Source organism: Proteocatella sp. QWL-06 (genome assembly GCF_058684135.1).
The window spans coordinates 634,384-749,726 of the sequence record NZ_CM178755.1 but is presented as its reverse complement, the minus strand read 5'-3'; the positions used below and the strand labels follow the sequence as shown (position 1 = coordinate 749,726).

Here is a 115,343-nt window from a genome sequence, read left to right as displayed (position 1 = left end):
ATTCTTCTGCCATTACCCCACCTCCTGGTAAAATTAAAATGCACATTTTTATTTATGGCATATACTTATAATACCCATAGAGATTTTTTATAAAACAGATTTCTCCTATTTTGTTTTTAAAATATTCAAGCTCTTAGGCAAGGATTCCCCCACTTCTAAAGTGGAGGGAGGAATTGCCGTTTTTTTTTGTCTGTCTTCTCTCTATAAACACTTGTATTTTATTCAGTAATGCAGTATAATATACACATATTAATGAAATAAAAAACACAAAGGAGGTGCTCGTTATGGAACTCATTATTACTGCAAAAGTAAAGCTTTATCCGGATTTTGTCCAAAAAGCTCAACTTATTGAGACTTTAAAAGCTGTAAAAGCTGGACTCAACCATGCGTCAAGAGTTGCATACGATAATGGTTTCATTACCTCCTTTAAGAAACTGCAGAAAATGACATACTCAGACCTCAGACAGCAATATGGTCTAAAGTCCCAAATGGCCTGCAATGTATGTTCTGTTGTAGCTGGAAGCTACGCTTCCATGAAGTCAAATGGCGAGAAGACTCTCGCAGTATACAAGACTCCAAAATTCCAGTATTCCTACGGAAGGGACTACTCGTTCACTAAAAACGGTATGCTCTCCATAGGTACTCTCGATAAGAGAATCAAGCTTCCTTTTGAAATAAAAGGTATGAAGCAGTATTTTGACGGTTCATGGAATTTCGGCACAGCTACCCTTATCTACAAGAAAGATAAGTTCTTCCTGCATATTGCAGTTAAGAAAGAAACCCCAATACTTGAAGACAATTCAGTCCGCAATATAGTAGGTATCGACTTTGGCATGAACTTTCTTGCGGTATCCTATGACTCTGCGGGTAAGACAAACTTCTTTGAAGGTAGGCATATCAAAGACAAGAGAGCCAAGTTTACCAAAACTAGAAAATCACTACAACAGACAAAAACCGCTTCATCAAGAAGGCGCCTTAAAAAGCTTGGAAACAGAGAAAACCGTTGGATGACTGATATTAATCATAAGGTCAGTAAGGCACTCGTTTCCGGCAGTATAGAAGGTACTCTCTTTGTAATAGAAGACCTCACCGGCATAAGAAGCCAGACTGAAAAGGTACAACGCAAAGACAGATACTACAGTGTTTCTTGGGCCTTCTACCAGCTGAGACAGATGCTCGAATACAAGGCACTGCGTTCAGGGTCCAAAGTAGTTGTGGTAGACCCGAAATACACCTCCCAAACATGTCCTAAATGCGGGCATACGGAGAAAGCTAACCGTAACAAAAATACACATACTTTCACTTGCAAGACATGCGCCTACACATCCAACGATGACCGTATAGGTGCAATGAATCTTCAGCGCAAAGGAATAGAGTACATCGCTGAAGTGATGCTTTCGGTATAGCCGAAGGTGTCCGGGTAGTTGTCAGCCTGCCCATGATGTAACCACACGCAGTTATCTGCGACAAGAGGTGGGAGCCGAAGGCACCTGCACCACTGGTGAGTTACAAGCCCCCATCTTCAAACCCCTTTGGGGTTAAGTGGGGGTGGTTGACATTAAAAATATTTTGATGTTTAATTTTTCCTTTATTTTTTTTATATGCTACTGTATAATTATATTGTTGAAGAATATACAATACATATGTTGGAAAAGAGGAAAAGTTTTGATGAACATTCTGGTCAGTGCCTGTCTTTTGGGGCTTAATTGCAAATATTCCGGAGGCAATAATATAAGCGAAAAGATAGTCGAACTAAGGAACAGATACAACCTTATTCCTGTTTGTCCTGAACAGCTTGGGGGGCTTGCCACTCCAAGAAATCCAGCGGAAATATGCGACGGCCTTATCATCGATTCTCAAGGAAATGATGTGACTGACTTCTTTAGGAAAGGTGCAATGGAAACGCTCTCTGTTGCAAGGCTGTTCAACTGTCCGATAGCCATACTCAAGTCCCAGAGCCCTTCGTGCGGGTTCGGCAGGGTATATGATGGAACCTTTGAGGGAAGACTGGTTCCTGGAATGGGAATGACTGCAAGGATTTTGCAGGAATCCGGAATTACCGTGATATGCGATGAAGATATTTAATATCTTCGCTGAAATGATAAAAGCAGAGCCTGTACCTTAACCCCCGGACGGACTCTGCTTTTCTATGTTTATAATACTACCCCTCTTGATACTGCATTATCATTAAATAATAACACTTTTCTACTGGTTTTTGAGGGTTTTGGCGTGAAATGTAGTAGATAAAGGCGTGAAATGTGGTATTATTATATATAAGAATATTATTGGAGGTGACCTGCATGAATATAGCTGTCTGTGACGATGAACTTTGCGAGATAGACAAGATCTGCAAGCTGCTTGACAGATACAGGAATGAACGTTCTGCGGTTCTTGCATACAGAACTTTTGGAAGCGGAATAGACATGGTCGCAGCTGCAAGAGGCGGCGGGTTTTCGCTCTATCTTCTGGATATACTTATGCCTTCAATGAGCGGTATGGATGCTGCAAAAGAGATTCGCAGCTTTGACTCTGATGCCAAGATTGTGTTTCTGACATCCTCGCCTGAATTTGCAGTTGAGAGCTACCTGGTAAAGGCTAAGGACTATATCCTCAAGCCGGTTGATGAAAATCGCCTGTTCGCGCTTCTTGATGAACTTTATGCTGAAATTCAGAGTATTCCTGAGGGAATCATGGTAAAGACCCGAAGCGGAATAATGAATATACTTTTTTCAAGGCTGTCATGCGTCGAGGTTATGAACAAGACTTTATATTTCCATCTTTCTGACGGGAGCATCCGCGAAGCTCATGCAAAGCTCTCCGAATTTGAGGAGATCCTGCTTTCAAGGCCTGAGTTCGTGAAGGTTCACCGCTCCTTCATAGTGAATCTCTATCAGATAAATGAGATGAGCTCTGGATGGGTTACTACTCATCAGGGGCTTTCTGTCCCTGTATCAAGAGCGCTGTATACAATGGTGAGAAGTGATTATATGAACCTTATGTTCATGGATGATAAATAGAAAAACCTGACTTTTATGAGTGAGCTGAGGTGCTCTTCTGAAAGTCAGGTTTTATTTGTTTTTTCATTTTACATTTTTTGAGTTTTTTAGAAAAGCAGCCTTTTTTCGCCTACTCTTCTCGTGAACTTGATCCTGTCAAAGTAGTCGAGCAGCGCTATGGTGAATTTACGGCTGAGGCCGTACCTGTCTCTGAAATCATTCATCGTCATGCCATTGTTTGCCTTTATCATTTCCCTAACTTCTTCCTGAAGAGTGTCCACTACCTTCTTTTCATATATCAGATCCTCGCTGACTCTCACTATGAGCTGTTCTTCGAGAAGGCCTTCTATTACTTCTTCTTTTTCTTTTGTGTCCACATAGTCCTTCACGAGGCTCGGGGTAAGATTTTCATCTGTGAGACGCTTCATGATCGAGTCTTTTATCTTCTGTTTTTCCGGTGTATATACTATCTCAAAGCTGCTTAGCTTTATTATGCTCTGGTTCACGGTTATTTCCTTGAGCTTCATGAGCTGCTCCAGGAATACGTCATACTCCTTTGGCTTTAGCTTAAGATTCAGCCTTGACTTGAATTCTTCTCTGCTCATTCCCTGCTTGAGAGGGTTCTGCCCATGATACTGGCTGAGTATCTTTTCTCCGTTTTCTGCAATTTTTCTGAAGTTTGCATCGTGGATTACATAGGCTCCGACAGTCATTACTTTGCCTTCCTTTTCAAGCTCCTGAACCTGCTCTTTTATGTGATCCGTTGAAAGTGTAAGCTTTTCGTTGATCTCTGGTATGCTCACAAAATCCTTTGCGGATCCCAGGAAGTTTTCGATCACATCCTTTGGCGATCCTTCTTCTTTTATCTGGAAAGTCTCCACGAGGCCGTTGTCTGCGCTTGAATGTTTTTTCGGGTTTGCATCAAGGATTACCCCACCACCGATTGTCTCCATAGGTGAGTACATTCTTATCACTATCTTGTCGAGCGCCTTGCATGCGAGCTTTTCTTCGAGTCGAATCTGTGCGTAGCCTTCTTCTCCTCTTTTTATAAAGCTTCCCTCAAGCGGCACTATCCTTCCCAGGATTTCTCTTGCTCCATGGTAGAGCCTTACTCTGTCCCAGTGCTCGATGTCTTTGCTGGCATCTTTTATAACTTTTATCTTGCAGTCTATCATCATGGTAGGACTCATTGAATTTGGAGCTGCGAGTATGTCTCCTCTCTCGAGCTTGTCCTTTTCAACGTTTGAAAGGTTTATGGCTACTCTCTGCCCTGCATAGGCTGCCTTTGCCGGAAGCGAATGCACCTGCACTCCCCTTACCTTTGCCTTCATCTCCTTTGGATATATGACGAGCTCATCGTCCGGCTTTATGGTGCCTTCTACGAGGGTTCCCGTAACTACGCTTCCGAAGCCCTTTACGCTGAATATCCTGTCTATATACATCCTTACCGGAGCGTCTTCGTTTCGGCCTTCTACCTCTTCGCTGACCTTTTTTATGAGCTCTACAAGATCGTCAAGGCCCTTTCTCGAAATAGAGTCCACGAATGCGCACGGGGCGTCTTCAAGGAAAGTGCCCTCTACGGACATCCTTATGTCGTCTTCTACGAGCGGCAGAAAGTCTTCTTCGACATTGTCTATCTTGGTTATTACGATTATTCCTTTTTTCAGGCCTATGAGATCGAGTATGTCAAGATGCTCCCTGGTCTGAGGCATTACGCCTTCGTCCGCAGCTACCACAAGCATTACAAGATCCATGCCGGCTACTCCTGCGAGCATGTTCTTGAGGAATTTCTCGTGGCCCGGAACGTCTATTATCCCTATTCTCTCTTCGGGAGATATGTCAAAATGGGAGAATCCAAGGTCGATGGATATTCCCCTCTTCTGTTCTTCTTCAAGCCTGTCCGTATTTATTCCTGTAAGGGCTCTAATGAGCGTGGTCTTTCCATGGTCTATGTGACCTGCTGTACCTACTATTATGTGTTTCATCTTATTCCCTTTCGAGTCTATTTTAGTATTTCTGACAGTTTTGCGCTCACTGCCGAAAGCTCTTCTTCAAATATCGATCTGACATCGAGGTAATATGTCTCGTTTGCTATCCTTCCCACTATATGCGGCTCGGTAAGCCTCATCTTCTGTTCGAGCTCATTTACCGACATTTCGGAAGGGTTTACTGCGACTGAATATGAATCCATGTACTGCGCAGGAAGCGAGCCTCCTCCAACCTGTGATTTTGAGACTTCGATCCTGATATCTGCCCTGAGACTATGATCAGCTGTCATATCAAGCAGCCGCTGAGCTTTTTCTTTCAGCTGCTCCGGCTCCTGTGAGAGCATTGACAGCACGGGCACGTTCTTTTCGAGGTTTTCCTTGTCAAGGTAAAGGCTCAGCGTCATCGCAAGCGCAGATATAGTCATCTTGTCGACCCTGAGGGCCCTGAGAAGATTGTTCTTCTTCATCATGGATATATATTTCGCCTTGCCGACGATCACTCCGCACTGTGGTCCTCCGAGCAGCTTGTCTCCGCTGAAGGTCACTATGTCTGATCCCTGAGCGAGCGAGTCCAGTATGGTAGGCTCGTATTCGAGGCCGTATCTGCGAAGGTCTATGAACACTCCGCTTCCAAGGTCATCTATTATCGGAAGATTGTGCTTGTCTGCAAGCGGCCTCAGGTCCTTGATGGATACAGATTCAGTAAAGCCCATCATCCTGAAGTTGCTCGTGTGCACCTTCATCAGCGCGGCTGTGTTTTCATTTATCTCTTCTTCGTAGTCTCTGAGGTGGGTCTTGTTGGTGCTCCCTACTTCTCGGAGGAAGGCTCCGCTGTGCTGCATTACCTTTGGTATCCTGAATGAGCCGCCTATCTCAACGAGCTCTCCTCTTGATACTATTACCTCTCTGCCTGCACACATAGTGGAAAGCACGAGCATCACTGCTGCGGCGTTATTGTTAACAACTATCACGTCTTCTGCACCTGTGAGCTTGAGTATGAGTTCCTTGAGGTGGTCATGTCTTGAGCCTCTTGCGCCTTTTTCGATGTCATATTCAAGGTTGCAGTATCCATATAGTATATTCTCGAATTTTTCTTTTATTGCGAGCGGCATGGGAGCACGTCCAAGATTTGTGTGAAGTACTACGCCTGTTCCGTTTATTACTTTTTTGAGCCCGAAGTCAAAGTCGCTGCTCAGCCTGTTTTTTATGTTTTCTATGAGCTCCTGAGTGTTTATGTTGTCATGCTCGTACTTGTCTTCCAGTATAAGGGCCCTGATGTTTGCGGTCTCTTCTCTTATTATCTCTGTAAGATACTCCTGATCTATACTCTGGCTCAGGGCTTCGATCTCACTGTTTCTGGATATCACGTCTACTGACGGCAATTCTCTTAGCAGATGTTTTTTCATTTTCAGTTATTTCCTTTTCTGTTTGAGTTGTTCCGTTTCTATTTTACGATTACGTATTTTTCCTTTTTCTCTACAGCTCTTCCAATTATATCATAGCAGAGAGCCTTGCAGTTCCTGAGCTCCTCTATGAGCTCTGATGCTCTTTGCTGCGGCACGCTTATGAGGAGGCCGCCTGAGGTCTGAGGATCATAGAGCACGTCCAGTATGTCCTGCTTTACTCCCTCAGTTACATGTACATCCGGTGAGATGTAGTCCAGGTTCTTGTACATTCCTGCCGGGATTATCCCCATGTTTGCATATTCTCTCGCGTTTCTGAGCATAGGCACGGATTCACCGTCTATCTCTATGCTGCAACCTGAGCCTTTTGCCATCTCAAGCACATGCCCGAGAAGCCCGAAGCCTGTTACATCTGTTACTCCGTTTACGTCTATCTTCTTGAGAGCGTCTGCCGGATATTTGTTGAGATACTCCATAACGAGTACTGCCTCTTCATAATCCTGCTCGTCTGCGATTTCTCCCTTTATGGCGGTATTCAGTATCCCGGTTCCAATCGGCTTTGTGAGTATGAGAACGTCACCGACTTCCACGTGGGAATTGGCTCTTACCTTGTCGGGATGAACCTCTCCTGTTACCGATAGTCCGTATTTAGGCTCCATGTCATCCACGGTATGCCCTCCTACGAGTATGGCTCCTGATTCTGTGACCTTGTCGGAGCCTCCCCTGAGAATCTCTCTGAGGATAGCCATGTCCTCGCACTGCGGGAAGCATACGATGTTCATGGCGACTGTGGGTTCTCCTCCCATAGCATATATGTCTGAGAGCGAATTTGCCGCTGCTATCTTTCCGAATGTGTATGGGTCATCCACCACCGGGGTGAAGAAATCCAGGGTGAGTATTATCGCCTTGTCATCTGATACCTTGTATACGGCGGCATCGTCTGAGGTCTCAAGGCCTACTATCAGCTTTTCATGGCTTACCTTTGGTATTACTGTGAGTACGCTGGCCAAATCCTTTGGCCCTATCTTGGCAGCTCAGCCGGCTGCTCTTGTCATCTGTGTCAGCTTTACGTTTTTCATAATTTTCCCTTCTATTCTTCCCAGAGGGTCGCTCTGGTGACTGCTTTTTTCCATTTTGAATATCTTGCTTCTCTTTCATCTATGTTCATGACTGGCATGAATTTGCGGTCCATCGACCACTTCTGAGCTATCTCATCCCTGCTTTTCCAGAATCCGGTGGCGAGGCCTGCAAGATATGCCGCTCCAAGCGCCGTGGTCTCTGTGACTACCGGACGGTCTACTTCTTTGCCCAGGATGTCTGCCTGGAACTGCATCAGGAAGTTGTTCTGCGATGCTCCTCCGTCTACCTTGAGCGATTTGAGGTTTATGCCCGTGTCCTGCATCATTGCATCGAGTACGTCTCTGGTCTGATATGCGATTGACTCAAGCGCAGCCCTTACTATGTGGCTCCTGCCGGTGCCTCTAGTTATGCCAGTGATGGTGCCTCTGGCATACATGTCCCAGTGCGGCGCTCCAAGCCCTGTGAATGCAGGCACGAGGTATACTCCTCCTGAATCGGACACGCTCTGCGCAAGCCGCTCTGTCTCTGAAGCGCTGTCTATGAGCCTAAGCTCGTCTCTGAGCCACTGCACCACTGCCCCTGCTATGAATACCGAGCCTTCGAGGGCATAGGTCACCCTGTCATCAATCCCTATGGCAATCGTGGTAAGCAGCCCGTTGCTGCTCTTTACGAACTTTTCGCCCGTGTTCATGAGTATGAAGCAGCCTGTGCCGTAGGTGTTCTTGGCCTGTCCCTGCTCAAAGCATGCCTGTCCGAATAGCGCTGCCTGCTGGTCTCCTGCTATCCCTGCGACTGGCACTTTACGTCCCTGCTGCCCGAGGCCTGCATAGCCGTAGACCTGCGAGGAATTTTTTACCTGTGGCAGCATGGAAGCTGGAATATCCAGCATCTCCAGTATCTTTTCGTCCCATCTGAGGGTCTTTATGTTGAACAGCATCGTTCTTGATGCGTTTGTATAATCCGTCACGAATACCTCTCTGTCTGTGAGATTCCAGAGCAGCCAGGTGTCTACAGTGCCAAAGAGAAGCTCTCCTCTCTCTGCTTTTTCTCTTGCGCCTTCGACATTGTCGAGGATCCATTTTATCTTGGTCGCAGAAAAATAGGCATCTATCACGAGCCCTGTATTCTGCCTTACGTAGTCCTCAAATCCATCTGTCTGCTTGAGGCTGTCGCATATGGACGCGGTACGCCTGCACTGCCACACTATGGCATTGTGCACTGGCCTTCCCGTGTTTTTATCCCATATTATGGTCGTCTCTCTCTGGTTTGTTATCCCTATAGCCGCTACGTCCTCAGGGCTTATATTCTTTTTTGCCATTGCCTCCTGAAGGACTCCGTACTGCGTCGCCCAGATTTCCATAGGGTCATGCTCCACCCAGCCCTCTTTTGGATAGATCTGGGTGAACTCCTTCTGGCTGGTTGATATTATGTTCTGATCATGATCGAATATTATCGCGCGGGAGCTTGTTGTCCCCTGATCAAGTGCCACTATATATTTCATATACACTCTCCTGTATAATCATTTCGTTATGTACTATTTTAACATATATGATGATTTTTTAAAATGAAATATAAAAAAAGAAAAGACACCTGGGTTATGATTCCTGTGCCTTTTCAAATCATTCTGAACTTATTTTTTATTACATACTATTTAAGAGTCTGTGCAACATATCTCTGAATTATCGCTGATACCTCGGCTCTTGTTGTAGTGTCCTCAAGATTGAGGGAGCCTTCGCTCTTTCCGACAAGTATCCCTCTGCTCACGCAGTAATCAACCGCTGATTCGCTTGATGCCGCCTCTCCTGAATATATGGCGTAGCTGTATATCATCTCTGCAAGCATCTGTCTTGTGACCTTAGTGCCTGGATTGAAGTTTTTTTCATCCGCAGATACTATTGAGTTCTGCTTTGCCCACTGCGCTGCATGTGAATAGTATGCCGCTGGATTTACGTCTGCATAGTTTTCTCCGTCAGACTGTCTTTCATCATCAAATCTGTGGAGCAGTGTAACGAGCATAGCCCTGTTCATTTCTGAATCCGGCGAGAACTGGTTTTCTGCCGTTCCTCTGAGTATGCCTCTTGCGGATGCAAACTCTATGGCAGATGCTCCCCAGTGACCGTCTGTGTCTGTAAAAGATTTTTCATTCTGCATCGATGCAACTGTTGCTGAACCGAAAAGCACAGCCTTTATCTGTTTTCCATCTGCTGCTGATTTCATCAGCATCTTCTTTGATGAATCCGGCATTATCTGGACTGCCACTGTTGAATCTGTGGTTTCATTGTCAAGCGGAAGTACTGCAGTGAATCCTGCTGTGAGGTCTGTCAGTACATTAAGTCCTAATCTTATTTCAAAATCCGTTCCTTCTTTTTTGTTCTTTTTAACCGTAAGCGTCACCGTATTTGCTTTTTGACCGGCGAGCTCCCTTAGGACATCATTTGCAAGCACGATATCCCCAAGCTGTGTTTTTATCCTGAGTACAGCTTTTTCTGATGCTGCTATCTTTTCTGCTGAGGCTTTTTCAAGAATCACTGACATGGACTCTACAGCTTCGCTGCTCTTTGTCTCTGGTTCTATTACAAGATGAGTGAGATTCTTTTCCTGGCTCTGCTTCAGCATGCTTTCTACCTGAGCCTTGTCTATCTCAGCTATGGCTTCGCCTTTGGTAACTTTGGCCTGTGGTCTTATTACTGTACTTTTCAAATCATCAATGTCCGAAGATACGGAAGACCCTCCGCCGCCTCCCCACGATGAGTTGTCCTGACCAAGATCTTCCCCAAGGTTTTTTGTATATCTCCACTGAACGTTTTCTCCACCATTTAACTTAAACGAGCTTGATCCGTAGCTTGGATATACTCCGTCAACGCAATACATCCATCCACTGTTTTGTCCGTGATCAAATTCTCCGTCTCCATCTATCGATTTTACATATACGCTGCCATATGAAGAATTATTTTCATATGTCATAGAAATTCCCCTTTTTTCTATCTCCCTCTTTGTTACGTCCCATACCGAATCGCCATTTTCAATTTCAACTGTTACGGGATTTATAACATAGCCTTTGTTTATGGTTTTTTTATCTACTGAAATAGTTACAGTTTTCCTTGTTGTATCTTCATTGTTTCCACCCGGTTCTGTAGACTGTTTATCCAGAGTAAATGCGACAAAATCAGTAAAGTGCTTTGTTTTGATTACAAGATCTGTTCCCCTGTCAAATGCATACTCTGTCTTAGAAACTCCCGCTGAATCATCTGCAACTTTTTCTATCATATGCATCCCTGAATTGTCAATATACGCAGCATTTTTCCCTGCCATATCAGCAAATACAATTTCAACATAATTACTGAATTGAATTTTTTCCGATGCTCCAAAGCTGAAAACCTCTTCAATTTTAACTGACTTGATTTTTTCATCTGTTTTCTCAAGCAATTCTTTTAAATCATTCTGTATTACTGACTTTTCAGAGTCTGTCCTGGTTCCAAATATTTCCAAGTTCCCAGGTTCTTTTTCTACCGTTGTTCCTTCTGGAATCTCGAGTTTATGCTTTCCTTTTGATGCCTTTATTTCCGATATTTCGCCTTCTTTGTCTAATTTAATTGAAATCACACTCTGAGTATATGCAGGTATTGCAATTTCAACGCTACTATTTCCATCTACTACTACTTCATAATTTTTGTCCTCATCCGCAGGTATAGTAACCTTTCCATCTTCCATCCCTGGTCTTTCAATTGTTTTTTCTTCCAGAGCTTCTAAAGACTCCTTTAGCTTTTTAGAAACTCTTTCAATTTCACCCTGCTTTGATACTTGGCTTGATGAAATTATTATTGCCTCATCATATATTGACTTCATTGCACTCCAGGATGATAAAGTATATTTTTTCATATCCTTTGAATCTGCAATTTTAATCTGTTCATTCAGCTCAGTCTTATCAATAGTAAACTGAACATCAGACATATCATATAGGCCGCTTTTACCGTTAACGAATCGATCATATGCCACAAGTGCATATGTACATTGGTCTGTGGCCATGCTGTTTGCTTTAGTGTCCTTAAGAGAGTGCTTGAAGCCTCCTCCCTCAACATAATATTTCAGGATGCCATCTAAGAGAGTCTTTCCATCCTTGACAAATCCGTTGTTTTCATGCAGCGGATCTTTTCCAATTTCGCAAAGAGCTACAAGCACCTGAGCTGCACTTTCTGGATTTGAAGTTCCCCAGCTTTTGTAATCCCCATCTGCTTCCTGCAGATTTCCAAGAACAGCCAAAGCTCTGTCAACAGAAGCTACTACTTCTTTGTCTCCAGCCCTGTAATATGGAGCCAATGCCTGTATTGCCATAGCGCTTATATCAGGATCCGCTTTGCTTCCATACAATGTCCAGCCTCCACCTGCTACCTCTTTTTCAAGGATGTAATCAATCATCATTTCCTTACTGTTTTGAATGGATACACCTTGAACTGTCGGTATCTGATAACCATAGCTGTTAAGCGCAATCAGTGTAAATACCGGTCCATTTATTCCCTGTTTTTTTACATAGTCATAGTCTGACATTTTCTGAAGAAAATTCACATCGCCTACATTTTCGATATCCTTGGCTAAAGACGTAAATGACAGAATTACTCTTGCATAGTCTGTTGCATTCTTCAGTTCTGCTGTTTGAGATTCTACATTTTGCAAATATGAATCAACATATTCTCTGCTTAATGGATATTCACCTCTTGCCATGGTAAGCATCGACCATTCATCAAAAAGAGAAGGTTGCTGTTTGTTAGTAAAAATATATTCTATAGATTCGTCAAGTGCAGCTTTGTATCTTTCTTCAATCCCCTGCGCAGGCTCATTTACTCTTATAATGCAGTATGGCCTTGTGAGGATCCTTCTTCCTGTTTTTTCATCCTTTTTTTCTGCTGATATTGAATATATTCCGCTTTTTGCAAAACTCAATGAGGCATTTCCATTCTGATCCGTCTTTACCAGGCTTCCTTCTACTTCATGCGGAATGTCGTTAATCAGTATACTTGCGCCTTCGATTTTTCCCGAATCAGTTTCATTTGTATACATATTGAAGAAGTTTCCGCTGAGGTTCAATGTTATCTGCTCATTTATATCGATATCTGCTGATTCACTGTCAAACCACGAAAACCAGTTTTTCATATAATCTTCTGTAAAGAATACCGTAACAGAATCATTCTTATTTATATGGTAGTCTCCTACTCCTTCGCTTACAAACTGGTTATTTACATAATACATCCAGCCATCATAATAGCTTGTACTGTATGTCTTAAGTCCATCTATCATGGATATATAGCTTCCTCCACCATGACTTATCCCATTTTTTGAATCTGTACAGTCTATTCCCGTATTTTCAAGTGCATAAATTATCGCATGAATTGGTTTTGGCTCTGTAAATTTTGTACTTATCCCATATTTGCTTAAATCCAGACTTGTTATGGAAGTCATGGCAGATGGAGCAATTGTTCTGTTATTTGCTTCTACTCTTACTTTTACCGCAAATGATGCTACATCAATATTGAAGCTCTTAATCATTTCAGGACGATTTTTCATCATTCCGGTAAGAATCACAGTACCTGATTTTATAGCTCTTACTTCTCCTGTATTTGAATCTATGCTCAGTACATCTTCAGGAGTTGCAGACCAGGTTATTCCCGAGGCAGAAAAATCAACTGCTTCGCCTCTATAGACTGCTGATAGCTGCGCTTTTTCTCCAAGTTCAAGATTCGTTTTATCAATTTCCAGTTTCAATTCTTCATCGTAGACAGTTTCATCTTTTGTATAAGTTACATCTACTAAAGTATCTTCCTGCATTTTGAAGCTGTAGCTGTATTCAAGCTCTTTATACTGTATTTCTGATTTTCTGTCAATTCCGTTTATCATAAATGTGTCGATTTTTTGCCCGACAGGAGGCAGTATGGTTACTTTTACCTGAGTATTTATGCCTATGTCTCCATATTCTGAGCTACTTAGTCCAGACCCATTCAATGTCAGTTTTTTAGTCCCTGCAAAAGGATACACGAATTGTAATGTATTTTCTTTTTCGAGCTTTATTATAACAGGCTCTGGCGTGCTATATCCAGGTATCTCTTCTGCTTCAATCTTATATTCACTTCCAATTTTGAAATAATTATCTGAAAGTTCTTTTACGAAATTATAATCCTTATAGTTATTTGAAGGTGTTTTATAATCCTGCAACATCCTTCCACTACCATCTATGAGTTTTCCATCCTGTACTGTTTTGATTTCCTTCCCTGTTATAACAACTGGATCTTTTAATTCTTTGCCTTCCTCTGAAACATAAGTTAAAGTCACTGAAGCAGGATTCACTATTCCCTGTGTGTTTTCCTCTGTAACATAATCATTACTTGTATATATTTTTGTGAATTTCTGAACACCGTCCGCCTGTTTTGTGTTGCTTCTCCAAAAAGTTCGATTGCTTTTTACAGGCAGATCATTCACCGAATCAGGGATTTCAATTTCATCAATTGCATTGAATGTAAATGCACAAGATCCAATTTTTTTGAGATTTTCAGGAAGTATTATGCTTCCTATATTATTATTCTTAAATGCATTTGAGCCTATTGATTCCAGACTTGAGGGCAGTTCAATATCGCTAATCAGATTTTCCTCAAAGGCATCATCTCCTATGCTTACGAGGTTTTTCGAGAGAGTTATTGATGAAATCTTATTTCCCCAGAAGGTACGCTTCCTGATTTCAGTTACAGAATCCGGGATTATAAGATCCTCTATGAGGTTTCCCTGAAAAGCCCATTCATCAATATATTCCAGTCCTTCTGGAAATTGAACGCTCTTTATTTTTGTTTTTATTTTACCCCCGTAGCTCGAAAAGTAAAATGCCTTTACTCCTATCCCCTTTACCTTTACTCCATCTATGGTTTCTGGTATCACAATACTTTCAGGCGGTTCTCCCCCCTTGTATCCTGTGATTACTCCATTTTCCGAATCAAATTCATAAGGAATTTCTTCAGACACGTCCTGTATATTCATCTCTACTGCAGGTACACTTCCTGTCGTTGTTTCTGCTGAAAATTCAAAACCGCTTATAACAGAGTCCCTTAAAGAGTCCTCCTCATAAACCACTGACTCCTGATCAGGCATATTTTGAATATCATCTGTTTCAGCAAAACCCATATTTGTGAATAACATTATTGCCGTAATGCATACTGCGGTAAGTCTTTTAAATGTTTTTTTCATGATTTCCTCCTTCATTTTGGTTATATGTCAAGCCTTTTGTCATAAAAGGCCAAAGCATTGGTAAGAGATATTGCTATGTACGCTGCTATGTTTTTCTGCAAAAAAATACCTTGATCTCAAAAATAATGAAATCAAAGCATTTTTAACAGATATCTTAAATCGTGGACATCACAAAAAGATGCCTCAACATAACAAAATAATCTGCGTACTTCAATTCCCTGTGAAGTTTTTTTGACGCGAACAACTTGGCAGGTATTCCGACTTAAAGCTCAAATGCTGTTTTGCTCCTTCCCAGTTTCCCAGTGGATGGCTTTCGCCTTGCAAACAACTCGCTTATCACGGCAGCAGGTCTGTCTGAGATTTTCACTCAGTTCCCTATTATCACTTATGATGACCAATTGTTAATATATATTTAATTCTGTAATTCAAAATTTATTTAATTTGCTTCTATTTAAGAGTATGTGCAACGTATCTCTGAATTATCGCTGATACCTCGGCTCTTGTTGTAGTGTCCCCAAGATTGAGGGAGCCTTCGCTCTTTCCGACAAGTATCCCTCTGCTCACGCAGTAATCAACCGCTGATTCGCTTGATGCCGCCTCTCCTGAATATACGGCGTAGCTGTATATCATCTCTGCAAGCATCTGTCTTGTGACCTTAGTGCCTGGATTGAAGTTCTTTTCATCCGCAGATACTATTGAGTTCTGCTTTGCCCACTGCGCTGCATGTGAATAGTATGCCGCTGGATTTACGTCTGCATAGTTTTCTCCGTCAGACTGTCTTTCATCATCAAATCTGTGGAGCAGTGTAACGAGCATAGCCCTGTTCATTTCTGAATCCGGCGAGAACTGGTTTTCTGCCGTTCCTCTGAGTATGCCTCTTGCGGATGCAAACTCTATGGCAGATGCTCCCCAGTGACCGTCTGTGTCTGTAAAAGATTTTTCATTCTGCATCGATGCAACTGTTGCTGAACCGAAAAGCACAGCCTTTATCTGTTTTCCATCTGCTGCTGATTTCATCAGCATCTTCTTTGATGAATCCGGCATTATCTGGACTGCCACTGTTGAATCTGTGGTTTCATTGTCAAGCGGAAGTACTGCAGTGAATCCTGCTGTGAGGTCTGTCAGTACATTAAGTCCTAATCTTATTTCAAAATCCGTTCCTTCTTTTTTGTTCTTTTTAACCGTAAGCGTCACCGTATTTGCTTTTTGACCGGCGAGCTCCCTTAGGACATCATTTGCAAGCACGATATCCCCAAGCTGTGTTTTTATCCTGAGTACAGCTTTTTCTGATGCTGCTATCTTTTCTGCTGAGGCTTTTTCAAGAATCACTGACATGGACTCTACAGCTTCGCTGCTCTTTGTCTCTGGTTCTATTACAAGATGAGTGAGATTCTTTTCCTGGCTCTGCTTCAGCATGCTTTCTACCTGAGCCTTGTCTATCTCAGCTATGGCTTCGCCTTTGGTAACTTTGGCCTGTGGATTGACTGTCAGACTTGAGTCATCTCCGACCGTTCCTGTCACATCGACTCCGGATCCTCCCCATGATGAGTTGTCCTGGCCGATATCCTCGCCAAGGTTTTTGGTGTATCTCCACTGCACGGTTTCTCCACCTGTAAGAATATGCTGTCCTGCCGGTCTTGTTACAGCTACTCCGTTTACCAGATACATCCACCCGCTTTTTGCTCCATGATCAAATTCCCCATCTTCAGCTATGGATTTTATATATATGCTGTCACTGCTTCCTGATGTTTCATAAGAGATTCCCTCTTTATCGAGTATTCTCCTTGTAGCATTCCATACTGTATCGCCGCTGTTTATCTTTACATCCGTAGCATTCAGTACATACCCTTTGCCTATTGATTTTTTATCAATTGAAATAGTTACCGTTTTGTCACCACTAATTATATCTTCTCCGCTGCCCTGAGATGGTTCTCCACCAGGGTCTGATGGTACGCTGTAAGGACTTAGCTCGGTGTCAGACATGTCATAAAGACTGTTTTTGTCATTTTTAAACCTGTCATATGCTGAAAGCGCATACGCAGCCTGAATTGTTGCACCACTGTTTATTTCCTGATCTGCAAGTGCATACTTGAACCCGCCGCTTTCTGTCTGATACTTTAGGATTCCATCTATCAGTGACGATCCATCCTTTATAAATCCAGATTTAGTATCTAAGGGATCCATGCCGATTTCACAGAGTGCAACAAGGACCTGTGCAGTAGTCATTGAGTTTAGGGTTCCCCAGCTTTCATAATCACCATCCTGTTTCTGAAGCTCAGAAAGTTTTGGAAGCGCATCGTTTACAGCTGATACTACCTCTGTATCACCAGCTCTGTAATATGGTGCCAGAGCCTGGATTACCATTGCAGTGGTATCGACATCAATTTCTGTCGACCATGACCATCCTCCGGAATCGAGCTCCTGGCTGAGGATGTAGTCTACCATCTTCTGCTCCGTATTTTGATTTGCAATACCATTTTGCACAGGAATAGCATAATCATGGCTGTTCATAGCCATGAGCGCATTTATATGCCCATATATTCCAGACTTTGACACTTCATCATAATCCGCAAGCTCCTGAAGCAGGTTATTGCCTGCAAAATCCTCTGCGTCTTTGCCTGTTGATGTGAGTGCAATTATTATTCTTACATAATCGCCTATGCTAACTGATGATTCATTTGAGCTGATTTTGCTGTACACGTCATTATAATAGGCGTTCATGCTTTCTGATTCCGGCTTGTTGTTCGCTCTTGAAAGTGTCATTAACTGCCACTCATCGCCATATCTGAACTCAGTTTTTGAACTTTCAATATAACCTATGGCTCTTTCAAGAGACGGCCTGTAGCCTGTCATTATCTTTACCGGCTGGGTCCATTCACTCACGCCCCCGCCTTCAAGTGCTTCCGGCTTTGGAAGTATGCTTAGTTCCCCATCCTTGGGTTTTCCCGAAAAAACAAGCTCTGCTGCCTGGCTGCTCTTTAATGTTATATCCTTGATTGTGAGGTTTGTAGTGCCTACTTGTATGTCCCAGTTTTCAGCTTCTGTTGCCTGCTCTGTGAATCTGTCGCCGGTAAGCGTCACATTAACCTTGAATTCCTGCTTTACTGCATCTGTTTCTGTGCTGCTGCCAAAGTTTGCGCTGCCGCTGTAATAGAACCTCAGAAAGTCTCCCGGCTTCATTATATAAGCACTTGCGCCCACCCAGGGAGAATCTCCGTTTACCTGATACATCCAGCCATCCCAGCCTCCGAAATATCCAGCATCCTGACTATCTATCGAAGTCACATAGTCTCCATATGAACTCGACTGTATGTTATAGGGTACCGACCTTTTATCAAGCTCCTGCTTAAGAAAATCAAGCGCAGAAGTATTCTCCTGGAAATCTGTTTCATATGATTCTACTATATTCTTCTTGATAGATTCTATCCCATCTACCTGGATGGTCATCACTGAAGGGGTAGTCGTTAATGTGTCTATGTCCGGAAGTGATATTTCCTGCTGGCTCTGTGCCAGATTGCCTTCCTGATAAGAATCTCCTGATTCGGCATATCCTGTGCCTGTGCCTGTAATCATCATAGCCATGACAAGAAGCGTGGATATGATATTTTTCAATCTCTTTTTCATTTTTCCTCCTGTTTAAAATCAACTTTCAATCAATCCATATTTTTGTTTAATCCTGTCCAGTTTTTCAAGCATAGGCTCTGCCATTATATAAAGAAATATAACTGTAGATGCTGCATGCACCAGATCAAAAGGGATTCCTGTAAAATATGAAGCAAGTATCATCTCCATGTTTACCTTTTCCTGAAATATTATTACTGCTGCCGGGTTCATAAGCCCGCCGTATATAATGAACGTAGAGATACCCCCGAATATGCAGAGTGATTTTTTATCTCGAAGTAGCAGCCCTTTTCTGAAAAAAAGGCCTGCAAGAAATCCTATAATTCCAAAGGCGAACATCTGCCAGGGAGTATATGGACCCTGTCCAAAAAAGAAGTTAGAGACAAATCCTGTCACAGCTCCTACCAGAAACCCCGCCTCTCCTCCAAAGCAGACTCCGGCAATTATCACTATCGCAACAACGGGCTTGAACTGAGGTATCATGAAGAATGCGGTCCTGCCAGCCACTGCTATTGCGCAGATTACCGATATTATGACCAGTTCTCTTGCCTGTGGTTTTCTGCTCTCAAAAACCATCATGAATGGAATAAGGGTTTCAAGTATCACCATCGAGCTTATAAAATAGTATTTTCTATCATCGAGATAATATATACCAAACCAGATTGTAAGGGGAATTGCTACAAGTATCATTATTGATGCTGCAAAAGTCCTCTTGGGTAGCTTTCTATTTTCAACTTCAATCTGGATTTTATTTTCGGATTTCATCATTTTCCTATCAGCTGGCGGAGGTATTCGCTTTTTCCTGTATTCAAATTCCTCTATATTTTTTTCTTTCTCCGGAAGTTTTCCTCCAAATGCTGTGATCACGTCTTCTTCTGTTACAGCATCCGGGATTATATGCCTTGACATCCGGTTGCTGGCAGTAGTATAGAAACTGTTCCCTGAAAAGAATTTTAGCGGTATATCTTCAGAAACTACGCAGCCATCAAAAAACATACCGCATCTGTCTGCATGCCGGGCGCAGAATTCGATGTCATGTGAAACCATAATTATTGTAGTTTCATCTTTCTGGAGTTTCTTGAGAATCAATGCGAGTTTGCTCTTGAAATGAGCATCAAGTCCCTTTGTAGGTTCGTCAAGCAGCAGTATCTGAGGATCCATTAGAAGTATTTTTGCAAGGGCCGCTCTCTGCTGTTCTCCACCCGAAAGATCATATGGATGCGAATCAAGAAGGTTTTCCAGTTCGCAAATCCTGCATACCTCATCAATCCTCTCATTTATCATTTCAGCTTCATATTTTTTATTCGCAAGAGCTTCTTTCAGCTCCTCATATACTGTTTTTTTCACGAACAGAGTCTGAGGGTTCTGAGGAAGGACACCGAGCAGACCATCGAACCTTTCTGAATGCGAGATTTTCTCAATTTCCCTGCCATCGATGATTACTTTCCCTCTGTATGGTCTTCTTATCCCCGAAAGAAGTGAAAGCGTGGTTGATTTTCCTGTGCCGTTGCCTCCAAGCATGGCATAAAATTCTCCCCTCTTGATTTTGAGAGAAAGTCCTTTAACCGTATCCGGAAGCTGTTTTTCATATCTGAACCAGAGCTCTCTTAACTCAACTGCTATATCTTCTTTTTTAAAGCTTTTTTCCTTTTCTCCACTCAAGGCTTCAGACTGCGTATCTGTGCAAGTTTTTACAAGTTTTCTTCCTTGTGATATCTCACTGAGCCACTGCCTTCCTTCACGAACCGTGACCGGACATTTATTCCCTTCCTGAACTGCTGAATATATTCTCATCGGAGACGGCATCGCACTGAACATGCTGTGCTTCATTTTGCTCAGTATCATTCCCGTTTCCGATGGATCTGCATCAGATATTATCTTTCCATCATCCATAACAATTACCCGGTCAGAAAGTGGAAGCACTTCCTCGAGCCTGTGCTCTGTCATTACTACCGTTATGCCTAATTCTCTGTTAATCCTTGCTATAGTTTCAATAAAATCTGATGCAGCAATAGGATCAAGCTGGCTTGTAGGTTCGTCGAGTACAATTACTTTTGGCTGCATTGCCATAATTGACGCAAGGCTGAGCAGCTGTTTCTGCCCTCCCGAAAGCTCACTGACATTTTTGTGAAACCATTCCTGAATTCCGAAAAAACTTGCCATCTCTGCCACTCTTCTTCTTATAAGAGAAGTCTCCATTCCGAGGCTTTCGAGTCCGAATGCCAGTTCATGCCATACCTTATCAGTAACTGTCTGGTTTTCGGGAGACTGAAGCACATATCCTATAAGCGAGCTCTGCTCACGCTGTCCCATCTCTGAAAGCAGCCTCCCCTCAAAGTATATGTCACCGGTTCTTATACCGTGCGGAGAAAGCACTGTCTTGAGATGCCTCAGCAGAGTGGACTTGCCACAGCCTGACCTTCCGCATATCGTTATGAATTCCCCGCTTTTTATGTCAAGATCAATTCGAGAAAGAGCTTCATACGTTCTATCGGGATATGTGAAGCTTAGATTTTTAATTGAGTATGTTTCCATCTCCATCCCTCCCATATGTCTATAATAATCGGTACAGCACAGAGCAAAAAGTATGATCCAAATCCTGCCAGACTTGAAATATCTGCTTTTGTTCCCTTCATTGAAGGAAAATAGCTGAAACTGAGAATTTGATTTGCTGTAAATATGATTGTTGTTCCTGAAAAAAAAAGTATGTTCATAAGTACGACTAAATCTCTTGTGTCAAACTTGAATATAGAAAAGGCAGTTCTTCCTTTGAGCCCATACCCTCTTGATTTCATCGAATCCGAAGTTTCTATCGAATTTTCAAGTGACCATGTGACCATAACTGATATAATCATTATGGCATTTCTAATCCTCTCTGTTATCCTTCCATATGACACATCTTTGCCTGTGCATCTTTGAGAAAGCGCTATTTCTTTTATCTGTGCCCTGAATCTTGGTACGAATCTAAGCACCATGGAAAATATCAAGGACAGAGAAGGTATTATTCTGCCGAATATATATACGAATTTATCTGATGTCATAACTGCGTTATAGCACGAAAACCATGTTATGACAGATATCAGCATCGCAGCTGACGCCATCCCATAGGTTATCGATTCCAGCGTGATAGGATTTCCGTTACTCAGGTACGTAAGTATCGTTGCACCTTCGTGATTGAAAGCCGGGTTTATAAGTGATGTCACAATCATAACAGGTAGCATGAATCTCAGATTTAACCTTACATTTTTTTCCCCGTTCAAAATAACGGAATATGAGATTCCTGTTAACATTGAGATTGCAAGGCATACAGGATGCATGAGAAACATGGAGAATCCTATTACAAAAACGAAGTAAGTTATAATTACTGCGGGATGGAATCTTGAAAATTCATCTGCCATATTTATTCCGATACCTCACTTCCAACATCTCTTCCCAGGTCACAGGTGTATACCCACTCGATAACATCCCCATCACTTAGCTGATATCTGCTGCAGCCATAATTAGGAAACCAGCCATTAACCTTGTACATCCACCCGGAAAGCTCTCCACAGTCAAACTCATAAAGATTATGAATGCCTTCTATATATGCTGAATTATATACAGGCGTATCTTCAAATTCCATGTGAATCTTGTTTTCTCGTGTAGCTCTCTGAAGAACGTCAAATACTGATTCTCCTTCATTAAAGCTAATTTTCTGTGCAGGCATTATAACACCGTCTTCTGGCACAAGTTCAACTTTGTCAGGATCTAATACCTCCATATTGTTCAGTATCGTACTGCATTCTATAGATATGACACAATGAAGAACCCTTTCTTCTATTATTGCTTCCTGTGGCTCTACTGGCGGAGGTCCCTGAGCTGACGATTCGCTGTTCACATCCTTCTTTTCAGTTTTAGCTTCTGGAGCTGTTTCAGGAACAATGTCATCTTTTTCACGGCTTTCTGTTACAGGAGCTTCATCTATATCTTTTCCATCTGAAGTCGCTTCTTTGAGAGAATGATTTTGTTCTTCAGTGCTTATGCTGTCTTCCGTTTTGATTGCACTTTCTTCTGATATGTCATTATTTGAACATCCAGATGTAAATATCAAAGATATTGAAACTATAAGAACCATTAATATTATTTTTAAATATTTTTTTTTCATTTTGTTCCCTTCTCATTCATTCTGTAAAGCGATGTTTTTGAATCCAATACTCGTTGAAGCCCAACAAGCGAATAAAAAGCCTGTTCTGTTGCCATAAGGGTATTCCCTTTGCCATTCCTTACATGGAGGAATCCATTTTTTGTATAATATGAAAGCACATTATCAGCAACAGTTTTTCCATTTTTAATAAAACGCCTGTCCTTATCTGATATCCCAAGTTCACAAAGTGCTGTCAGAACCTGGGTACTGCTTTCAAGGTTCACGCTGCCCCAGCTTTCAAAACCTCCATCGGACTTCTGAATTTTTGACAGGCAGCTTAGAGCCTTCTGAGTTGCCATTTTGACGTCTTTTCTTTCCTGATATTTTGCCAGCGCCTGCAGTGCCATTGCTGTAATATCTGGATCTGCTGTATTGCCTGAAAGAGCAAATCCCCCATCTGAAAGCTGTTTTTTCAGTATATAGTCAAGATAAAGTTCTCGTGTCGCATTCGTCTTTGCCGATTTGTTAAATGGCATTTCATATGCGCCACTATCAAGAGCAAGAAGCGCAAATACAGGTCCATTTATTCCCTGCAGAGTTACTTTTTCAAAATCTGCAAGTTTTTCAAGAAGATTGTATCCCGATACATCAGAAGGATCTTTTCCTATGGCTGTAAGAGCCAATATAACTCTTGAATATTCTGTGTATTTTTTATCGTGCAGAACACCTTTTTTAGATTTTACTGCGCTTTCTACATTCTTATAATAGTTTTCATAATACTTTTCAGGAACTTTAATTTCACCTCTGGAAAGACCCAAAATTACCCACTCTCCTCCAAGAGAAGACACCTCCGGTTTTGAAACAGTTTTCAATATAACTGCAGATGTTGTGCTTATTTTTGAATTCAGGTCACTTCTGGTATAAGCCAGAGAATTCGAATATGATGACATCATAATTATAATTGACATTATAAGCAAAAATGCAGTTTTCAATTTTTTCATATTTTCCTCCTTTTTTTATGGCATAAAAAAACTCTGAATCCACATAGTGAAGTCAGAGTCCCTAATACCAGATAAGTAAAAATAAAACCAATTATCATTGGTTACCCGATTATAAGTTTTCTGCGCACCTCAGTTCCCTGTGAAGTATTCTTACGCAATTCAAATGGCAGGTATTCCGACTCTAAGCTCTAACGCTGTTTGCACCTTCCCAGTTTCCCAGTGGTTGGCTATGCCTTGCAAAAAGCTCGCTTATTACGGCAGCAGGTCTGTCCGGGCTTTGCACCCGATTCCCTTTTATCGACTGTTGTCGACCAATTGAATATATATATTTTTAATTTTTCTTTTAATATGTACTATTATACACCCTTATTAAAGTTTCTGTCAAATAACTTGTTTAATAAAATAATTAATTTATATTTATTTCACCCCGGATTGAGCGTTCCGGGGCTATATTACAGGATTATAGGGGATTATACGTACACTCTTGATATATACTTGCTTGTTGAAAGCTTGAGGAGTGCTCCGTATCCGAGTTTGAATCTTACTGTATCTCCTACCTTGTAGTCGATTTTTGAGTTTGTCATGTCCATTATCATGTGGTCTGAGCTTGCACCAAAGATATATATGTCCGGGTCGAGCGCTGTCATACTTTCTATGTCTGTATCCTGCTTGCCGACTGCCAGTATAGCTCTTTTGGCTATGCCCTTGTCTTCATAGAATGGCTTCTGTCCGAATGCGTCAAGTCCGATTTCTCCTATTGGGAGCGTCGGCTTTTCCTTGAGCTCTATTATCTGAGCCTCAAAGGTTATCGCATCGTCGAAGGTTCCCTCGACTCTTTCTCCATAGGCAGTCTCGTTTCCGAGTATGAAGGCCTCGCCTACCCTAAGGCTGTTTATTCCTTCAGGTAGTCCTTCCTTGTCTATGAGGTATATGGAGCTTGAGTTTCCTCCTGAAATCATGTCGAGCTTTATGTTGAATCTTGATTCGATTTTTCCTGCTATCTCAACAAGCGTTGAAAGATTGTCCTGCTTTGGAATAACGGCTCCGTAGCATGTGAGGTTTACACCTACTCCATGGAGCTTTATGTTCTTCAGCTTGAGGATTTCTTCAACCGTGCTCATTATTATATCTTCGTCCTTGAAGAAGATTCCTTCTCTGAGGTCTCCAAGATCTATCATGAGCACTACCTTGTGAGTCTTGCCCTGCTTTGCGGCTTCCTGATCGAGAAGCTTTATCGTGCTGAGCTCTGAGTTGAGGCTCATGTCGGCAAAGCTGACTACTTTTTCGATCTCACAGTGCTGTGGAAGACGAAGAAGCATTTTTGGGGTCTTGATTTCTTTGTATGATTCCAGATTCTGAATCCTTGCATCTGCAAAAAAGTCTATGCCTACGCTGTCTATTGCCTTTACGATTTCAGGATCTGCACAGAAAGATTTTGTAACGAGTCCGAGTTCACAGTTTCCTCTGTCTGTAAGCTCTCTCATCACACGAACATTGTTTTTTACTTTTTCCAGGTCTATTACCAATCTTGGATACATTTATTGTTCGCTCCTTTTCTTTTCTGGCATTTCTATCCCCAGACTTTTCGCAAGCAGCTTCATAGCAGCTTTTTCGTGCCTCTTTGAAAGCACTCCGAGCGATGCCATTATATAGTCATTCTCTACGAGTATCTGCGCATCGGTATTTGGGAACAGAAGCAATCCGCTGTCATTGTGTCTTGCTATGTGCTTCATTATGTCTACCCTGTTTGGAAGTCTTGTAAGCGCTCCGCCGGTTCCTATGATGTATTTTACCTGTGAAAGGTCTTTTCCTTCTGCAAGGGTGTTTCTTCCTGATGGTCCGTATACATATCTGATCTTTCCTGCGTGTCTTTCAACTGCTTTTATTACAGCCTCGAGAGTAAGCCTCTCTACAAACTTTATCTCATCAGGGTTCTTTGGTATTGCCTTGTACTCTGCCATTACCCTGTCGATGTCTATCTGAAGTTCTTCCCTCAGATTGTCTTTTCCAAGCACCTCTACGATGTTCGGCATGTTGACATATACTCCAAGGTCTCCTTCAACTGTTCTTTTTGCAAGCGGTTCAGGGCTTACCTGGATTCTCTCGATTTCTTCGGATCCCTTTGTCACTGAGTGAAGGTCTGTGGTAGCGCCTCCAACGTCAAGCACGATCAGGTCTCCGATGTATTCATAAAGAAGCTTTGCGCACTCCATTACCGCGCCAGGCGTCGGGATTATAGGGCCGTTTACCATGTCTCTTACATGCTCCATTCCAGGGGCGTGTATTATGTGATCCTCGAATGCATCCTGGATTACTTTTCTTGTCGGCTCTACGTTGAGCTCGTCTATCTTTGGATATACGTTGTCTACAACATAGAGTCTCGTGCTTTTGTGGGCTTCTTCAAATATAAGCTTTATTTCTTCTTTGTTTTCGATGTTTCCTGCGTATATTATCGGAATGTCCAGTCCAAGCTCGCTTATGAGCTCGGCATTGTAGATTGCGGTGTCTCTCTCTCCGTAGTCCACTCCTCCTGCTATAAGGATTATGTTTGGTTTTATTTCCTGTATTTTCTTGAGGTCTGATCTTCTCAGTCTTCCTGCTGTTACCTGATGGATTATTGCTCCGGCTCCAAGGGCTGCTTCTTTGGCTGCTCTGGCTGTCATGTCAAAAACCAGTCCATGTACCGTCATCTTAAGACCGCCGGCAGCACTTGAGGTTGCCAGCATTTCATCATATTCTATCTTGTCTGTACCGAGATTCATTGCCAGGTCGTCAATCGCTCCCTTTAGCCCTATTCTTACGTCTCCATCTAATACAGATGTTGGAGCTTGCCCCTGACCTATGAATTTCGGGTCAGGGGTAGCTATATCATTGAAAGCATTGACAACCGTAGTAGTTGAACCGATTTCGGCAACTAATACGTCAACTTTCATTATTTACCTTCTTTCATTTCTTTTCTCTTCTTAACAAGGAACGTTGCAACGTTAACTCCTTTTGATCCTCTTCCGAATCCTGCGTCAACTCCGTTTTGAACAGCTATTTCAGGAGTTACCTGAGTTCCACCTGCTGCTATCATAACCTTGTCTCTTATTCCTTTTTCTACTGCAAGCTCATGGATTCTCTTCATGTTCTTGTAGTGGATGTCGTCATGAGAGATTATAGTAGAAGCAAGTATTGCGTCAGCGTTAAGCTCTATCGCAGCGTCAACAAGCTTTTCAACTGGTACTGATGTTCCAAGGTAATGAACCTCGATACCGTATTTCTCGATTCCGCCGTGCTTGATGTCGATTACTTCTCTAAGTCCAACTGAATGCTCGTCTTCTCCAACTGTTCCACAAACTATCTTCATCGGCTGAGCTTCGATCTCTGCTCTTATCTCTGCGTCTGAAAGCACTTCTGGCTCTGGTGGGATTACAAGTGTGTTTACATCTATTGTGAATCCTACTCTTCCCTTGATTTCGATTCTTGTTCCTTCAGCTTCCTGCATGATCTCTCTTGAGATTACTTCAGGATCTTCAAGGTTGAGTTTTTTAGCTATTTCAAGTCCAGCGAACTCTGCAACTCTCTTTGAAGCAGGAAGGAACATAGTAAGAAGAACGATTCCGTCTCCCATCCACTCAACTTCCGGCTTTACAAGTGATGAGTTTCTAAGCTCTTTTGTCTCTTCCATTCTCACGTTTACGTTGTCTGTTTCATCAAGCTCGTCGATGTAGATTATCTTGTCCGGGTCTTCGAAAGTACATCCGCCTATAAGTGATGATGGGTTTTCTACTGCTGCTGGATCGTACTGCGCAACGTTGTTGTATCCAAAGTGTGCAGTTACCGGAGCCATGTAGTCTTCGTCTCTCTCGTAAACTGTTCCTGCTCCTACTCCGCCTTCGATCTGTCTTGCGATTCCGTCACCGTTTCTCTCTGGGTAGTTTCCTGAGTCAACGAAGAATCCCTGCTCAACTGCGTGGAAGAATCCGCCAGCTTCTTTGATCTCTTCAAGGAAAAGCACTGCTCTTTCTTTGATCTCTCTTACTGTGTCTCTTAATACTCCGTCTTTCTTGAGCTCGATCATTTCCATAAGGCCATCCATACCAACAAGTGCCTGCTTTGCAGTGTCACATGCTTCGATGTTGTTTATATGCCATGGAACGTTTCTTCCCTCGTCCGGTGTTATAGTTGACTGGATGTCTGCGCTTGTAAGCTTTGATGTAAGAAGGTTGAGAACGTGTGTTACTGTAGCTTCTCTTGTTGATGAATCCATGTATTTTGTATTCATCTGAGCTCTCATTCTGTACTCCTTGAAGATCTCTCTCAGTGCTACTGCATAAGGAAGGTCAAGGTACATGTTCGGTGCTGGAGGAGCTGTTGGAGGAACTGTTGAAAGACAGATGTTTGACTTCTTCATTCCTACTTTTGCAGAGAATATTGAGTTAAGTGCATGCTGAACCATAAGCTCTGGCATTACTTTCCATGCTTCTCTTGCTGTCGCGTTCGCGTTGTGCGCTCCGTCTATCTGCGCTATGTCAGCCCATGTCATTACTTTCTTTGACTCACATGCGTCAACGAATGATCTGATCATGTTGATGTTTCTGTAAAGAACGTTGTACTGAGGATCCTGGTGAGCTCCGTTGATTCCTTCTTCAGCGAACATTACAGCAACCTCTGGTCCTGCAACTCCTGATACATATGAATGGTAGTTGATTGGACGTCCTACTTCTTCTTCTATCATGTCAAGAGCTTTTCTCTGTGCTCTTACCTGTTTTCTTGTTATTGGCACTCCGCCGATTCCCTGAGGAGTTCCCTCGATAAGTCCGTCAAAGTGTGACTGGCCAGCTGTTCTGATAACCATTATGTGGTCAGCTCCATGCCATGCAGCCATTCTCATACGTCTTATATCGTCTTCAAATCTTCCTGATGCTATTTCTGTTGTTATAACAGGCATTGGTTGAGGATCTATATTGTCGAAGTATTTTGCTGATGGAAGTGGCACGCTGTTTTTAAGAGGTTTTGAACAGTCATTGAATACGAATGGTCCAAGCTTTTCGCCCTTGCTTGATTCTCTCCATGTCCAGCCTCTTCTTTTTGGTCTGTATGACTCGAGGTCTTTGAGTATATTCTCTACATTTATTTTCTCATTAGGAACTAATTTCATCTCTGACATTATTTGTTACCTCCTTTGAATAGTGCCGCCGCTTCTGACCAGAGCTTTCCTTCAGCCAGCGCAACTCCTGCTTCTCTTATTCCTATGTTCTGAGCTTTGGCAAGCTTGTAAACTACGTTTCCTGCTCCCTTGCCCATAAGTCCTCTGTCTATTACTCCATCAACTATAGCTTTTGCTTCGATTGATGAGAATCCCATTCTCAGAAGTACTGATCTCTCGATTGATGGACTTGTGTTCTTGTGTCCAAGCTCAAGTAGTGGATCTGCTATTTCTGATGCAAGTGCCCAGAATTTTTCGTATAATTCCTGATCGCTAAGATCTGCAAGATGTGCTCTTCTTTGAGCGAAATCGTCTGCTCTTTTCATTTATATATCTCCTCCTGTTTTAACTGACTATTTCTGTAGTTCGCTTATAGCGTTTTTAACAAATTCTACATCTGATTTTGTTTCTTTTGCAAGGAACTCAATATCTTCGTCCGTTGGAACTTTGCCTGTCATTTCAAGCGCATTCTTTATAAGTGATTTTCTGAGCTTTGCCATGTCGCTGTCTTTTACTCTTATCATCGATGGGTGTGCAGGAAGTACTATGTTCTTTCCTGGAACCTCATCCGATGGATCTCCAAACACTACTTCGATGCCATTTTCTTTTGCGAATGCAAGCTGTGGCTGGATGTGTTTTCCTGCTCCTGTGTACTCTGTCTCCTGAACAAGTATCATCTGATCCTGATCCATTTCCTGAGCAAGTGCGAATGCTGCTGCAAGCGCTGTGTTTCCTGCTGGTCCTTTTTCAAGTCCTTCAAGGCTTGCAAGTGCTTCTGTCATGTAGAATACTGATCCCTGAGTCACTGTAACATATCTGTCCATGTATCTCATTGGTCTTGCTGCTGATCTTGGAACGTCTGATCTGTCTGGCCATGTTGTAAATGGTATTCCAAATCCTGTGTGTCCTGTTGTGAATGACTTTTTGTTGAACTGCTCGTCTGATGCCATGTGAAGTCCTTTAAGGTTTACGCTGGCTGCTACTATCTGAGACTCTGCTCCTGCCTTTATAAGTCCTCTTGCTGTTCCTGTAAGGTTTCCTCCACCTGCGTTTGTACAAACTACTACGTCCGGATCCTTGCCGTATTTCTCTCTGCACTGCATTGCGATTTCGTATCCAAGAGTCTCAACTCCTGCTATTCCGAATGGTGTGTAAAGAGATGCGTTGAAGTATCCTGTTTCTTCAAGAAGAAGAAGGAATTTGTAGAAAAGCTCTGGTCCTACTGAAAGCTGAACTACTTCTGCTCCAAGAGCCTCGCATTTTCTTGCCTTCTCTATTATCTCAGGCTGGCCTACGCCTTTTGAATCATAGCATTCCTGAACAACTATGCATTTAAGTCCCTGCATCGCTGCCTGAGAAGCAACTGCTGCACCGTAGTTTCCGCTTGTTGCTGCTATAACTCCCTTGTAACCAAGCTTTTTAGCGTGGTATACTGCGTTTGCCGCTCTTCTTGCCTTGAATGATCCTGATGGATTTGATGCTTCGTCTTTTATGAATATTCTTGCGCCTTTTCCTTCTGGTGCCAGTTTTCTTGCAAGTGCTGTAAGGTTTCTGAGCTCAAGTATCGGAGTGTTGCCTACTCCTGTTGAGTACTGGATGTCCTGCATTTCAGCAAGTGTGTATCCTGTCTCTTTCATCATTCTCTCATAGTCGAATCCGATAGATCCGCTTTCGAAGATGCTGTAGTCTATTCCTACTGATGCCTTCATTATTTCCGGTTTTCTGGCGATTACTGCGCTATAGCTGTTATCTCTGTTCATTACTTGTCACCTCCAAAAAGCAGGTCTCTTACCTGTTCGCTCATTATGTTAAGCTCTGGTACGAATTTTCCAAAGTCATGCTTGTAGTATGGATTAACTTCAAGAAGAGTTCCTTTTTCTACTCTCTTTGTTCTTGTAGTTATCTCAACTTCGTCACCGATCTGCGCATCACTGTTTAAGTATCCCTTAACCCACATTTCAAGTGGCACTTTTTTTGTATCATCTGGTACCTGTGGAGCTCTCTGCTCAGGTGTCAGAATGTTTCTGTGAATTATTACCCACTCACCTTTTTTAACCATTTCTTTTCCCTCTTTCTTTAACAACATCTTAATAATATTCACCATTTAAATGTTATTTTTTTCTCAAAACCGCTTCATAACAGTAACGCGTTACCATAAGCAACGCGTTACCAGTGTAATGTCTATTATTTTACTACTTTTTTGTCTGGGCAGATAAGCTCTCTCATGTCTCCCATTATAGCTCTTGGCACTGGAAGGTCTATCATTGTGTGTAGTCCTGGGTTTGCGTTTATTGTCTGAGGAATCATGTTTACGCACATAGCGATTGTTCCGATTCCACCTGGAACCTCTGGGCTGTTAACCATGTTCACGTTTGGAGTTCCTTTGATTATTACATAGTCTCCAGTCTGTACTCCAACTTGCTCTGGCTCGATCTGCTGTGGGTGATCCATTTCGATCTTAAGCTCTCCATCAACGTATCCGAATCCTTTCATTGCACAACCTGCAACGTCTCCAGCTTTTGCAAATCCGTATGGTGATTTTCTGTCTACGTCAGTTACGATTGGCTCCATTGACTGAGTAACTGGTGCGCTAAGCTTCCAGCCTATTGCATCTGCAACCATTCCGATTGACTCGTGGAATCCAACGTGTCCAGCTAGAGTTCCGTCCTCTACGCCTTTGTTGAACTCATCTACAGTTATACCAATTCCCTGCTCATGCATAACAGCTGGTCCGAATGGAGAAAGGCTGTTTACTCTTCTTGCAAGTATGCTCTCAACTTCTTCACAGCATCCTGTCATAACTACAACAAGAAGGTCCATGATAAGTCCCGGGTTGATTCCTGTTCCAAGAACAGATACTCCGTTTTCTTTTGCAAGCTTGTCAATCTCAGCTGCAAGCTCTGGGCTTTGTGCTTTTGGGTATGCCATTTCTTCTGCTGAAGAAACAACGTTCATCTTGCACTCAACAACTTTCTTGATTTTTGGGAATGCATCCTTTGTAAATGAATCTGTACAAAGAAGCACAACGTCAGCTGCCTTTTCTTTTAAAAGGTCTTCTTCTGACTGGATAAGTACATCTGGTCTGTCGCCTCTCTCTGTCTTGATGTAATCGAACATGCTTGTTCCGATCTTAGATCCTCTTCCGATTACTCCTACTATGTCTACTCCCTTTTTCTTAAGAAGCATGTCAGCCATTCCGCCACCCATTGCTCCGAGTCCCCAGATTATTACTTTTACATTTTCCATTTTTATTTTCCTCCTTGAATTTCATTCTGATTAATTATCAACACCAATAATATATGCAATACCCGTGCCAAACTTGGCAATTATGCGAAAATATTTTTTAAAAGTATTGATTTTGCCTATTTTCAGAAATTTGAATTTCTTTTGTTAAATTTTTGGTAAAACGTTTTCTCTGTTTTTCGTGAAATTTTCATTAAATTTGCATTTTGTAGCAAATATTTTTGCATCAAAGAGCAAATTATTTTGCATTTGTGCTGTATTTTTAGTATATGTATGCAATATCAGGATTTTTCATTCGCTGTGTTTTCTTGAAGCAAACAATTAATAATATGTATGCAAGCTTGAATTTTCAGTATATTCGATTTATTGACCATTTGTGATTCAATGTCGCTTCCGGTAAAACGTTTTCACGATTTCAGGCGTAAAAAAACCGGAGGCATTGTGCAAATATTTTTGCACTCCACTCTCCGATAATATATTTTTTCTTATATTGCGTCCTGAAATGATTTTTTTGCTGTCGATATCCTGATGAAATATCTGTGATAAATCATTCCTGCTATGCCAGCGATACAAAGCGCCGCAAGGATCCAGAGCCCTCCTTCGAGGTTTCCCATGCCAAGATTGTCGCCAATGAGCGTTGAGAAAAGCATGGACGGGATTCTCATAATGACTGCTATAAATATGAATTTTTTCATGCTGAGCTCTGTCAGCGCAGCATAGTATACGAGAGTGTCCTTTGGGACTCCAGGTATAAGAAAAAGTGCGGCAAGAATTTTTTCAAGCTTTGGAGAATCCTTCAGGAAACGGTATTCATCAAGCTTTTCCCTGCTTATGAACAGGGTTATGAACCTGTATTTGAAGGTCCTTATGAGAAAAAACACGATCATCGATCCTGCGAACATCCCGCCGAGGCTGAAAATCAGCCCTTTCCAGGTTCCGTATATCATCCCGAACAGTATCTGAACAGGCCCTCCCGGAACTACCGATACTATGACCTGCAGTACCTGCACGGCCATAAGGATCATGCTTCCCCACAGTCCATATGATTCTATCCAGCTTTTCAGCTCCATCATCTTCTGCGGACTGGCAGCAAGCTCGTTCATGACAGGATAGAGCTTTGCTGATATCAGTACCGAAAGCATTATGAATGCCACTGCTGCTGAAATCATCATCACTATCTTAAATATTCTCAAATTATTTTCCCCTTCTATATTCATTTCAATTATACCTTATATTTTCGTTTCAATTATTCCTTTACAATTTTTACAGTTTGTTTTATTATATCATAATCATGTGTTTTTATGATAATATATAAATGTATGATTTATCATCCAGACAGGAGGTGCCTTATAATGAAGCTTAAGGAATACAAGATGCTCTTTATGGAGCTCATAAAATATATAAATGAAGGAGTCCATGTCATTGACAGAGATGGCAAGACCATAATATACAATGAGAGAATGGCCGATCTTGAAAAGCTAACCGGCAAGGAGGTAATAAACAAGCCTTTCCAGGACGTTTTCAAGGATGTCGAGGACAGCACGCTTCTCAAGAGCCTTAACAACCGTACCGTCATCAAGGACAAGAATCAGGCATATATCAACAAATACGGCAAGGAGATAACCACTATAAACACCACCATTCCTATAATAGATGAGGACAATGTGGTTGCCGCCCTTGAGATTGCACAAAATATCACCCAGATTAAGGAAATGACGGACACTATCCTGGAGCTGCAGAAGGATATCCACAAGCCTTCAGAGAGCAAGAACATGCGCATAAGGCAGTACAGGTTCCACAATATAACAGGAGGAAGCGCTTCCTTCAAAAAGACTCTGGAGATTGCAAAGAGAGCAAGCAAGACCGATGCGTCTGTATTCATATATGGGGAGACCGGAACCGGAAAAGAGCTGATTGCGCAGAGCATACATTTTGACGGCATAAGAAAGGATAAGCCTTTTATCGCTCAGAACTGTGCTGCAATCCCTGACAGTCTTCTGGAGGGGCTGCTTTTTGGTACTGCAAAGGGAGGATTTACCGGAGCGGTCGACAGAGAAGGGCTATTTGAGCAGGCAAACGGAGGCACGCTTCTGCTTGACGAGATAAACTCCATGCCATACGATACTCAGGCAAAGCTGCTGAGGGTTCTGCAGGAGGGCTATGTACGAAGAGTCGGAGGAACCAGGGACATTCCTGTGGATGTAAGGATAATAGCTTCAAGCAACGAGCCGGCCGAAGTCATAATAAGTAACGGCAAGATCAGAAAAGACCTTTTTTACAGGCTGAATATAATATCCATCAGCATACCACCCCTTCGTGAGAGAAAGGATGACATACTTCCAATGTGCGAGAAATTTATCGAAAAATACAACGATAAATTTGGCAAGGATGTGTGGATACTCTCAGACAAGGCAAAGGAAAAGCTCCTCGCTCACGATTATCCTGGCAATGTGCGGGAGCTCGAGAACCTCATCATGGGCGCTATTTCTCTGCTTGATGATGAGCATGTGATAAACGAGAATTTCATCAACATACATTCTGTTTCTGAATCCAGGCGAAATAATGCAGACTTCAATCAGGACGTCAGGGATGTTGGACTTGTAAATCTCGTGGAATCTGTAGAAAAAAATGTCATACACAGCCTCTATATAGAAAGCGGCAGAAACATTTCAAGAACCGCCGATCTTCTTAAGATAAAGCGTCAGACTCTACAGCACAAGCTGAAGAAATATGATATAAGATAATAAATATTTATGAATCCGTTCATAGAAAAACAGAGCTCTCAGGCTTCACGCTTGATTGCTCTGTTTTTATTTATCTTACGGACTGCTTCCACGTGCTCGGCGCAAAAAGCATTATCATCGGGAATATCTCGAGCCTTCCAAGAAGCATGTCCATGCAGAGCACGAGCTTGCTCATGTCCGAAAACTCAGAGAAGTTACCTACCGGTCCTACCATGTCGAGTCCGGGGCCAATGTTGTTCATGCAAGAAATCACTGCTGTCACGGTCGTTTCAAAGCTGAAGTTATCCAGGCTTATGAAGAGTACGGAGAATGCAAGTATCGCAGTATAAGCTACCATAAATACATTCACGCCTCTTATCGTAGGCTCTGTTATAGTTTTTTTGTTGAGCTTTACGACCTTGACAGAATTTGGATGCATCATCTTTTCTATTTCTATCTTGAGAGATTTAAAGAGTATTATTATTCTTGATATCTTGATCCCTCCGCCCGTAGATCCGGCACAGGCTCCAATGAACATAAGCATCACAAGCGTATATCTGGAAAACTGCGGCCAGAGATCAAAATTTGTAGTTGCAAATCCTGTTGTAGTCATTATCGAAGCGCTCTGGAATGCTGCATGGTGAAATGCATCGAACCATCCACTGTACAGACCTCTGGTATTGATTGCTATAAGCGTTATTGCAGTAAAAAGTATCCCCAGGTATACCTTGAGCTCTTCATTTCTGAGCGCTGCAGAAATCTCACCTGCGAGTATAAGGTAAAAAACGTTGAAATTTATTCCAAAAAGCACCATGAATACGGTAATCACGCTCTGGAGATAGTAGCTGTCATATGCGGCTATGCTTGCATTCTTTATCGCAAATCCGCCTGTGCCGGCTGTTGCGAAGGAGTTGACTACGCTGTCAAAAACCGGCATCCCCCCCGCTATCAGCATCATGATCTGAATGAATGTAAGCACCACATATATTCCATAGAGCAGCTTTGCACTCTTCTGAAGCTTTGGAACGAGCTTGTCCACGACTGGCCCCGGGCTTTCTGCTCTGAGAAGATGCAGGGAATGTCCCTTTCCTTTTGTAAGAGGTATTATGGCAAGCAGAAATACAAGCACTCCCATTCCTCCAAGCCAGTGAGTGAAGCTTCGCCAGTAAAGAAGACTCATGTCAAGAGCCTCTACGTCTGTGAGTATGCTCGATCCCGTAGTAGTAAACCCTGATACCGTCTCAAAGAAGCTGTCTACGAAACTCGGTATCTGTCCGCTTATATAAAAAGGCAGCGCTCCAAAGAAGGACATAAGTATCCACGAAAGCGCTACTGTAACAAATCCTTCCCTTGCATAGAAGTTGAATTTTTCCGGCCTGTGAAATGATATGATTGAGCTGACTATGAAAGATATTATGATTGCTGCAAGAAATCCTGTAAAGGATTCGCTCTCTTTGATCGCCATTGCTATAAGAAGCGCCGGTACCATGAACACTGCTTCTATCTTAAGAATCCAGGCTATCAGGTATGTTATCATTTTAATGTTCATTTTGATTTCCTTTTTTCAATATCAGTCAAGGAATATGTCATTGAGGTGCTGTATCATATGAGATCCCGAAGTGACTATGACTACAAGGTCTCCTTCTTTCATGACATCATTTCCGTTTGGTATTATCATTTTCCCTTTTCTCGAGAAGGACACGAAGAGTATTCCTTTTCTGAGCTTTATCTGGCTGAGAGGCACATTTATGTTTCTGATTGTGCTGTCCACCTGGAATTCAAGTGCTTCTGCCTTGCCGTTTGCGATCCTGTAAAGATTGAGGACTGCATTGTCTGTGTTGTTGTCTATAGATCGTACATATCTCACTATCTCGCTAGCCGTAAGAAGCTTTGGACTAACCATCGAATCCACGCCTTTTTCCTGGAATATCTCACTGTATTCTATTCGGTTTACCTTCGTTATGGTCTTTGGCACCCCGAGGTGATTTGCATACATCGACAGGATTATGTTTTCTTCATCTATGTTTGTAAGCGTTATAAGCGCATCCGTCTTCTGCAGTCCCTCTGAGGAAAGTGTTTCCTTTACCGAGCCATCCCCGTGTATTATGAGAGCCTCAGGAACAAGGTCTGCCAGCAGGAGGCATCTGTTGTAATCCTTCTCTATTATCTTTACCTCTACGTCGCTCTCTATGAGCAGCTCAGAGAGATATACCGCTATATTGCTTCCGCCTATTATTATTACTTCATTTATCTTATAATTTCTTATCTTGAGATTCTTTATCAGCGTTACCAGGTCTATAGTCTGAGCCGCTACGGTTATCTTGTCGTCCTTTTCGAGCACGAAGCTTCCTGTCGGTATGTGTATCTCTCCGTTTCTCTCGACTGCACATACAAGAACTTTTACCTTTGCAGTTGCATAAAGATCGCTTAGCTTCATCCCAAGCATCGGACTTTTATCCTTTACCTTGAGCTCTACAAGCTCAATTCTTCCTCTGACAAATGAGTCTCTCTTTAGAAAATCCGGAAACTGAAGCAGCCTGAACATTTCTCTGGCAGCTCTTCTCTCAGGATTTATGGTCATGGAAAGTCCGAGATCGTTCTTGAGAAACTCCGTATGCTCTGCATATTCAGGATTTCTCACTCTGGCTATGGTATATTTGCATCCAAGCTTTTTGGCTATAATGCAGCACAGCAGATTGGTTTCGTCCGCAGATGTAGCTGCTATAAGAATGTCGCTTTCGGGAACACCTGCCTCTATCTGAACATTAAGACTTACTCCGTTTCCCTCAAGTACCATTACATCCAGAGTCTCCATTGAATTTTGTAAAACCTTTGGATTGCTGTCTATTACAAATACATCGTGTCCTTCTCTTGAAAGCTGTTCTGTAAGAGCATATCCTACTTTTCCGTCTCCAACGATTACTATTCTCATTTCCATTTCCTTTCAAATCATTCTCATGATTTTGATTATACTCTTTAATCCATTACAGCTCAATATTATATCACACAATTATGATTAATTGTAAAGAAAAACACCCCCGTAGAGGTGTTTCTCAAAAAATTAATTTTATTTTGATTTTTTATTTATAAATTGATTTTTTTTAGCTGTATATTGGATACTTGTCTGTAAGCTCCACAACGATTTTTGCAGCTTCTTCTATCTTTCTGTGAGTGAGCACAAGGTCTATTACCTCTGCTATGGTAATCATGTCTTCTTCCTTCATCCCTCTTGTAGTTACTGCAGCAGTACCTATCCTTACTCCACTTGTCTTGAAGAAGTTCTGTGGATCGAACGGGATGGAGTTCTTGTTGACTGTAATGTGAGCCTCGTCAAGGAGAGTCTCTGCTTCTTTTCCAGTCATATCTCTGTTTATTAGATTTATCATTAAAAGGTGGTTGTCCGTTCCGCCTGCTACGAGCTTGAAGCCCCTTGCCATGAGCTCATCTGCAAGTTTTTTACAGTTTTTTACTACCTGAGCCTGGTACTCCTTGAATTCAGGCTGAAGCGCCTCATAAAAACTCACTGCCTTTGCGGCTATTATATGCTCAAGCGGTCCACCCTGTATTCCAGGGAAAATCGCCTTGTCTATCATAGGTCCATACTCAGCCTTGCAGAGAATAGCTCCTCCTCTTGGTCCTCTGAGAGTCTTGTGAGTCGTAGTAGTTACTACGTCTGCATATGGCACTGGGTTCTGATGGAGTCCAGCTGCTACAAGCCCTGCTATGTGAGCCATGTCTACCATGAACAGCGCGCCGATTTCTTTTGCTATCTCACCGATACGCTTGAAATCGATCTCTCTTGAATATGCGCTCGCGCCTGCAACTATCATCTTTGGCTTTTCTGCAAGTGCTATTTCTCTTAGTTTTTCATAATCTATCTGCTCAGTTTCCTTATCCACTCCATATGCTATGAAGTTGAAATATTTTCCTGAGATATTTACTGGTGATCCATGTGTAAGGTGGCCGCCCTGTGAAAGGTCCATTCCAAGCACCTTGTCTCCGTACTCAAGCAGTGCGAAGTAAACTCCCATATTTGCCTGTGAGCCTGAGTGTGGCTGAACGTTTGCATATTCTGCTCCAAAAAGCTCTTTAAGTCTTTCGATGGCAAGATTTTCTACTTCATCTATGTGCACGCAGCCTCCGTAATATCTCTTTCCCGGATATCCTTCTGCATACTTGTTTGTAAAATAGCTTCCCATAGCTTCCATAACCGCTTTTGATACTATGTTTTCCGAAGCGATCAGCTCTATATTTCTCTGCTGCCTGAGAAGCTCTCTTTCGAGTATTTCATTTACTTGCGGGTCCTGTTTAATTAAATTTTCAAAATTCATATACACCCTCCTGTTTAAGATGAAATTGATAACATAACTGCTAAGTCCATCTTAACAGAATAATTAGATTTTTTCAAGGATTCTTGAAACTAATTGAGGACAAAACATGTTAAAAAAAGAAGCCTGATGAAAGCAGATTGTGCTTTCAAAAGACTTCTTTATATTATTATTATTTATTCGACGTTTGACATTGAATTACATCATTCCGCCCATTCCGCCGCCCATTGGCATCATTGGCTCGTTTGATTTAATGTCTACTACTGCGGCTTCTGTTGTAAGGAATGTTCCTGCAACTGATGCGGCATTTTGAAGTGCTGATCTTGTAACCTTTGTAGGGTCGATTATTCCAGCTTCGATCATGTTTACATATTTCTCGTTAAGGGCATCGAATCCCATTCCTTTTCCTGCCTTCTTAACGTTTTCTACGATTACTGCGCCTTCAAGTCCTGCATTTATCGCGATCTGCTTAAGAGGCTCCTGAAGTGCTTTTACGATTATTCTTGCTCCAATTTTTTCTTCTCCGGCAAGCTCATCTACTACTTTTTCAACGTCTGCAAGTATGTTTACAAGGGCTGAGCCTCCTCCTGAAACTATACCTTCTTCAACTGCTGCTCTTGTGGCATTGAGCGCGTCTTCCATTCTGAGCTTTCTTTCCTTGAGTTCTGTCTCTGTAGCTGCTCCGACTTCGATTACTGCTACTCCGCCCGAAAGCTTTGCAAGTCTCTCCTGAAGCTTTTCTCTGTCAAAGTCTGAAGTAGTCTCTTCCATCTGTCTCTTGATGAGAGACACTCTGTCTTCGATGGCTTTTTTGTCTCCTGCTCCATTTACGATCACTGTGTTCTCTTTTGTTATTTTGATGCTTGATGCTCTTCCCAGCATTGAAAGCTCTGCTTCCTTGAGATCAAGCCCTACTTCTTCTGATATTACCTGTCCGCCAGTAAGAACTGCGATGTCCTCGAGCATTGCCTTTCTTCTGTCTCCGAATCCAGGTGCCTTAACCGCAACTACCTCAAATGTTCCTCTGAGCTTGTTGACTACAAGCGTTGCAAGAGCTTCACTCTCTACGTCTTCTGCTATTATGAGAAGCTTTCTTCCCTGCTGAACGATCTGCTCTAGCACTGGAAGTATTTCCTGTATGTTGTTTATCTTCTTGTCTGTGATAAGGATCAGCGGCTCCTGAAGGTTTGCTTCCATTTTTTCCATGTCTGTTGCCATGTATGATGAAAGGTATCCTCTGTCAAACTGCATTCCTTCTACTACCTCAAGCGTAGTGTTCATTGATTTTGATTCTTCTATAGTGATTACTCCGTCCTTGCCGACTTTTTCCATGGCATCGGCGATGAGCTTTCCTACTTCTTCATCTCCAGCTGAGATTGCTGCTACCTGTGATATGGAGTCCTTGCTCTCGATTGTCCTTGAATCGTCTTTAAGGGCTCTTACAGCTGCCTCTACTGCCTTGTTGATACCTTTTCTCAGAAGTACAGGATTTGAGCCTGCTGCTACGTTTCTGAGGCCTTCTCTGATTATTGCCTGTGCAAGCACTGTAGCTGTAGTAGTTCCGTCTCCGGCTACGTCGTTTGTCTTTGTAGCTACTTCCTTTACTATCTGAGCTCCCATATTCTCGAATGCATCTTCAAGCTCGATTTCCTTGGCTATTGTAACTCCGTCGTTTGTTATCAGCGGTGTTCCGAATTTTTTATCGAGTATTACGTTTCTTCCTTTTGGTCCAAGTGTTACCTTTACTGTGTCAGCAAGCTTGTTGACACCGATTTCCAGTGATTTTCTTGCGTCTTCTGAGTATTTGATTTCTTTTGCCATGATACGATTCCTCCAATTATTTATTCTACTATTCCTAAAATGTCATTTTGTCTTACTATTATATATTCTTCTCCATCCAGCTTTACCTCTGTTCCGGCATATTTTGAGAAGATAACTCTGTCTCCGGCTTTTACTTCCATCTTGATCTCTTTGCCATCCACCATTCCACCTGGTCCAACTTCGATTACTTCAGCCATCTGAGGTTGCTCTTTTGCACTACCTGTAAGAATGATGCCGCTCTTTGTTTTTTCTTCAGCTTCTACCATTTTAATTACAACTCTGTCTGCTAAAGGTTTGATTTTCATATTTTCCTCCTAAATTACCAATGAAATAGTCTCTGTTAGCACTCTATCACAAAGAGTGCTAACAGGTATACATATATATTAAAACTTTTTTGATTTTTTTTCAATACCTTTTTTACAATTTTTTTATTTTTTGCCGCATATCCTCTCTGCGAAATCCTTTGCCCTTGACTCAATGTCCTCTACTTCGAATATGCTGCCTCTGTCATTTGCTATCGCTGAAACTGTGAAATCCGGGGGAAGCTGAAATGTCTTGTTCATATTGAGCGCCCTGATTAGCTGTGTAGCTATGGCTTCTGTTCCTGAGCTGCCTGAAACTATTACTGCGTAGAGCTTTTTGTCATAGAATTTCATATGCCTGAATATCGCCGTAAGCCGGTTTACCATCGCTGCAAGGTTTGCTCCGAGAGCGTCGTTGTAGTTTGGACACAGCATGACAAGTATATCTGCCTGTATTATCTCCGGGTAAACCTCCTCGACCATTATTCCGCCATAGTAGCAGCTCTTCTGCTTGGCAAAATGCTTGCATATGGTGTAGCTGCAGCCTTCGCAGTCCTTTACCTCTCCGTTTGGGATGTATATCTCTCTTATGTCTGCTGATTCTGGAAGGTGCTGCTTTACCATATTCCAGAGATAGAGCGTATTTGAACCTTCTTCGCTGGCATGCACCGCAAGTATTCTTGGTTCTGATATGCATCCGCCTGATACCTCAAAGGATCTCAGGCGGCGCGCAAGGTCTGCAGTTTCACTCAGGCAGCTTTCTTCAAGAGTGCATCCGCTTCGCTTTACTGAACTGATGTAGTTTCTGAGGCCATGCGGGGCTTCGACCATGGGTCTTCCCGGAAAGCTCATTCCCATTGAATTCAGCCTGAAAACAAGCATGCTTGCCGCGGTTTTGGTATAAATCTCTTCTTTTGAATGTATCAGAACAGCTCCTGATGTATCTGAGAGCTGATTCCCGGCTGCGCTTTTGTATATGCGGTGGAGCACCTTCTCTGTGTCGAGGTTTATTCCAAGTTCTTCGAGCTGCACTGCAAAAAGAAATTTCTTTCCTTTCAGGTCCCCTGCCTGCGAAAAATCCGTTCTTATGACTTTGTCAAACTCACTCGTGAATTCGTCTGTCATCTTTTCCAGAAACTGTGAAGGGTTTCCCAGAGTGCATAGATAGATTGTTTCTTCCATATCATCTTCCCATATTCTTCAGGCTTGTGTGTGTTTCCTTTATCTTTTCAAAAAGCTCGTCGCTCAGGACATTTCTTTCTATCTCAAGTCCGTTTTGCGTGTATCTGTTCTTGATTCCAAAAAACGCATTGTCTATGAACACGCAGCTGTAATGATACTTGCCGCGGATCCTCGAAAGTATTGCTATGGCTCCTGATGAGAGCGCAGGTGCTATATATGGCTTGAATCCAAGCTCCCTTACCATAAGATTGCATTTTACAGTCTTTTCTGTGAGCAGCTCTGATTTTTCTCTGTTGTAGTTAACGATGCTGTCTGCTATTACCAGCCCGTTTCCGTGAGGACCGAATGCCCTTCCTTCTTCGCTGAAGTACTGGATGTTTTTTTCCATGCCTGCGAAATATTTTGCCCTGGCATACATGACGCCAAGCCCGAATCCCTCGATCTGCTCCGGCAGAAGTCCGCTGTAATCGAAGGCGTCCATGTCGTTTTTGTTGCTGATGTCATATACCGCCTTGCACAGAAGGTCTACCGGATCTGAAACGACCGCAAACACGCCTTTGAAGCTTTTCTCTCTGGCCATCTTCGCATATCTTGATATTATCTCGCGATTCGACTCATACTGTATCATCCTGACATCCCTTACCTCCTCACCGACTGCAGGAACCTTTGCCGATGCGCAGAATATGAACATGTCGCAGTCCATCAGATTTTCTCTTTTTACTGACTTCACTACTGGATATCCTCTGCTCAGAAGGCTGTCCTCTTCGATTGAGCATATCTGGTTCATCTCCATCTCATATCGCTTTACCACGTTCTCACGGTTTGAGAATATCCCTATCTCGGATATGACATCTCCTCCAAGCAGCTTGAGACCGATAAGCAGGTTTGAGCCTACGTCTCCAAGCCCGGCTATATTTACTCTCCATTTTCTGTCCAGAGGTTTTTCAAGAAAAAGCTTTCTGAGCGGATGAGCTATGTTGAGGTACTGCACTCTTCCCTGTGATATCATATCTCTTATCCACTGCGGAAGCTCAGCTGCCCGCTCTGACATGCCTTCTTTTTTTCTTATTATCTCGATGTCATCCCCATCTTCAAATATCATTTCCGGATCGGTTATTGCATAGCTGACTCTTTTTCCTGCATCAGTCCTGTGAAGATAATAAAGCTTTTTAGAGCTGTCTTTTTCAAGCCCCTCTTTTATTTCAGCCTCATCTGCCTCTTCAAATCTGACTTCCCTGTCAAAGCTGAATGCATAATTTCCTTCTTTTGTGTAGTAATACATGTTAACCTCCATTATCTGTAAATAATATTTTTAAGTCTTTTCAGTTTTTCGAGATCATTCCTCAGGTATTCTGACGGTTTGAGATCAAGGTCATAGTCAATGCATTTTCCCTGGTCTGGCTTTCTTGGCTTCTGGAATACCTCTCCTATCTTTTTGAGATTGAAGCTGCTCTCGTTTATATGCTGATACTCTGATTCTATTGTTTCAAATATCCTTATCGCATTTTTTATGCAGGTTTCCGAAAGCGTATATATGTTCTCCGGGTCGGTATTTCTTACGAATCCCGGGGATGCATATGGAAGTATGAAGTTTATCGAAGGAAGTATATATTCGTCAGAGCTTCCTTCTCTGTATACATAATCTCCTCCCATGAATGGATACAGCGAGTTCTCGTTGAACCAGTTCTTGAGGTTTGGAAGGAAATAGATGTATTCCACGTCTCTTTCCTGTATGTCCATAAGCTCCTTTCCCTGTCCCGAAAGTATCGCCACTACGATCTGCTTTATCTCTATGTCAGCCTCCCGAAAAAGAGGATCGAGCGCTTTTATCCTGTGACCCTTATGGAGGATATCATCAATCAGTATGACCGGCTTTCTGAATGAGGACAGGACCTTGATCTGGTTTCTTATGTCCATATAGTTTGGGAATTCCCTGAAATCGAAGTCCATAAGAGAAGGCGTGAATGTCTTTTCCGTATGGAGCGATTTTGTAACGGTGTTTGGAACGAGGGCTCCGTTGAGAGTCGCTCCGTAAGGAACGCACATGTTTTTTCCAAGCTGCCTTGGGACTTTTATGTCATAGCCTACCTCGTTTATATCGCAGACTTTTTTTATGAGCTTTCCATAGGTGACGCTCCTGTCAAATGACAGCACGAGCTCTCCTCTGTAGAGCCTTGCGAGCGCTCTCTGGAGATTTTCTCTCGTCCTGTATATTTCCTTCTTTATCCTGGAATTGCTCCTGAAAGGCTCCTTGAGCATGCTCCTGAGATCCAGATTGAGTACAATAGGCTTTGCCATGTTTACACACTGCACCGTATTTTGAATATCCGCGCCTTCTATATATTCAAATCCCTGAAGCTCGAATATTTTGCGACATTCCTGCTGATTAACCGGTATGAAGTTTTTGAATATGCAGTAGGTGTAGTCTTTTTCAAGCGCAATAGCAAGGGTTTCAGTCAGGAGTATCTGGTATATGTTGTTGATGGATGAGCTCTCGTTTACGCACATGCCGTTTATATATGATATTCTTCCGAGCGAATTCTGCCTTATATAGTCACTTATCTTCTTGTCTCTGAACTCAGAGTAATACTGGGTGCTCCTCAGCCAGCTGCTCGTCGTGAAGCCGAGTATGTCATCATTTTTCTCGTCCCTGATGACTACTGCCCTGAGGTTTTCATATCCTGAAAGCGAGGCTGCTATTTCAGATATCTGTTCATCGCTCATGGTGCCTTTATCTAAACAGCTCTCAATCAGAGTTTTTATCTTCTGCTGCGAGCAGTCATCGATAACCTCTGTCCTGAGGGTCATGTTGGAGAAATAACGCTTGAACATCGGCTCTTTCCTGTAGAGGGCATAGCGATATATGAACTTCTGCGCGAGAGGGTCTATAAGCTCGGATATGTCCTGCTCTTCATCTATGCTGTCTCTTATCTGAGTGGAGCTTATGTCCTCATACTGAGGCGGAAGACTCAGTATCTCCACATTCCCCTTTATCATCTCTGTTTTCTTGCTGAGAAGCAGGAGTTCCTCTTCTTCACTGAGGCCTCCAGAATTTCTCCTGTGAAATATTATATGGTCATATTTAAGGATTTCATGATTTTCATCTGAGCTGTAGCTGCTTGCATTGAGGATGACGTCACTTCCCACTACAATGCTCACCTTTTTGGGCTCGAATATGCTGCTCAGATTTCTCAGGTTTTCTTCATTTGAAAGATTTACCTGAACGTCCTCAGGAAGCAGGTATATGTTTGGCTCTTCAGCTACAGATACCTTTATTATATTTCTTCTTATATTGTTCGGCTGGGTCTTCTTTGACCATGAAAATTCGTCCACGGCAAGGAATACGTCATATCCCATGTCCCTTATGGCTCTTGCTATCTCCTTGTGCCCAAGCGAGAATGGATCGAATGTTCCCGGGAAAAAAGCTATACTTCTCTCGTTTCCGCGCTTCATCTCCCCGTAGAGGAATTCATAGTCTGATATGAATCTGTATATGGAGTTAAGCGATGCGGCGTTTCGGATGTAGAGATCCCTTCTCTCATTCCTGTTTTTGAGCATATTGAGTATCTTCTTGTCTACGAGGCGGTATACCTTGTATTTCTGCCCAAGCGTAAGGTTTTTCGAAGAGAATATGTTTCCTGCGATAATCTTGAGCGCCTCATGGCTAAGGTACCTGTCAAAGCTGTAGAGACCTACGAGAAGTATTCCTACCATCTTTTCAAGGCGCCTGCTGTATCTTGCGGGGTCCGCATCAAGCTCATATCCGTTCGAGATATAGCTCTCTATCGCGTATCCTGCTGCAACGAGTATCAGCCATGCCACCTGCACGCTGGCAGTCTTTACCTTGTAGTAGAAGTCCTCGAGTATCTCGTCAAATTCTCCCGGCTCCTGATATATCATTATCTTTCCTATATATTCAGGGATGTATTTGGTGAACTGAAGGTCCTGCATCTCAAGGGCTCTTATGAGCTCTATGCAGGCCTCATTTTTTTCCTGGCGCTCGAGCAGATGAAATATCGAGAGCATGGCTTTTCCCGAATGATTCCTGACGCTCTCTGCAGAGCTTACCTTGAGCAGATTGCAGAAATGCATTACTGTCTGAAGGTTGTTGGTTGTCCTTCCTGTAAGCGTGAGATCCACAAGCAGGTCTATGTTTGATTTCTTCTCTATCCAGCTCGTGGCGCTCTTGAGATTTCTGAGATATATGTCTGATATCTCCTCTTTTGTCATTTCGTCCGCTTCAAATATATGGCAGGTTTTTTTCGCACTTATGCCGCTTTTTTCGCATATATAGCTTACGAGCCTGTATTTTATGAAGTCCACCGTCTTGTTGCCGCTCTTTTGCGTGTTTTTTATTACAAAATCTGCGAGGTCCTGATAGCACTCAGACTTTCTGTCAAGATTTCTGAGCACCACATGAATGCTCTTGGTTATGGACATGTTTATGTCTGCAGACTCGGAGCTGTACATCTGCTTCATGAATGACACGAGCGTATGCGGGGTCTTGAGTTTTTTAACCGGGATATACTTTATAAGCTGTGAAAGCATTGCCATAGCAGGCTGAGTGAGTGAGCTCCCCGGCTCCATGGCTTTTCTGTATATTTTTTCGAGCACATCATAGTATTCCTGGGTCTTGTCTGAGCCATTTTCAAATATGCTCGATACAAAATTTCTGGTATTTATCTCAAGCCAGCGCTTCTGCTTTTCGGTGAGCTTGTGGTCCTTGTATATGAAATATTCGATATATTTTTCAAAGAGGCTTATAGCCTTTATTTCCTGGATATCATATGTGACGTCCTGCGGAATCTCTTTTCTGTATTCCTGATCGAAATTCGCGATCAGAAGCCCTATTATCTTTGCCGCCTGATTTCTTACGTCTTCTTCCTTGTAGAGGAGCAGCTCCTTGAGCATGTTCATTATGAAAGTCTTCTGCAGCTGGCTCGTATATATATAGTATTCTTCAAAGGTGCTGAGGTATTCTCTGAGTTTTTTCCAGTTTTTTTCGCCGCTCAGATCAACAAGCATCTCATTGAAGGATTTTGCCGCGGAGAACCTGTTGAGTATGTTTATATTGTACTCTATGGCCTTGTATTTGAAGCTCTCTGCTATCCTGCTGCCATATGCGAGGCTCAGGTCCGGCCTTGCCACCTGCTTGTTTCTCTGAGCCTGCTCAAAGCCTTCGTTTGTAAGCGTTGTATCTATGCAGTTTTCGATCATGAAGTTTTTGAAATCCCTGAGCTTTGCGTATACTTTTCTGTATCTGCGCTCCTTGGCTTCGTCCACATTGTCCAGCTTGTCGAGGATTACCTGAAAGGATTCCGAAAGTGGATATATGTACATGGAGCCGTTTCTGTTTTTTACCCTGAAGTCTGAATATATGAGGACAAGGCATTCTGCAGGAAGGTTTTCAAGCTCGAGATCCCAGGTAGAGTGATTGGCAGCAACGTTTGCGATGTATGGCATGTTTCTTTCCCTGAACCAGATATCCGTGTAATAGTAGTGAAGATATGGAACCCGCTTCTCCTCATTCTTTCGGCATCCGAATTTGCCTATGTCGTGCCCTGCGGCGGCGGCAATTACTGTTGCCACATCGACAGGAAGCCCTGCTTCTCTGAGCTGCCTGGCCGTATATGCCGCTACGTTGCTGACTCCTGATATATGGTCAAGCGTGGAGTAGCCTTTTATCTCCTGATTGAGCTTCATCATCTCGTATATATATTCTTCTTCATAGTGCTTTATGAATCTGTGATATTCATGGTTTTTTTCCAGCGCTGAGGCTTCCTGCTCCGTCAGGAGCTCTATGGGATTTTTTATGTAGAACTCATCCGAGCCGGTTTCTTTTTCCAGTTTAAGCCACTGCCTGTAAAACTCAAGAAATATTCTCACTTCCCGGTTTTTTTCATCTGAAAGCTCTGTATTTATGGATTTTGGGAAGGAAAGTGAAAGTACATATTCGTATGCATATTCAACAAAGCTGTGGCTGTCATCGCAGTTTGTGTATCTCCTGACTGCGGCTGCAAGCTTTTGGGCTCTGAAATCCTTTCTGGCTATGAGCTTTCGCAGACCCGCTCTGAGCGCATCATCGCTTTCTGGATCAGCGCCGTCGATGTGTCCTGAGACTGCGCTGAGATATTTCTGGACTGCGATATCGATGTCTGCCGTGCTGCTTTTGGGATTCATAATAATTCACTTCCTCTCTTTTTCTTCCGCTGTTCTTATAATTCAATTTTAGCACATGCATAATGTAAATAAAAGCAAAAAGAAAGATGATTCCAGTTACGGACCCATCTTTCCTGTTATTTAGCTATACTAATGTTTTTCCAAGCTCAAGAGCCTTGATGTTTATTTCAACGAATGCAGGTTTAACGTTTTCCCTGATTATATTATCCCAGTTTATGTGCTCAAGCTGCATTGATTTTATTATGGTACCAAGAAGTATAATATTCATAACCTTTGAATTTCCAAGCTCTTCAGCCTTCTGTGATGCATCCACCACTATCGTCCTTACCTTTGACTCGAGTGTTTCGATGACATTGCCCGGATAATCGAATTTGCCTGAAAGTATAGGCATGGATTCTATCTCGAAGTTGTTCACTACAACGAGTCCTGATGGTTTTAGATATTCAAGGGCTCTGATTGCCTCCATCTTTTCAAATGCCACTATTACATCTGCTGTTCCAAGCTCTATTACAGGAGACTCTACTCTGTCTCCGTATCTTACCTGTGATGAAACGTTTCCGCCTCTCTGAGACATTCCGTGGATCTCGCTCATCTTAACGTCATAGCCTTCCTGCATGAGGCCTGTAGTGAGAAGCTTGCTTGCAAGTATTGTACCTTGTCCTCCGACTCCAACAAGTAGTATATTCTTTGTCATATTATTTACCTGCCTTTCCTATAGCCTGTTTTGGACATACCTGTACACATACTCCACATCCTACGCACTGATCTTTGTTGATTGTGGATTTCTTTGTTTCCTTGTTGAAGGATATTGCCGGACATCCAGTCTTTATGCACATTCTGCAGCCTATGCACTTGTCATGGTCTATCTCGCACTTCTCAGTGAATGCTCCTGCGAATTCTTTTTTGTCCACATCTGTGAATTTCTTGAGCGCGCATGGCCATCTTGTTATTATAACTGATGACTCTTCAAGTCCGAGCGCCCAGTCAAATGCTTCCTTCATTTCCTTTAGATCATTTGGGTTTACTGTTCTTACGTTGTCCACTCCGCAGGCTCTCACAAGCGGCTCGATCTCAACTATCTTTGTAGCTTCTCCCTGAAGCGTATATCCAGAACCAGGGTTTTCCTGATGCCCTGTCATTCCAGTTATTCTGTTGTCCAGGATTACGTTGATCGAGTTGGATTTGTTGTATACCACGTTCAGAAGGCCATTGATCGCAGTGTGGAAGAACGTAGAGTCTCCTACTACTGAAACCACTCTCTTGTCATTGTCTTCTTTCATGTTGAACACCTGCTGAGCGCCGTGTCCTGAGCCAAATGCTCCTCCCATGCACACGTTGAAGTCCATCGCATTGTATGGAGGTGCGAATCCGAGCGTATAGCATCCTATGTCTCCTGCTATAACGACATTTTTTCTCTTTCCAAGCTCGTAGAAGAATCCTCTGTGAGGGCATCCCGCGCATAGAGTCGGCGGTCTCGGCACTGCAAGAGATCTGTCATATTCAACGGTCTCCGGCTCTATCCCAAATACAGCTTTTCTTATAACTTCAGGAGTCATCTCTCCGCAGAATGGGAACAGATTCTTGCCAAGGCAGTCAAATCCAAGTCTTCTTACTTCGTCTTCGATGTATGGGTCATTCTCTTCTATTACATATATCTTGTCCATTCCCTGGCAGAACTGTGTTATCTTCTTGTCTGGAAGAGGATTTGTGAATCCAAGCTTGAGGTATGATACTGTATCTCCAAATACCTCTCTTGCATATGTGTAGCATCCTCCTGAGGTTATAACTCCGGTTCTTACGTTGTTATCCACAATGAAGTTGAGCTCTGTTTCATTTGAGAATTCCTTAAGGGCTATCATTCTCTCTTCTACCGTAAGTCTCATCATTCTTGAGTGAGCCGGAACGGTTATGTTCTTCTGTACGTTCTTTACGTATTCCTTTATGCCGACTTCGGTTCTTTCTCCACAGTCAACTATTCCTTTTGAGTGACATACTCTCGTAGTCATTCTGAAAAGGAGCGGTGAATCATATTTTTCACTGATTTCGTATGCGGCTATCATCATGTCCTTTGATTCCTGGCTGTCTGCTGGCTCAAGCATAGGTATCTTTGCATGCTTTGCAAAATTTCTGTTGTCCTGCTCGTTCTGGGATGAGTGCTGTCCTGGTTCATCTGCTGAAATCAGTACCATTCCTCCGTTTACGCCCATATAAGCATATGTAAATAGCGGGTCTGCGGCTACGTTTACCCCAACGTGCTTCATCGCTGCAAGAGTCCTCGCTCCTGCTATGGATCCTCCGATTGCTGCCTCGAGAGCTACTTTTTCATTCGTTGCCCACTCTGCAAGTATATCATCCTTGTATAGTGCTACGTTTTCGAGTATCTCTGTGCTTGGAGTTCCCGGATATGCCGATGCATATTTTACGCCAGCTTCGTATGCACCTCTTGCTACAGCTTCATTTCCTGTCATTAACTGTTTCATAGTATATCTCCTTTGAATTTTATTTTACTGCTGATGCTGAAATCGCCAGTGATAAATATTTTTCCTGAGTCGATGCTCCTCTTGATGTGAGAACTATCGGTACCTGAGCTCCGACTATGAAACCTGCCATCTTTGCGTTTGCAGCATATATAAGAGATTTTCCAAGTATATTTCCTGCGGTGATATTTGGCACTACCATGATGTCGGCATCTCCTGCCACTTTGCTCTCGTATCCCTTTATCTGCGCGGATTCTTTGCTCCATGCAAGATCATATGATATTGGGCCTTCCACTATGCAGTTTTTTATATCCCCTTCTCTGTTCATCTGTCTGAGCATGTCAGCATCAATGGTTTCGGGCATCTTTGGATTTACGTTTTCGACAGCCGAAAGCACTGCCACCTTAGGGCATTCATAGCCTATGTTGTTGAATACCTCAACCGCATTTTCTATTATCTGCTTTTTTTCATGAAGATCAGGATACATCATCATTCCGCCGTCAGTAACTGCCAGCAGCTTGTGATATGTCGCAACTTCGTGCATTGCTATGTGAGACATTATCTTGCCTTTTGAAAGTCCCTTTTCCTTGTTTACCACTGCTTTTAAAAGATCTGCAGTCTGAAGCTTGCCCTTCATTATGAAGTCGGCCTTGCCTTCTTTTATGAGCTCTATGGTTTTTTCTGCTGACTCTTTGTCGCTCTGAGTATCATATATCTCATAGGCGTCTGCGTCTGAGCCCAGCTCTTCAAGAAGCTGCCGGATCTGCTCTTTGTATCCAACAAGCACTGGTGTTGCAATATTGTCCCTGTCAGCCAGTATGAGCGCTTCGAGCGCATGAGAATCATGAGCCGCTGCAACTGCCACTCTTTTCTTCTTCCCATTGCTCTGAACGTGCCTGATCAGTTCTTCAAAGGTTTTAAACTCCATGCTTTACCTCCTTTTTATTTTTCACTAAAATTATAACATATATTTTCTTTTAATATCAACATTGTTAATTTATCTCTCAGCGATCAGCTCTCTGTTGTTCCAGATGTACTCCACTCCTGAGTAGAGCGTAAGTGCCACGCATACATACATCATGATGTCTCCGAATGGCATACTTAGAAGAAGCATTATTATCGCAAGCATCTGGGTTACGGTCTTTATCTTTCCTCCGCCTGATGCTGCGATCACCTTGCCGTTTGTAGCTGCGATGGCTCTTATTATTGAAATCGCATATTCTCTCGTTATTATTATTATTACAAGCCAAGCCTCCGCTCTTCCTGCCTGTATCAGGAAGAGCAGCGCTGCGGCTACGAGGACTTTGTCAGCAAGTGGATCCATGAATTTTCCAAAATCGGTCACGAGATTGTGCTTTCTCGCAAGATATCCATCCAGAAAATCCGTGAATGAGGCTACTGCAAATATTATGGTGCTGATTATCATCACGGACTGCTGTTTTTCATAGTATGCCGCGGCAAGAAAAAATGGTACTAATATAAATCTGAGTACAGTAAGCTTGTTTGGCGTATTCATTTTATATCAACTCCCCTGTAAGGTCATATTCAAGTGCTTCGGTTATATTTACATTTACAAACTGGCCCTTTTTAAGGTCTTCCTGCGTCTTTACGAACACGAGTCCGTCGATCTCCATCATGTCTCTGTATGAACGTCCTTCATAGAGCCCGTCCTCAACCTTTTCGTCTATCATTACTTCCAGAGTACTTCCAACGAAGGTCTTGTTCTTTTCGTATGATATTCCTTGCTGGATTTCCATAAGGCGGTTCTTTCTTTCCTGCTTGATATCTTCGTCTATCTGGCCTTCGAGAATTGCAGCGGGAGTATCTTCTTCTCTTGAGTATGCGAACACTCCGAGCCTGTCGAATTTGACTTCCTTCACGAATTCGCAAAGCTCATCGAACTGCTCCTGTGTTTCTGTAGGGAATCCTACGATTATAGACGTCCTTATAGACGCCTCTGGTATCTCTTTTCTTATCCTGTCTATGTTTTCCTTTATCTGCTGCTTGCTGGTTTTTCTATTCATAAGCTTTAGTATTGCATCATTTGCATGCTGAACTGGCATGTCAAAATAAGGAAGCACCTTTTCGCATTCCTTTACTGCTTTTACGAACTCCGCATCCACATCTTCCGGATATGAATAAAGTATCCTTATCCATTTGAGGCCTTCTATCTCGTTAAGCTCTCTCATCAGGTCGCTTATCGCTTTTTTCCCATATATGTCCAGTCCGTATTTGGTTGTATCCTGAGCTATAACTATGAGCTCCTTTACCCCGTTTTTCGCAAGCTGACGTGCTTCCTTGAGGATGTCCTCCTGCCTTCTGCTCCTGTACTTCCCTCTCAGCTTCGGGATTATGCAGTATGTGCAGTGATTGTCGCAGCCTTCCGCTATCTTGATGTATGCGCTGAAGGTGTCTGTAAGAAGCGATCTGGGGATTTCTTCGGCTATATGCTTGTCTATGTCTGTTATCAGGCTGCTTCTTATTCCGCCCTTTAGCTCCTCTATCTTTTCAAGGATCATGTCAAAGCTCGTAGTTCCCAGCACTATGTCTATCTCCGGAATTTCGCTCAGAAGCTCATCTGAATATCTCTGTGCGAGGCATCCTGTCACTATGAGGTATTTGAGGTTTCCTCTTTCCTTATACTGGGCAAGCTCGAGTATCTCGTTTATTGATTCTTCCTTTGCCGCTTCAATGAATCCGCAGGTATTGACTATTGCGATGTCTGCATCCATTATGCTTCCTGTCTGTAAATAATCGTTCTTTACGAGCGTACCAAGCATCATTTCTGAGTCTACGAGGTTTTTTGCGCATCCAAGCGTTGATATAAATATCTTTTCCATATATCTCCTTTTAATCTAATTCTTCTTTCTTTAATAATTCCCTGTACCAGTTTTCTACCTGATTGCATGCATCCATGAATTCGTCGGAGTTTACGGTAAACTCATATTCATATTTGTCCTGAGAGTGAAGGTAGAGCCTGTCATAATAGTTTTCCATGAGGAATTTTGCTATATAGTAATAATCTTTTACATCTGTTCTTTCAAGAAGCTCGGTTACGTTCGCATTTCCGAGCGAGTCCTTGAGCTTGAGTATAGACGATCTGAGCAGGTCATCATTGTCCCAGCACTTCACGGTATAGTCCTTTACACATCTTTCTACTCTTGATTCTATTGAGGATTCGACAAGTATATGGTATCCATTCTGCATCATATCCCAGAATGAGCTTGAAAGAAAACATCTTCCTATCTTCTTGCTCTCGCTTTCCATGAAGAGGTATTTATGACCCTGCTGCCTGGCTCTTCTTATATAATCGAATATCTGTGTCTCGAAATATTTCTGAGTCGCCGGCTCGCTTGTGTAGTATATGCCTCCAAATACAGATCCGCTGTTTCGGGCGTAGTATTCAAGATCTATTATCGCCATGCCTCTTTTTTCAAGCTCCTTGAGCATCTCTGTCTTTCCAATGCCCGTATGGCCGTGGAGAACTGCAAATGTAAAGTCATCCCGGAGATTTTCAAGGGTGGTTATTACGTGGTTCCTGTAGTTCTTGTAGCCGCCTTCGAGCTTTATCGTTCTCAGGCCGCAGCTGTTCACAAAGTCCACTACCGAGCTGCTTCTCATGCCGCCTCTGAAGCAGTATATTATTACATCCTCGTACTCTTCGCTCAGGCCTTTTATCTGAGTGAATATCTCCTTCAGCTTTGGCGCAACAAATTCGAGCCCTGTCTCTACTGCGTGTTCCTTACCCTTGTTTTTGTACAGCGTGCCAATTATGGCTCTTTCCTCATTGTCCAGTATGGGTATGTTTACCGCTCCATATATATGGTCCGTCTCAAATTCCTGAGGGCTCCTCACATCTACGAATATTCTGCTTTTGAGTTCCAATGCCTGTGATATGCTTATTGATTCCATCATTCTCCTTCTTGCCTACTCTGTTATTTCAATCTGTTTTGCAAATACCTTTCGAGGCTTTGCTCCGTCCATAGGTCCGCATATGCCTCTTTCTTCCATTTCGTCTATTATCCTTGAAGCCCGGTTGTATCCAAGCCTGAATTTCCTCTGAACCAGCGATGTCGATATCTGGCCGTTGCTCTGTGCGAACTCTATGACCTCTTCGATTATCGGGTCTGTCTCTTTTTCCTTCTTTTCCTCATCCTTCTGCTGCATGGTCTCTTCTATTATGTCTATCGTTGAGTTTCTTTTTTTAGGAAACTGCGCCGATATGAATTCTACGATGTCCTTTACTTCGCCGTCCGATATGAAGGCTCCCTGTATTCTCTGAGGCTTTGAAAGTCCCTGCGGAGAATAAAGCATATCGCCTTTTCCTATGAGCTTTTCGGCTCCGACTCCGTCAAGTATCGTCCTTGAATCCACCTGAGACGAAACGGCAAATGCTATCCTTGAAGGTATGTTCGATTTTATAAGCCCCGTTATTACGTCAACCGAAGGCCTCTGCGTAGCAAGCACCAGGTGCATGCCGCATGCCCTTGCCATCTGAGCCAGCCTGCATATTGCATCCTCAACCTCGTTAGGGCTTACCATCATAAGATCTGCGAGCTCATCGACTATTATGACTATCCTCGGCATTTTTTCCTCTGTCTCTTCAAGCTCGTTGTATCCGTTTATGTCTCTTACCCTGTTTTCAGCAAACAGCTTGTATCTCCTGTTCATCTCATTTACCGCCCAGCTGAGCGCATACGGCGCTTTTTTCATGTCGGTCACAACAGGTATCAGCAGATGCGGTATGTCATTGTATATTGAAAGCTCGACCATCTTAGGGTCTATCATTATGAATTTGACCTCATCCGGAGTCGCCTTGAACAGTATGCTGCAGATGAGCCCGTTTATGCATACGCTCTTTCCTGAGCCTGTAGACCCGGCAACTAGCATATGGGGCATCCTTGATATGTCTGAAATCATAGGCTTTCCGGATACGTCTTTTCCAAGAACGAAGGATAGCTTTGATTTTGCTTCAAAGAAAGCCTTGCTCTCAAGCACGCTCCTGAAGCTTACCATGTCTGTCTCGGCGTTTGGAAGCTCTATTCCAATCAGCGAGGTCCCCGGTATAGGCGCCTCTATCCTTATGGCAGCAACAGCGGCAAGCGCAAGCGCAAGGTCATCTGAGAGATTGAGTATCTTTGATACCTTTACCCCGGCTTTTGGCTGAAGCTCATATCTTGTTATCGTTGGCCCGACTGATACATTTACCACCTTTGCTTCAATTCCGAAGAGCATGAGCGTCTCCTCCAGCTTTTTGGAGTTACGCTGCTGTTTTGCAGGATCCTTCTGCTTCACCTTGTAATCCTTGAGAAGCAGTGTAGACGGCAGGATGTATTTCTTTGCCGTTTCATCACCCTCGATGTCATTTTCTTCCAGTTCTAGATCTTCAGGATGTTCCTTTTCCATCTGGCTCTTCATGAAGGTCTCTCGCTCATCCACTATATCAACTGCCGGCAAAACATCTGCAGCTTCTTCTTCAATTTTTTCTACAGCTTTTTCTGTGACTGCATCTTCGGCTGTAGCCGGTTCGATGGCAGGAGCTGTTGTCGCCGCCCCGGCTGGTTCAGTGAAATTGTTCATGAGAAAAGGAGAGTACTTTATAGTGTCTCCAAGATCCGGCGACGATGCAACAGCTTCATGCAGCTCCGGCTCGGTTTCCAGATTCAGCTTCTGATTCTGCGCCGGGATTTCCGGTTCATATCTCGGCAGCTCTTTTTTCTCTGAGTCTACGTAGAATTTCTCAAGAAAATCATATCTTCCGCTTCCGTTTGATGCCACGCCTGATTTTTGAAGCGGCTCCGGCTCTTTAAGATAATTTTTCTTTATTGCACTTCTTATAGGTCTTTCTTTTTTTTCAAGTTTCTTTATTTGTGTCGTATCTTCTTCCGAAGCTTCTTCTTCGGTTACATATTCTACAGCTTTTTCCTTTATAGTCTTTGCTGCAGTTCTGCTCTTTTTGAGCGCAGTTATGCTTGCGTCGCCTATCTTTGATGGGGACCATTTGAGATAGTATATTCCCACGAACATGTACATAGCCATGGAAAGTATCAGCATGCCGCTCTTGCCCATAAGCTTTTCCAGATAGAATGCCATCAGATATGGCCATATGCCTATGCCGCTTCCGGCTGCAGAGTTTACGAATACGAGCTTTATGGTTTCAAAGCCGAGCTTTCCTCCAAGTATGATATCTATGTTCACTGCACCGTAAAATATCATGGTAGCGACTGAAACCAGTATTATCATAGCCGGCGGCAATGAGTGAAGGCTGAACCTCGAGCTGTACACGAGCCTTACTGCGCCTGTTATGAGAAGGAAGAGCGAGAGCAGCACAGAGAGTTTTGAAAACTGACCCAGCATTATCGCTTTAATCCCTCTGCCCAGAAATCCCATGGCATCTGTGGTTATAGAAAGCGTTATTATCATCCCTGCGACCACCATGCACAGAGCTATTATATTCTGTCTCCTTGAGTCTTCTGCAGGAGATATTTTCTTTGAAACTGATCTATTTTTGACTGCAGGCTTTTTTGATGAAGCTGCCGGTCTTTTTTTCACTGTTGATGGTTTTTTGGCCGCACCAGCTGATGCAATAGGCTTTTTGGCCGTTTTTACCGTTTTAGCCGTTTTTACCGTTTTAGCCGTTTTCTTTATGTTTGGCAATTTAATTCCCCCGTTTCCGTTATTCTAACTTATATATTATATCATATACCCTGCCTTTTTTCCATAAAAATAGCCAGAGTGAGCCTCTGGCGGTAATCATGAACTGTCTGAGCTTATATCTGTCGCTTACTCAGTTCTGCTATATCGACTGAATTGTCATATGTGTTTATGAACATTATCCTGCCTCGCAGAAGGCTGCCTCTTGATATCATTATCTTCAGAGCCTCGCTTACCTGAAGTGATGCTGTCAGTGCCGGAGTAAAGGATGGATTTCCAAGCCTGTTGTCCGTCTTCCTGTCTTCAAATCCTGAATAAATAATTGAGAGCGTCCTTTCTCCTGGAAATATAGTGCTGACCTGACCGTACCATCCTGATATAGCGCCGTGTACCATCGGAATCTCCATATCCTCGCAGGCCTGCTGAAGAACAAGCCTTGATTCGACTCCATCTAGTGCATCCATTGCTATGTCGCATCCTGACAATATCTCCCGGGCATTTTCAGATGTGAGATTTCTATCGTACGCTATCACATCTGTGTCTGGATTTACGGTGCTTATCCTTATTTTTGCCTGAAGCGCCTTGTTTTTTCCTATCACGCCTGTATCTGAGATGAGCTGCCTGTTGAGGTTGCTCTCTTCGAACACATCTCCATCTGCAACGGCCAGAGTTCCTACTCCAAGCCTTGCCAGCATCTCAATTATGTACCCTCCAAGGCCGCCGCATCCTATCACTGCTATTTTTTTTGATCTCAGTGATATATTTTCTTCCAAAGTAAGCATTTCCATGTTTCTTGAATATCTGTCCATTCTTACCCCCTGCATTCTATGTAAAAAGACTGTATATCCGGCCAAAGCCGGACATACAGTCTGTATTTATTGTTTGTTCAAGGTTCTGAAATTAGTCAGCAAGTATTGCAACAACTACTCCTGATCCTACTGTTCTTCCACCTTCTCTTATCGCGAATCTTAGTCCTTCTTCGATTGCGATTGGAGTGATAAGCTCAACTATCATGTTTACGTCGTCTCCTGGCATTACCATCTCTACTCCTTCTGGAAGCGTGATGTCACCTGTAACGTCTGTTGTTCTGAAGTAGAACTGTGGTCTGTATCCTTTGAAGAATGGAGTATGTCTTCCACCCTCTTCCTTCTTAAGAACGTATACCTGAGCTTCGAATTTTGTATGAGGCTTGATTGATCCTGGCTTCGCCATAACCTGTCCTCTTTCGATCTCGTCTCTTGCTACTCCTCTAAGAAGCGCTCCTATGTTGTCTCCTGCCTGAGCCTGATCAAGAAGCTTTCTGAACATCTCTACTCCTGTTACTACTACTTTTCTTGGAACTTCTGTAAGTCCAACTACTTCTACTTCGTCAGATACTTTAAGGATTCCTCTTTCTACTCTTCCTGTTGCAACTGTTCCTCTACCTGAGATTGAGAATACGTCCTCTACTGGCATAAGGAATGGCTTGTCTACTGCTCTTTCTGGCTCTGGAATGTATGTGTCGATTTGCTCGAAAAGCTCGATTATTCTATCGCCCCACTCGCTGTTTGGATCTTCAAGCGCCTTAAGTGCTGATCCTCTTATGATTGGAGTGTCATCACCTGGGAACTCATACTCGCTAAGAAGCTCTCTTACTTCCATTTCTACAAGCTCAAGTAGCTCTTCGTCGTCTACCATGTCGCATTTGTTAAGGAATACTACGATATATGGTACTCCAACCTGTCTTGATAGAAGTATATGCTCTCTTGTCTGTGGCATTGGACCGTCTGCTGCTGAACAAACAAGGATTGCTCCGTCCATCTGTGCTGCTCCTGTGATCATGTTCTTTACGTAGTCAGCATGGCCTGGGCAGTCAACGTGTGCGTAGTGTCTGTTTGGAGTCTCGTACTCAACGTGTGATGTTGATATTGTGATTCCTCTTTCTCTTTCTTCTGGTGCCTTGTCTATTTTGTCAAAGTCTACTGCTGCTCCAAATCCGTATCTTGTGTGAAGTGTCTTTGTAATAGCTGCTGTAAGTGTAGTTTTACCGTGGTCAACGTGTCCGATTGTTCCAATGTTAACGTGTGGTTTATTTCTTTCGAATTTAGCCTTAGCCATTGTTTTATTCCTCCTGAAATATGATTATATTTATTTTCCTTCTTCCATTATCTTCTTAGCGATTGATGCTGGAACTTCTTCGTAATGGTCAAATATCATTGTGTAAGTCGCTCTTCCCTGAGTTGCAGATCTAAGGTCTGTAGAATATCCGAACATTTGAGACAGTGGTACCATTGCGTTTATAGCCTGTGCTCCACCTATTCTTGCTTCCATTCCTTCGATTCTTCCACGACGAGAGTTTATGTCACCCATAACGTCTCCCATGTATTCCTCTGGAGTTACAACTTCTACCTTGAACATTGGCTCAAGTATTATCGGATTTGCTTTTCTCATACCGTCCTTGAATGCCATAGAAGCAGCAACTTTGAAGGCCATCTCTGAAGAGTCGACTTCATGGTATGATCCATCATAAAGCTCTACTTTTACGTCAACAACTGGGTATCCTGCAAGTATTCCGGCTTCCATAGCGCCCTGGATTCCCTGGTCAACTGGTCCGATATACTCTCTAGGAACTGATCCACCAACTGTAGCATTAACAAACTCGTAACCAGCTCCTGGCTCCTGAGGGAACATTCTGATCTTAACGTGACCGTACTGTCCTCTACCACCTGACTGCTTGGCATACTTGTGCTCAATGTCAACAGCGTTCTTGATAGTCTCTCTGTAAGCAACCTGAGGTGCTCCAACGTTAGCTTCTACCTTGAACTCTCTAAGAAGACGGTCAACGATTACCTCAAGGTGAAGCTCACCCATTCCTGAGATTATTGTCTGTCCTGTCTCTTCGTCAGTTCTAACTCTGAATGTAGGGTCTTCTTCAGAAAGCTTCTGAAGTGCTGTTCCCATCTTCTCCTGAGCAGCTTTTGTCTTTGGCTCTATCGCAACAGAGATAACTGGCTCCGGGAACTCCATTGATTCAAGTATGATCGGATGATCCTGATCGCAAAGCGTATCTCCTGTAGTAGTATCCTTAAGACCTACTGCAGCTGCTATATCTCCTGCATATACTTCTGTGATTTCTGCTCTTGTGTTGGCGTGCATCTGAAGTATACGTCCTATTCTTTCTTTTTTGTTCTTTGTTGAGTTAAGAACATAAGAACCTGATCTCAGTATTCCTGAGTAAACCCTGAAGAACGCAAGCTTTCCAACGAATGGGTCTGCCATTATCTTGAACGCAAGCGCTGAGAATGGCTCTTCATCTGATGAATGTCTTTCGTCTTCAGTCTCTCCGTCAAGAAGAACTCCTGTTATTGCAGGAACATCAAGTGGAGATGGCATGTACTCTACAACTCCGTTAAGAAGAAGAGGTACTCCTTTGTTTCTGTATGCAGTACCACAGAATACAGGATTTATCTTAACTTCGATAACTCCTTTTCTGAGGGCAGCCTTAAGTTCTTCGATTGATATCTCTTCGCCTTCAAGGAACTTCATTGTAAGGTCCTCATCAAGCTCAGCTATCTTCTCAACCATGATCTCTCTGTACTCTTCAGCCTGAGCTACCATGTTTGCAGGGATTTCTCTTTCTTCCTGCTCTCTTCCAAGATCGTCTATGTTGTAGTATGCCTTCATAGTGAACAGGTCGATTATTCCTTCGAAATCATCTTCTGCTCCTATTGGAAGCTGCACTGCAACTGCGTTTGCTCCAAGTCTGTCTTTCATCATCTGAACAACTCTCAGGAAGTTTGCACCGATTATGTCCATCTTGTTTACGAATGCTATTCTTGGTACGCTGTAGTTGTCAGCCTGTCTCCAAACGTTCTCTGACTGAGGCTCAACTCCGCCTTTTGCACAGAAAACTGCTACCGCTCCGTCAAGAACTCTAAGAGATCTCTCAACTTCTACTGTAAAGTCAACGTGTCCAGGGGTATCTATTACGTTTATTCTGTGGCCTTTCCACTCAGCAGTAGTAGCCGCAGATGTAATCGTGATTCCTCTTTCTTTTTCCTGCTCCATCCAGTCCATCTGTGATGCACCTTCGTGAGTTTCTCCTAGCTTGTGAGTCTTTCCTGTATAAAACAGGATTCTCTCTGTAGTAGTAGTCTTACCCGCGTCTATGTGGGCCATGATTCCTATATTTCTTGTTTTCGCCAATGGAAATTGTCTTGCCACTGATTTGACTCCTTTCTGGCACTTAATTCAGTATGTTTCTGAATCAGCTTGAAATAATTAATAACGGTAATGTGCAAACGCCTTGTTAGCTTCTGCCATTTTGTGAGTATCTTCTTTCTTCTTGAATGATGCTCCTGTTCCGTTAGCCGCATCCATTATTTCTCTGGCTAATTTAGTCTGCATACCTTTTTCATTTCTAAGTCTTGTGTATCTTACTAACCATCTAAGACCCAGTGTTTCTCTTCTCTCAGGTCTAACCTCTACTGGTACCTGATAGTTTGCTCCACCTACTCTTCTTGCTTTTACTTCAAGTACTGGCATGATGTTGTTCATTGCCTTCTCGAATATTTCAAGTGGATCTTCGTTTGTTTTCTCTTTTATTTCTTCGAACGCTCCGTATACTATTGACTGAGCTGTTCCTTTCTTTCCGTCAAGCATTATCTTGTTGATAAGCTTTGTAACGAACTTGCTTCCGTATATTGGATCTGCAAGCACTTCTCTCTTTGGAACATTACCTTTTCTTGGCACTTTGCTTCCCTCCTTAATGATTAATGGTTAAATCATCGGTACTCGACAAAATCTGCTTTGCCGGGGCGCCTATATAAAATTCTATATATTAAACGCACCGTAACAATACGACTTATTTCTTAGCAGCAGCAGCTTTTGGCACTTTTGCACCGTATTTCGATCTTGCTTGTCTTCTCTTGTCAACACCTGATGTATCAAGTGATCCTCTGACAATGTGGTATCTTACTCCCGGAAGGTCTTTGATTCTTCCTCCTCTGATAAGAACAACACTGTGCTCCTGAAGATTGTGACCTTCTCCTGGAATGTAAGCTGAAACCTCTATTCCATTTGTAAGTCTTACCCTAGCGATTTTTCTAAGGGCTGAGTTTGGCTTCTTAGGTGTAACCGTCTTTACTGAAGTACAAACTCCTCTTTTTTGTGGAGAACTTGCATCAGTACTTTTCTTTTTAAGAGCGTTAAACCCTTTTTGAAGAGCTGGAGCTGTTGATTTCGCAGCTATTTCTTTTCTGCCTTTTCTTACTAACTGATTAATTGTTGGCATTATGGCACCTCCTTCTTTATAAATTGTTTTTTTTTGCACCGCCAACTGCAATTGTATTGATTCGGCTATAATTAGTCGATTATCAACGTGTGTTTTTTTGCACACTAATAGATTCTATCACTTTTGTATGGTTTTGTCTACTTTTTTTTGTGTGCAGATATAAATTTATTCAACTGACAGAATGTAGTAATAAAGTGGCTGTCCACCCCTGTGAAGCTCTACGTCCATGTCATCATAAATTTCTTCAAGCTTTTCTTTGAGGCTCTCTGCCTCCTCCCTGGTGACGTCCTCTCCATAATAGAGGGTTATTATGTCGTCCATGTCAACTATGCCTTCAAGAAGCTTTACTACTGCTTCTTCTACGCTCTTTGTGCAGGTCATGATTTTTCCTTCTGAGATTCCTATTATATCTCCTTCTGAGATATATATGCCGTCTGAGCTTGTATCTCTGACTGCATATGTCACCTGTCCGGATTTTACGGTATTCATGGCTTCCATCATGTTTTCCGTGTTTGTTTCAAAGTCTTCTGAGGGCTCGAACACCATCAGTGCGGATATTGCCTGAGGCACTGTTTTTGTAGGTATTACCTCTACATTCTTCTCGCTGAGTTCCTTTGCCTGGTTTGCAGCAAGTATTATATTTGAATTGTTCGGAAGTATTATTATCTTCTCAGCATTTACATTGTTGATGGCTTTTATGAAATCCTGCGTGCTCGGATTCATGGTCTGCCCGCCTTCTATTACTGTATCTACTCCAAAATCTTTCATTATATGAGCTATGCCGCTTCCCATGGATACTGATATTATTCCATATGGCTTTGGCTCTTCTTTTTTATCTGCCATAAGACTCTGCTGCTGAAGTCTCATGTTCTCTATCTTCATCCTGTCGAGCTGACCGTGCTTTCCTGCTATCTCAAGCACTTTTCCAGGGTCGTTGGTATGGATGTGGATCTTGATTATTCCCTCATCACCTACGACTACCATTGAGTCTCCCATTCTCTCTATCTTGGATCTGAGTTCCTGAGGCTCTATATCTGCATTTATTACCATAAACTCGGTGCAGTAACCAAATTCGATTTCTCCTTCGAATATATGGCTGTCGCTTTCCATAAATTCTTCGTAGTCGATGCTGTCTGCCTGCTTTGCCTCAACCATCTGACCGTAATATCCCATCAGCATACCTTCCATGAAGGAAACAAGCCCTTTTCCGCCTGAGTCCACTACATTGGCTTCCTTGAGAGCCTTTAGAAGCTCTGGAGTCCTGCTCAGGGAGCCCCTGGCTTCTTCGAGGATTCTGTTCAGAAAATCCTCCATGGATATATCTTCTTTTCTTATAGACATTGCATATGCGGCTGTCTCTCTTATGACTGTGAGGATTGTTCCTTCAACCGGCTTCATTACCGCCTTGTAGGCTACATCTGATGAGTCCTTGAGTGCCTGAGCCACATCCTTTACCGTCAGTACATCCCTGCCTTCTATTCCTTTTGCAAATCCTCTCAGTATCTGAGAAAGTATCACTCCCGAGTTTCCTCTTGCTCCCATAAGGGAACCTTTGGCTATTGCTTTTCCTATGAGAGTTATATCGTCCTCTTTGAGCTTTGAGAGCTCCGATATAGCCGAAGCTATCGTAAGTGACATATTTGTACCTGTATCGCCGTCTGGCACTGGAAATACGTTTAACCTGTCTATAAGAGCCTTGTCATTCGTGAGTTTATTTGCTCCAGAAATTATCATTTCTCTTAATAACTTCCCGTCAATCTTATCCATTGTATCCTCCTGCTATTTCTGGACTCTTACTCCCTGTACGTTAATTCCAATTTTCGATACCTTGAGTCCTGTCTGATTTTCTACATAATATTTTACTCTTTCAATGATGTTGTCTGCTACTACTGAGACTTTTGTTCCGTACTGAACTATCACGGATATCTCAATTTCTATTACACCGTTTTCTATGTTTACTTCTATTCCTCTGCTGCCATTTGATCTGGATAAGAGTTCAACTATTCCGTATTTATTTTTAGAGGCCATTCCTACAAGGCCATAGCATTCCAAGGCTGCCTGACTTGCTATTTTTGAAACCACTTCTTTTCCCATAGATATCGTTCCATATTCATTTACTATATTTAGCATTTTTGCCTCCTGTTCTCTTATTAGTAAATTGACTATTTCTTTATTGTATAATAATTTTTGTATTTATTCAAGCGGTTTAGTGTTATAATGGTCTCATGACAAATATTTTGTTACAGGCTGGATAGCTGTTATATGTATTAATTATTATTTTTATTGTGATAACTTTATGTTGCAATTAATCCAAAGCTATGGTAATATAATATTTGTTAAATTCACGATTATTGATTTGAAGGAGGTGTTTTGCATGGCAAAGGTTTGTGATGTATGCGGAAAAGGTAAAATTTCTGGAAATAATGTCAGCCATTCAAATCGTCATAACAAAAGAACTTGGACTCCTAACCTTAGAGTAGTTAGAGCTATTGTTGACAGTACGCCAAAGAAGCTTAAGGTTTGTACAAGATGTCTACGTTCTGGAAAAGTTGCAAGAGCATAATAATAAAAAAGCTTGAGGATGAATCCCCAGGCTTTTATTATTTTTTACAGCTTTCAACCACCCGGGGTTTTCTGTCCGTACGGCTCTCAATTACGATTGCAGAGCCTTTTTTTATTTCTACATGGCAGTCCGTGATGTATTCATTGGACAGTCCTATGCTCTCGCCTCTCCTGAGATCGTACTCGTTCAGAGGGTATTTTACGCCGCTCAGTGTCACTGTCGCATCTTCAAATACTGCAAATATCGAAAAGTGCTGATTTTCTCTTTTTTCTGATACATATTTTCCTGCTGCGCATATGAAAGCTCTGTCATGGCTGTCTAACAGCCTCAGCTTTATCCCCTTCTCATAGGCATGATACATGAGCCCGAAGTTTGCAAGGCTGTGGTCCCACCTTCCACCAAGCGCACCATAAAGGTCTATCTCATCAAATCCTTTTTCAATCAGAAATTCTACGCACAGATGCGTGTCACTGAAGTCTTTTTCCGGACTGAATCTCATGAAGCTTACTCCGCGTGATTCAAAATAAAGCTTTGTTTCAGCATCTATCGAATCCAGATCCCCCAGTACATAATCGGGCATTATGCCTGCAGAGCGAAGCCTGTTTGCGGCTCCGTCTGCACATACTGTCATTTCATATTCATCAAGCGATTCTCTCAGAATCTCTGTTTCTGTGATGCTTCCGTTAGAAATTATTGCCGCCTTCATTACACTATCAGCTCTTTGTCTGCATTTTCCCTGAGCTCTGCTACTGCGGCTCTTATGTCCGGCTTGCCAAATATGGCTGATCCTGCAACCAGAACGTCGGCTCCGGCCTCTACGATATCTCCTATAGTAGTCGGGCTTACGCCTCCATCTACCTGTATTTCAATATCCAGGTTTCTTTCTATTATCATCGATTTGAGGTCTCTTATCTTCCTGAGCGATGACTGTATGAAGGACTGTCCCCCGAATCCCGGATTTACGCTCATGATCAGTACCATGTCCAGATCTTCCAGTATATATTCAAGCACGCTTACAGGGGTAGCCGGGTTGAGAGACACTCCTACCTTACAGCCACATTCCTTTACTGCCATCACGGCTCTGTGAAGATGGTTTGTAGCTTCGTAGTGAAGCGTTATTATGTCTGCGCCCGCATCTGCGAAGTCCTTTACATACCTTGCCGGCTCGTCTATCATCAGGTGGCAGTCAAATACCATCTTTGACTGTTTTCTGATGCTCTTCATCACAACTGGTCCGAATGATATATTTGGCACGAATGAGCCATCCATGACGTCTATATGAAGGTATTCGCATCCTGCTGATTCTACCTTTGCTACTTCTTCTCCAAGTCTTGAAAAATCTGCTGATAATATCGATGGTGCTATTTTTACCATTTTAATTTCTCCTTCTGCTGCCGCGTTCTCTTATTTCGTTTAAAAGCTGGAGATAGCTCTCATATCTTCTTTCAGCTATCAGTCCCTGCTCTACTGCTTCTTTTACCCTGCAGTCCGGCTCTTTTTCATGTATGCATTTTGAACCGAATCTGCACTGCTCATCATATTCATAAAACTCAGGAAAATACTCTTTCAGATCTCTTTCTTCGATATCTGAGATATCTATGGAGCTGAACCCCGGTGAGTCTGCAATGAATGAGTTTTCGTCCAGCTTTATAAGCTCCGTATACCTTGTGGTATGCCTTCCTCTTCCAATTTTTTCGCTTACCTCTCCAGTCTTGAGCTTCGCATCTTTTACAAGCTGGTTTATCAGTGTGCTTTTTCCTGCTCCTGAAGGTCCGGCCACGATTGTAGTATTGTCCCTGAGATAAGCTCTGAGTGTCTCTACGTTATATCCGGTTTCAGCTGATACTGGTACTATCGGGTATCCTGCTGCACTGTAGTTTGCCTTAAGGCTTTCGATAAGCTTTTCGTCATCAAGGTCTATCTTATTGAAGCATATGATTATTTCGACGTGCTCTTTCATTGCAGTAATCAGGAACCTGTCTATGAGCGACAGATTGGGGTCCGGAGATTTTACTGAAAACACCAGTATGGCCTGAGTTATGTTTGCGACAGGTGGCCGCTTCATAAGGTTGTTTCTCTTATGACTTTTGAATATCACACCTTTTCTGTTTTCTTCATCAAGTACCTCTATGTCCACCCTGTCTCCCGTAACGAGCTCTATATTGTTATATCTGAGATTTCCACGCACCTTTGTTTCATATATCTTATTTTCTGCTTCGACATAATAAAATGATGAGATCGCTTTTACTATAGTGCCTGTCATAATTCTCCCCTCATGTTTCTGATTTTGTTCTTATCTAAAACTGTACTTTTGGATTTGCATATATGCTGCTGAAGTCGCCATCGAGATATACATTGTATTCCCTTGTTTCTCCAGGAAGGCCTCTTACCTCCACCTCAAGCACTTCTCCTATTTCTGAAGGCTTTACTGTCTTGTCGTATATGAAGTTGTCCTTTGTGACATCCTTTATCTGTACTCTCACTGTCTCTCTGTCCTTTGGAAGGCTTATGACCATGGAGTAGCTGACTTCTTTTGGCTTCTCGTATTTATTTACTACAATGCCTACCTCTGATCCGGTTGACATTTTCTGCCCCGGGCTCGGGTTTTGCGACAGCACTATGCCTTCGCTCTGATTTCTGTCTTCTCTGTAGGATACCTTTAGGTCGAAATTCTTGAGTATGTTTCTTGCTTCCTGTTCTGATTTCCCGAGTACAGTTGGAAGCTCTATGTTATTCTCTTCTTTTCCCATGCTCACTGTTATCTTTACAGTCTGACCTGCCTCAACCCTGTCTCCTGCTCTCGGTGTCTGATCTATGACGATATTTTCTTCGATTGCTTCGTCAAACTTGTATTCTACGGATTCCTCAAGCTTTGCATCTGCAATAAGCTTTGATGCCTCTTCTAACTTTTTGCCGGCAAGCTCAGGTACCACGACTTCTTCTTTCTTTTCTGCCGAGATGGTGACGTTTACAGAATCTCCCTCGGCTATCTTTGTACCTTCCTCCGGATCCTGCCTGACTATGAGTCCCGGTTCATACAGGTTGTTCACCTCTTCGCCTGCAAGTACTATCTCTATGCCGCTTTCAAGTGCCAGAGCCTGTGCCTGCGCAAAGGTCTTTCCTGTGAATTCAGGTGTCTCTATCCTGTCCGAGTCTCCGATTCCGCCAAATCCGCCGTTTATCATGAATATGGCCCCCACGAATAAAAGTGCGGCAATGAGCGCTCCTGCTACTATCATTACGATCTTGCTTCTGTCCTGATTTCCAGGAGATATGCCTGATGCTTCTTCGGCTTCCTTCGATTTTCTGATCTCCGACTTTGGCTTTCTTGTTTCAGCCTGCCTGTTTACATCGCGGCTTTCGCTTACGTCAGTAAAGAGTATCTTGTACTGATCGTCAGGCACTATCTGCTGTGTATGATATGTCTCATCTGAAAAGTTGTTTTCAAATGCCCTGTTTTCCTTTATATAATCAAGGTCTCTGATCAGGTCGCTTACAGTCTTGTATCTTCTGTCAGCACTCTTTTGAGTGGCTTTCCTGATGACATCCTTTATCTCTGCTGATATGTTGTCACTGTCAGAAAACCTGAGTTCTTCCTGTATATGTTTGAGCGCGATGTTTACAGGGGTATCTCCTTCAAAGGGAAGCTTTCCTGTTATCATCTCATACATTACGATTCCAAGCGAATATATATCGCTTCGTTCATCAACATATCCGCCTCTTGCCTGCTCAGGCGAGAAGTAATGCACTGAGCCCATTATGGAGCCTACTGCGGTTATGGTAGAGCTGCTTACGGCTTTGGCTATCCCGAAATCGGCTACCTTGACCATATTATTCTTTGTAAGCATTATATTCTGGGATTTGATGTCTCTGTGCACGATCTTCTTGCTGTGCGCTTCTTCGAGCGCAAGTGCTATCTGCCTTGATATCGACACCATCAGTTCCTGATCTATCGCGCCTTTTTTGTGTATCAGGTCCTTGAGGTTTTCTCCGTCAACGTATTCCATCACTATATATGAAATATCCTCATCCTGGCCAACATCGTATATGTTTATTATGTTCTGCTGATTAAGGCTGGCCGCTGACTGTGCCTCATTCTTGAATTTTTCGATGAATTCCTCATCCTTGCCAAATTCAGGCTTGAGCATCTTTATGGCCACTATCCTGTTGAGAAGCCTGCATCTGGCCTTGTATACATAGGCCATACCGCCCTCTCCTATTTTTTCGAGTATTTCATATCTGTTTCCTAGCAGTCTGTTTATCATATTTCACCAACCTTACTGTCATACTTTATGCATATCAGAGAAATGTTGTCGAGTCCGCCGTTTTCAAGCGCGATTCCTATGAGCTCATCTGATTTCTGTTCCAGAGAGGCCTCTGAGGATATGACTCTCAGTATCTCTTCATCTGTTATCATATTTGTAAGTCCGTCCGAACACAATATCAAAATATCGCCTTCTTCAAGTTCAAATTCATATGTGTCAATCTTTATGTCACAATCTGTTCCTATCGCTCTTGTTATGACATTCTTCTGAGAATGAGTGAGCGCTTCTTCTTTTGTTATTGCACCTGATTCAACAAGCTCCTGTACAAATGAATTGTCTCTTGTAAGTTGTTTTATCCTGTTTCTTCTTATTATATAGCATCTGCTGTCTCCTACATTGGCTACCATCAGCATGTCTTTTGCTGTGACGGCGGCCACCATAGTGGTTCCCATTCCATAATATTCTTCTTTTTCGCCTTCTTCATATACCGACTGATTTGCTTTTCTTATGGAAAATGTCAGCAGGTCTGCAATCTTCTGATATTTCTCTTCCTCAAGGTATTTTTTTATCTCGCTTCGCTTTTCCTGCATAGAAGAAATAACCGTATTCGTAGCTATCCTGCTTGCTGCTTCGCCCTTGTTGTGTCCGCCCATGCCATCTGATACGATGAATATATGTGCCTGTTCACAAATTGGAAACTGCCCTACGAAATCTTCATTATTTGTCCTTACTTTTCCGACGTGACTTCTTAGATAATATTCCATGATCCTGTTTCCTCCACAAAATCTGCATTTAAGATTTATTGTCGATCGTGCTTCGCCTTAGCTGTCCGCACGCTCCCGAAATATCTTTTCCGAGCTCTCTTCTGACTGTTGCCTCTATTTTATTGCTGATCAGTATGTTCTGAAATTCCCTGACTTTTTTCATGTCAGGTCTCTTAAAGTCATTTTCCTTTATTTCGTTTACCGGGATTATGTTTACATGCGAAAGCGACCCTCTGAGAAGCTTTGCAAGCTGCATGGCTGTCTGCGGATTGTCATTTACGCCTCTTATCAGCGCATACTCATAAGTAACTCTTCTTTTTGTTTTTTCTGAGTAGGCTTTTGCCGCGCTTATGAGCTCCTCTACGCTGTAGCTTCTTGCTACTGGCATTATCTTCTCGCGCTCGCTCTGCTGAGTCTGGTGAAGGGATATCGCAAGGTTTACCGGTATCTCAAGCTCCGCAAGCCTTTCTATCTGTGGTACGAGGCCGCATGTAGATACTGTTATGTGTCTGTAGCCTATGTTCAGCCCTTTTTCATCATGCACGAGCCTGAAGAATCTCTCGAGGTTCTCCATGTTGTCAAACGGCTCGCCCGAGCCCATTATGACTATGTTTGACACCCTCTCTCCGGCATCCTTCTGAACCGTGATTATCTGTCCGAGGATCTCCCCAGCGGTAAGATTTCTCACTAGTCCGTCCAGCGTCGATGCACAGAATTTGCAGCCCATCCTGCAGCCTACCTGCGTTGATATGCATATAGAGAGTCCATGCCTGTATTTCATCAGCACTGTCTCTACTATATTTCCATCGTCAAGCTCTATAAGATATTTCTTTGTCTCATCTTCCTTTGATTCAAGCTTCTGATATACAGCCGCCTTTGAGATATATGCGATCTCCGAGAGCTTTTCCTTAAGCTTTTTCGGTATATTCGGTATATCTTCCAGGCTCTCTGCTCCTTTTGTTATGAACGAATATATCTGATCCGCCCTGTATCCCGGCTCTCCTGTGCTTACAATCAGCTCTTTGAGCTCCTGCAGCGTAAGTCCCTTTATATCTGTTTTCATAATTATTTCCCTTATCAGCTGATTCGCTTCAGCTTGCATATATAAAATCCATCACTCTCTCCGTCAGAAGGAAGCATCATTATGTCTTCCTGAACTCTTTCGAAGTTGCTGTTCTTTTTAAGGAACTCATCCGTGATGTATTGGTTTTCTTCTCTGTTTATGGTGCAGGTGCTGTAGATCATCACTCCGCCTGGCTTTACGTATCTTGAAGCATTCTGGATGATTTTTCGCTGAACATTGTATATCGAGATTATGTCCTTCATGGTCTTGTACCTGATCTCAGGCTTTCTCCTGATTATCCCGATTCCGGAGCAAGGGGCATCCACAAGCACTCTGTCGTATTTATCTGCCATATCCTCGCTGTATACGGTGGCATCGTTCTGTCTTGTCCTTACTATGCTTATGCCAAGCCTCCTGCAGGTATTTTTTACCAGCTCAAGCTTGTTTTCAGATATATCCATGGCATCTATAATGCCTTCATTTTTCATGAGCTCTGCGATGTAGCCTGTCTTTCCACCCGGACATGAGCAGAGATCCAGTATATATTCTCCCGGCTGCGGTCCAAGCTCTCTTACGCATTTCATAGAGCTTATGTCCTGAACACTGAACAGCCCTTCTTTGTAGCTTCTGCTGTTTTCTATGTTCTTGAGGTTCTTTACGGAGAGAGCATCATTTACTCCCTCAGTTTCCTTCGGCTCTGCGCCCTCTTCTTTGAGCAGCTCCGCAAGCTTTGCAACTGTAGTCTTAAGTGAATTTGCTCTGATATATAGCTTTGGCTTCATGGAAAAGCCGTACATTATGTCTTCCGATTCCTCTATCCCGTACTGGTCTGCAAGCAGGCCGGCTATGTCCGGCGATACCGAGTACTCTACAGATATCCTCTGTACAGGATCCTTTATGTCTATGTCAAATGCCCCCGGGTCCCTGAGGACATTCCTCAGCACTGCGTTTACGAACCCACTTCCTTTTGGGAATACCTTCTTGCAGAGCTTTACAGATTCGTCAACTGCCGCAAAATCTGTAACTGAGTCCATCTCTCTTATCTGATACAGACCCATCTCGAGTATTACGAGCACTTCTTTTGAAAGCTCTTCCAGCTTCTGCCTGCTGTATTTCTGTATAACATAGTCAAGATAAAGCTTATTCTCTATGGTTCCATATACGAGCTCTGTAAAAAAGCCTCTGTTTATGCCGTCCAGCTCGTTTTTTCTCAGAATCTTATTTATGGCTATGTTTGAGTACCCGCCCTGATACATTACATTGTATATGGCATGATATCCCAGTTCTCTTGGATTTTTCATAATACCTCTTTCATGTTGATTTACTCTGGTCCAGTTTTAATCTGGGCCCACCTTCAAAAAGGACGCAGTTTGCGTCCTTATTGTTTTTTATCTGCTGTGTCTGTCTCTTATAACTAGGAGCCTTATCAGCTGCGATACAGCTGCGGCTGCGGCTGCAAGATAAGTCAGAGCTGCCGCATTGAGCATTCTCCTGCCCTGAGGTATCTCTGACGGACTCAGTATCCCCGACTCCCCAAGCATCTTTATCGCACGACTGCTTGCATTTAGCTCTACAGGAAGCGTTATTATCTGAAACAGCACGCTTGCCGAGAACATGATCACGCCAATCGTAAATAACGATGGCATGGCTGCAAAGAACATTCCTGCGAAGATGAATACCCATGCAAGGTTTGATGCAAGGTTTACCACCGGAACAAGGCTGTTTCTGAATTTCAGAGGTACATAGGCATTTGCATGCTGTATGGCATGGCCTACCTCATGCGCCGCAATCGAGCTTGCCGCTATTGTAGTTCCGTAATATACATCATTCGAAAGCCTCAGTACCCTTGTCCTCGGATCATAATGATCGCTCAGCTTTCCGGATACGAGCTCTATCCTCACGCTGCTGAGGCCATTACTGTCAAGAATATATCTGGCTGTCTGCATCCCTGTGTATCCACTTGCAGTACGGATTCTTGAAAATTTGCTGTATGCGCTGCTTATCTTTCCCTGTGCATACATCGTCAGTATCATCGCTGGGATCAGTATTATCATTGTATTATCAAAATATAATGGATAGTACATATATTTTCCTCCTGTTATGCAAACAAGTCTCCCGTTTTTATATCATTCCCCTTAAGGTATTCTCTTACAGGCATTCTCTTCTTGTTAGGGAACTGGACCTCATATACAAGAACCGTGCCTCCCTTTGCATTTATTTCTATGCAGTCGCTCTTTACGTCCTTTATCTCTCCGTAGCTTGTATTTTCCGAAGGTATTCCCAGCCTTACGTCAAAAAGCTTTACAGTTTCTCCTCCGAGCACTGCGTATGCAGACGGCCATGGATCTACTCCTCTCGCAAGGTTTACTACAGCTCTGGCATCTCTGCTGAAATCAAGGTGTCCAAGCTCCTTGTCCATCATAGGTGCATAGCTGGACTGGCTGTCATCCTGAACAGTCCTTGGTGCCTCGCCTTTTTCAATAAGCTCAAGCGTCCTTGAGAGCGTCTTTCTGCTCAGCTGAGCAAGTTTGTCATGAAGCGAGCCTGCTGTGTCATGAGCGTCTATATCTATCTCATCCGCAAGTATCATGTCGCCTGTGTCAAGGCCTTCAGCCATGTACATAGTGGTTATTCCGGTCTTTTCTTCGCCATTTATAACCGCAAAGTTTATCGGTGCTGCCCCTCTGTATTTAGGAAGAAGCGAGGCATGCACATTTATGCAGCCCAGTCTTGGGATATCAAGTATCTCTTTTGTCAGTATCTGTCCAAACGCCGTAACTACTATGAGGTCGGGACTCAGGCTCCTGATGAGCTCTACCGATTCTTTTTCCCTGACTCTGTCAGGCTGATGAACTCTGTAACCATATTCAAGCGCCTTTTCTTTTACCGGAGTGGGCTGAAGCTTCTTTCCTCTCCCCTTGGGCTTGTCCTTCTGGGAAATGACGAGCATCACCTCGTCTCCTCTTTCTCTTAGAACCTCAAGTGAATGAACCGCAAACTCCGGAGTTCCCATAAATATTATCTTCATGCTCATAATCTGCCTTTCCAAGAATATTCTCTTATTCTTCGGTTTCTTTCTGTGCTCTGTCCTTGAAGAGTATTCCATTCAGGTGGTCATTTTCGTGAAGCACTGCTCTCGCGAACAGGCCTTCTCCCTCCATCACGCATTCCTCCATATCTTCATTGAAGAATCTGAATTTAACGTAATTTGGCCTGCATACCGGAGCATAATACCCCGGAAGGCTGAGACATCCTTCGTCATCAGTCTGAGAGCCTGACGTTTCCAGTATCTCCGGATTTATGCATACAATCGGGCCTTCGCCTACATCGATCACAAATATCCTCCTCAGTATTCCCACCTGTGGTGCGGCAAGGCCAACTCCATCGGCTTCATACATCGTATCTATCATATCTTCTATAAGTTCACGTATTTTGGGTGTTATCTCTTCGACTTTTTTTGATTTTTTTCTAAGCACTTCGTCTCCGTCGTGTCTTATCGTTCTTATTGCCATATTTTCCTCCCGAAAATCACATCATATTCTTTGGGTTTACATCTACGGATACCGATGTATCCTCATCTATAATTATACTTCTTTTTTCAGATAAAATAAAGTTTATTATACTTTTTAGCAGAGATATTTCGCGTTCTCCGTCTATCTTGTAAAAAAGCTGCCACCTGTATTTCTTCTCTATCTTCTGTATTATGCACGGAGTGGGTCCAAGCGGAGTGAATTCTGCTCCCTTTTTCCCTGAGTAGAAATTTATGGCATCCTTGATTTTTTCTGCTGTATTTGCAGCTCTTTCTACTCTGGTGCTGCCTGTCACTATCCTTATTATTGTTCCAAAGGGCGGATACCCGAAGTCGCGCCTTGCCCTTATCTCGGTTTCATAAAGACCTTCATAGTCATTGTTCCTTATATATTCAAATATCTCATTGTCTTTTTCTATAGTCTGTACTATCACGCTGCCTCTATTTTCTCCCCGGCCTGCTCTCCCGGCTACCTGGGATACCATGGAAAAGGTCTTTTCATAGCTTCTGTAGTCAGGAAATCTGAGGCCCTGGTCGGCGTTCAGCACTACCACGAGGGTCACGTCTTCAAAATCGAGGCCCTTGCTTATCATCTGGGTACCTATCAGTATGTTTGCATGCTGATCCTTGAACTGCATGAGAAGCCTCTCGTATTCGCCCTTCCTGGTCGTGGTATCCCTGTCGAGCCTTACAGTCTTAGCACCTCTGATTGACTGCCTTATGTCTTCTTCTATCTTCTGGGTTCCTGCCCCAATCTCTCTCATGCTGTTTCCACTGCACTCACTGCAGATGCCGTCATAAGGCCTTGTGTATCCGCAGTAGTGGCACATGAGCTTTTTTCCGTTTTTGTGATAATTCAGGGTTATGTCACAGTCCGGGCATTTTGGTGTATGTGCACAGTCTGTACAGGTCAGGCTTGTCGCAAATCCTCTCTTGTTGAGAAATATTATGACCTGCCTTCCTTTGTCCGTTTCTTCCTGAATCCGCTGCTTTATATGCAGGTTTATCAGCGAGTCGCTACCACTCCTCAGCTCATCCAGAGTATCCGTTATCTCTATTTCAGGGAGGAATGCATTCACTCTTCCCGTAAGCCTGAAAAGATCAAACTCTCCGCACTTTGCTCTGTAGAACTGTTCTATGGTCGGCGTGGCGCTCCCGAGTATCAGGGATGCCCCCATCTGCTCTGCTATCTTTTCGGCGACTTCTACCGTATCGTATTTTGGAGACTGTTCTGATTTGTAGGCATCGTCATGGCACTCATCTATTATTATTATTCCCAGATTGCTGAGAGGTGAAAATACCGCAGACCTTGCACCTATTACTATCTGGGCCTGCCCGCTCTCTATCATCGCCCACTGGTCCTTTTTCTCGCCTTCGCTCAGATGGCTGTGCATTATGGCTATGGTGTCCGCAAATACATTCCTGAATCTCGCTATGGTCTGAGGGGTAAGAGATATCTCCGGAACGAGAAGTATTGCCGATCTGTCATTTTCAAGGGCATCTGCGATAAGCCTTATATATATCTCGGTCTTGCCTGAGCCTGTTATGCCAAAAAGCAGCTTGGGTTTTCCGTTTCCAAGGGTCTGCGTGATTCCTGCGTACGCGCTCTCCTGCTCCTGCGTCAGCACTATGTCTTTGGTCCTTATTGTATAGCTTTCATCAGGCTTTCTGATCTCAAGCCTTTTTTCCACATACGCTATACCGTCTTCTTCAAGCTGCTTTACAGCCTGGCCGAATATGACTCTGTGTTTTTCCTGTATCTCCATAATGTCTGCCGGGCCGTCCATCAGCTCCTGAGCCAGAGTAATCCTGTTTTTTGCATTTTTTCTCTGAGAATCCCTGTATGCCTCTATCTCCTCCCTGCTTACTGCAGGCACAAGTACGCGCCTGTATCTTAGGGCTGTCTTCTCTGCCTTTGGGAAAAAGAGCGATACCGCCTCAAACATGCTGCACATGTACTGGTTTTTCATCCACATGGCAACCCTCAGCGCCTCAGGGCTTATGAGAGGAGCGCTTTCCTTTACAGATGATATCTCCTTTAGTTCCCTGTTCTCTCCAGTTCTTTCGTCTGAATTGGGCTCCGGTATGTTTATGACCAGACCTTCATGGATCCTGTTTCCCTTTCCAAAAGGAACTTCCACTCTCTGTCCTTCCTTTATGTCTGAAGGAGCCAGATAGTTGAATACTCTGTCCAAGTATCTGGATTTATGTTTTATGATTATCTCTACTTCGGTATTCATAGATTTATCTGACATCGGGATACTCCTTAACATATTTGAAAGAGGGCACTTTTGTTGTCAGTGTCCTCTCCTGTTCTGATTTATATTTTATTTTCGGTCATCTTCATCTTCAATATAGAATTCTGTTATCCTGTCAAACAGCCTTGCTGCAACCAGGCTCTTGTCCATAAGCGGAAGCTCTGTTATGGCTCCGCTCCTGTCAATTATATTTACTATGTTGGTGTCTGTTCCAAATCCTGCGCCTTCTTTTTTTACGTCATTTGCAACTATAAGGTCAAGATTTTTACGCTTCATCTTTGATACGGCGTTGTTCATTATGTCATCCGTCTCTGCCGCAAATCCTACGAGTATCTGGTTTTCCTTTTTCTGCTGCCCTGTCTCGAAGAGTATGTCATGAGTTCTTTGGAGCTCTATCCTCATATCTCCGTCGCTTTTCTTTATCTTGCTCTGGGACTTGTGTGCAGGGGTATAATCTGCTACAGCTGCCGACTTGATTATTATGTCCATGTCAGAGGCTCTTTTCATTACCTCCTGGTACATATCCTCTGAGGATTCTATGCTTATGAATTCTGATATTCCATATGGCACTTTTTCTGATGTCTTTCCGGAAACGAGCGTTACCTGAGCGCCTCTTCTGACTGCTTCTCTCGCTACCTGGTAGCCCATCTTTCCAGATGATCTGTTGGTTATATATCTTACCGGATCTATCGATTCGATAGTCGGTCCGGCCGTCACAAGGACTTTCTTCCCCTTAAGCTCTTCTGTTCGAGTCAGGTAATGCATAACTGTCTCTGTTATTTTTTCAGGGTCTTCCATCTTTCCCCTGCCGACATCATTGCAGGCAAGGAGGCCTTCTACAGGCTCTATGAATATGACGCCACGATTCTTCAGCTTTTCTATGTTTTCCTGAACTGCAGGGTTTTCATACATTGCCGTATTCATCGCCGGAGCCATTATTATTCTTGATTTTGTTGCCATTACGGTGGTGCTGAGCATGTCATCGGCGATGCCGTTTGCCATCTTTCCGATGATATTGGCGGTAGCTGGTGCAATCAGAAACACATCTGCCTTTTTTGCAAGGGAGATATGTTCTATGTCCCAGTAAAAATTCGTATCAAACATGTCAGTCACGACCCTGTTTTTTGAGAGACTCTGAAACGTAACAGGTCCTACGAACTTTGCCGCACTCTCTGTCATTATTACATCTACGTTCACATCTTTCTTTACGAGCCTTGAAACTATATCGCATGCCTTGTATGCAGCTATGCCTCCTGTAACTCCCAATACCACATTATGCTTCATGTTACTCTCCCATCAGGTTGCTGAACGCGTTGCACTTGTCCTCGTAATCCTGCTGCTCCATTTCCATTGTGTATGAGCTGCTGTATCCTATCTTCTTCTCAAAAACTTCCTGTGTAGCTATTGAAACAGGCTTTGTATCCGCTGTTCTTACAAGAGCATCACTTCCTTCTACAAGCTGTCTCGCTCTCTTTGAAACCTGGTTCACAAGTACGTATCTGCTGTCTGATATTTCTAATAGATCATTTATTGATGGATATAACATTATTTTTCCTCCTGGTATAAGTTGATAATCTGTTCACTGTATCTCTTTACGCTGCTCTTCTCTGCCTTTATTATGCTCTCCATGTAGCTTACTGCTTCTTCCACATCGTTGTTTACGATGAAATATGAATATTCGTTGATCTTCCTTATTTCACTGAGTGCTCTGGAAAGCCTGTCCTTGATCTGGTCATTTGTCTCTGTGCCTCTTTTGACGATTCTTTTCTCAAGCTCGCATATCGTCGGAGGAAGCACGAATATAAGTACTGCATCCGGATACTTTTCCTTGATCTGCATGGCGCCTACTATCTCGATTTCGAGTAGCACGTCTATGCCCTTGTTTATATTTTCTTCTACTACGCTCCTTGGAGTCCCGTAATAGTTTCCAAATACGTGAACGTGTTCCAGAAAACCATTATTTTTGAGAGAATGCTCAAATTCATCTTTTGTGATAAAGTTGTAGCTGACTCCTTCCACCTCTCCGTTTCGCTTTTCTCTGGTGGTGGTTGAAACAGAAAGTTTCACATCGTGGCACTTCTGCATAAAGCTCTCACATATGGTTCCTTTCCCGGCTCCTGATGGCCCTGAAAGTACAAGTAAAAGACCTTTCCTATCCATTATATTCTCCCTTTATCTTTTCATTATAGTCTTCCCTGTCACCAAATCTATGCCCTACAGTTTCAGGATTGTGCGATGAGAGTATGACATGTTCACTGTCCATTATTATCAGCGCCCTGGTTCTGCGTCCATATGTCGCATCGATGAGCTTCTTGCTGCTTCTGGCTTCTTCTATGATTCTCTTTATAGGAGCCGAGTCCGGACTTACTATCGCTATTATTCTGCTGGCATTAACCGTATTTCCAAATCCTATGTTAATTAAGCTCATTTTCTTCCTCTGCAATTATTCTATATTCTGTATCTGCTCTCTTATTTTTTCGAGCTCACATTTAAGGTCAACTACTACGTTTGTTATTTCTATTTTTGAGGATTTTGATCCAATCGTATTTACTTCGCGGTTCATTTCCTGAAGTATGAAATCCATTTTCCTGCCTACTGAGTCTTCGCCTTCTACGGTTTCTGTCAGCTGGATTATATGGCTTCTGAATCTCACTATTTCTTCGGTCACGTTTGCCTTGTCTGCAAGTATTGCCGCTTCCTGAACTATCCTCTGATCATCTATATTCTGTCCCATGTTTCTAAGCATATCTGAAAGCCTGGTCATGAGCTTCTGCTGATATTCTGCTTCTATGTTTTCGCTGAGCTTCTCTATTTTCTCGAAGTAAGCTTCGAGAAGCTGGCATCTTTCGAGTATGTCTTCTTTGAGCTTTTCACCCTCAGACCTTCTCATGTCCCTGAAGTTCGTGAATGCCATATCCATTGCGCTGTCCAGACATCTCTTTATTTCGCTCTGATCTATCTCTTTTTCCTCAAGCCTTATCACATCCTGAAATTTTGCGAGATCGACTGCACGTACCTGGCTCGAAGCCCCCGTAACCTCTTCGATTCCTGCAAGTACCTCATAATAGTTCTTTACGAGTTCCCTGTCAAAGCTTACCTTTGTGTCGCTCTCACTTCCAAGCTCGAGCTTTACGAATATATCCACCTTTCCTCTGGTAGCGTATTTCTTGAGGCTCTGCTTTATATATTCCTCCAGATATGCAATTTTTCTTGGCATCTTTACCTGAATATCCAGGTATCTGTTGTTCACGCTTTTTGCTTCCACGGTAAAATGATATCTTTCATCAAGATATTCTCCGCGTCCGTAGCCAGTCATGCTGATTGTCATCTCTTCCCACTTTCCTCAACGATATCAAACTTTATTATAAATTTACATTACTTTCTATTATACCTTCTTTTTTTTAAAAAATAAAGTTCATATTACATTAATTGTGGTAAAATAAATTAAAAAACAGGAAAAAGGTGATAACAATGCCATTAGACGGACTTACACTGCATGCTGCGGCGCACGAGCTGAACACTCTGCTCGCAGGTGGCAAGATAGATAAGATAACCCAGGCTGAGGATGATGAGATCCTCCTTTCCATAAGAAGCAATCAGAAGAACTATAAGCTGCTCATGAGCGCAAACAGCGCGAATCCGAGGATATACCTTGTAAAGGAATATAAAAAGGAAAACCCGCTCAAGGCGCCTATGTTTCTGATGATACTGAGAAAACACATAGGAGGCGGCAGAATCCTCTCCATATCGCAGAACGGATTTGACCGTTCTCTAACGCTGAGGATTGAAGCCTATGATGAGATGAGAGTGCTTCGCCAGAAACTCCTTGTAATAGAAATAATGGGAAAGCACAGCAATATAATCCTCGTGGATTCCGAATCGGGAAAGGTTACAGATGCTGTTAAGAGAGTTCCGCTTTCCATGAGCTCCGTAAGAGAAGTGCTTCCTAACAGGGAGTTCATTCAGCCGCCTGGCCAGAACAAGAAAAACCCTCTGATCGGCATAGGCCTCGAGGAATTCATATCAGTTCTTAAAAACAAAAACTCATCTATACTCAAGGCCATATATGGAAATTTTGAAGGCCTGAGCCCCGTAATAGCAAGAGAGATATGCTTCAGGGCTTCGATAGATGATTCGCTGTCGACCTATGAGCTTACAGATCTTAATTACGAGAGGCTGAAGAACTCTTTTGACAGGCTATTTAATGATGTGTCAGTAAATAATATATACCCAAATATAATAATGGATAAGCGACTCAATACTCCGGTTGAATTTTCTGCAGTAGCGCTGACTCATATGGAAGGCTTCAGCATAAAGCATAGCGAGAGCATAAGTGAGATATGTGAGCAGTATTTTGCGCTCAAGGATCTTTATGAGAGAATCCACCAGAGATCTTCGGACCTCAGGAAGTCAATCCAGATAAAGCTCGACCGAGTCAGGACCAAGCTCGAAAAACAGACAGATGAACTCAACAGGGCAAATGAGCTGGACAGATACTCAAAGACGGGAGAACTGCTCACAGCAAACATATATATGCTCAGTAAGGGCATGAAGGAGGTTCGTGTAATCGACTACTTCGACGAGAATGCGCCTGAGATAACCATACCTCTCGATGAACACCTGACCCCTTCTGAAAATATCCAGGCCTGCTACAAGAAATACAATAAATCAAAGAGCAGGATAAAGGAACTTGGAATCCAGATAGAGCAGACCAGGAGCGAAATGGAATATCTTGATAATGTAATGGTATCGATAAACAACTGCACGAGCCTTGATTCCATAGAAGAGATAAAGGAAGAGCTTGCAAGAGAGGGCTACTACAGCTTTTCAAAGACAGAGGGGAAAAAAGGCAGGAAGGAAAAATCCTCCGAGCCTCTCGAGTTTACTGCAACCGACGGGACCGAGATCCTCGTAGGGAAAAACAACACCCAGAATGACAGACTGACCCTGAAGATGTCAAAGCCGGATGACGTATGGCTGCATACGAAAAACATTCCCGGGTCTCATGTCATAATAAGGCAGAATCTCGATGACGTGTCCGAGGAGGCTCTCTACGAAGCTGCAAAGCTCGCCGCATATTACAGCAAGGCGAGGACTTCTTCTCAGGTGCCGGTAGACTACGCTCCGAGAAAGAACGTCAAAAAACCTAATGGAGCAAAGCCAGGAATGGTAATCTATGACGATTACGGCACAGTCTATGTCACTCCTGATGAGGAACTCGTATACAGGCTCATGAAGAACAGATAAAGAGGTGATTTCAATGAACGGTAAAAGCCTGCTGCAGAAATATACCTATCCTCGAAAAGATGACCCTGCTGCGCTGTATGCAGCCAAGGCTCTTTTTCGCAGATACTCAGACGATGGCCTCAGCCAGCTCGGAGGGCAGCTCGCATACTTTTTCATACTTTCAATATTTCCAATGCTCATGCTGCTCAGCCAGATAGTAGGAACCCTCAACATAAATACCGCCGAGCTTTCTCTGATACTTTCTGACTTTCTTCCCCCTGATGTCCTGAGCATCATATTTGATTATCTCAGATATGCCTCAGAGACAAAAAGCACGGGAATATTCACATTCAGTGCTGTATCCTCAGTGTTCATAGCCTCAAAGGCGCTGACCTCGATAATACATGCTCTGAGCAGGGCATATCGAACCGACATGAATGCCTCAAATATAAAAAAGCGGCTGCTTGCATTTCTCGTAACGCTCTTTCTGGCTTTTTCCATAATAATATCACTTGTGCTTATAACAGTCGGAAAGCCGCTTTTCCATGATATACTGGCCTTTTTCAGGCTCGACACGGTGTTTTTGGAGCTCTGGACGGTGCTGAGATGGTCTGTGTCGCTGTTTACGCTTTTCTGCACGCTGTACCTTGTTTACTTCATAATCCCCGAAGACAGAATACCTCGCAGATACAACATCATCGGGACCCTTTTCACGCTGATATCCCTTCTGGCCATGTCGCTGGGTTTTGCATACTATGTAAGCAATTTTTCAAATTACACCATAGTCTACGGATCCCTCGGTACAGTGATGCTGCTTCTGCTGTATCTGTATTTTGCAGGAATCATAATAGTAATGGGCGGAGAGCTGATCCATATACTCTACCAGAGGAGCAATGGACATTTTGAATATGACGTGAAAGATATGCAATCAGAAGCAAAAAGGTAATCTTAATTTATATTTTATTTCATAGAATTGTTTAAGCTGCACAAAAATGGTTATAAATGTTTTAGAGAGATTTCCCGATCTCTTCTCTTTTTATAGCCACGAGATGACTCCCTATTCCCTAAATCTCGTGGTTATTTTTTATGTTGACTTTGCCACTATTCTCGGATATAATTACCTTTAGATAAATCATACTTTAATTTGGTCCAGAGAGGCCAGAAAGGGATAGATAAAATGATGATTTCTTTTGTTGCCGCAAAAGTGATTTGTTTTTGCGCAGATAAAAATTATATTTCATACATCGAAACAATAAACAGAGGTGACTTTTTACAGAATATGTAAAAAGCTTATTTCTGTTTTTTTTTATTATATCCCGTAATACTATTTGAATTTGGAGGAAACTATGAAAGCAAAACTGATTCTGGAAAACAACATGGTTTTTGAAGGCAAGGCCTTTGGATACCTGCACGAATGCACAGGCGAAGTAGTCTTTAATACAGGTATGACAGGATATCAGGAGGTCCTCACAGACCCATCCTACTATGGACAGATCGTAACCATGACCTATCCGCTGGTAGGAAATTACGGAATAAACCTTGACGACATCGAATCCGCTTCCCCTAAGGTGAGAGGCTTCATCGTCAGAGAAAAATCAGATCACCCGAACAACTTCAGATGCGAGCTTGAGCTTGACACCTATCTTGAATCAAACAAAATAATGGGACTTGAAGGAATAGATACTAGAGCGCTTACAAAGCTGCTTCGAAACGCCGGCACAATGAAGGGCATAATAGTCCTTGAAAACAGCCACTACTCTGAAGATGAAATACAGGAAAAGCTCGCAGGCTTTTCAAACAGAGATGCCGTTTCAAGGGTTTCTACAAAAGAAATATACAATATACCCGGAAAAGGAAAAAAGGTAGCCGTGATGGATTACGGAATAAAGACCAACATACTCAGAAACTTCATGAAAAGAGGCTGCGATCTGACTGTATTCCCATGTGATGCTGCAGCAGAGCAGGTGCTTGCGACAGATCCGGATCTTATCTTCCTTTCAAACGGCCCGGGAGATCCAGCCGACATGCCTGAAGCCATAATCGAGATACAGAAGATGACAGCTCAAAAGCCAGTGGTTGGAATATGTCTTGGACATCAGCTGCTTGCGATAGCATTCGGGGGAGCTACCGGCAAGCTTAAATTCGGACACAGAGGATGCAACCATCCGGTAAAGAACCTTCTGATAGACAGGGTCCACATAACATCACAGAATCACGGATACTATGTAACAGAGCTTCCTGAGAACTTTGAAATAACCCATGTGAGCATGAACGATGACACCATAGAGGGAATGAGACACAAGACTATGCCTGTATTCTCGGTTCAGTTCCATCCGGAAGCAAGCCCGGGACCGGTGGACAGCGAATATATATTCGATGAGTTCCTGAAGTATTCACTGTAATTTTATTGTTCGAGGAGGATAAAGATGCCATTAAATAAAGATATAAAGAAAGTACTTGTAATAGGTTCAGGCCCAATAATAATAGGACAGGCTGCAGAATTTGACTACTCAGGCACACAGGCCTGCCAGTCCCTGAAGGAAGAAGGCATTGAGGTAGTGCTGGTAAACTCAAATCCCGCAACCATAATGACTGATGCCGAGATAGCAGACAAGATATATATAGAGCCGATAACGCTCGAATTCGTAGAAAAGATAATAGAAAAGGAAAGACCAGACTCGCTGCTTGCCGGAATGGGCGGACAGACAGGGCTCAACATGGCCGTGGAGCTTCATGACAGCGGAGTACTCGAAAAATACGGAGTAAAGGTAATCGGAACATCGATAGACTCAATCAAGAAAGGCGAAGACAGAGAGCTTTTCAGAGATATGATGAAGGAAATCGACCAGCCGGTAATAGAAAGCGAGATAATCACAGATCTCGATTCAGGGCTTCGCTGGGCTGCCAAGGTAGGATACCCTGTAATAGTAAGACCTGCATATACGCTTGGAGGCTCAGGCGGCGGAATCGCAGAAAACGAAGATTCACTGAGGACCATACTGGCATCAGGACTCATGCTGAGCACGATCGGCCAGGTACTTCTCGAGAAGAGCGTAAAGGGCTGGAAGGAAGTCGAATACGAGGTAATGAGAGACAGCAAGGGAAACTGCATCACCGTATGCAACATGGAGAACATCGATCCTGTAGGAATACACACAGGCGATTCCATAGTAGTAGCCCCAAGCCAGACGCTCTCTGACAAGGAATACCAGATGCTTCGTACATCTTCTCTCAAGATACTCGAAGCCGTAGGGATCGAAGGAGGCTGCAACGTGCAGTTCGCCCTGAACCCTAACTCTTTTGAATATGCCGTAATAGAGATAAACCCGAGGGTTTCACGTTCATCAGCGCTTGCATCAAAGGCTACAGGATACCCTATAGCAAAGGTGGCTGCAAAGATAGCGCTCGGATACGGGCTCGACGAGATAAAAAATGCAGTTACTCAGAAGACCTACGCCTGCTTTGAGCCATCGCTGGACTATGTAGTAGTAAAGATACCAAAATGGCCTTTCGACAAGTTCTACCTTGCAGACAGGGAGCTGGGAACAAAGATGATGGCAACAGGCGAGATCATGGCCATCGGAAGCAACTTCGAATCAGCATTCCTAAAGGGAATAAGATCGCTCGAGCTCAACAGATACTCAATGGAGCATCCAAAATTCAAGGACTACTCTCTGGCACAGCTCAAGGCAAAGGTAATCTCTCCTGATGACGAAAGAATATTCGCGCTTGCCGAGATAATAAGACGTGACTACAGAATGGACAAGATAGCCAGAATAACAGGAATCGACCCATTCTATCTCGAAAAATTCAAATGGATAATAAACGAAGAACAGAGGCTCAAGCTGAGCAGGCTCTCAGACCTTAACAAGGAATGGCTGCTCAACCTCAAGAAGCACGGATTCTCAGACAAGGCCATAAGCGACATGCTGAAGGTATCTCCAGAGCAGATATACAAGCTCAGAAACATCTGGGACATAAATCCAGCCTTCAAGATGGTTGATACCTGCGCAGGCGAGTTTGAGGCACTCTCCCCTTACTACTACTCGACATATGAGCAGTATGACGAGGTTGAGGTTTCAGACAGAAAAAAAGTAATTGTTCTCGGATCAGGACCTATAAGGATTGGACAGGGCATTGAGTTCGACTATGCTTCAGTGCACTGCGTAATGGCACTGAGAAACATGGGAATCGAGACCATAATAATAAACAACAATCCGGAAACAGTAAGTACAGACTTCAACATATCAGACAAGCTCTACTTTGAGCCGCTTACAGAAGAAGACGTGCTTGAGATAATATACAAGGAAAAGCCGGACGGAGTTATACTCCAGTTTGGCGGACAGACTGCCATAAAGCTGGCAAAATTCCTCAAGGAAAAGAACATACCTACGCTTGGAACTACTTCTGACCAGATAGACCTTGCAGAGGACAGAGAGCAGTTTGACGCTCTTCTTGAAAAGCTTGACATAGCAAGGCCTAAGGGCAAGGCTGTATGGAGCGCAGAAGAAGGACTGATCGAGGCAGCAAAACTTGGATTCCCGATACTTGTAAGACCATCGTTCGTGCTTGGAGGCCAGGGAATGGAGATAACCCACTCTGATGAAGAACTCGCTCACTACCTCACGGATGCATTCAAAAAAGACAAAAAAAATCCAGTCCTTATCGATAAATACCTTATGGGAATGGAGCTTGAGGTAGATGCGATTTCAGACGGAGAAGACGTACTAATCCCGGGAATAATGCAGCATCTTGAGAGAGCCGGCGTACACTCCGGAGACAGCATAACCATATACCCTACTCAGAACGTGAGCGAAAAGATAAAGGCCGACATACTGGATTACACCAAAAAGCTCGCTGCAGGAATAGGCATAAAGGGAATGATAAACATACAGTTCATCTGCTACGAAGAAAAGCTTTATGTGATAGAGGTAAACCCTCGTGCTTCAAGGACAGTCCCATATATCTCAAAAGTGAGCAAGGTGCCTATAGTAGACATCGCTACCAGGGTTATGCTTGGAGAAAAGCTCAAGGATATGGAATACGGAACAGGCATATACAAAGAAAGCAGGCTGATATCAGTAAAGGTTCCGGTATTCTCAACGCAGAAGCTGCCTAACGTGGAAGTGAGCCTCGGACCAGAGATGAAATCCACAGGAGAAGTACTTGGAATAGGAAATACTCTTGAGGAAGCTCTCTACAAAGGCTTTGTCGGTGCAAATATGTACACAGGCAAAAAAGGAAAGACCATACTCGCTACCATAAACGATCAGGACAAGGAAGAATTCCTTGCGATCGCAAAGGATCTTGACAAGCTTGGATTCAGCTTCGTATCCACAGAGGGTACTGCAAATGTGCTCAAGGCCTCAGGAATAAACGCAAGAGCCGTAAACAGAATAAACGAAGACAGCCCGAACCTGATGGACCTGATCAAGAACAAGGAGATAAACCTTCTCGTGAATACCCCTACCAAAGGAAACGACTCAAAAAGGGACGGATTCAACATGAGAAGAGCTTCAATTGAAAGAAATATAGACGTAATGACGTCGCTCGATACCTTCAGGGCATTCCTGTCATTCGAAAAGCTGCTGATCACTCCGCAGAAGCTTGAGATATTCGATATATCTGCGATATAGGGCCATTTCACAGCAATAAATATATCCCCCGGCTTCAGAAATTTCTGAGTCCGGGGGACCTTTTTTGTACCTGCGTTACATATTCCGTTTGCTGTTAAGAAGAATCCCCTTGTCAAAAAGCAGCAGGTCATCGCCCATAAGGTTTATTACTTCCTGCGTAAAACCGCTCTTTGAAAACAGCGCATGAATTATCCTGTAGTCCTTAATTTCCTTTATCCCCCGGCCTTTTTCAACAAGCTGTGAATATACCCTCATATCCACAGGTCTTCCCCAGTATTTGCATTCACCGAGTACGCATATACCTTCTGACTCGTCAATTGCGCATACATCCACTTCCACATTCTTCTCCCAGTAGCTTCCAATCCTGTTGAAAATATATGGAAGCCCGGCGTTTCTGAGATTCTGCCTTGATACATCCTCAAACACGAAGCTTACATGAGAATCATTCATGTTGGCCTCAATCTTTTTTACTACCGGATCGAGGTTTTCTATTTCAAGCTCCCCTTTGTAGGGAGCTACAAATCTGAACCAGAAGCTTATGAAATTATCCTTGATATAATACTGGCCTTTTCTGCTTTTTTCAGGAAACCGCTCTGTTGCAGGAGTGCGTTTCTCCAATATCTCAAGATCTATGAGCACCCCAAGATATGGGGTCAAAAAACTGCTTTTAACCTCAAGCACGGATGCAATATCTGAAATCCTGTGGTTTCCTGCTGCTATAGTCTTTATTACCGAAAAATATGTCATAGTATTTTTAACTTCTTTTTCAAGAAGAAAAACAGGCTCCTCATATAAAAAGCTGCCTCTCTGAAGAATATCAGACTTTATGTTTTCCATTATATCAAGTGACTCATCCAGGAGTTCCATGTATTTTGGCACTCCCCCCGTTACGCTGTAAAACTTTACAAGATCTTCAAAGCTCATATCCTCATAATTAAGACAGAACTCGCTGAAGCTGAGCGGAGAAAGCTTTATCTGAGCAGTGCGCCTTCCATAGAGCGGACTGTCATATGAAAGTACTTCTTTGAGCATCATGCTTATAAGCGACCCGCATACAATAAGCATCACATTGCTTTCGCTAAGGAAAGTGTCCCATATCCTCTGCAGTACAGATGAAAATGCAGGATTTGCTCCAGTCAGATACTGAAATTCATCTATTACGAGCACTTTCTTTTTCTCAGGGCTGTGCTGAGCAAAAATCCGAAAAACACTTTCCCAGTCCGTGAACCTTGCATTCTCCAGATAGCCTGTTCCCGAAAAACGGGAGAACGCGCTTACGAAATTTTTGATGTTTTCGCCTTCCAGTTCTTCAGTGGCAAGAAAGTACATCGCATCCTTGTCTTTTATGAACTCTTTTATAAGCGTGGTCTTTCCTACTCTTCTTCGTCCGTATATAACTGTAAATCCGGCATCTCGCCTGTATTCCTTTTCCAGAATTCTGAGTTCTGAAGATCTTCCTATGAATTTTTTCATATTACACCTCTATATAAAAAATAGTATAATTCAAATTATTATAATTTAAATTATACTATTTAAAATGTATAGTGTCAATCTCTGCCTGTTATAACATATACTGCTTAACTGCCAGATATGCTGAGTCCCGATACCCTTACGCTCGGTGCTCCTGCCCCTCCGGAAAGAGGTGACATAATGAAATCATCTGCAACGCAGTCTATTTCCTTCAGCAGCTCAAAGAAATTTCCCGAAACAGTTATCTGACTTACCGGATCTGCTATAGTTCCGTCCTCTATCAGGAATCCATGGCACTGAAGCGAAAAGTCTCCTGATACCGGATTTATCCCTGAATGAAGCCCCTGAAGCCCGGTCACCATGATGCCTCTTCTGATTTCCTCAAGCATGGATTTCAGACTGATTTTTCCCGGCATGAAGCACAGGTTTGAAGGTGCTATCTCTACTGAGGATTTGAATGAGCTTTTTGATGCATTTCCGGTCGTCTGCGTCCCATCTATGTGAGCCGTCTTGAGATTGTGCAGATATGTCATCAGGATGCCGTTTCCGATTATCGGCTTTTTATATGTTGCCACGCCCTCTGCGTCAAATGCCGTAGTCCTGAGGCCCAGCCTGATATGAGGGTCATCTGTGATATTTACATGCTCCGATGCTATACGGCTTCCCAGCTTTCCTGAAAGGGCTGAAAGCTTTTTCTGCACCTGCTCTGCGCTGAAGTGGTTTGAGAACTGAGAGAAGAAATCTGAAAATGCCTCATTCTCAAAGACTACAGGATACTCTGCGGAAGACACCGGCTTTGCCCCGAGCATGCTGAGCGCCTCCCCGGATGCCGAGTTTACTATCTCATCCATGTCAAGTCCGGCAAAGCTCTCAGCCATATGGGCACCTGTTCCTGTCCTTGTATCTTCGCCTTCCTGTGCTACCGCTACCGCATATGCATAGGAAAGACTTCTGGTTTCACTTAGGTTAAGCCCTTTTGTGTTTCTTATGTGCTTTGTATAGACGGACTCCGAATATGCATTTGTGGATATCCTGACTATTCTCTCGTCTGATTCCATCAGCTTTTTTTCGAGCTCGAGCATGAAGCTTATCTTGTCTTCTGTCGTGCCTTGACCCTCTGCATCTTCCGAAAGATCTTTATAAGTTCCGGAGCCGTCATGAAGAAATACCCTGTCCTGAGATTCTATGACTGCAGCATTTGAATACGCCTCATCAACGAGCATGTCCAGGGCATTTTCATCGAGTATCTCGGTGTAGGCATAGCCCATCTTTCCGCCTGTGATTCCTCTGTATGAGAGCCCGCCCTGCTCTGACATGTTGAATTTCTCGACCTCTCCCTGATATACGGATATCCTAAGGCTCTTTGCTGATTCATGATATATTTCCTGATCCTCAAATCCTCTGATTCTTCCTTTTTCAAACAGTTTTTCTATAAGTCTGTGCATCTATGCCTCCTTTCCACCAACGGTTATCTCTGATACTTTTATGGCCGGCTGTCCCAGTCCTGCCGGAATGGAGCCGCTCACCGAGCCGCACATGCCTTCTCCGGAATCAAAGTTGTTGCTCACCATTTCAATCCTGTTAAGTATCTCGAGACCCGTTCCGATCAACGTTGCTCCCTTTATAGGAGCGCCAATCTTTCCGTTTTTCACAAGATATGCTTCCTGCGTGGCAAAATTGAATTCTCCTGTGGCAGGGTTTACTGAGCCCCCTCCAAGGTATTTTGCATATATGCCGTTGTCCATGGAAGCTATCATGTCTTCAAACCTGCTGTTTCCATTCAGTATATATGTGTTTGTCATCCTTGAGGTTGGTGCGTATTTGTACGATTCTCTCCTTGAAGATCCCGTAGGATCCATGTTCATGCGTCTTCCGTTGAGCTTGTCCACCATATAGTTTTTGAGGATTCCGTTTTCTATCAGCACATTCCTTGATGTCTGCATTCCCTCATCGTCATATGAGGATGAGCCCCATCCGTTGAGCACCGTACCATCATCTACGGCAGTTACTGCCTCTGATGCGATCTTTTCTCCGAGCTTTCCGGCAAATACCGAGTTGTTTTTTGCCACTGAGGTGGCTTCGAGCCCATGGCCGCATGCCTCATGGAATATTACGCCTCCGAATTTGTTGTCTATTACGACCGGAAATCTCCCGCTTGGCGCCGCTCCTGCTCCAGTCATGGTGACCGCTATTCTGGCCGCCTCTCTTGCCATGTCTTCTACCTTTATTTCATCATACAGCTCAAAGCCTTTGCCCGAGCCTTTTCCGATAAAGCCCTGCTCAAGCTTTCCGTTTCTTTCGGCCACTGCGTTAATGACAAACCTCGTCCTTGTCCTCTGATCGGTAACGAACCTTCCCTCTGAATTGGCAATGAGCACATTCTGAGTGAAATCCAGATAATTGACCTTCACCTGGCTTATTGACGGATCATATTCCGATGCGGCCTGATGTGCTCTTCTCATAAGCTCTGCCTTGTGTGATTTTGAGACAGACTGAGGAAGCACTATGACCGGATGATTCACGGCGGCTTCTTCCATCACGAAGTCAATCTTCAACTCCTGAGGCACCGCTCTGAGCGACTTTGATGCGCTTATCGCAAGGTTTATGAGGGCTTCTCTGTCCATGGCGTTAGTATATGTGTAGACACTGTTAAATCCATTGAATATCCGTATCCCGACTCCTGCCGTCCTTCCGGCTGAAGATCGCTCCACTTTTCCTTCTATCATGCCTATGGAAGAATCGAATCTGTCTTCCGCAAACACCTCCGCAAAATCTCCTCCATGGGAAAGGGCAGCCATAAGCACGTCATTTACAATATTTTTATCCAGCATATTTTTTCTCCTTAATCTCGAGCTATATCCTGCAGAGCTCTTCGTATACTCTGTTGAGCGGCAGCCCCACCACATTGTAGTAATCTCCGACTATGGACTCTACAAACAGTCCCGCATGGCCCTGTATGCCATACGCGCCGGCTTTTCCCATAGGCTCTCCGGAGCTTACATACCAGTCTATTTCTTCCTCCGTGAGCTCCTTGAAAACCACAGAGGTCTTTTCGCAGAATTTAATCCTCCTGCCATTTCCATCCATTATGCATACTCCTGTATACACGCTGTGAGACCTTCCTGAGAGCAGTCTGAGAAGCCTTTTTGCATCCTCTTCGTCTGCAGGCTTTCCAAGTATCTGGCCGTCTATATAGACTATGGTGTCGCTTCCTATGACTATATCATGAGGATATTTTTCGGCTATCGGCTCAGCCTTTCTGCATGCAAGCTCCTTCAGGTTTTCTTCGATGTCACTATTCTCATCCATGGTCTCATCTACATCTGCCGCATCAATTATGAAATCCCATGGAGTCAGCGCCATAAGTTCTTTTCTCCTTGGCGATTTGGACGCGAGTATTATCCTTTTATCTATCTTCTTCATAAAAATAACGGGAAACCTGCAATATGCGGTTTCCCTCTCCTTTCAACTTTATTATATCTCCGCTTTATTATATATTCGCTTACATGTTTTTTTATGCGCCCTGTGGCATATTGAAGCTTACGAAATACTGGTCATACCATACAAGGAATGCGTATATGGTGTATATCTTTCTTCCGTTGTTCTTCTTTCCTGCATAGTGCTCGTCGAGAAGGGCAAGGATCTTTTCTCTGTCAAAGAACTCAGAAACATACTCCTTTTCAAACTGTGCTCTCACTATATTGCAGTATTTCTCTTCTTTTATCCAGTGTATGAAAGGCACGAGGAATCCCGCTTTTCTTCGCTTTGCCCAATCAAGAGGGATCTTTTTCTGAGCAGCTTCCCTGAATACGTATTTCGTTGTGGTCCCATTTACCTTGTACTTGACCGGAATCTTGGTAGAGAGGTTCCACACTTCCTTGTCGAGGAATGGCACTCTGAGCTCTATTGAGTGAGCCATAGTTATCTTGTCGGCCTTCAGGAGTATGTCGTCTACTATCCACATGTTCATGTCGAGATAGCAGCGCTTTGTCACGTCATCGAGGTTCTTCACCTTGTCATAATATGGCTTTGTAAGCTCCCTGTATGTCACCGGATTCTTGTATTTGCTGCTTAGTATGTCATTTGCCTGCTCATCTGACATTATGTGAGCCTGGCCGATGTAGCGCTCTTCGACACTCTGTCCGTATTTCATTATTATGGTCTTGCCTGTGAAGTGAGGCCTGTCCTTTACCATATCCCTTATCTTTCTGCGAAGCCCCATAGGCAGCATAGAATACAGGCGATTTACGGTCGGCTCCTCATACTCGTTGTAGCCTGCAAAGAGCTCGTCTGCGCCTTCTCCTGAAAGCACTACCTTGACGTCCTTTGCCGCAAGCTGCGAAAGATAGTAGAGCGGAACTGATGAAAGGTTTGCATGCGGCTCATCTGAATGGTACTGTACCATAGGTATCGCAGCAAAGAACTCATCTGCAGATATCATCTTCGACTTGTTCTGTATGTTAAGCTTTTCTGAAAGCTCCTTTGCATAGACGGTCTCGTCAAAACCCTGGTTGTCAAATCCTACAGAGTAGGTGTTGTCCGGCTTTGCGCATGAAACCACGTAGCTCGAATCCACTCCTCCTGAAAGGAATGCTCCTACCTCGACGTCGCTTATCTTGTGATATTTCACTGATTCTTCAACAGACTCTCCTATGAGCTTTACATATTCCTCAAAAGGCTTGTCCTCTACCTTGTAGCTCAGGTCGAAATACTTGCTTATCTCCATCTTTCCATCCCTGAATATGAAATAGTGACCCGGCTTCAGTTTGTTTACGTTCTTGAAGAAGGTCTCATTGAGCACGGAATACTGGAATACGAGGAAATGCTTGAGCGCCTCTTCGTTAACCTCTTTTTTAAATCCCGGGAACGGAAGGAATGACTTTATCTCTGAACCAAACAGAAGCTCATCTCCTATTTTTGAATAATAGAATGGCTTTATCCCAAAGAAGTCTCTCGCTCCAAAAAGCTGTTTCTTTACAGAATCCCATATTACAAAGGCAAACATTCCTCTGAGCTTTCCAAGCAGGTCTGTGCCGTACTCCTCATAGCCGTGGATAAGTACCTCTGTATCTGAATTGTTTCTGAATATATGACCCTTTTCAAGCAGGTCCTTTTTTATCTCCTGATAGTTGTATATCTCACCGTTGAAGGTTATTATTATCGAGCCATCCTCATTCTTCATAGGCTGAGAGCCTTCTGCAAGGTCTATTATGCTCAGCCTCCTGAATCCCATGGCTATCTCGTCATCTGTATATATTCCCTCGCTGTCAGGTCCTCTGTGAATTATCATGTTTCCCATATTTCTGACAGTTTCTTCTTTATTCTCTATTTTTCTGCTGTAAAATCCTACAAATCCGCACATTTATATTTACGCTGCCTTTCTTATATTATCCTTAATTATCTCACTTTGTAATAATACCATATCACATGGTTTTTCACAATTGATATGAGCAAAAAAACAGGCACATCCGCTACGAATCATGCCTGCCATATTATCCCACTGCCGTATCATATTTTTATTATGTTATCTCCCATGTACCTGGCTTCTTCGTCGCTGTGCGTGCTTATGACAAGAGTCTTTCCCTTTGTGTTTTCTCTGACGTATTTCATGCACATGAGCCTGGTCTCGCCGTCCAGTCCCCTGAAGGGTTCATCCATAAGTATGAGGTCGCTTTCTGCCATAACTGCCCTTACTATGGCAACTCGCCTCTTCATGCCTCCGCTGAGGTTTTTTACAGGCGTCCTGATCTCATTTTCAAGCCCTGCCAGCCTGAGATTTTCTGCGATGCGCTCATGCCTGCTTTTCGGATTGCCGCCGCGGCCAGAGCTGAGCACCATCTTTATGTTCGTCTCTACGCTGAGCAGCTCGCACAGCCGGTCCTCCTGAAAGACAGCCGAAAGCCTCATAGCCTCATGTCCGCAGATTATTCCGCTTTCAGGGACTTCAAGGCCCATAAGCATCCTCAGCAGGGTAGTCTTTCCTCTTCCGGATCTTCCCATCAGCACAGTAGATGCTGCCTTTTCCAGCTGGATGTCAAACCCACTGAAGACCATCCTGTCACCGTATTTTTTTGTGATATCCTTTATTACTATATGAGATTCTGTATTCATGATGCTCTCCAGTTGAATTTATATTCTTTCAATCTTGCGGCTTACTGCCTTTATTATCCCTATTATGGTTTTTTCGTAGATCACGCTGATGATTATCATGGTTATTGTCCATGCAAAAAGCCCCGCTGTATCAAGCAGTATCTTTGACCTGTACAGATTTTCCCCTATGGAATTTCCGGGAAGGCCTATGACCTCTGCCGCTATGCCTGATTTCCAGCAGAAGGCAATCCCTATGGATGCTCCTGAAAGAAAGAACGGCATTACGAGAGGAGAATATATGTACAGCGCTTTTTTGAGGCGGCTTATCCGAAATATCTTTGCCATCTCAAGAAGCTCACGGTCTGTAGCAACAAGCCCGCTCAGGGTGTTTGTGTATATTATCGGAAGCACCATCAGAAATGATATGAATACAGAGAGATTTTCTGTCCTTATCCATACGAGCGCCAGTATTACAAACGATGCCACAGGTATGGATTTCACGGCCTGCATGAATGGCTCGAGCATTATCCTTATGATGCTGCTCTTATAGGAAATGACGGCCAGGATCATACCAAGGCTGCATGCCATCACAAAGCCGGCAGTCATCCTTATCAGAGACCCGCTTATCGAGCTCCAGAAATTCATCTGACCCGAGAGCTCGACTATCGTGCCAAGAACCTTTGCCGGAGAGGCCAGGAGTATCTCTTCTCCCACAGCCATGCTGGCAGACTGCCACAGCAGTATCCAGAAGGACACTGCTGCAATTTTGGTTATTCTGTCCCTGCTTTTGTTTTCTTTATCTGGGTTCATATATAAGTCCCCTGTATTTACTTCTGATTCATGAAATAGAAGTCTTCTCCCGGCAGCTTGCCTCCTACAGATTTTGGATCCTGGTCAAAAAGTATCTGCAGATAAGCGCCAAGATTGGCCTTCATGTCATCTCCTGCTATGAAGGTAATGTTTGATTTCGGGATGGCTTTTTTTGCCACAGGCGCAGGCACTATCTCATATTTCCCCACAAGCTCTGCCGCTGCGTCAGGGTCACTTTTCGTAAACTCCGTGGAAGCCTTGTATTCGCTCAGGAATGTCTCAAATGCGCCCTGATTGTTTTCAAGGAATTCATTTCTTACTATAAGGACTCCTGTTACGAGCTCTTCTCCGTTTATCTTCTTCCATTCATCGCCGAAGCTGATTGCGTCCCTCAGATTTTCGTTCTTTGATTTTGCAACCGTTACAAACGGCTCAGGGAGGACTCCTATGGCATCCGGCGTACTTGCAAGCACTGCTGCCACTTCAGTTGATTCCGCCTTGTACTCTATTGTAAGGTCTTTCTGCGGATCTATTCCGTTTGAAGTCAGCAGATAGTTAAGGGCATATTCGGGCGTAGTTCCCTTTCCTGTTGAGTATACAGTCTTTCCCTTAAGGTCTTCAAGAGAATTAACGGTATTTCCGTTTTCAACTATATAGAGCACTCCAAGCGTGTTTATCGCCGCTGCAGATATCTTTCCCTCTGTCTTGTTATACAGCACCGATGCGAGATTTGCCGGAACAGCTGCGATGTCAAGCTCTCCTTTTACTATATCTGCCACTATTTCATCTGCTGTGCCTGATATCGTGAAATTATATGGATTGAGAGAAGCTCCCGCCTCGCTCTGATTCATGAGGCTTACCATGCCCATTCCCGTAGGTCCCTTCATTACCGCTACATTTATCGGAGTCTCCGATACCTCAGGCGCTGCGGCTTCTTTCTGCTGAGTGCAGCCTGAAATCAGCGATATGGTTAGCAATGCTGTTAAGATTAATGATAATGACTTTTTCATATTTCCCCTCCACTTTTATGTTCATTTTTATAAATTGTATCACAAACAAAGGCTGTTTGCTATGGTATATCCTGATTGACACCAGATAATTTCTGTTATATCATTAAAAACGGATGCTATTTTTTTACTTAGAAATTTCAGGAGAAAACACATGAAGAAATTGGCAATATTCGATCTTGACGGTACTCTCGTGAGTTCCATTGATGATATAACCAGATGCGTGAATGAAGCATTTGAATACTTTAATATCCCTTCAATAACGAAGGATCAGTGCATGAAATCGCTTGGGCACGGAGCGAGGAGCCTAGTTATCTCGAGCCTTGAGTACAGCGGATACACACCGTCTTCGGATGCGGAGCGGGAAGACATAATAAATAAATATAACGAAATCTACGGGCTCTGCGATCAGGCAGCCACAAAGCCATTCGATGGAATAATACAGATGCTCAAAAATATAAGGAAGGCTGGCTACAGGACTGCCATAGTCTCAAACAAGCCACATCCCCTGACTCTGAAAATGTCTCAGAACCTCTTTGGAGAGCTCATAGAAACAACTTACGGACAAAGCGACATGTTCCCCAAAAAACCGGATCCGACAATTATAAACCACCTGCTTTCAGAATTTGGCATAGACGCTTCTGAGAGCGTCTATATAGGCGATACGGACGTAGACGTCATGACCGCGAAAAATTCAGGCATGACAGCTGTAGCTGTAAGCTGGGGATACCGTTCAAGAGACATCATCGAGGCTGCAGGTCCTGACTATATCGCAGATACTGTCGAAGAGCTCGAAAAAATATTTCATATCATATAAAGTGAGGTCACAATGTCAAAATTAATAAGCTCAAATCTTAAGAATATATTTTTCATACTTCTTGGAAATACAATATATGCCCTTGCAGTGGTCATGTTCATACTGCCGAGCAATCTCATAACAGGCGGAACCACGGGGCTGGCACTGCTCTTCTACAACCAGTTCGGGCTTCCGATAAATATCTTCGTTTCAGGATTCAACATAGCTATGTTCGGCCTCGGGGCCTTCGTGCTCGGGCGAAAATTTATACTCACTACGCTCATCAGCACATTCTACTATCCATTCATACTTACTATGCTCCAAAAGCTGCCACAGATACAGAATCTGACCACAGACTACATGCTTTCAGCGGTATATGCCGGAATAATGATAGGAGCGAGCATAGGAATGGTAATACGCGCGGGAGCTTCTACAGGAGGAATGGATATACCTCCGCTCGTGCTCCATAAAAAATTCAGGATACCAGTTTCAGTATCCATGTATGTATTTGATTTTTCCATACTCATGTCTCAGATGCTTTTCGCAAACAAGGAGCAGGTGCTTTATGGAATAATACTCGTGCTCATCTACACTACCGTTCTTGACAAGGTACTGATGATGGGAGAGTCAAAGACTCAGGTAAAGATCATAAGCGAGAAATATGATGAAATAAATGCAAGGATACTTGCTGAGCTCGACAGAGGCTCTACGCTTATGCACAGTGAGACAGGATATTACAGGAAAAATGCCATGGTCATACTTACCGTGATATCAAACAGGGAGCTCTCAAAGCTCAATCAGCTCGTCTCTTCTATAGATCCTGACGCCTTTATGATAGTCAACAGGATAAGCGAGGTAAGGGGCCGCGGCTTCAGTCTGGAAAAGGTACACAATTAGACCAACAATCAAAATATCTTCCATTGATTTATTAATGCCACCTGTATAAATACAGGTGGCATTTCCGACGTTTCTATAAAATAGGAAATAGGTGGATAATAAATTATTTTAAATTATCAATAGCATACTGGGCTTCTTGCTTAGTGAATTTTTCTCCATAGTCTGATATTAACTGATCATATATTGCACTCGGTGACATTGCCATTGTCTCCTGGTATGATTCAGCTTTTTTTAAAGCATTATAGTTCCAGTCTGCATCGATGTTATCGATTGCGTACTGGGCTGCTTCTTTTGAAAACTTTTCACCATATTCTGATACTAGCTGGTCATATAATCCCGCTTTAGACATATGCATTGTCTCATCATATATTTCAGCCTTTTTTAAAGCAGATTTATATTCTGTTGGTACATCTGACACTTGAGTCTCCTGAGTTTCTGTTGTTTTTGCCTCATTCTCTTGTGTTTCAGATGATGGCGGAGCAGATGTTTCAATTTGTCCTGTATTATCGCCACTAGATTCATAATCAGAAGTTGTTTCCACACCAGGGCCAATTGACCCAATTCCAATAAGCATAATGATTACCCAAACCCACCATTTTTTATAAAATGGTTTCTTGTTTTTTGCCCCGCAAGATGGACAACTTTTTGCATTTTTTGCGATTTCCCCTCCGCAAGTTTTACAATTTATCAAATTTTTGTTACGTTCCATGTTAATTCCCCCTTTTCATAATAAATATTTTACTGAACTGGTACCACCTATTTATAAAACATCCATATTTGGTTATTCATTAAATGATTTTATTTTATCTTTTTAAGCAGCTTCTCTTTTCGTTTTTCAAATTCAGAGGACTCAGTATGCATTCCTAATTCACTATAGTACTCTACTGCTTTTTCACAGATTTCAATTGATTTTGCGATATCATTTCTTTTCTCATAAATTATCGATAGTCTCTTGAATGCCGGAATTACGCAATCAAACTTACCAATCTCATTTATTTCTTTTTGAATCTGGCTTTCAGAATAAATCCCCTTCAGCATTTTTATTTCTTTTTTCTTTGAATTAATGTAGCCCTTCTGCAATTTATCCAGATTGTTAATGTCTTCCAGGCAGTAATAAATACATTTCTCAAGATACTTTTCATCAAGATTTCTGTATTTATAATAAAAATCCTGTAGCTGAATATAATCAAAATGAACTTCGAATCCGTTCTTTTTGTCTTTATTCATCTGATTTATCAAAAATTCCTCTTTCTCATAATCAAACGAGGGGACAACGACTTCTTTTTTTGATTCCTTTATTAATTCACTTTTCTTTTCCAATTCTCCTGATTTTCTTAGTTGCACAAGCTTTACCTTTACATCTTCATGTGTCTCATCCAGTAAATCATAAACTGCTTTCTTAAACTTAAAATTTTCAGTAAGTAATGGTACCTCTATCGTTTCTCTTATTAATGAAGTATTAGCAAATATTGTGTTAACCTCTTTATTGAGATTATTAAAATCTTCGTACGATATAAAATTATTTATATTAATGCTTTCTGACGAATATACTTCTAAAACATTTGAAATTAAAGCTGTCTCAAATAGTTCACTATAATTCTTGATATAGCTGCTCTTTGTAAATCCAAATGATTTGTGCATTCTCATCATATCTTTAGCATACAAGGGAATATTCAAGCTGTAGTTACAAAGAAGAAAAAGATTGTCTGAAAAATTGTATTCGTGATCCCGGTCAAGAGAATTCATAAACTTCTGAACAAGGTCCACGTTCTGACGATACAGGCAAGTTAATATAAGAGCATTCCCAGAGTAGTTCTGGAATGACTTATTCATATGAACATCTCTGAGCTTTAAAATTACATCAAATGCTTTCTTATAGTCTCCTGAAAATAAATGCCTTTCCAGTCCATAATACAGAATGAATACATATCCTATATCAATTCTGCTGTCATACGGATCCTCAAGCAGCTTCCAATACACCCCTCTTTGCTCTTTAGACAGTTCACTATAATTTGGATAGTAAGGCGGTCTGTCTACTTTTGAAATGTTTACATTTGTATTTATCGGCAAGTTTACATATATAAGGCTCGGTTCCCTACTCATAAAATCAAAAGATATTTCAAAACCATCAATTACGAATTTATCTTTTTTACTATCTGGGAAATAATTTTTCTTTGGTCCATCGGGAATCCAAATCAAATCTTCTAAATCACTATGAACAGCAAGCGATTTAAAAGTATTCAATTTGAGCTCACTATTTACTGCAATCAAAGAATTCCCAGTTTCTTTCTTGTCGTTACTCTTAAATAATCTACTGAATAACCCCATATTTTTCTCCTATCAGCATATTTTCAAAAAAGTGACCATGTTTTACCGTTTTTGCCTCTTATCAATACCTCTCTTAATTCCTTCATCTATTGCTTTTTTCTTTATTGACTTCATATCTTCACCCTTTACTTCCAATATTTCAATGTCTCTGAAGTCGTTTATTATATACAAAGTACCTATGCAATCTATAAATATCTTATTGAAATTAAAATTTTCATGCAGCTCTATAACATTCACTATTTCTATGATGTCATGTTTTTCAAGCAGTTGAGTGTGAGTAAAAATATACAGCCAGTGATCCTTGAATTTATGATGATTCTTGAGATGGTCATAGTAGATAGTATTAAGCTTTTCTGACTTCTCCTTTATTTTGTCTTTAATAAATTCATGATGTATTTTGGTATCATATAAACCTTTGTAGTAGTCGAAAATTACCATATTTTCAAAGATTTCTATATGGCCTTTCATTTTTTTATTTCTGCTCTCCATCTTTTCTTTTATATACTGTGGAGGATGATTTTTTCCAAAATATTCATTAATATATCTTCTTTGTTCTCCCTCTTTTTTTGATATCGCCTCAACGACTTCAAGCCCTATTCCAAGTTCTTCACTTTGAAAGTCTGGAGAATCAAGATGGCTTAAAGCCTTTAACTTGGAGTCGAAACAGGTTTCTAAGGTAATCCTTGCGTAGCACTCAAAATAGTCTTTGCTGTACTTCTCATTTTCATATTCTTCTTTCATACCCTGCCTCCAATTTAAAGCTTGATCAGCTTTTATTCATTCCTGAATCCTCTGTAAGCCTCTTTAGCAATCTCATTCATTATTACAGAATAGAAATTCTGATCCTCAAATAGCTTTTTGAATGAATCCATCTGCTCTTCATAACACCCCTGAGCAACATCTTCGAAAATCTTTGGGAATATACTTTCTGAAAAGACTTCGATGCTGTTTTTCTTTGCATATCTTTTCAGTTTTTTGTTATCCTTCACTATTTTTCCATAAATGGTTTCTACAATAACCTTGTCTCCATCAGAGAATATTCCAGCGAACTTGTCATTGATATGATTTATTATATTCTCTAAAAGCTCATCCTTAACATCCTTGTTCTTGTCAACATTAACAGTTTTAGTATTGTCAATTACGGTATAGTCTCCGCTTCCTTCAATAACGATATCGCCTTCAAATGTTTTTTCAAGTTTGAAAAACTCAAGTTTTATCTTGTCGTTAAGATCAACGTTTTCTGAAGGAGCTTTGGGCAACAGCTTGTCCATATATTTGAGGAAGTTATATTCCTTCTGCAGATCCTTATCAAACATTCTTGTTATCTGTGTTATATATGAATGCCACTTCACGAAATTCCTTATGGATCTTCTGTACTTATACCGTTCCTCTTCATCCATAACTTCATAATTCTTTATCACAGGAGTGAACAGGCTTGTGATTTTACCGAGATCCTTGTCTGTCTGCTTCGGCTTGTAGTATATCTTGTTGAAATTTTCCACATCATCGTCATTGTAAAGAAGGAATTGCCTTATTAAGATTTTCAAATCATAAATCATATTAACATTTATCTCTTCATCAAGAACCGTACTCTTATAGAATGGTTCAAATGATTCTTTGATATCATCAGCCTCGTTCACAAAGTCCATTACAAAGGTATCAACCTTTCCTGGGGCTGTTCTGTTCAGTCTTGAAAGAGTCTGCACAGCCTTAACGCCAGTAAGCTTTTTGTCAACGAACATCGTATGAAGAAGTGGTTCATCAAATCCTGTCTGATATTTTTCTGCTACGATGAGCATATTGAACTCATCTGAATGAAATACCTCTGGAAGTTGCTTTTCACTTACTCTGCTGCCATCTTGCCTTATATTCAGACCTGGTTCGGTATATTCATCAACTCCGTCCTTTACTGTTCCAGAAAAAGCTACCAGAACATCCAAGTCCTTATATCCTCTGCTCTCAATATATCTCTTGAATTCAAGGAAATAACGCACAGCATGAAGCCTTGATGCTGTAACAACCATAGCCTTTGCCTTGCCACCTATTTTCTTCTTTGTGACATCCCTGAAATATTCAACCATGATTGATGTCTTCTGCTGAAGATTGTATGAATGCAGCGACTCATATCTTTTTATGGCTTTGACTGCTTCAGTCTGAGGAAGTTCAGGATTTTCAGGAGTATTTTTTGCTATCTTATAGCAGGTTTTGTATGTCATGTAATTCGCAAGCACATCATGTATGAAGCCTTCTTCTATTGCCTGCTTCATGGAATATACATGAAATGGCCTGAAAGTGCCGTCTTCATGTCTCTGGCCAAACATTTCGAGAGTCTTCTGTTTTGGAGTGGCTGTAAATGCGAAAAATGAAAGATTTTTATGCCTTCCATGACTCAGAAGCTCTTTTACAAGCTTGTCCTCAAAATCCTCTTCTTTAGCCTCTTCTTCTCCTTCAATCCTCTCATATTCCAACAAGGCTTCTTCACTGTCTGCAAGTGCAGTTTTGAGCTTCTGTGCACTTGATCCAGTCTGTGATGAGTGGGCCTCGTCGACTATGATTGCAAATCTTTTTCCTTTGTTGCTCTCAATTTCTTCATAAATAACAGGGAATTTCTGAAGAGTAGTCACTATTATCTTTTTTCCATCGTTTATCGCATCTCTCAGATCCTTTGAGGATTTCCCATCTCCTATTGTCTCGACAAGTCCGAACGTATGATCAAAGCTGCTTATCGTGTCCTGCAGCTGAGAATCCAGAACTTTTCTGTCTGTTACTACGATAACAGAAGTGAATATCGAATTGTTGCACTCATCATGGAGGCTTGCAAGACGGTAGCTGCTCCATGCTATGGAGTTTGATTTCCCTGAGCCTGCACTGTGCTGTATAAGGTAGTTCTTTCCAGATCCGTTTCTTTTCACATCATCCATTATCTTCGTAACTACATCGAGCTGATGATAACGCGGGAAAATCAGTTTCTTGCTTGTTTTATATGTATCTTTTCCGTCTTTTGTTACCTTCTTTTTTTCTATGCTTACATGAAGGAATCTCTGAATTATATTGAGAAGAGATTCTTTTGTAAGTACATTTTCCCAAAGATAAGACGTATTGTAGCCATCTGGATTTTCAGGGTTTCCAGATCCCCCGACATTTCCTGCCCCTCCTGAGCCCTGGTTGAACGGAAGAAAGAATGTCTTATCTCCATTAAGCTGCGTTGCCATAGCTATTTCATAGAGATCAACTGCGAAATATACAAGGAATCTTCTGTTGAACTGAAAGCAGAGCTCTCTGTGGTTACGATCTTCCCTGAACTGCTTCATTGCATTTTCAACAGACTGCCCCGTAATCTGGTTTTTCAGCTCAAGTGCAACCAGAGGAATACCATTCAGGCTGAGCACCATATCTATCGTGTTGTTATTCTCATTGGAATATGCAAACTGACGAGTCACAGTCATTATGTTTGCCTTGTAACCATTTACGAGTTTGTCATTTAGAGTCGATTCAGGCTTGAAGTAGCAAACTTTGAACTTAACTCCCCTGTCGTTAATTCCGTTTCTCAGTACATGAAGCAGCCCATGAGTTGCAGTTTCCTCGCAGAAACGCTTCAGGAGCTTCTTTTCTGAGTCTTTTCCATATATCTTCTCATATCTTTCCCATTCATTTTCCTGAGTGGTTTTTATAAATGACAAAAGCTTGTGCAGATCTACTGCATTTGCCTTGTCATAGGTGGACATATCCCCTTTGATATATCCACCTGAATTTATGAGAGATGTTTCTATGTCTTGTTCAAATCTAATTTCTTTATATTCCAAGATGCGTCCCCCTCTTCTTAGCTATATGTTTTTAGTCTACTTCTCTTTTCCCTGTTACACATTCATATATTAATGATTTTTTGTAGGTTTCAAGTTCTGACAGTAAGGCTTCTTTTTGAGATATTAAGCTGTTTATCTCATCTAATTTACAATTTATATATTTTACAATATCAATTTGTTCAATTAATGGAGGAATGGAAAACTTAATACTTCCCAAATATCCATTATTGATTATTGGCAATGTAGTATAGAGTGCGTTATTTTGAATATAGACATTAGCAGATTGCATAAGATATAGCAAGAACTCACTATTTATTTGTTTTGCCACCAAAGCTGTAACTTGTTGATTACAAAATGCTTTATTTTTTGAATAACCTATTTTCCCCACAGTAGCTCCTACTCCTACAAAATAAACTGTATTTTCTGGGTTGAGTTCTACCACTCTATCATTAATAGCTTCAGTTGTTAGTTTATCTTGCGAGTCATTCAACCTAAAATCAGTATTGAAATCTCCTGGTTTATACCAAGTTATATTTCCATGAAAATATCTTGATATTGTTGTAGATGGAGTTTTCCCTGTATTTAAATTAGCAACATATTTACACGGTTTTATTTCCCAATGCTTCGGCATCTCTCCAATCCACTCTATCCCACTGTCTTTCATTTCTACATCAGGATTCAAACCCTTTGTTACAGCCTCTGTGATAAGTGATTGCTTGTATTTCTTATATTCCTCTATTGATTCTCTTGTTTTTTCAAGGATATGGTCTATTTCAGATACCTTTTGGTCGAGGAAGTTGGCTATTTTTTGTTGTTGAATTAATGGAGGAGTTGGAATCTTAATATTACTAAGAAGTGTACGACTTATTCTGGGCATTGTAGCCCCACGAGATATAATGTTTGACTCTTCAGAGTAACCATCTACATTCATAACAAATTTCAAAAACAACTTATCATACATTTTCGAGTTAGGTCTCAATACTACATTATCAACGGCTATAACATATTTATCATGAGTATTTGGTAATAAACATGCTCTCCCTATGGGTTTATTTAATCGAGATATCACTAAATCCCCCGGATAAACAACCAAACAATTCATATTTAATAATGTTTCTTCAGAAATGTACCCATTCCCTTGTTCCTTGAAATATCCTTCACCTATGTTACCAGTTGTTAGATATCTCACCCCCTCACTAACAATTACGTTACTTTCAATCCAGTCTCCATCTAAAAATAAAGTGTCTTTCCCTTTTGCTAAATTTTTTACTTTAATTACTTCCCAATCCTCTGGTATTTCACCAATCCATTCAATTCCTGAATCTTTCATTTTTCTACTCAACTGATTCACCGTCCTTAGAGAATAACGCTCTGAGAGAAGACATCAGGTCGGTTTCCATAGCCACTATTCTTTCAGCTATTACATCTGCTTTCTCTGGTGCTTCATATTTATAGAAATATCTTGTAAATGGAATTTCATAGCCTATTTTGGTCTTGTTTTTATCTATCCATGCATCAGGATTGTATGGAAGAACTTCTTTTTTGAAGTATTCTTCGATTACCTCATCTTTTTCTCTTCCAAAAATCATTGGAACACTTTCTGTGTCACGCTTTGAGGTGTCAGCTACTTTCTTTCCACTTTTCTTCTGTATCTTTCCATCTTCATCGTAAACTGGTGTCTCAACTGTTATTTTGTAATAGCCGAAGTCCTCATTTTTGAATACTTTAGACTCTACTATTTTGCCTTCATGTTCATATGTCTTATTCTGGAATTCTCCATATGCAGCCACTATAACTTTTCTGCATTCTTCCGACAGATCAACACGCTTAAATCCAAGAGATTTTCTTCTTTTTTCATACATATTTGAAGCATCTATGAGCTGTATCTGCCCTGCTCTTTTTGAAGATTTATTCTTAGATAAAATCCAGATATATGTTGTAATTCCTGTATTGTAAAATAGATCCGATGGAAGCTGCACTATTGCTTCAATCCAGTCATTTTCTATAAAATACCTTCTTATTTCAGATGGTCCTGATTCTGCATCTCCTGAGAACAGAGGGGAGCCATTGTGTATTATAGCCATCTTTCCAGTGTCATTGAGTTTTTTCGCTCCATTCAGAGTAAAGAGCATCTGCCCGTCACTTATCTTTGGAAGTCCTGGTGAAAATCTGCCTTTTTCTCCAAGCTTGTTTTCTGATTCAACAGCGTTCTTTTGTGCCTTCCAGTCTATTCCAAAAGGAGGGTTGCTAATTATATAATCGAATGTATATCCTGAAAACTGATCATTTGAAAGAGTGTCTCCAAAACGCATATTGCTTGAATTTCCACCTCTTATTATCATATCTGCCTTTGCTATAGCATACGTCTCAGGATTGAATTCCTGCCCGAATACAGTTACTTCGGCTTCTGAATCAAGCTCTTTTAATCTTTCCTCCATTGCAGTAAGCATCTGAGATGTACCCATAGTCATGTCATATACGGTCTTTACAACGCCTTCTTCCTGAAGCATATTTCTTTCTTCTGCAACAAGAAGATCTGTCATGGTGTATATGATATCTCTTGCCGTAAAGTGGGCTCCTGCCTCTTCGTTATAGCTCTCTGAGAATTTTCTCACGAGTTCCTCGAAAATATAACCCATATCAGTAGTAGTGATAAGGTCTGCACCCATATATGCATTAGATTTATTGAATTCCTGTATTACATAGAATAACTTGTCATCCTCTTTTGAATTTCCGACAAGGTCTGCAATAGTATTTTCAAATTTAAAGTTCTTCATAATGTCCAGAATATTATCGGAAAATCCTGCGATAAAAGACTTGAAGTTGTCTTCTATATGTTCTGGTTCGTTCAGCAAATTACTGAACGTAAACGGGCTTGTATTATAGAAATCATATCCTGCAGCTTTCTTCAAGAATCCATCTCTGACTTCAAAGTTCTTTACTTCTTCATATTTTTTCATTACTGCTTCTTTTGTAGGCTCAAGAGTGTCGTTAAGCCTCTTTAAGAGAGTCATAGGAAGAATAACCTTGCCATACTCATGTGGCTTGAATGTTCCTCTTATAATGTCTGCAACTCCCCAGATCATGTTCGCTTTTTCTGAAATATTAATATCTGTCTGCTTATGTAAAGCTGTCATTGTTATCCTCCGTTGTTTGTAAAAAACTAAATTATATTAAGTATATCATCTTATGTGTACAATAAAACGGACAGTGCACTTACATCTGATTGTAAATGTCTGTATTTCTTCCTGTTAAAAGGGGTCTTTAAGACCATTATACCTAATTACTCAAAAACATTCCATAAAAATATGCTCCTCCCTGAGTCGCACAGTTTCATTATGTAAACTGCCTGCCCAGGTGGAGCATACATTCAATTTTGTTGTGATGTTATTTATCCTGCTTCTTGCTCTTTACTTTCTTTAGCCTGAAAAAGTCTTCTCTTTCCTTTTCCTCGAGGACTTCTGAAATGTACTTCACGGCCTCCTCATATCTCGGTATCTGAATCTTTTCAAGCGCATTTGCACGTTTTACCGTCTTTTTTATCTCAAGGGAGATCATATATACGGCATTTTCTATCTCTGCAAGCTCATACACGAGGTATTTGAGGTTTTCAAGCGTCTTTACCGCATTGTCGAGCGCTGAGTTAGTCCTGAAAAAGCTGTAGTTCGGGTTCTTGTTTTCGTCCCTCTCGTAAACCACCATCGGAATCTCCACCCCCATGACGCTCCTGTAGAGTATCTGAAACTCTTCCTGCTTTGGTATGGACATGGCAACGTCTGAAACATTGTTTACGCCAAGGGTAATGTTTGCAATCTCAAGGGTGCTGTATGCATCTTCAAACTCTTCCTTTACCTTCTTCTGAATCTCATTCGCCCGCTCTACGAGTGTCATTGCCTCTCTTATGAGAACTGTACGCTTTTTGTCAAGAAGGGCATATCCGCTTTTTGAGAAGGCAAGGCTCTCCCTTGCTTTTATCAGGTTTGCTTTTGTAGGAGTAAACTGGTTCTGCATAGCCTGCCTCCTATCTTCCTCTGTAGTATTTTTCCATCATCTGCGGCGAAAGTCTCTCAAGCTCTTCCGGCGGAAGTATTCCCAGTATGTCCCATGCTATGTCGAGAGTCTCCTCTATTGTTCTTTTTTCATCTGTCTTCTGACTGAGAAACTGCTTTTCGAACGCAATGCCGAATGCCAGGAATTTGCGGTCTATCTCTGAAAGGTCATCCTCCCCTATTATCTGGGCAAGGCTCCTTACATCCTGAACTCTCGAGTATGATGAAAACAGCTGAGAGGCCACCTCATAATGGTCATCTCTCGTAAATCCTTCTCCTATTCCGTCCTTCATAAGCCTTGAAAGGGATGGAAGCACGTTTATAGGCGGATATATGTTCTTCTGCTGAAGGTCTCTCGAAAGCACTATCTGCCCCTCTGTTATATATCCGGAAAGGTCTGGTATAGGATGCGTGATGTCATCATTTGGCATCGTAAGGATAGGAAGGAGGGTAACTGAACCGGCCTTGCCTCTTATCATCCCTGCTCTTTCATAAATAGTGGCAAGGTCGCTGTAAAGATATCCAGGATATCCCTTTCTGCTCGGAACCTCTTCTCTTGCTGAGGATATCTCACGAAGGGCTTCCGCATAGCTTGTCATGTCTGTGAGGATTACGAGTACATGCATTCCTTCTTCGTATGCGAGGTACTCCGCTGCCGTAAGGGCGCATCTTGGTGTGGTTATCCTCTCTATAACGGGATCATCCGCAAGATTTACATACATTACGACTCTCTGGATTACGCCTGAGCCTTCAAAGGATTTTCTGAAATAATCGGCGTCATCATGCTTTATTCCCATAGCTGCAAATACCACGGCAAAGTTGTCATTGTCCTCGCCCTTTACTGATGCCTGCCTTACTATCTGTGCTGCAAGCTCATTGTGGCTCAGGCCGTTTCCTGAAAATATAGGAAGCTTCTGTCCTCTTATCAGAGTCATGAGCGAATCTATGGCTGATATTCCTGTCTCAAGATAGTTTCTCGGATATTCCCTTGACACAGGGTTTACCGGTCTTCCGTTTACATTGTATTTTTTTTCTGAATATATAGGGCCGGCTCCGTCATAAGGCTTTCCTGTTCCGTTGAAGGCCCTTCCTAGGATGTCCTTTGACAGCGCTATCTCAAGCGGCTTTCCGGCAAATCTTACGGATGAGTTTGTTGTGGATATTCCCTGAGTTCCCTGGAACACCTGCGCTATTACGCGATCTCCATCGACCGTCACTACCTTGCCTTCACGCTTTATTCCGCCAGCAATGTTTATTTCGAGTATTTCTCCATAAGCCACTCCCTGAACGCCCTCAAGCACTATGAGGTCTCCCTTGACTCTGTCAAGCTTTAGATATTCTCTCTGAGCCATTAGATCACGTCCTTTCTGTTTGAGTATTTCTCAATTACCATGTCGAAGTAGCTGTTGATCTCAAAATGAAGGTCATCTATCTTTGACAGGTCATCATTTGGAACCGTGTACTTCATTTTTACGACGTCCTCGAACAGTTTTGGATTTCTTATCTCTGAAAGCGGTATTGACTTGCGGTGTGCGTCAAGCGCCCTGTCATTGAGGTGCTTTATTACCTTTAACATCTCATACTGCTTCTTGAGCGGAACGAATGTATCATCCTTGTGCATAGCATTCTGCTGAAGGAATCCTCTCTTGATTACCTTTGCTATCTCGATTGTTATCCTCTGGTCATCCGGCAGAACGTCTTCTCCTACGAGCTGAACAATTGAGTTGAGCTTTTCTTCTTCTCCAAGGATTGCCATCATCTCTTCTCTTACAGTGAGAAGATCCTCGGCTACTTCCTGAGCATAATAGTCTTCAAGCGATTTTGTGTATCCGCTGTAGCTGGTCAGATATCCTATAGCAGGATAGTGCCTTGCATATGCGAGCTTTTTGTCGAGCGCAAGGAATGCATTCACGAATCTCTTCGTATTTTCCGTTACCGGCTCTGAAAAGTCTCCTCCCGGCGGAGATACTGCTCCTATTATGGTTACCGAGCCCTCCTGGTGGTTCAGGGTCTCAACATATCCTGCTCTCTCATAAAACTGTGCGAGCCTTGAAGGAAGATATGCCGGATATCCTTCTTCTGCAGGCATCTCCTCAAGACGTCCTGATATCTCTCTGAGCGCTTCTGCCCATCTTGAAGTGGAGTCTGCCATTATCGCTACATGGTATCCCATGTCTCTGTAATACTCTGCTATGGTTATGCCTGTGTATATGCTTGCCTCTCTGGCTGCAACTGGCATGTTTGAGGTGTTCGCTATAAGGATCGTCCTGTCCATGAGCGGCTTGTTGCTTTTCGGGTCTATAAGCTTTGGAAAGTCCTCGAGAACCTCTGTCATCTCGTTTCCTCTCTCTCCGCATCCGATGTATACTATGATGTCGGCGTCAGACCACTTTGCCAGCTGATGCTGAGTCATGGTCTTTCCTGTTCCAAATCCGCCCGGAAGCGCTGCTGTTCCGCCCTTTGCTATAGGAAAGAAAATGTCGAGCACTCTCTGACCTGTAACGAGAAGCTTTTCTATAGGCCTTCTCATGGCAACCGGCCTTGCTGTCCTTACCGGCCATTTCTGATAGAGCCTGAGCTCTGTTTCGCTTCCTCTTGTCTGTATCCTCGCAACCACTGTATCTATGTTGTATTTTCCTGATGGCAGCACGTTTTTTGCCTCTCCGCTTACTCCCGGAGGCACCATGACCTTGTGAAGTATGAGGTCTGATTCCTGAACATGGGCATATACCATTCCCGGAGTCAGGTAGTCCCCATCTTTTATAAGAATCTCCACATCCCATATTTTTTCCATGTCTATGCTTATAAGGCCTATACCTTCGGCTATGAACTCGCCTGATATCCTTTCCACTTCTTCAAGAGGTCTCTGGATACCGTCGAATATGTTTCCTATCATTCCCGGCCCAAGCGTGAGTGAGAGCGGCTTGTCTGTCGGATGTATCCTCTCGCCTACTCTCAGTCCTTCGGTTTCTTCATATACCTGTATTGTGCCTATCGATTCATCAAGAGATATTACTTCTCCAAGAAGCTTTTTCTCTCCCACCATCACCATCTCTCTTACCTGAAAGTCCTGCATGTTTTGCGCCTTTACAACAGGACCGTTCACAGAGAGAGTTACTGCTAATTCTTTGTTCATTAGTTAACTCCTCCATCTCTTACATAGTTCTGTATGAACTGTCCTATATCATCGCGTTTCATGTTTATCGAGTTTTCAAGCGTCCTTGTTATCCTGAGACTCAGCTCGGGTATTTCAAGTATGAAGCCTCCAAGAAGGCTTATGTCGCCCTCTGTTATCTCATATTTCGTAAATCCTCTTTTTTCAAGCTCTGCTGATATCATACGGCTTGCCTCGTTGTAGTTTTCAGGAGCCAGGATCATCATGAGCTTTGTATCCTTTGATATTCCCTCCCTTTCGAGAGTACGTATCAGTATCTGCGTTATAAAGCCCGGATAGTCGCTTCCAAGAGCAAATTCCCTGCATTTATCTTCAATCTTCAGAGTCAGAGTCTTTATAAATCCCTCTGAAAGCTTTAGGAGCTCTCTTTTTTCAGCCTGAACTGCGGTTGATACTTTTTCCTGCTTCTGCCTGTCTATCCTGTCTCTGGAAAGCTTGGCTGTACGCATCGCGCTGTCTTCGAGAACTGCTTTCTGACTGCTCAGGAAAGAGCTTATTTCCTGCTGTTTTTCTTCAAGCCTGTGGGTGTTTTCCTTTTCAACCTTACTGTTTATCAGCTCTTCAAACTGACTCAGTTTTTCTTCAAGAGTAATCATCTGTTCACCTCTTCCTTATTATGACTTACAGTTTGACTCCTACTGACTCGTTTATATATCTGGTGATATAATTATCTTCTCTTCTCTGTCCGAATCTGTCAGGTATCTCTACTATAAGGGGATATGTCCTTTTGAGCTTTATGTTCATGACCTCTTCCTCCACAAGCTCAAAAACCGCTTCTGTAAGGATCAGTATCCCGGTATCCCGGTCATTCAGGATTTCTATTATCTGTTTTATTATTTCTTCTTTTTCGTGAAGGATCACACCGGTTATACCCGCAAGGCGCATGGCAACCATCGTGTCCTTGTTGTCACTTATGAGAAATGATTTCATTGGATCACGTCCTTAAAGTCTTCCAAGGATCAGTATTGATACTATAAGTCCATAAATTGCTATACCTTCTGCAAGACCAACGAATATAAGCGTCTTTCCAAGTATCTTCTGGTCTTCTGATACTGCTCCAAGCGCTGCGGAACCAACTGATCCAACTGCGTATCCTGCTCCGATTGTAGCCATTCCTGTAGAAAGAGCTGCTGCTATATATCCCAGCCCTGCTGAATCAGATCCCGAAGCTGTAACCGCTGTAGATGCGCTCGCTATTTCCGGTATCATAAGAAGGATTGCGCCCGCTGCAAGTGGAGCGAACAGGCTTATATTTGCTATAAGCGTCTTTTTGATTCTTGAGCAGTCTGCTCCCTTTATATATAATCTTGCACCTATACCTATTGTTGCCACTACTGTAAATGCCATTATCGCTAATATTGTTTTCATCTTAAATTTCCTCCGCTTCTTCTATGAATTTTACTGGAATATATGATTTTCCGTCGCCTTTGAAGTATTTGCTGAACAGCTCGTAATACTCGAGCCTCAGACCTTGAATCAGAACTATCAGACCTTCTAGCCCAATTATTATTATATTTCCAAGAACCAGTATCGCCATTCCCATGAAAGGGCTGTTTGCAATCTTTGCCATCGTTGAGAAAGCAAGGAAAAGTCCGACATGGTTAAGCGCAAAGGCTCCTATCCTGATAAATGATATCGAGTTTGAAAGAAGGCTCAGAATCGTCTCTATGAGGTCAAATCCACCCTCTATATAATAAGTCCCTTTTCCCTCTTCGTAATGAGCTTCCTCTTTGAATATAATTGAATATAGCGGCGTCTTGAAAAGCAGCGCTGCGAGCGAAGCTATCATTATGACCGCAAGTACGGCATTTGGAATAAGAACCGCACCCAGAAGCATCTGGAGCCCGAACGAAAGCAGCGACACATAAAATACCAGCCCTGTAAGACCGTTCCTGCCAAACAGGCATTCTTTTATGTCACCTTCACGCTTGAGATTATATATTGAGATTCCAAAGCTTATGAGGAGAAGTATCACTCCAAAGGCTATAGCGCTGTACAGTACGAAGTTTATGTTTTCAAGAGGCCTTACAATAAGTGCAGGAAGAACTTCTTCGTCTCCGAATATGCTTCCGTACATGAAACCGAAAAAGGTCGAGCTCATGCCTATCCTGAATAGGATCTCTCCGTAATCTCTTCCGTCTGTGCCTTTTTTGGATTTACGCCTAAGCAGAAATCCTGCAAGCACAAGTACCAGTCCCTGTCCGACGTCTCCAAACATTGCCCCGAAAAGTATCAGGTATGTCACGCCCAGAAACAGCGTAGGGTCGACTTCATTGTAGTTAGGGACACCATACATATTTACAAGCAGCTCAAACGGGCTTATAACCCAGTTGTTCTTGAGTTTTGTAGGAGGTATTACTTCGCTTCCTATCTCCTCAGGATTTTCGCTTACGGTTATGATATCCTTGTACTTTGATTCCAGGAAATCTCTTATCTTTTGTATGCTTCCCTCGGGAACCCAGCCTGTAAAATAGAAGAAGTTGTTTGTCACAGCTGCGTTTTCCTTCATCTGCTCTATCTTCTCTTCCAGCTGTATTTCAGAATATATTCTTGTTATTTCTTCCTTGTAGCTCTGATTGATAGTCTTTATTACCTCGCCATACTCATCATGGACTTTTTCAAGCTTCTGTATCTGTTCTCTTACTGTTTTTGATACCTCTGATACATTTCCATTTATGTCATCAGGTATGTCTATCTCCTTGAAATTAAGAGACCTCAGTATCTTTGCTGTCTCTTCTTCATATTTTGCAGGAGAAAAAATCAGGTAGGACTCGCCATCTTCCGAGCTGCCTATATGAAGGACTA

The 115,343-nt window shown here is 42.6% G+C and carries 89 protein-coding genes and 2 riboswitches (2 of these 91 only partly in view); of the genes, 11 read left to right on the top strand and 78 right to left on the bottom strand.

Annotated features, from left to right (window positions below; genetic code table 11):
- Positions 1–13: the start of a thioredoxin-dependent peroxiredoxin gene (prxU, locus tag AC4PGZ_RS03530; RefSeq protein WP_492159666.1), read on the bottom strand. It extends 701 nt beyond the left edge of the window; the window shows 13 of its 714 coding nt (coding positions 1–13); the start codon lies at positions 11–13; the stop codon falls past the left edge of the window.
- Positions 14–284: 271 nt separating this feature from the next.
- Between prxU and AC4PGZ_RS03525 the strand changes: the two genes are divergently transcribed.
- The 3 genes from AC4PGZ_RS03525 (at position 285) to AC4PGZ_RS03515 (ending at position 3,017) form a co-directional block, all read left to right on the top strand.
- Entirely contained in the window at positions 285–1,406 is a 1,122-nt protein-coding gene (locus AC4PGZ_RS03525; protein ID WP_492159665.1) for an RNA-guided endonuclease InsQ/TnpB family protein, read from the top strand.
- A gap of 262 nt (positions 1,407–1,668) precedes the next feature.
- Positions 1,669–2,085 carry a 2-thiouracil desulfurase family protein gene (locus AC4PGZ_RS03520; protein ID WP_492160243.1) on the top strand — a complete coding sequence of 139 codons (417 nt, stop codon included), beginning with the start codon at positions 1,669–1,671 and terminating at the stop codon, positions 2,083–2,085.
- A 215-nt stretch (positions 2,086–2,300) separates the two neighbouring features.
- Positions 2,301–3,017: a LytR/AlgR family response regulator transcription factor gene (locus tag AC4PGZ_RS03515; RefSeq protein ID WP_492159664.1), complete on the top strand. Its 717-nt coding sequence runs from the start codon at positions 2,301–2,303 to the stop codon at positions 3,015–3,017.
- 86 nt (positions 3,018–3,103) lie between these two features.
- Here the strand turns inward: AC4PGZ_RS03515 and selB are convergent, their stop codons facing one another.
- The 18 genes from selB to AC4PGZ_RS03425 all read right to left on the bottom strand — a co-directional run bounded on the left by selB (position 3,104) and on the right by AC4PGZ_RS03425 (position 33,063).
- Positions 3,104–4,981 carry a selenocysteine-specific translation elongation factor gene (gene selB, locus AC4PGZ_RS03510; RefSeq protein ID WP_492159663.1) on the bottom strand — a complete coding sequence of 626 codons (1,878 nt, stop codon included), beginning with the start codon at positions 4,979–4,981 and terminating at the stop codon, positions 3,104–3,106.
- A gap of 17 nt (positions 4,982–4,998) precedes the next feature.
- Entirely contained in the window at positions 4,999–6,390 is a 1,392-nt protein-coding gene (selA, locus tag AC4PGZ_RS03505; protein ID WP_492159662.1) for an L-seryl-tRNA(Sec) selenium transferase, read from the bottom strand.
- A 38-nt stretch (positions 6,391–6,428) separates the two neighbouring features.
- Entirely contained in the window at positions 6,429–7,466 is a 1,038-nt protein-coding gene (selD, locus tag AC4PGZ_RS03500; protein WP_492159661.1) for a selenide, water dikinase SelD, read from the bottom strand.
- 11 nt (positions 7,467–7,477) lie between these two features.
- The gene (gene glpK / locus AC4PGZ_RS03495) at positions 7,478–8,968 is read right to left on the bottom strand and encodes a glycerol kinase GlpK (protein ID WP_492159660.1); all 1,491 of its coding nucleotides are present in this window, start codon (positions 8,966–8,968) and stop codon (positions 7,478–7,480) included.
- 146 nt (positions 8,969–9,114) lie between these two features.
- On the bottom strand, positions 9,115–14,691 hold the full coding sequence (locus AC4PGZ_RS03490) for a leucine-rich repeat protein (protein ID WP_492159659.1): 5,577 nt from the start codon (positions 14,689–14,691) through the stop codon (positions 9,115–9,117).
- Between the two features lie 230 nt (positions 14,692–14,921).
- Positions 14,922–15,105, bottom strand: a riboswitch (cobalamin riboswitch).
- 33 nt (positions 15,106–15,138) lie between these two features.
- Positions 15,139–18,315: a DUF4430 domain-containing protein gene (locus tag AC4PGZ_RS03485; protein ID WP_492159658.1), complete on the bottom strand. Its 3,177-nt coding sequence runs from the start codon at positions 18,313–18,315 to the stop codon at positions 15,139–15,141.
- Between the two features lie 18 nt (positions 18,316–18,333).
- Positions 18,334–20,847 (bottom strand): ATP-binding cassette domain-containing protein, encoded by a 2,514-nt coding sequence (locus tag AC4PGZ_RS03480; RefSeq protein ID WP_492159657.1) that lies wholly within the window; start codon positions 20,845–20,847, stop codon positions 18,334–18,336.
- Positions 20,820–21,710 carry an energy-coupling factor transporter transmembrane component T gene (locus AC4PGZ_RS03475; RefSeq protein WP_492159656.1) on the bottom strand — a complete coding sequence of 297 codons (891 nt, stop codon included), beginning with the start codon at positions 21,708–21,710 and terminating at the stop codon, positions 20,820–20,822. Before AC4PGZ_RS03475 ends, AC4PGZ_RS03480 begins: the two co-directional genes overlap by 28 nt.
- A gap of 2 nt (positions 21,711–21,712) precedes the next feature.
- Positions 21,713–22,456 carry a DUF4430 domain-containing protein gene (locus tag AC4PGZ_RS03470; RefSeq protein ID WP_492159655.1) on the bottom strand — a complete coding sequence of 248 codons (744 nt, stop codon included), beginning with the start codon at positions 22,454–22,456 and terminating at the stop codon, positions 21,713–21,715.
- Positions 22,453–23,436 (bottom strand): prenyltransferase/squalene oxidase repeat-containing protein, encoded by a 984-nt coding sequence (locus AC4PGZ_RS03465; protein ID WP_492159654.1) that lies wholly within the window; start codon positions 23,434–23,436, stop codon positions 22,453–22,455. Before AC4PGZ_RS03465 ends, AC4PGZ_RS03470 begins: the two co-directional genes overlap by 4 nt.
- 148 nt (positions 23,437–23,584) lie before the next feature.
- Positions 23,585–23,767, bottom strand: a riboswitch (cobalamin riboswitch).
- Between the two features lie 139 nt (positions 23,768–23,906).
- Positions 23,907–24,974 (bottom strand): ornithine racemase Orr, encoded by a 1,068-nt coding sequence (gene orr, locus AC4PGZ_RS03460; protein ID WP_492159653.1) that lies wholly within the window; start codon positions 24,972–24,974, stop codon positions 23,907–23,909.
- On the bottom strand, positions 24,975–26,369 hold the full coding sequence (locus AC4PGZ_RS03455; protein WP_492159652.1) for a GlmL-related ornithine degradation protein: 1,395 nt from the start codon (positions 26,367–26,369) through the stop codon (positions 24,975–24,977).
- The gene (oraE, locus tag AC4PGZ_RS03450) at positions 26,369–28,579 is read right to left on the bottom strand and encodes a D-ornithine 4,5-aminomutase subunit OraE (RefSeq protein ID WP_492160242.1); all 2,211 of its coding nucleotides are present in this window, start codon (positions 28,577–28,579) and stop codon (positions 26,369–26,371) included. Before oraE ends, AC4PGZ_RS03455 begins: the two co-directional genes overlap by 1 nt.
- Before the next feature lie 8 nt (positions 28,580–28,587).
- Positions 28,588–28,953 carry an ornithine aminomutase subunit alpha gene (locus tag AC4PGZ_RS03445; RefSeq protein WP_492159651.1) on the bottom strand — a complete coding sequence of 122 codons (366 nt, stop codon included), beginning with the start codon at positions 28,951–28,953 and terminating at the stop codon, positions 28,588–28,590.
- 27 nt (positions 28,954–28,980) lie between these two features.
- A complete protein-coding gene (gene ortB / locus AC4PGZ_RS03440) occupies positions 28,981–30,387 on the bottom strand; it encodes a 2-amino-4-oxopentanoate thiolase subunit OrtB (RefSeq protein WP_492159650.1) in 1,407 nt (468 codons plus the stop codon).
- Entirely contained in the window at positions 30,387–30,686 is a 300-nt protein-coding gene (gene ortA / locus AC4PGZ_RS03435) for a 2-amino-4-oxopentanoate thiolase subunit OrtA (RefSeq protein ID WP_492159649.1), read from the bottom strand. Before ortA ends, ortB begins: the two co-directional genes overlap by 1 nt.
- A 125-nt stretch (positions 30,687–30,811) precedes the next feature.
- Positions 30,812–31,873, bottom strand: coding sequence for a 2,4-diaminopentanoate dehydrogenase (gene ord / locus AC4PGZ_RS03430; protein WP_492159648.1), 1,062 nt, complete (start codon positions 31,871–31,873; stop codon positions 30,812–30,814).
- A 482-nt stretch (positions 31,874–32,355) separates the two neighbouring features.
- Positions 32,356–33,063 (bottom strand): TVP38/TMEM64 family protein, encoded by a 708-nt coding sequence (locus tag AC4PGZ_RS03425; protein ID WP_492159647.1) that lies wholly within the window; start codon positions 33,061–33,063, stop codon positions 32,356–32,358.
- A gap of 159 nt (positions 33,064–33,222) precedes the next feature.
- On the opposite strand from AC4PGZ_RS03425, the gene AC4PGZ_RS03420 reads away from it, so the two are divergent.
- Complete coding sequence (locus AC4PGZ_RS03420; RefSeq protein ID WP_492159646.1) at positions 33,223–34,614, top strand: sigma-54 interaction domain-containing protein; 1,392 nt, start codon at positions 33,223–33,225, stop codon at positions 34,612–34,614.
- A gap of 70 nt (positions 34,615–34,684) precedes the next feature.
- Here the strand turns inward: AC4PGZ_RS03420 and AC4PGZ_RS03415 are convergent, their stop codons facing one another.
- The 22 genes from AC4PGZ_RS03415 to AC4PGZ_RS03310 all read right to left on the bottom strand — a co-directional run bounded on the left by AC4PGZ_RS03415 (position 34,685) and on the right by AC4PGZ_RS03310 (position 64,939).
- On the bottom strand, positions 34,685–36,142 hold the full coding sequence (locus AC4PGZ_RS03415) for a TrkH family potassium uptake protein (protein WP_492159645.1): 1,458 nt from the start codon (positions 36,140–36,142) through the stop codon (positions 34,685–34,687).
- Positions 36,143–36,163: 21 nt separating this feature from the next.
- Complete coding sequence (trkA, locus tag AC4PGZ_RS03410; RefSeq protein WP_492159644.1) at positions 36,164–37,525, bottom strand: Trk system potassium transporter TrkA; 1,362 nt, start codon at positions 37,523–37,525, stop codon at positions 36,164–36,166.
- Between the two features lie 169 nt (positions 37,526–37,694).
- Complete coding sequence (gene glyA / locus AC4PGZ_RS03405) at positions 37,695–38,924, bottom strand: serine hydroxymethyltransferase (protein WP_492159643.1); 1,230 nt, start codon at positions 38,922–38,924, stop codon at positions 37,695–37,697.
- Between the two features lie 195 nt (positions 38,925–39,119).
- Positions 39,120–40,742: a chaperonin GroEL gene (gene groL / locus AC4PGZ_RS03400; RefSeq protein WP_492159642.1), complete on the bottom strand. Its 1,623-nt coding sequence runs from the start codon at positions 40,740–40,742 to the stop codon at positions 39,120–39,122.
- A gap of 20 nt (positions 40,743–40,762) precedes the next feature.
- Positions 40,763–41,047: a co-chaperone GroES gene (locus AC4PGZ_RS03395; protein ID WP_492159641.1), complete on the bottom strand. Its 285-nt coding sequence runs from the start codon at positions 41,045–41,047 to the stop codon at positions 40,763–40,765.
- Between the two features lie 123 nt (positions 41,048–41,170).
- Positions 41,171–42,226 (bottom strand): flavodoxin family protein, encoded by a 1,056-nt coding sequence (locus tag AC4PGZ_RS03390; protein ID WP_492159640.1) that lies wholly within the window; start codon positions 42,224–42,226, stop codon positions 41,171–41,173.
- A gap of 1 nt (position 42,227) precedes the next feature.
- Positions 42,228–43,508 carry a lactate/malate family dehydrogenase gene (locus tag AC4PGZ_RS03385; protein WP_492159639.1) on the bottom strand — a complete coding sequence of 427 codons (1,281 nt, stop codon included), beginning with the start codon at positions 43,506–43,508 and terminating at the stop codon, positions 42,228–42,230.
- An 11-nt stretch (positions 43,509–43,519) separates the two neighbouring features.
- Positions 43,520–48,406 (bottom strand): cytidyltransferase, encoded by a 4,887-nt coding sequence (locus AC4PGZ_RS03380; RefSeq protein ID WP_492159638.1) that lies wholly within the window; start codon positions 48,404–48,406, stop codon positions 43,520–43,522.
- A 124-nt stretch (positions 48,407–48,530) separates the two neighbouring features.
- A complete protein-coding gene (locus AC4PGZ_RS03375; protein WP_492159637.1) occupies positions 48,531–49,100 on the bottom strand; it encodes an indolepyruvate oxidoreductase subunit beta in 570 nt (189 codons plus the stop codon).
- A 1-nt stretch (position 49,101) separates the two neighbouring features.
- Positions 49,102–50,886 carry an indolepyruvate ferredoxin oxidoreductase subunit alpha gene (gene iorA / locus AC4PGZ_RS03370; RefSeq protein WP_492159636.1) on the bottom strand — a complete coding sequence of 595 codons (1,785 nt, stop codon included), beginning with the start codon at positions 50,884–50,886 and terminating at the stop codon, positions 49,102–49,104.
- 19 nt (positions 50,887–50,905) lie between these two features.
- Positions 50,906–51,811, bottom strand: coding sequence for a bifunctional enoyl-CoA hydratase/phosphate acetyltransferase (locus AC4PGZ_RS03365; protein ID WP_492159635.1), 906 nt, complete (start codon positions 51,809–51,811; stop codon positions 50,906–50,908).
- A gap of 69 nt (positions 51,812–51,880) precedes the next feature.
- Positions 51,881–52,399 carry a CDP-diacylglycerol--glycerol-3-phosphate 3-phosphatidyltransferase gene (gene pgsA / locus AC4PGZ_RS03360; protein WP_492159634.1) on the bottom strand — a complete coding sequence of 173 codons (519 nt, stop codon included), beginning with the start codon at positions 52,397–52,399 and terminating at the stop codon, positions 51,881–51,883.
- A gap of 1 nt (position 52,400) precedes the next feature.
- Positions 52,401–53,723 carry a 30S ribosomal protein S12 methylthiotransferase RimO gene (gene rimO / locus AC4PGZ_RS03355; protein ID WP_492159633.1) on the bottom strand — a complete coding sequence of 441 codons (1,323 nt, stop codon included), beginning with the start codon at positions 53,721–53,723 and terminating at the stop codon, positions 52,401–52,403.
- A 10-nt stretch (positions 53,724–53,733) separates the two neighbouring features.
- Complete coding sequence (mnmH, locus tag AC4PGZ_RS03350) at positions 53,734–54,798, bottom strand: tRNA 2-selenouridine(34) synthase MnmH (RefSeq protein WP_492159632.1); 1,065 nt, start codon at positions 54,796–54,798, stop codon at positions 53,734–53,736.
- Between the two features lie 12 nt (positions 54,799–54,810).
- Entirely contained in the window at positions 54,811–57,540 is a 2,730-nt protein-coding gene (locus AC4PGZ_RS03345) for a DNA translocase FtsK (RefSeq protein ID WP_492159631.1), read from the bottom strand.
- A 113-nt stretch (positions 57,541–57,653) separates the two neighbouring features.
- A complete protein-coding gene (locus tag AC4PGZ_RS03340; RefSeq protein ID WP_492159630.1) occupies positions 57,654–58,346 on the bottom strand; it encodes a HesA/MoeB/ThiF family protein in 693 nt (230 codons plus the stop codon).
- Positions 58,347–58,437: 91 nt separating this feature from the next.
- On the bottom strand, positions 58,438–59,634 hold the full coding sequence (gene tuf, locus AC4PGZ_RS03335) for an elongation factor Tu (RefSeq protein WP_492159629.1): 1,197 nt from the start codon (positions 59,632–59,634) through the stop codon (positions 58,438–58,440).
- A gap of 30 nt (positions 59,635–59,664) precedes the next feature.
- Positions 59,665–61,740 carry an elongation factor G gene (gene fusA / locus AC4PGZ_RS03330; RefSeq protein WP_492159628.1) on the bottom strand — a complete coding sequence of 692 codons (2,076 nt, stop codon included), beginning with the start codon at positions 61,738–61,740 and terminating at the stop codon, positions 59,665–59,667.
- A 57-nt stretch (positions 61,741–61,797) separates the two neighbouring features.
- Positions 61,798–62,268, bottom strand: a complete 471-nt coding sequence (rpsG, locus tag AC4PGZ_RS03325) for a 30S ribosomal protein S7 (protein WP_492159627.1) — start codon at positions 62,266–62,268, stop codon at positions 61,798–61,800.
- 112 nt (positions 62,269–62,380) lie between these two features.
- A complete protein-coding gene (rpsL, locus tag AC4PGZ_RS03320) occupies positions 62,381–62,809 on the bottom strand; it encodes a 30S ribosomal protein S12 (protein WP_492159626.1) in 429 nt (142 codons plus the stop codon).
- A gap of 165 nt (positions 62,810–62,974) precedes the next feature.
- On the bottom strand, positions 62,975–64,576 hold the full coding sequence (locus tag AC4PGZ_RS03315) for a DAK2 domain-containing protein (protein WP_492159625.1): 1,602 nt from the start codon (positions 64,574–64,576) through the stop codon (positions 62,975–62,977).
- Between the two features lie 12 nt (positions 64,577–64,588).
- On the bottom strand, positions 64,589–64,939 hold the full coding sequence (locus AC4PGZ_RS03310; protein WP_492159624.1) for an Asp23/Gls24 family envelope stress response protein: 351 nt from the start codon (positions 64,937–64,939) through the stop codon (positions 64,589–64,591).
- Positions 64,940–65,183: 244 nt separating this feature from the next.
- Here AC4PGZ_RS03310 and rpmB point away from each other — a divergent pair, with 244 nt between their 5' ends.
- Positions 65,184–65,372 carry a 50S ribosomal protein L28 gene (gene rpmB / locus AC4PGZ_RS03305; RefSeq protein WP_492159623.1) on the top strand — a complete coding sequence of 63 codons (189 nt, stop codon included), beginning with the start codon at positions 65,184–65,186 and terminating at the stop codon, positions 65,370–65,372.
- Positions 65,373–65,409: 37 nt separating this feature from the next.
- Here the strand turns inward: rpmB and AC4PGZ_RS03300 are convergent, their stop codons facing one another.
- The 16 genes from AC4PGZ_RS03300 to AC4PGZ_RS03225 all read right to left on the bottom strand — a co-directional run bounded on the left by AC4PGZ_RS03300 (position 65,410) and on the right by AC4PGZ_RS03225 (position 80,579).
- Positions 65,410–66,078: a thiamine diphosphokinase gene (locus AC4PGZ_RS03300; protein WP_492159622.1), complete on the bottom strand. Its 669-nt coding sequence runs from the start codon at positions 66,076–66,078 to the stop codon at positions 65,410–65,412.
- Positions 66,078–66,746, bottom strand: coding sequence for a ribulose-phosphate 3-epimerase (gene rpe / locus AC4PGZ_RS03295; RefSeq protein WP_492159621.1), 669 nt, complete (start codon positions 66,744–66,746; stop codon positions 66,078–66,080). The genes AC4PGZ_RS03300 and rpe overlap by 1 nt, the downstream gene beginning before the upstream one ends.
- Position 66,747: 1 nt before the next feature.
- The gene (gene rsgA, locus AC4PGZ_RS03290; protein WP_492159620.1) at positions 66,748–67,635 is read right to left on the bottom strand and encodes a ribosome small subunit-dependent GTPase A; all 888 of its coding nucleotides are present in this window, start codon (positions 67,633–67,635) and stop codon (positions 66,748–66,750) included.
- Between the two features lie 34 nt (positions 67,636–67,669).
- A complete protein-coding gene (pknB, locus tag AC4PGZ_RS03285) occupies positions 67,670–69,637 on the bottom strand; it encodes a Stk1 family PASTA domain-containing Ser/Thr kinase (RefSeq protein WP_492159619.1) in 1,968 nt (655 codons plus the stop codon).
- Positions 69,634–70,401, bottom strand: a complete 768-nt coding sequence (locus AC4PGZ_RS03280) for a Stp1/IreP family PP2C-type Ser/Thr phosphatase (protein ID WP_492159618.1) — start codon at positions 70,399–70,401, stop codon at positions 69,634–69,636. Before AC4PGZ_RS03280 ends, pknB begins: the two co-directional genes overlap by 4 nt.
- Before the next feature lie 28 nt (positions 70,402–70,429).
- On the bottom strand, positions 70,430–71,464 hold the full coding sequence (gene rlmN / locus AC4PGZ_RS03275) for a dual-specificity RNA methyltransferase RlmN (RefSeq protein ID WP_492159617.1): 1,035 nt from the start codon (positions 71,462–71,464) through the stop codon (positions 70,430–70,432).
- Positions 71,465–71,478: 14 nt separating this feature from the next.
- Complete coding sequence (gene rsmB / locus AC4PGZ_RS03270; RefSeq protein ID WP_492159616.1) at positions 71,479–72,765, bottom strand: 16S rRNA (cytosine(967)-C(5))-methyltransferase RsmB; 1,287 nt, start codon at positions 72,763–72,765, stop codon at positions 71,479–71,481.
- Between the two features lie 87 nt (positions 72,766–72,852).
- Positions 72,853–73,548 (bottom strand): zinc metallopeptidase, encoded by a 696-nt coding sequence (locus tag AC4PGZ_RS03265; protein ID WP_492159615.1) that lies wholly within the window; start codon positions 73,546–73,548, stop codon positions 72,853–72,855.
- A 14-nt stretch (positions 73,549–73,562) separates the two neighbouring features.
- On the bottom strand, positions 73,563–74,492 hold the full coding sequence (gene fmt, locus AC4PGZ_RS03260) for a methionyl-tRNA formyltransferase (protein ID WP_492159614.1): 930 nt from the start codon (positions 74,490–74,492) through the stop codon (positions 73,563–73,565).
- Between the two features lie 31 nt (positions 74,493–74,523).
- Entirely contained in the window at positions 74,524–74,976 is a 453-nt protein-coding gene (gene def / locus AC4PGZ_RS03255; protein ID WP_492159613.1) for a peptide deformylase, read from the bottom strand.
- 16 nt (positions 74,977–74,992) lie between these two features.
- Positions 74,993–77,248 (bottom strand): replication restart helicase PriA, encoded by a 2,256-nt coding sequence (gene priA, locus AC4PGZ_RS03250; RefSeq protein ID WP_492159612.1) that lies wholly within the window; start codon positions 77,246–77,248, stop codon positions 74,993–74,995.
- Positions 77,249–77,320: 72 nt separating this feature from the next.
- Positions 77,321–78,535 (bottom strand): bifunctional phosphopantothenoylcysteine decarboxylase/phosphopantothenate--cysteine ligase CoaBC, encoded by a 1,215-nt coding sequence (gene coaBC, locus AC4PGZ_RS03245; protein WP_492159611.1) that lies wholly within the window; start codon positions 78,533–78,535, stop codon positions 77,321–77,323.
- A gap of 1 nt (position 78,536) precedes the next feature.
- Complete coding sequence (rpoZ, locus tag AC4PGZ_RS03240; RefSeq protein ID WP_492159610.1) at positions 78,537–78,797, bottom strand: DNA-directed RNA polymerase subunit omega; 261 nt, start codon at positions 78,795–78,797, stop codon at positions 78,537–78,539.
- Complete coding sequence (gene gmk, locus AC4PGZ_RS03235) at positions 78,797–79,411, bottom strand: guanylate kinase (protein ID WP_492159609.1); 615 nt, start codon at positions 79,409–79,411, stop codon at positions 78,797–78,799. Before gmk ends, rpoZ begins: the two co-directional genes overlap by 1 nt.
- Entirely contained in the window at positions 79,404–79,679 is a 276-nt protein-coding gene (locus AC4PGZ_RS03230; protein WP_492159608.1) for a DUF370 domain-containing protein, read from the bottom strand. The genes gmk and AC4PGZ_RS03230 overlap by 8 nt, the downstream gene beginning before the upstream one ends.
- Positions 79,680–79,694: 15 nt before the next feature.
- Positions 79,695–80,579, bottom strand: coding sequence for a YicC/YloC family endoribonuclease (locus AC4PGZ_RS03225; protein ID WP_492159607.1), 885 nt, complete (start codon positions 80,577–80,579; stop codon positions 79,695–79,697).
- Between the two features lie 143 nt (positions 80,580–80,722).
- On the opposite strand from AC4PGZ_RS03225, the gene AC4PGZ_RS03220 reads away from it, so the two are divergent.
- The 4 genes from AC4PGZ_RS03220 (at position 80,723) to carB (ending at position 88,113) form a co-directional block, all read left to right on the top strand.
- Positions 80,723–82,498 (top strand): Rqc2 family fibronectin-binding protein, encoded by a 1,776-nt coding sequence (locus AC4PGZ_RS03220; protein ID WP_492159606.1) that lies wholly within the window; start codon positions 80,723–80,725, stop codon positions 82,496–82,498.
- 13 nt (positions 82,499–82,511) lie between these two features.
- Complete coding sequence (locus AC4PGZ_RS03215; RefSeq protein WP_492159605.1) at positions 82,512–83,423, top strand: YihY/virulence factor BrkB family protein; 912 nt, start codon at positions 82,512–82,514, stop codon at positions 83,421–83,423.
- 400 nt (positions 83,424–83,823) lie between these two features.
- Entirely contained in the window at positions 83,824–84,879 is a 1,056-nt protein-coding gene (carA, locus tag AC4PGZ_RS03210; protein WP_492159604.1) for a glutamine-hydrolyzing carbamoyl-phosphate synthase small subunit, read from the top strand.
- Positions 84,880–84,903: 24 nt separating this feature from the next.
- Positions 84,904–88,113, top strand: coding sequence for a carbamoyl-phosphate synthase large subunit (gene carB / locus AC4PGZ_RS03205; RefSeq protein ID WP_492159603.1), 3,210 nt, complete (start codon positions 84,904–84,906; stop codon positions 88,111–88,113).
- Positions 88,114–88,188: 75 nt separating this feature from the next.
- Here the strand turns inward: carB and AC4PGZ_RS03200 are convergent, their stop codons facing one another.
- From AC4PGZ_RS03200 to AC4PGZ_RS03165, 8 genes are all read right to left on the bottom strand, one after another.
- On the bottom strand, positions 88,189–89,586 hold the full coding sequence (locus AC4PGZ_RS03200; protein ID WP_492159602.1) for an ATP-binding protein: 1,398 nt from the start codon (positions 89,584–89,586) through the stop codon (positions 88,189–88,191).
- A gap of 104 nt (positions 89,587–89,690) precedes the next feature.
- Positions 89,691–91,028 carry a TldD/PmbA family protein gene (locus AC4PGZ_RS03195; protein ID WP_492159601.1) on the bottom strand — a complete coding sequence of 446 codons (1,338 nt, stop codon included), beginning with the start codon at positions 91,026–91,028 and terminating at the stop codon, positions 89,691–89,693.
- Positions 91,029–92,414: a TldD/PmbA family protein gene (locus AC4PGZ_RS03190; RefSeq protein ID WP_492159600.1), complete on the bottom strand. Its 1,386-nt coding sequence runs from the start codon at positions 92,412–92,414 to the stop codon at positions 91,029–91,031.
- Between the two features lie 22 nt (positions 92,415–92,436).
- Entirely contained in the window at positions 92,437–93,006 is a 570-nt protein-coding gene (locus tag AC4PGZ_RS03185; RefSeq protein ID WP_492159599.1) for a Maf family protein, read from the bottom strand.
- A gap of 91 nt (positions 93,007–93,097) precedes the next feature.
- Positions 93,098–94,945 (bottom strand): asparagine synthase (glutamine-hydrolyzing), encoded by a 1,848-nt coding sequence (gene asnB / locus AC4PGZ_RS03180; RefSeq protein ID WP_492159598.1) that lies wholly within the window; start codon positions 94,943–94,945, stop codon positions 93,098–93,100.
- A gap of 146 nt (positions 94,946–95,091) precedes the next feature.
- Positions 95,092–95,694: an ATP-binding cassette domain-containing protein gene (locus AC4PGZ_RS03175; protein WP_492159597.1), complete on the bottom strand. Its 603-nt coding sequence runs from the start codon at positions 95,692–95,694 to the stop codon at positions 95,092–95,094.
- A gap of 18 nt (positions 95,695–95,712) precedes the next feature.
- Positions 95,713–96,483 (bottom strand): ABC transporter permease, encoded by a 771-nt coding sequence (locus AC4PGZ_RS03170; RefSeq protein ID WP_492159596.1) that lies wholly within the window; start codon positions 96,481–96,483, stop codon positions 95,713–95,715.
- A 17-nt stretch (positions 96,484–96,500) separates the two neighbouring features.
- Positions 96,501–97,493, bottom strand: coding sequence for an ABC transporter substrate-binding protein (locus tag AC4PGZ_RS03165; protein WP_492159595.1), 993 nt, complete (start codon positions 97,491–97,493; stop codon positions 96,501–96,503).
- Between the two features lie 151 nt (positions 97,494–97,644).
- Here AC4PGZ_RS03165 and AC4PGZ_RS03160 point away from each other — a divergent pair, with 151 nt between their 5' ends.
- Together AC4PGZ_RS03160 and AC4PGZ_RS03155 are read left to right on the top strand one after the other, a co-directional pair.
- Positions 97,645–98,307 (top strand): HAD family hydrolase, encoded by a 663-nt coding sequence (locus tag AC4PGZ_RS03160; protein WP_492159594.1) that lies wholly within the window; start codon positions 97,645–97,647, stop codon positions 98,305–98,307.
- Positions 98,308–98,319: 12 nt separating this feature from the next.
- Entirely contained in the window at positions 98,320–99,183 is an 864-nt protein-coding gene (locus AC4PGZ_RS03155; RefSeq protein ID WP_492159593.1) for a YitT family protein, read from the top strand.
- 103 nt (positions 99,184–99,286) lie between these two features.
- On the opposite strand, the gene AC4PGZ_RS03150 is transcribed toward AC4PGZ_RS03155, so the two are convergent.
- The 13 genes from AC4PGZ_RS03150 to AC4PGZ_RS03090 all read right to left on the bottom strand — a co-directional run.
- The gene (locus AC4PGZ_RS03150) at positions 99,287–99,892 is read right to left on the bottom strand and encodes an Ltp family lipoprotein (protein WP_492159592.1); all 606 of its coding nucleotides are present in this window, start codon (positions 99,890–99,892) and stop codon (positions 99,287–99,289) included.
- Positions 99,893–99,981: 89 nt separating this feature from the next.
- The gene (locus AC4PGZ_RS03145; RefSeq protein ID WP_492159591.1) at positions 99,982–101,511 is read right to left on the bottom strand and encodes a TerB N-terminal domain-containing protein; all 1,530 of its coding nucleotides are present in this window, start codon (positions 101,509–101,511) and stop codon (positions 99,982–99,984) included.
- A gap of 42 nt (positions 101,512–101,553) precedes the next feature.
- The gene (locus AC4PGZ_RS03140; RefSeq protein WP_492159590.1) at positions 101,554–102,252 is read right to left on the bottom strand and encodes a hypothetical protein; all 699 of its coding nucleotides are present in this window, start codon (positions 102,250–102,252) and stop codon (positions 101,554–101,556) included.
- 32 nt (positions 102,253–102,284) lie between these two features.
- Positions 102,285–105,314 (bottom strand): type I restriction endonuclease subunit R, encoded by a 3,030-nt coding sequence (locus AC4PGZ_RS03135; protein ID WP_492159589.1) that lies wholly within the window; start codon positions 105,312–105,314, stop codon positions 102,285–102,287.
- A gap of 31 nt (positions 105,315–105,345) precedes the next feature.
- The gene (locus AC4PGZ_RS03130; protein WP_492159588.1) at positions 105,346–106,656 is read right to left on the bottom strand and encodes a restriction endonuclease subunit S; all 1,311 of its coding nucleotides are present in this window, start codon (positions 106,654–106,656) and stop codon (positions 105,346–105,348) included.
- Positions 106,649–108,451 (bottom strand): type I restriction-modification system subunit M, encoded by a 1,803-nt coding sequence (locus tag AC4PGZ_RS03125; protein ID WP_492159587.1) that lies wholly within the window; start codon positions 108,449–108,451, stop codon positions 106,649–106,651. The genes AC4PGZ_RS03130 and AC4PGZ_RS03125 overlap by 8 nt, the downstream gene beginning before the upstream one ends.
- A 250-nt stretch (positions 108,452–108,701) precedes the next feature.
- A complete protein-coding gene (locus AC4PGZ_RS03120) occupies positions 108,702–109,325 on the bottom strand; it encodes a V-type ATP synthase subunit D (RefSeq protein ID WP_492159586.1) in 624 nt (207 codons plus the stop codon).
- A gap of 10 nt (positions 109,326–109,335) precedes the next feature.
- Entirely contained in the window at positions 109,336–110,715 is a 1,380-nt protein-coding gene (locus tag AC4PGZ_RS03115) for a V-type ATP synthase subunit B (RefSeq protein ID WP_492159585.1), read from the bottom strand.
- Positions 110,715–112,499: a V-type ATP synthase subunit A gene (locus AC4PGZ_RS03110; RefSeq protein WP_492159584.1), complete on the bottom strand. Its 1,785-nt coding sequence runs from the start codon at positions 112,497–112,499 to the stop codon at positions 110,715–110,717. Before AC4PGZ_RS03110 ends, AC4PGZ_RS03115 begins: the two co-directional genes overlap by 1 nt.
- Positions 112,499–113,134: a hypothetical protein gene (locus tag AC4PGZ_RS03105; RefSeq protein ID WP_492159583.1), complete on the bottom strand. Its 636-nt coding sequence runs from the start codon at positions 113,132–113,134 to the stop codon at positions 112,499–112,501. Before AC4PGZ_RS03105 ends, AC4PGZ_RS03110 begins: the two co-directional genes overlap by 1 nt.
- 25 nt (positions 113,135–113,159) lie before the next feature.
- The gene (locus tag AC4PGZ_RS03100) at positions 113,160–113,468 is read right to left on the bottom strand and encodes a V-type ATP synthase subunit F (protein WP_492159582.1); all 309 of its coding nucleotides are present in this window, start codon (positions 113,466–113,468) and stop codon (positions 113,160–113,162) included.
- A gap of 12 nt (positions 113,469–113,480) precedes the next feature.
- The gene (locus AC4PGZ_RS03095; protein ID WP_492159581.1) at positions 113,481–113,906 is read right to left on the bottom strand and encodes an ATP synthase subunit C; all 426 of its coding nucleotides are present in this window, start codon (positions 113,904–113,906) and stop codon (positions 113,481–113,483) included.
- A 1-nt stretch (position 113,907) separates the two neighbouring features.
- Positions 113,908–115,343 carry the 3' portion of a V-type ATP synthase subunit I gene (locus AC4PGZ_RS03090; protein WP_492159580.1) on the bottom strand. It continues 553 nt past the right edge of the window, so 1,436 of the gene's 1,989 nt are visible here — the last part of the coding sequence; its start codon lies beyond the right edge, outside the window; it ends in the stop codon at positions 113,908–113,910.

Excerpts from the sequence above, each read along its gene's own strand:
- coaBC (WP_492159611.1), bottom strand. The coding sequence starts at position 78,535 with ATGAAGCATAATGTGGTATTGGGAGTTACAGGAGGCATAGCTGCATAC.
- AC4PGZ_RS03470 (WP_492159655.1), bottom strand. The coding sequence starts at position 22,456 with ATGAAAAAAAAATATTTAAAAATAATATTAATGGTTCTTATAGTTTCA.
- rpmB (WP_492159623.1), top strand. The coding sequence starts at position 65,184 with ATGGCAAAGGTTTGTGATGTATGCGGAAAAGGTAAAATTTCTGGAAAT.
- AC4PGZ_RS03200 (WP_492159602.1), bottom strand. The coding sequence starts at position 89,586 with ATGAAAAAATTCATAGGAAGATCTTCAGAACTCAGAATTCTGGAAAAG.
- AC4PGZ_RS03375 (WP_492159637.1), bottom strand. The coding sequence starts at position 49,100 with ATGACAAAGAATATACTACTTGTTGGAGTCGGAGGACAAGGTACAATA.
- glpK (WP_492159660.1), bottom strand. The coding sequence starts at position 8,968 with ATGAAATATATAGTGGCACTTGATCAGGGGACAACAAGCTCCCGCGCG.
- AC4PGZ_RS03265 (WP_492159615.1), bottom strand. The coding sequence starts at position 73,548 with ATGTACTATCCATTATATTTTGATAATACAATGATAATACTGATCCCA.
- AC4PGZ_RS03145 (WP_492159591.1), bottom strand. The coding sequence starts at position 101,511 with ATGGGGTTATTCAGTAGATTATTTAAGAGTAACGACAAGAAAGAAACT.
- AC4PGZ_RS03190 (WP_492159600.1), bottom strand. The coding sequence starts at position 92,414 with ATGCTGGATAAAAATATTGTAAATGACGTGCTTATGGCTGCCCTTTCC.
- AC4PGZ_RS03310 (WP_492159624.1), bottom strand. The coding sequence starts at position 64,939 with ATGCTAAATATAGTAAATGAATATGGAACGATATCTATGGGAAAAGAA.
- AC4PGZ_RS03280 (WP_492159618.1), bottom strand. The coding sequence starts at position 70,401 with ATGGAATATTATCTAAGAAGTCACGTCGGAAAAGTAAGGACAAATAAT.
- AC4PGZ_RS03385 (WP_492159639.1), bottom strand. The coding sequence starts at position 43,508 with ATGTATTACTACACAAAAGAAGGAAATTATGCATTCAGCTTTGACAGG.
- AC4PGZ_RS03170 (WP_492159596.1), bottom strand. The coding sequence starts at position 96,483 with ATGAACCCAGATAAAGAAAACAAAAGCAGGGACAGAATAACCAAAATT.
- AC4PGZ_RS03220 (WP_492159606.1), top strand. The coding sequence starts at position 80,723 with ATGCCATTAGACGGACTTACACTGCATGCTGCGGCGCACGAGCTGAAC.
- def (WP_492159613.1), bottom strand. The coding sequence starts at position 74,976 with ATGGCAATAAGAACGATAAGACACGACGGAGACGAAGTGCTTAGAAAA.
- pknB (WP_492159619.1), bottom strand. The coding sequence starts at position 69,637 with ATGATAAACAGACTGCTAGGAAACAGATATGAAATACTCGAAAAAATA.
- rpe (WP_492159621.1), bottom strand. The coding sequence starts at position 66,746 with ATGGTAAAAATAGCACCATCGATATTATCAGCAGATTTTTCAAGACTT.
- rsgA (WP_492159620.1), bottom strand. The coding sequence starts at position 67,635 with ATGACAGGCACTATAGTAAAAGCGATCTCATCATTTTATTATGTCGAA.
- rpoZ (WP_492159610.1), bottom strand. The coding sequence starts at position 78,797 with ATGTTATATCCATCAATAAATGATCTATTAGAAATATCAGACAGCAGA.
- gmk (WP_492159609.1), bottom strand. The coding sequence starts at position 79,411 with ATGGATAGGAAAGGTCTTTTACTTGTACTTTCAGGGCCATCAGGAGCC.
- ortA (WP_492159649.1), bottom strand. The coding sequence starts at position 30,686 with ATGGTTAAAAAAGGTGAGTGGGTAATAATTCACAGAAACATTCTGACA.
- AC4PGZ_RS03415 (WP_492159645.1), bottom strand. The coding sequence starts at position 36,142 with ATGAACATTAAAATGATAACATACCTGATAGCCTGGATTCTTAAGATA.
- selB (WP_492159663.1), bottom strand. The coding sequence starts at position 4,981 with ATGAAACACATAATAGTAGGTACAGCAGGTCACATAGACCATGGAAAG.
- AC4PGZ_RS03175 (WP_492159597.1), bottom strand. The coding sequence starts at position 95,694 with ATGAATACAGAATCTCATATAGTAATAAAGGATATCACAAAAAAATAC.
- AC4PGZ_RS03315 (WP_492159625.1), bottom strand. The coding sequence starts at position 64,576 with ATGGATAAGATTGACGGGAAGTTATTAAGAGAAATGATAATTTCTGGA.
- AC4PGZ_RS03515 (WP_492159664.1), top strand. The coding sequence starts at position 2,301 with ATGAATATAGCTGTCTGTGACGATGAACTTTGCGAGATAGACAAGATC.
- AC4PGZ_RS03185 (WP_492159599.1), bottom strand. The coding sequence starts at position 93,006 with ATGAAGAAGATAGATAAAAGGATAATACTCGCGTCCAAATCGCCAAGG.
- AC4PGZ_RS03300 (WP_492159622.1), bottom strand. The coding sequence starts at position 66,078 with ATGAAGGCGGCAATAATTTCTAACGGAAGCATCACAGAAACAGAGATT.
- AC4PGZ_RS03520 (WP_492160243.1), top strand. The coding sequence starts at position 1,669 with ATGAACATTCTGGTCAGTGCCTGTCTTTTGGGGCTTAATTGCAAATAT.
- priA (WP_492159612.1), bottom strand. The coding sequence starts at position 77,248 with ATGTCAGATAAATCTATGAATACCGAAGTAGAGATAATCATAAAACAT.
- AC4PGZ_RS03525 (WP_492159665.1), top strand. The coding sequence starts at position 285 with ATGGAACTCATTATTACTGCAAAAGTAAAGCTTTATCCGGATTTTGTC.
- AC4PGZ_RS03215 (WP_492159605.1), top strand. The coding sequence starts at position 82,512 with ATGAACGGTAAAAGCCTGCTGCAGAAATATACCTATCCTCGAAAAGAT.
- AC4PGZ_RS03125 (WP_492159587.1), bottom strand. The coding sequence starts at position 108,451 with ATGACAGCTTTACATAAGCAGACAGATATTAATATTTCAGAAAAAGCG.
- rimO (WP_492159633.1), bottom strand. The coding sequence starts at position 53,723 with ATGGAAAAGATATTTATATCAACGCTTGGATGCGCAAAAAACCTCGTA.
- AC4PGZ_RS03445 (WP_492159651.1), bottom strand. The coding sequence starts at position 28,953 with ATGAAAAGAGCAGACGATTTCGCTCAAAGAAGAGCACATCTTGCAGAT.
- AC4PGZ_RS03165 (WP_492159595.1), bottom strand. The coding sequence starts at position 97,493 with ATGAAAAAGTCATTATCATTAATCTTAACAGCATTGCTAACCATATCG.
- AC4PGZ_RS03395 (WP_492159641.1), bottom strand. The coding sequence starts at position 41,047 with ATGAAAATCAAACCTTTAGCAGACAGAGTTGTAATTAAAATGGTAGAA.
- AC4PGZ_RS03120 (WP_492159586.1), bottom strand. The coding sequence starts at position 109,325 with ATGCAGAACCAGTTTACTCCTACAAAAGCAAACCTGATAAAAGCAAGG.
- pgsA (WP_492159634.1), bottom strand. The coding sequence starts at position 52,399 with ATGAATACGCCAAACAAGCTTACTGTACTCAGATTTATATTAGTACCA.
- AC4PGZ_RS03380 (WP_492159638.1), bottom strand. The coding sequence starts at position 48,406 with ATGAATCCCAAAAGCAGCACGGCAGACATCGATATCGCAGTCCAGAAA.
- tuf (WP_492159629.1), bottom strand. The coding sequence starts at position 59,634 with ATGGCTAAGGCTAAATTCGAAAGAAATAAACCACACGTTAACATTGGA.
- AC4PGZ_RS03455 (WP_492159652.1), bottom strand. The coding sequence starts at position 26,369 with ATGAAAGTTGACGTATTAGTTGCCGAAATCGGTTCAACTACTACGGTT.
- AC4PGZ_RS03485 (WP_492159658.1), bottom strand. The coding sequence starts at position 18,315 with ATGAAAAAGAGATTGAAAAATATCATATCCACGCTTCTTGTCATGGCT.
- AC4PGZ_RS03480 (WP_492159657.1), bottom strand. The coding sequence starts at position 20,847 with ATGGAAACATACTCAATTAAAAATCTAAGCTTCACATATCCCGATAGA.
- AC4PGZ_RS03095 (WP_492159581.1), bottom strand. The coding sequence starts at position 113,906 with ATGAAAACAATATTAGCGATAATGGCATTTACAGTAGTGGCAACAATA.
- glyA (WP_492159643.1), bottom strand. The coding sequence starts at position 38,924 with ATGAATTTTGAAAATTTAATTAAACAGGACCCGCAAGTAAATGAAATA.
- AC4PGZ_RS03150 (WP_492159592.1), bottom strand. The coding sequence starts at position 99,892 with ATGGAACGTAACAAAAATTTGATAAATTGTAAAACTTGCGGAGGGGAA.
- rlmN (WP_492159617.1), bottom strand. The coding sequence starts at position 71,464 with ATGAAAACAGATATAAAGGGACTTACGCTGCAGGAGCTCAAAGAGCTG.
- oraE (WP_492160242.1), bottom strand. The coding sequence starts at position 28,579 with ATGAAATTAGTTCCTAATGAGAAAATAAATGTAGAGAATATACTCAAA.
- AC4PGZ_RS03155 (WP_492159593.1), top strand. The coding sequence starts at position 98,320 with ATGTCAAAATTAATAAGCTCAAATCTTAAGAATATATTTTTCATACTT.
- AC4PGZ_RS03195 (WP_492159601.1), bottom strand. The coding sequence starts at position 91,028 with ATGCACAGACTTATAGAAAAACTGTTTGAAAAAGGAAGAATCAGAGGA.
- groL (WP_492159642.1), bottom strand. The coding sequence starts at position 40,742 with ATGGCAAAAGAAATCAAATACTCAGAAGACGCAAGAAAATCACTGGAA.
- iorA (WP_492159636.1), bottom strand. The coding sequence starts at position 50,886 with ATGAAACAGTTAATGACAGGAAATGAAGCTGTAGCAAGAGGTGCATAC.
- AC4PGZ_RS03465 (WP_492159654.1), bottom strand. The coding sequence starts at position 23,436 with ATGAAAAAATTGAAAACTGCATTTTTGCTTATAATGTCAATTATAATT.
- trkA (WP_492159644.1), bottom strand. The coding sequence starts at position 37,525 with ATGAGAATAGTAATCGTTGGAGACGGAAAAGTAGGATATGCTCTTACA.
- rpsL (WP_492159626.1), bottom strand. The coding sequence starts at position 62,809 with ATGCCAACAATTAATCAGTTAGTAAGAAAAGGCAGAAAAGAAATAGCT.
- carA (WP_492159604.1), top strand. The coding sequence starts at position 83,824 with ATGAAAGCAAAACTGATTCTGGAAAACAACATGGTTTTTGAAGGCAAG.
- AC4PGZ_RS03105 (WP_492159583.1), bottom strand. The coding sequence starts at position 113,134 with ATGATTACTCTTGAAGAAAAACTGAGTCAGTTTGAAGAGCTGATAAAC.
- AC4PGZ_RS03225 (WP_492159607.1), bottom strand. The coding sequence starts at position 80,579 with ATGACAATCAGCATGACTGGCTACGGACGCGGAGAATATCTTGATGAA.
- rsmB (WP_492159616.1), bottom strand. The coding sequence starts at position 72,765 with ATGAAAAATCCAAGAGAACTGGGATATCATGCCATATACAATGTAATG.
- mnmH (WP_492159632.1), bottom strand. The coding sequence starts at position 54,798 with ATGATGGAATCAATAAGCATATCACAGGCATTGGAACTCAAAAGCAGA.
- AC4PGZ_RS03230 (WP_492159608.1), bottom strand. The coding sequence starts at position 79,679 with ATGAGCTTAATTAACATAGGATTTGGAAATACGGTTAATGCCAGCAGA.
- AC4PGZ_RS03160 (WP_492159594.1), top strand. The coding sequence starts at position 97,645 with ATGAAGAAATTGGCAATATTCGATCTTGACGGTACTCTCGTGAGTTCC.
- AC4PGZ_RS03390 (WP_492159640.1), bottom strand. The coding sequence starts at position 42,226 with ATGGAAGAAACAATCTATCTATGCACTCTGGGAAACCCTTCACAGTTT.
- AC4PGZ_RS03475 (WP_492159656.1), bottom strand. The coding sequence starts at position 21,710 with ATGGCAGATGAATTTTCAAGATTCCATCCCGCAGTAATTATAACTTAC.
- asnB (WP_492159598.1), bottom strand. The coding sequence starts at position 94,945 with ATGTGCGGATTTGTAGGATTTTACAGCAGAAAAATAGAGAATAAAGAA.
- ord (WP_492159648.1), bottom strand. The coding sequence starts at position 31,873 with ATGGAAAATGTAAAAGTAATAATCTGGGGACTCGGAGCAATGGGTGGC.
- orr (WP_492159653.1), bottom strand. The coding sequence starts at position 24,974 with ATGTATCCAAGATTGGTAATAGACCTGGAAAAAGTAAAAAACAATGTT.
- AC4PGZ_RS03115 (WP_492159585.1), bottom strand. The coding sequence starts at position 110,715 with ATGGCTCAGAGAGAATATCTAAAGCTTGACAGAGTCAAGGGAGACCTC.
- carB (WP_492159603.1), top strand. The coding sequence starts at position 84,904 with ATGCCATTAAATAAAGATATAAAGAAAGTACTTGTAATAGGTTCAGGC.
- AC4PGZ_RS03340 (WP_492159630.1), bottom strand. The coding sequence starts at position 58,346 with ATGGACAGATATTCAAGAAACATGGAAATGCTTACTTTGGAAGAAAAT.
- fmt (WP_492159614.1), bottom strand. The coding sequence starts at position 74,492 with ATGAAGATAATATTTATGGGAACTCCGGAGTTTGCGGTTCATTCACTT.
- AC4PGZ_RS03420 (WP_492159646.1), top strand. The coding sequence starts at position 33,223 with ATGAAGCTTAAGGAATACAAGATGCTCTTTATGGAGCTCATAAAATAT.
- AC4PGZ_RS03110 (WP_492159584.1), bottom strand. The coding sequence starts at position 112,499 with ATGAACAAAGAATTAGCAGTAACTCTCTCTGTGAACGGTCCTGTTGTA.
- selA (WP_492159662.1), bottom strand. The coding sequence starts at position 6,390 with ATGAAAAAACATCTGCTAAGAGAATTGCCGTCAGTAGACGTGATATCC.
- ortB (WP_492159650.1), bottom strand. The coding sequence starts at position 30,387 with ATGAACAGAGATAACAGCTATAGCGCAGTAATCGCCAGAAAACCGGAA.
- AC4PGZ_RS03100 (WP_492159582.1), bottom strand. The coding sequence starts at position 113,468 with ATGAAATCATTTCTCATAAGTGACAACAAGGACACGATGGTTGCCATG.
- AC4PGZ_RS03140 (WP_492159590.1), bottom strand. The coding sequence starts at position 102,252 with ATGAAAGAAGAATATGAAAATGAGAAGTACAGCAAAGACTATTTTGAG.
- AC4PGZ_RS03365 (WP_492159635.1), bottom strand. The coding sequence starts at position 51,811 with ATGGAGTTTAAAACCTTTGAAGAACTGATCAGGCACGTTCAGAGCAAT.
- AC4PGZ_RS03490 (WP_492159659.1), bottom strand. The coding sequence starts at position 14,691 with ATGAAAAAAACATTTAAAAGACTTACCGCAGTATGCATTACGGCAATA.